At 70.8% G+C, this 111,963-nt stretch carries 114 protein-coding genes, 1 tRNA gene and 2 pseudogenes (1 of these 117 only partly in view); 63 read left to right on the top strand and 54 right to left on the bottom strand.

Going from position 1 to position 111,963, the window contains the following annotated elements; all coding sequences use genetic code 11:
- The 3 genes in view from K6U06_RS09945 to K6U06_RS09935 are tightly spaced (at most 35 nt apart) and all read left to right on the top strand, a layout consistent with a single transcriptional unit that may run on beyond the window.
- On the top strand, positions 1 to 3,418 hold the 3' portion of the coding sequence (locus K6U06_RS09945; RefSeq protein WP_262321777.1) for a DUF6531 domain-containing protein. Its footprint begins 1,430 nt before the window's first position; 3,418 of the gene's 4,848 nt are visible here — the last part of the coding sequence; its start codon lies off the left edge, out of view; its stop codon occupies positions 3,416 to 3,418.
- Positions 3,419 to 3,453: 35 nt separating this feature from the next.
- Positions 3,454 to 4,335 (top strand): hypothetical protein, encoded by an 882-nt coding sequence (locus tag K6U06_RS09940; RefSeq protein WP_262321776.1) that lies wholly within the window; start codon positions 3,454 to 3,456, stop codon positions 4,333 to 4,335.
- 10 nt (positions 4,336 to 4,345) lie between these two features.
- Positions 4,346 to 4,855 carry a hypothetical protein gene (locus K6U06_RS09935; RefSeq protein WP_262321775.1) on the top strand — a complete coding sequence of 170 codons (510 nt, stop codon included), beginning with the start codon at positions 4,346 to 4,348 and terminating at the stop codon, positions 4,853 to 4,855.
- Positions 4,856 to 5,392: 537 nt separating this feature from the next.
- On the opposite strand, the gene K6U06_RS09930 is transcribed toward K6U06_RS09935, so the two are convergent.
- Both K6U06_RS09930 and K6U06_RS09925 read right to left on the bottom strand, forming a co-directional pair.
- Positions 5,393 to 5,770 carry a hypothetical protein gene (locus tag K6U06_RS09930; RefSeq protein WP_262321774.1) on the bottom strand — a complete coding sequence of 126 codons (378 nt, stop codon included), beginning with the start codon at positions 5,768 to 5,770 and terminating at the stop codon, positions 5,393 to 5,395.
- Positions 5,771 to 5,817: 47 nt separating this feature from the next.
- A complete protein-coding gene (locus K6U06_RS09925) occupies positions 5,818 to 6,681 on the bottom strand; it encodes an LLM class F420-dependent oxidoreductase (protein ID WP_262321773.1) in 864 nt (287 codons plus the stop codon).
- Between the two features lie 60 nt (positions 6,682 to 6,741).
- Between K6U06_RS09925 and K6U06_RS09920 the strand changes: the two genes are divergently transcribed.
- On the top strand, positions 6,742 to 7,839 hold the full coding sequence (locus K6U06_RS09920; RefSeq protein ID WP_262321772.1) for a YihY/virulence factor BrkB family protein: 1,098 nt from the start codon (positions 6,742 to 6,744) through the stop codon (positions 7,837 to 7,839).
- On the opposite strand, the gene K6U06_RS09915 is transcribed toward K6U06_RS09920, so the two are convergent.
- The gene (locus K6U06_RS09915; RefSeq protein WP_262321771.1) at positions 7,833 to 8,315 is read right to left on the bottom strand and encodes a DUF6941 family protein; all 483 of its coding nucleotides are present in this window, start codon (positions 8,313 to 8,315) and stop codon (positions 7,833 to 7,835) included. The genes K6U06_RS09920 and K6U06_RS09915 overlap by 7 nt on opposite strands.
- Positions 8,316 to 8,696: 381 nt before the next feature.
- Positions 8,697 to 9,392 (bottom strand): alpha/beta fold hydrolase, encoded by a 696-nt coding sequence (locus K6U06_RS09910; RefSeq protein ID WP_262321770.1) that lies wholly within the window; start codon positions 9,390 to 9,392, stop codon positions 8,697 to 8,699.
- A 65-nt stretch (positions 9,393 to 9,457) separates the two neighbouring features.
- Here K6U06_RS09910 and K6U06_RS09905 point away from each other — a divergent pair, with 65 nt between their 5' ends.
- Complete coding sequence (locus K6U06_RS09905; protein WP_262321769.1) at positions 9,458 to 11,425, top strand: hypothetical protein; 1,968 nt, start codon at positions 9,458 to 9,460, stop codon at positions 11,423 to 11,425.
- Between the two features lie 133 nt (positions 11,426 to 11,558).
- Here the strand turns inward: K6U06_RS09905 and K6U06_RS09900 are convergent, their stop codons facing one another.
- The 10 genes from K6U06_RS09900 to K6U06_RS09855 form a co-directional block, all read right to left on the bottom strand.
- On the bottom strand, positions 11,559 to 12,026 hold the full coding sequence (locus K6U06_RS09900) for an NUDIX hydrolase (protein ID WP_316044706.1): 468 nt from the start codon (positions 12,024 to 12,026) through the stop codon (positions 11,559 to 11,561).
- 46 nt (positions 12,027 to 12,072) lie between these two features.
- Positions 12,073 to 12,564: a GNAT family N-acetyltransferase gene (locus K6U06_RS09895; protein ID WP_262321768.1), complete on the bottom strand. Its 492-nt coding sequence runs from the start codon at positions 12,562 to 12,564 to the stop codon at positions 12,073 to 12,075.
- A gap of 10 nt (positions 12,565 to 12,574) precedes the next feature.
- Positions 12,575 to 13,291 (bottom strand): hypothetical protein, encoded by a 717-nt coding sequence (locus K6U06_RS09890; protein WP_262321767.1) that lies wholly within the window; start codon positions 13,289 to 13,291, stop codon positions 12,575 to 12,577.
- Between the two features lie 61 nt (positions 13,292 to 13,352).
- The gene (locus tag K6U06_RS09885; protein WP_262321766.1) at positions 13,353 to 13,793 is read right to left on the bottom strand and encodes a DUF4193 family protein; all 441 of its coding nucleotides are present in this window, start codon (positions 13,791 to 13,793) and stop codon (positions 13,353 to 13,355) included.
- A gap of 492 nt (positions 13,794 to 14,285) precedes the next feature.
- Positions 14,286 to 15,092 (bottom strand): LysM peptidoglycan-binding domain-containing protein, encoded by an 807-nt coding sequence (locus K6U06_RS09880; protein ID WP_262321765.1) that lies wholly within the window; start codon positions 15,090 to 15,092, stop codon positions 14,286 to 14,288.
- Positions 15,093 to 15,542: 450 nt separating this feature from the next.
- Positions 15,543 to 17,201 (bottom strand): FAD-dependent thymidylate synthase, encoded by a 1,659-nt coding sequence (locus tag K6U06_RS09875; protein WP_262321764.1) that lies wholly within the window; start codon positions 17,199 to 17,201, stop codon positions 15,543 to 15,545.
- Positions 17,202 to 17,280: 79 nt separating this feature from the next.
- On the bottom strand, positions 17,281 to 20,040 hold the full coding sequence (locus K6U06_RS09870; protein WP_262321763.1) for a DEAD/DEAH box helicase: 2,760 nt from the start codon (positions 20,038 to 20,040) through the stop codon (positions 17,281 to 17,283).
- A gap of 49 nt (positions 20,041 to 20,089) precedes the next feature.
- Positions 20,090 to 20,872 (bottom strand): twin-arginine translocase subunit TatC, encoded by a 783-nt coding sequence (gene tatC / locus K6U06_RS09865; RefSeq protein WP_262321762.1) that lies wholly within the window; start codon positions 20,870 to 20,872, stop codon positions 20,090 to 20,092.
- A 12-nt stretch (positions 20,873 to 20,884) separates the two neighbouring features.
- On the bottom strand, positions 20,885 to 21,256 hold the full coding sequence (locus K6U06_RS09860; protein ID WP_262321761.1) for a twin-arginine translocase TatA/TatE family subunit: 372 nt from the start codon (positions 21,254 to 21,256) through the stop codon (positions 20,885 to 20,887).
- A 211-nt stretch (positions 21,257 to 21,467) separates the two neighbouring features.
- Complete coding sequence (locus K6U06_RS09855; RefSeq protein ID WP_262321760.1) at positions 21,468 to 21,800, bottom strand: hypothetical protein; 333 nt, start codon at positions 21,798 to 21,800, stop codon at positions 21,468 to 21,470.
- A 97-nt stretch (positions 21,801 to 21,897) separates the two neighbouring features.
- Between K6U06_RS09855 and K6U06_RS09850 the strand changes: the two genes are divergently transcribed.
- Positions 21,898 to 22,572 carry a glycerophosphodiester phosphodiesterase gene (locus K6U06_RS09850; RefSeq protein ID WP_262321759.1) on the top strand — a complete coding sequence of 225 codons (675 nt, stop codon included), beginning with the start codon at positions 21,898 to 21,900 and terminating at the stop codon, positions 22,570 to 22,572.
- On the opposite strand, the gene lepB is transcribed toward K6U06_RS09850, so the two are convergent.
- From lepB to pafA, 4 genes are read right to left on the bottom strand one after another with little or no spacing between them, the layout of a single operon-like run.
- A complete protein-coding gene (lepB, locus tag K6U06_RS09845) occupies positions 22,559 to 23,164 on the bottom strand; it encodes a signal peptidase I (protein WP_262321758.1) in 606 nt (201 codons plus the stop codon). The genes K6U06_RS09850 and lepB overlap by 14 nt on opposite strands.
- 11 nt (positions 23,165 to 23,175) lie before the next feature.
- On the bottom strand, positions 23,176 to 24,180 hold the full coding sequence (locus K6U06_RS09840; protein ID WP_262321757.1) for a helix-turn-helix transcriptional regulator: 1,005 nt from the start codon (positions 24,178 to 24,180) through the stop codon (positions 23,176 to 23,178).
- 13 nt (positions 24,181 to 24,193) lie between these two features.
- Complete coding sequence (locus tag K6U06_RS09835) at positions 24,194 to 25,156, bottom strand: helix-turn-helix transcriptional regulator (RefSeq protein WP_262321756.1); 963 nt, start codon at positions 25,154 to 25,156, stop codon at positions 24,194 to 24,196.
- A gap of 4 nt (positions 25,157 to 25,160) precedes the next feature.
- Positions 25,161 to 26,519 (bottom strand): Pup--protein ligase, encoded by a 1,359-nt coding sequence (gene pafA / locus K6U06_RS09830; protein WP_262321755.1) that lies wholly within the window; start codon positions 26,517 to 26,519, stop codon positions 25,161 to 25,163.
- Between the two features lie 166 nt (positions 26,520 to 26,685).
- Between pafA and K6U06_RS09825 the strand changes: the two genes are divergently transcribed.
- Positions 26,686 to 27,057 (top strand): DUF2007 domain-containing protein, encoded by a 372-nt coding sequence (locus tag K6U06_RS09825; protein WP_262321754.1) that lies wholly within the window; start codon positions 26,686 to 26,688, stop codon positions 27,055 to 27,057.
- 61 nt (positions 27,058 to 27,118) lie between these two features.
- Here K6U06_RS09825 and prcA read toward each other — a convergent pair whose 3' ends face one another.
- The 4 genes from prcA to dop all read right to left on the bottom strand — a co-directional run bounded on the left by prcA (position 27,119) and on the right by dop (position 30,542).
- Complete coding sequence (gene prcA / locus K6U06_RS09820; protein ID WP_262321753.1) at positions 27,119 to 27,907, bottom strand: proteasome subunit alpha; 789 nt, start codon at positions 27,905 to 27,907, stop codon at positions 27,119 to 27,121.
- Positions 27,904 to 28,722, bottom strand: coding sequence for a proteasome subunit beta (gene prcB, locus K6U06_RS09815; RefSeq protein WP_262321752.1), 819 nt, complete (start codon positions 28,720 to 28,722; stop codon positions 27,904 to 27,906). The genes prcA and prcB overlap by 4 nt, the downstream gene beginning before the upstream one ends.
- A 117-nt stretch (positions 28,723 to 28,839) precedes the next feature.
- Entirely contained in the window at positions 28,840 to 29,034 is a 195-nt protein-coding gene (locus K6U06_RS09810) for a ubiquitin-like protein Pup (protein WP_262321751.1), read from the bottom strand.
- Between the two features lie 8 nt (positions 29,035 to 29,042).
- Complete coding sequence (gene dop / locus K6U06_RS09805) at positions 29,043 to 30,542, bottom strand: depupylase/deamidase Dop (protein WP_262321750.1); 1,500 nt, start codon at positions 30,540 to 30,542, stop codon at positions 29,043 to 29,045.
- A 200-nt stretch (positions 30,543 to 30,742) separates the two neighbouring features.
- Here dop and K6U06_RS09800 point away from each other — a divergent pair, with 200 nt between their 5' ends.
- Positions 30,743 to 31,477 (top strand): hypothetical protein, encoded by a 735-nt coding sequence (locus K6U06_RS09800; protein WP_262321749.1) that lies wholly within the window; start codon positions 30,743 to 30,745, stop codon positions 31,475 to 31,477.
- A 92-nt stretch (positions 31,478 to 31,569) separates the two neighbouring features.
- Here K6U06_RS09800 and arc read toward each other — a convergent pair whose 3' ends face one another.
- Positions 31,570 to 33,231, bottom strand: coding sequence for a proteasome ATPase (arc, locus tag K6U06_RS09795; protein ID WP_410051022.1), 1,662 nt, complete (start codon positions 33,229 to 33,231; stop codon positions 31,570 to 31,572).
- Between the two features lie 313 nt (positions 33,232 to 33,544).
- On the opposite strand from arc, the gene K6U06_RS09790 reads away from it, so the two are divergent.
- Positions 33,545 to 33,778, top strand: coding sequence for a ferredoxin (locus K6U06_RS09790; RefSeq protein WP_262321747.1), 234 nt, complete (start codon positions 33,545 to 33,547; stop codon positions 33,776 to 33,778).
- Positions 33,779 to 33,788: 10 nt separating this feature from the next.
- On the opposite strand, the gene K6U06_RS09785 is transcribed toward K6U06_RS09790, so the two are convergent.
- From K6U06_RS09785 to K6U06_RS09745, 9 genes are all read right to left on the bottom strand, one after another.
- Positions 33,789 to 34,985, bottom strand: a complete 1,197-nt coding sequence (locus K6U06_RS09785; RefSeq protein WP_262321746.1) for a MarP family serine protease — start codon at positions 34,983 to 34,985, stop codon at positions 33,789 to 33,791.
- 49 nt (positions 34,986 to 35,034) lie between these two features.
- Positions 35,035 to 35,901 carry a tRNA (adenine-N1)-methyltransferase gene (locus K6U06_RS09780; RefSeq protein WP_262321745.1) on the bottom strand — a complete coding sequence of 289 codons (867 nt, stop codon included), beginning with the start codon at positions 35,899 to 35,901 and terminating at the stop codon, positions 35,035 to 35,037.
- Entirely contained in the window at positions 35,898 to 36,836 is a 939-nt protein-coding gene (locus tag K6U06_RS09775; RefSeq protein WP_262321744.1) for an adenine nucleotide alpha hydrolase family protein, read from the bottom strand. The genes K6U06_RS09780 and K6U06_RS09775 overlap by 4 nt, the downstream gene beginning before the upstream one ends.
- A gap of 13 nt (positions 36,837 to 36,849) precedes the next feature.
- A complete protein-coding gene (locus tag K6U06_RS09770) occupies positions 36,850 to 37,050 on the bottom strand; it encodes a MoaD/ThiS family protein (protein ID WP_262321743.1) in 201 nt (66 codons plus the stop codon).
- 69 nt (positions 37,051 to 37,119) lie between these two features.
- Positions 37,120 to 37,335, bottom strand: a complete 216-nt coding sequence (locus K6U06_RS09765; protein ID WP_262321742.1) for a hypothetical protein — start codon at positions 37,333 to 37,335, stop codon at positions 37,120 to 37,122.
- Entirely contained in the window at positions 37,332 to 37,574 is a 243-nt protein-coding gene (locus K6U06_RS09760) for a hypothetical protein (protein ID WP_262321741.1), read from the bottom strand. The genes K6U06_RS09765 and K6U06_RS09760 overlap by 4 nt, the downstream gene beginning before the upstream one ends.
- A complete protein-coding gene (locus K6U06_RS09755; protein ID WP_262321740.1) occupies positions 37,571 to 37,861 on the bottom strand; it encodes a hypothetical protein in 291 nt (96 codons plus the stop codon). The genes K6U06_RS09760 and K6U06_RS09755 overlap by 4 nt, the downstream gene beginning before the upstream one ends.
- Before the next feature lie 89 nt (positions 37,862 to 37,950).
- Positions 37,951 to 38,595, bottom strand: coding sequence for an LON peptidase substrate-binding domain-containing protein (locus K6U06_RS09750; protein WP_262321739.1), 645 nt, complete (start codon positions 38,593 to 38,595; stop codon positions 37,951 to 37,953).
- On the bottom strand, positions 38,592 to 40,016 hold the full coding sequence (locus K6U06_RS09745; RefSeq protein ID WP_262321738.1) for a D-alanyl-D-alanine carboxypeptidase/D-alanyl-D-alanine-endopeptidase: 1,425 nt from the start codon (positions 40,014 to 40,016) through the stop codon (positions 38,592 to 38,594). The genes K6U06_RS09750 and K6U06_RS09745 overlap by 4 nt, the downstream gene beginning before the upstream one ends.
- A 147-nt stretch (positions 40,017 to 40,163) precedes the next feature.
- On the opposite strand from K6U06_RS09745, the gene K6U06_RS09740 reads away from it, so the two are divergent.
- From K6U06_RS09740 to K6U06_RS09710, 7 genes are all read left to right on the top strand, one after another.
- Positions 40,164 to 40,922 (top strand): fatty acid desaturase, encoded by a 759-nt coding sequence (locus K6U06_RS09740; RefSeq protein ID WP_262321737.1) that lies wholly within the window; start codon positions 40,164 to 40,166, stop codon positions 40,920 to 40,922.
- Between the two features lie 47 nt (positions 40,923 to 40,969).
- Positions 40,970 to 41,362, top strand: a complete 393-nt coding sequence (locus K6U06_RS09735; RefSeq protein ID WP_262321736.1) for a hypothetical protein — start codon at positions 40,970 to 40,972, stop codon at positions 41,360 to 41,362.
- 58 nt (positions 41,363 to 41,420) lie between these two features.
- Complete coding sequence (locus K6U06_RS09730; protein WP_262321735.1) at positions 41,421 to 42,599, top strand: FIST N-terminal domain-containing protein; 1,179 nt, start codon at positions 41,421 to 41,423, stop codon at positions 42,597 to 42,599.
- Positions 42,600 to 42,649: 50 nt separating this feature from the next.
- Positions 42,650 to 44,677 carry a transketolase gene (gene tkt / locus K6U06_RS09725; protein ID WP_262321734.1) on the top strand — a complete coding sequence of 676 codons (2,028 nt, stop codon included), beginning with the start codon at positions 42,650 to 42,652 and terminating at the stop codon, positions 44,675 to 44,677.
- 8 nt (positions 44,678 to 44,685) lie between these two features.
- The gene (gene tal / locus K6U06_RS09720; protein ID WP_262321733.1) at positions 44,686 to 45,798 is read left to right on the top strand and encodes a transaldolase; all 1,113 of its coding nucleotides are present in this window, start codon (positions 44,686 to 44,688) and stop codon (positions 45,796 to 45,798) included.
- 70 nt (positions 45,799 to 45,868) lie between these two features.
- Positions 45,869 to 46,534: a 6-phosphogluconolactonase gene (gene pgl, locus K6U06_RS09715; RefSeq protein WP_262321732.1), complete on the top strand. Its 666-nt coding sequence runs from the start codon at positions 45,869 to 45,871 to the stop codon at positions 46,532 to 46,534.
- A 62-nt stretch (positions 46,535 to 46,596) separates the two neighbouring features.
- Positions 46,597 to 47,619, top strand: coding sequence for an LOG family protein (locus K6U06_RS09710; RefSeq protein WP_262321731.1), 1,023 nt, complete (start codon positions 46,597 to 46,599; stop codon positions 47,617 to 47,619).
- 7 nt (positions 47,620 to 47,626) lie between these two features.
- On the opposite strand, the gene K6U06_RS09705 is transcribed toward K6U06_RS09710, so the two are convergent.
- Positions 47,627 to 47,827, bottom strand: a complete 201-nt coding sequence (locus tag K6U06_RS09705; protein WP_262321730.1) for a hypothetical protein — start codon at positions 47,825 to 47,827, stop codon at positions 47,627 to 47,629.
- A gap of 45 nt (positions 47,828 to 47,872) precedes the next feature.
- Positions 47,873 to 49,366 (bottom strand): alpha/beta hydrolase, encoded by a 1,494-nt coding sequence (locus tag K6U06_RS09700; protein WP_262321729.1) that lies wholly within the window; start codon positions 49,364 to 49,366, stop codon positions 47,873 to 47,875.
- Between the two features lie 66 nt (positions 49,367 to 49,432).
- On the opposite strand from K6U06_RS09700, the gene K6U06_RS09695 reads away from it, so the two are divergent.
- Together K6U06_RS09695 and K6U06_RS09690 are read left to right on the top strand one after the other, a co-directional pair.
- Positions 49,433 to 50,845 (top strand): dipeptidase, encoded by a 1,413-nt coding sequence (locus K6U06_RS09695; RefSeq protein ID WP_262321728.1) that lies wholly within the window; start codon positions 49,433 to 49,435, stop codon positions 50,843 to 50,845.
- The gene (locus K6U06_RS09690; RefSeq protein WP_262321727.1) at positions 50,845 to 51,663 is read left to right on the top strand and encodes a hypothetical protein; all 819 of its coding nucleotides are present in this window, start codon (positions 50,845 to 50,847) and stop codon (positions 51,661 to 51,663) included. Before K6U06_RS09695 ends, K6U06_RS09690 begins: the two co-directional genes overlap by 1 nt.
- Positions 51,664 to 51,766: 103 nt before the next feature.
- Here the strand turns inward: K6U06_RS09690 and K6U06_RS09685 are convergent, their stop codons facing one another.
- Entirely contained in the window at positions 51,767 to 52,105 is a 339-nt protein-coding gene (locus K6U06_RS09685) for a hypothetical protein (RefSeq protein WP_262321726.1), read from the bottom strand.
- Here K6U06_RS09685 and K6U06_RS09680 point away from each other — a divergent pair.
- Positions 52,104 to 52,340, top strand: coding sequence for a hypothetical protein (locus K6U06_RS09680; protein ID WP_262321725.1), 237 nt, complete (start codon positions 52,104 to 52,106; stop codon positions 52,338 to 52,340). The two genes, K6U06_RS09685 and K6U06_RS09680, sit on opposite strands and share 2 nt — an antisense overlap.
- A 10-nt stretch (positions 52,341 to 52,350) precedes the next feature.
- A complete protein-coding gene (locus K6U06_RS09675) occupies positions 52,351 to 53,961 on the top strand; it encodes an alpha-amylase family glycosyl hydrolase (protein WP_262321724.1) in 1,611 nt (536 codons plus the stop codon).
- 79 nt (positions 53,962 to 54,040) lie between these two features.
- Here K6U06_RS09675 and K6U06_RS09670 read toward each other — a convergent pair whose 3' ends face one another.
- The gene (locus K6U06_RS09670) at positions 54,041 to 54,619 is read right to left on the bottom strand and encodes an adenylate kinase (protein ID WP_262321723.1); all 579 of its coding nucleotides are present in this window, start codon (positions 54,617 to 54,619) and stop codon (positions 54,041 to 54,043) included.
- A gap of 155 nt (positions 54,620 to 54,774) precedes the next feature.
- On the opposite strand from K6U06_RS09670, the gene K6U06_RS09665 reads away from it, so the two are divergent.
- From K6U06_RS09665 to K6U06_RS09655, 3 genes and pseudogenes are all read left to right on the top strand, one after another.
- Positions 54,775 to 55,311 (top strand): GNAT family N-acetyltransferase, encoded by a 537-nt coding sequence (locus K6U06_RS09665; RefSeq protein WP_262321722.1) that lies wholly within the window; start codon positions 54,775 to 54,777, stop codon positions 55,309 to 55,311.
- 5 nt (positions 55,312 to 55,316) lie between these two features.
- Positions 55,317 to 56,074 (top strand): annotated as a pseudogene (locus K6U06_RS09660) (sulfite exporter TauE/SafE family protein).
- 158 nt (positions 56,075 to 56,232) lie between these two features.
- Positions 56,233 to 56,457 carry a hypothetical protein gene (locus K6U06_RS09655; RefSeq protein WP_262321720.1) on the top strand — a complete coding sequence of 75 codons (225 nt, stop codon included), beginning with the start codon at positions 56,233 to 56,235 and terminating at the stop codon, positions 56,455 to 56,457.
- A gap of 8 nt (positions 56,458 to 56,465) precedes the next feature.
- Here K6U06_RS09655 and K6U06_RS09650 read toward each other — a convergent pair whose 3' ends face one another.
- Positions 56,466 to 57,785, bottom strand: coding sequence for an NAD(P)/FAD-dependent oxidoreductase (locus K6U06_RS09650; protein WP_262321719.1), 1,320 nt, complete (start codon positions 57,783 to 57,785; stop codon positions 56,466 to 56,468).
- A complete protein-coding gene (locus tag K6U06_RS09645) occupies positions 57,775 to 59,202 on the bottom strand; it encodes a xylulokinase (protein WP_262321718.1) in 1,428 nt (475 codons plus the stop codon). Before K6U06_RS09645 ends, K6U06_RS09650 begins: the two co-directional genes overlap by 11 nt.
- 130 nt (positions 59,203 to 59,332) lie before the next feature.
- Here K6U06_RS09645 and K6U06_RS09640 point away from each other — a divergent pair, with 130 nt between their 5' ends.
- Positions 59,333 to 60,292 (top strand): NAD(P)-dependent oxidoreductase, encoded by a 960-nt coding sequence (locus K6U06_RS09640; RefSeq protein ID WP_410051021.1) that lies wholly within the window; start codon positions 59,333 to 59,335, stop codon positions 60,290 to 60,292.
- Positions 60,289 to 60,945: an L-fuculose-phosphate aldolase gene (locus K6U06_RS09635; RefSeq protein WP_262321716.1), complete on the top strand. Its 657-nt coding sequence runs from the start codon at positions 60,289 to 60,291 to the stop codon at positions 60,943 to 60,945. The genes K6U06_RS09640 and K6U06_RS09635 overlap by 4 nt, the downstream gene beginning before the upstream one ends.
- Positions 60,946 to 60,970: 25 nt before the next feature.
- On the opposite strand, the gene K6U06_RS09630 is transcribed toward K6U06_RS09635, so the two are convergent.
- Both K6U06_RS09630 and K6U06_RS09625 read right to left on the bottom strand, forming a co-directional pair.
- Positions 60,971 to 61,243 (bottom strand): hypothetical protein, encoded by a 273-nt coding sequence (locus K6U06_RS09630; protein WP_262321715.1) that lies wholly within the window; start codon positions 61,241 to 61,243, stop codon positions 60,971 to 60,973.
- A gap of 9 nt (positions 61,244 to 61,252) precedes the next feature.
- A complete protein-coding gene (locus K6U06_RS09625) occupies positions 61,253 to 62,821 on the bottom strand; it encodes a class I adenylate-forming enzyme family protein (RefSeq protein WP_262321714.1) in 1,569 nt (522 codons plus the stop codon).
- Between the two features lie 406 nt (positions 62,822 to 63,227).
- On the opposite strand from K6U06_RS09625, the gene K6U06_RS09620 reads away from it, so the two are divergent.
- A complete protein-coding gene (locus tag K6U06_RS09620; protein WP_262321713.1) occupies positions 63,228 to 64,112 on the top strand; it encodes an NAD(P)-dependent oxidoreductase in 885 nt (294 codons plus the stop codon).
- 68 nt (positions 64,113 to 64,180) lie between these two features.
- Here the strand turns inward: K6U06_RS09620 and K6U06_RS09615 are convergent, their stop codons facing one another.
- On the bottom strand, positions 64,181 to 64,384 hold the full coding sequence (locus K6U06_RS09615) for a cold-shock protein (RefSeq protein WP_262321712.1): 204 nt from the start codon (positions 64,382 to 64,384) through the stop codon (positions 64,181 to 64,183).
- A gap of 269 nt (positions 64,385 to 64,653) precedes the next feature.
- On the opposite strand from K6U06_RS09615, the gene K6U06_RS09610 reads away from it, so the two are divergent.
- The 3 genes from K6U06_RS09610 (at position 64,654) to K6U06_RS09600 (ending at position 66,408) form a co-directional block, all read left to right on the top strand.
- Complete coding sequence (locus K6U06_RS09610) at positions 64,654 to 65,064, top strand: hypothetical protein (RefSeq protein WP_262321711.1); 411 nt, start codon at positions 64,654 to 64,656, stop codon at positions 65,062 to 65,064.
- A gap of 92 nt (positions 65,065 to 65,156) precedes the next feature.
- Positions 65,157 to 65,978, top strand: a complete 822-nt coding sequence (locus K6U06_RS09605) for a dioxygenase (protein ID WP_262321710.1) — start codon at positions 65,157 to 65,159, stop codon at positions 65,976 to 65,978.
- Between the two features lie 58 nt (positions 65,979 to 66,036).
- Positions 66,037 to 66,408: a VOC family protein gene (locus tag K6U06_RS09600; protein WP_262321709.1), complete on the top strand. Its 372-nt coding sequence runs from the start codon at positions 66,037 to 66,039 to the stop codon at positions 66,406 to 66,408.
- An 8-nt stretch (positions 66,409 to 66,416) separates the two neighbouring features.
- On the opposite strand, the gene K6U06_RS09595 is transcribed toward K6U06_RS09600, so the two are convergent.
- Positions 66,417 to 66,770 (bottom strand): DUF2786 domain-containing protein, encoded by a 354-nt coding sequence (locus K6U06_RS09595; RefSeq protein WP_262321708.1) that lies wholly within the window; start codon positions 66,768 to 66,770, stop codon positions 66,417 to 66,419.
- 224 nt (positions 66,771 to 66,994) lie between these two features.
- Between K6U06_RS09595 and K6U06_RS09590 the strand changes: the two genes are divergently transcribed.
- From K6U06_RS09590 to K6U06_RS09575, 4 genes are read left to right on the top strand one after another with little or no spacing between them, the layout of a single operon-like run.
- Positions 66,995 to 67,153 carry a hypothetical protein gene (locus K6U06_RS09590; protein WP_262321707.1) on the top strand — a complete coding sequence of 53 codons (159 nt, stop codon included), beginning with the start codon at positions 66,995 to 66,997 and terminating at the stop codon, positions 67,151 to 67,153.
- A gap of 2 nt (positions 67,154 to 67,155) precedes the next feature.
- On the top strand, positions 67,156 to 67,896 hold the full coding sequence (locus tag K6U06_RS09585) for an oxygenase MpaB family protein (RefSeq protein ID WP_262321706.1): 741 nt from the start codon (positions 67,156 to 67,158) through the stop codon (positions 67,894 to 67,896).
- Positions 67,897 to 67,938: 42 nt separating this feature from the next.
- Positions 67,939 to 69,630, top strand: coding sequence for a class I adenylate-forming enzyme family protein (locus tag K6U06_RS09580; protein WP_262321705.1), 1,692 nt, complete (start codon positions 67,939 to 67,941; stop codon positions 69,628 to 69,630).
- Positions 69,631 to 69,676: 46 nt separating this feature from the next.
- Positions 69,677 to 70,363, top strand: a complete 687-nt coding sequence (locus K6U06_RS09575) for a TetR/AcrR family transcriptional regulator (protein WP_262321704.1) — start codon at positions 69,677 to 69,679, stop codon at positions 70,361 to 70,363.
- 6 nt (positions 70,364 to 70,369) lie between these two features.
- Here K6U06_RS09575 and K6U06_RS09570 read toward each other — a convergent pair whose 3' ends face one another.
- On the bottom strand, positions 70,370 to 71,614 hold the full coding sequence (locus K6U06_RS09570) for an acyl-CoA dehydrogenase family protein (protein ID WP_262321703.1): 1,245 nt from the start codon (positions 71,612 to 71,614) through the stop codon (positions 70,370 to 70,372).
- Between the two features lie 392 nt (positions 71,615 to 72,006).
- Here K6U06_RS09570 and K6U06_RS09565 point away from each other — a divergent pair, with 392 nt between their 5' ends.
- The 9 genes from K6U06_RS09565 to K6U06_RS09525 are packed head-to-tail and all read left to right on the top strand — an operon-like array spanning position 72,007 to position 80,840.
- The gene (locus K6U06_RS09565) at positions 72,007 to 72,789 is read left to right on the top strand and encodes an MlaE family ABC transporter permease (RefSeq protein WP_410051020.1); all 783 of its coding nucleotides are present in this window, start codon (positions 72,007 to 72,009) and stop codon (positions 72,787 to 72,789) included.
- On the top strand, positions 72,789 to 73,652 hold the full coding sequence (locus K6U06_RS09560; RefSeq protein WP_262321701.1) for an ABC transporter permease: 864 nt from the start codon (positions 72,789 to 72,791) through the stop codon (positions 73,650 to 73,652). The genes K6U06_RS09565 and K6U06_RS09560 overlap by 1 nt, the downstream gene beginning before the upstream one ends.
- Entirely contained in the window at positions 73,649 to 75,121 is a 1,473-nt protein-coding gene (locus K6U06_RS09555; protein WP_262321700.1) for an MCE family protein, read from the top strand. The genes K6U06_RS09560 and K6U06_RS09555 overlap by 4 nt, the downstream gene beginning before the upstream one ends.
- Positions 75,122 to 75,171: 50 nt before the next feature.
- Entirely contained in the window at positions 75,172 to 76,212 is a 1,041-nt protein-coding gene (locus tag K6U06_RS09550; protein WP_262321699.1) for an MCE family protein, read from the top strand.
- On the top strand, positions 76,209 to 77,219 hold the full coding sequence (locus K6U06_RS09545; RefSeq protein ID WP_262321698.1) for an MCE family protein: 1,011 nt from the start codon (positions 76,209 to 76,211) through the stop codon (positions 77,217 to 77,219). Before K6U06_RS09550 ends, K6U06_RS09545 begins: the two co-directional genes overlap by 4 nt.
- A complete protein-coding gene (locus K6U06_RS09540; RefSeq protein WP_262321697.1) occupies positions 77,216 to 78,391 on the top strand; it encodes an MCE family protein in 1,176 nt (391 codons plus the stop codon). The genes K6U06_RS09545 and K6U06_RS09540 overlap by 4 nt, the downstream gene beginning before the upstream one ends.
- A complete protein-coding gene (locus K6U06_RS09535; RefSeq protein ID WP_262321696.1) occupies positions 78,388 to 79,497 on the top strand; it encodes an MCE family protein in 1,110 nt (369 codons plus the stop codon). Before K6U06_RS09540 ends, K6U06_RS09535 begins: the two co-directional genes overlap by 4 nt.
- Positions 79,494 to 80,573, top strand: coding sequence for an MCE family protein (locus K6U06_RS09530; protein WP_262321695.1), 1,080 nt, complete (start codon positions 79,494 to 79,496; stop codon positions 80,571 to 80,573). Before K6U06_RS09535 ends, K6U06_RS09530 begins: the two co-directional genes overlap by 4 nt.
- Before the next feature lie 30 nt (positions 80,574 to 80,603).
- Positions 80,604 to 80,840, top strand: coding sequence for a hypothetical protein (locus K6U06_RS09525; protein ID WP_262321694.1), 237 nt, complete (start codon positions 80,604 to 80,606; stop codon positions 80,838 to 80,840).
- Between the two features lie 10 nt (positions 80,841 to 80,850).
- On the opposite strand, the gene K6U06_RS09520 is transcribed toward K6U06_RS09525, so the two are convergent.
- Complete coding sequence (locus tag K6U06_RS09520) at positions 80,851 to 82,974, bottom strand: putative transposase (protein ID WP_262321693.1); 2,124 nt, start codon at positions 82,972 to 82,974, stop codon at positions 80,851 to 80,853.
- Positions 82,975 to 83,059: 85 nt separating this feature from the next.
- Here K6U06_RS09520 and K6U06_RS09515 point away from each other — a divergent pair, with 85 nt between their 5' ends.
- From K6U06_RS09515 to K6U06_RS09500, 4 genes are all read left to right on the top strand, one after another.
- Positions 83,060 to 83,494: a hypothetical protein gene (locus K6U06_RS09515; RefSeq protein ID WP_262321692.1), complete on the top strand. Its 435-nt coding sequence runs from the start codon at positions 83,060 to 83,062 to the stop codon at positions 83,492 to 83,494.
- Positions 83,495 to 83,576: 82 nt separating this feature from the next.
- On the top strand, positions 83,577 to 84,395 hold the full coding sequence (locus K6U06_RS09510; protein WP_262321691.1) for a hypothetical protein: 819 nt from the start codon (positions 83,577 to 83,579) through the stop codon (positions 84,393 to 84,395).
- The gene (locus K6U06_RS09505) at positions 84,392 to 85,498 is read left to right on the top strand and encodes a hypothetical protein (RefSeq protein ID WP_262321690.1); all 1,107 of its coding nucleotides are present in this window, start codon (positions 84,392 to 84,394) and stop codon (positions 85,496 to 85,498) included. The genes K6U06_RS09510 and K6U06_RS09505 overlap by 4 nt, the downstream gene beginning before the upstream one ends.
- A 56-nt stretch (positions 85,499 to 85,554) precedes the next feature.
- Positions 85,555 to 86,073: a hypothetical protein gene (locus K6U06_RS09500; protein ID WP_262321689.1), complete on the top strand. Its 519-nt coding sequence runs from the start codon at positions 85,555 to 85,557 to the stop codon at positions 86,071 to 86,073.
- 19 nt (positions 86,074 to 86,092) lie between these two features.
- Here K6U06_RS09500 and K6U06_RS09495 read toward each other — a convergent pair whose 3' ends face one another.
- A complete protein-coding gene (locus tag K6U06_RS09495; protein WP_262321688.1) occupies positions 86,093 to 86,593 on the bottom strand; it encodes a PaaI family thioesterase in 501 nt (166 codons plus the stop codon).
- A gap of 125 nt (positions 86,594 to 86,718) precedes the next feature.
- Here K6U06_RS09495 and K6U06_RS09490 point away from each other — a divergent pair, with 125 nt between their 5' ends.
- The 4 genes from K6U06_RS09490 (at position 86,719) to K6U06_RS09475 (ending at position 90,241) form a co-directional block, all read left to right on the top strand.
- Complete coding sequence (locus K6U06_RS09490; RefSeq protein WP_262321687.1) at positions 86,719 to 87,915, top strand: FAD-dependent oxidoreductase; 1,197 nt, start codon at positions 86,719 to 86,721, stop codon at positions 87,913 to 87,915.
- Positions 87,912 to 88,829, top strand: coding sequence for a sigma-70 family RNA polymerase sigma factor (locus tag K6U06_RS09485; RefSeq protein WP_262321686.1), 918 nt, complete (start codon positions 87,912 to 87,914; stop codon positions 88,827 to 88,829). The genes K6U06_RS09490 and K6U06_RS09485 overlap by 4 nt, the downstream gene beginning before the upstream one ends.
- A 123-nt stretch (positions 88,830 to 88,952) precedes the next feature.
- Positions 88,953 to 89,576: a uridine kinase gene (locus tag K6U06_RS09480; protein WP_262321685.1), complete on the top strand. Its 624-nt coding sequence runs from the start codon at positions 88,953 to 88,955 to the stop codon at positions 89,574 to 89,576.
- 98 nt (positions 89,577 to 89,674) lie between these two features.
- Positions 89,675 to 90,241, top strand: coding sequence for a nitroreductase family protein (locus K6U06_RS09475; protein WP_410051019.1), 567 nt, complete (start codon positions 89,675 to 89,677; stop codon positions 90,239 to 90,241).
- Here K6U06_RS09475 and K6U06_RS09470 read toward each other — a convergent pair.
- Positions 90,218 to 91,003 carry an SDR family NAD(P)-dependent oxidoreductase gene (locus tag K6U06_RS09470; protein WP_262321683.1) on the bottom strand — a complete coding sequence of 262 codons (786 nt, stop codon included), beginning with the start codon at positions 91,001 to 91,003 and terminating at the stop codon, positions 90,218 to 90,220. The genes K6U06_RS09475 and K6U06_RS09470 overlap by 24 nt on opposite strands.
- 172 nt (positions 91,004 to 91,175) lie before the next feature.
- Here K6U06_RS09470 and K6U06_RS09465 point away from each other — a divergent pair, with 172 nt between their 5' ends.
- From K6U06_RS09465 to K6U06_RS09455, 3 genes are all read left to right on the top strand, one after another.
- On the top strand, positions 91,176 to 91,616 hold the full coding sequence (locus K6U06_RS09465) for an antitoxin Xre/MbcA/ParS toxin-binding domain-containing protein (protein ID WP_262321682.1): 441 nt from the start codon (positions 91,176 to 91,178) through the stop codon (positions 91,614 to 91,616).
- Entirely contained in the window at positions 91,617 to 92,279 is a 663-nt protein-coding gene (locus K6U06_RS09460) for an RES family NAD+ phosphorylase (RefSeq protein ID WP_262321681.1), read from the top strand.
- A gap of 269 nt (positions 92,280 to 92,548) precedes the next feature.
- Positions 92,549 to 92,821 carry a hypothetical protein gene (locus K6U06_RS09455; protein WP_262321680.1) on the top strand — a complete coding sequence of 91 codons (273 nt, stop codon included), beginning with the start codon at positions 92,549 to 92,551 and terminating at the stop codon, positions 92,819 to 92,821.
- Positions 92,822 to 92,942: 121 nt separating this feature from the next.
- On the opposite strand, the gene K6U06_RS09450 is transcribed toward K6U06_RS09455, so the two are convergent.
- The 3 genes from K6U06_RS09450 to K6U06_RS09440 all read right to left on the bottom strand — a co-directional run bounded on the left by K6U06_RS09450 (position 92,943) and on the right by K6U06_RS09440 (position 96,322).
- Complete coding sequence (locus K6U06_RS09450; RefSeq protein WP_262321679.1) at positions 92,943 to 93,317, bottom strand: PIN domain-containing protein; 375 nt, start codon at positions 93,315 to 93,317, stop codon at positions 92,943 to 92,945.
- A 5-nt stretch (positions 93,318 to 93,322) separates the two neighbouring features.
- Positions 93,323 to 93,568, bottom strand: a complete 246-nt coding sequence (locus K6U06_RS09445) for a type II toxin-antitoxin system Phd/YefM family antitoxin (protein WP_262321678.1) — start codon at positions 93,566 to 93,568, stop codon at positions 93,323 to 93,325.
- Positions 93,569 to 93,865: 297 nt separating this feature from the next.
- Entirely contained in the window at positions 93,866 to 96,322 is a 2,457-nt protein-coding gene (locus K6U06_RS09440; protein WP_262321677.1) for a hypothetical protein, read from the bottom strand.
- Positions 96,323 to 96,440: 118 nt separating this feature from the next.
- Between K6U06_RS09440 and K6U06_RS09435 the strand changes: the two genes are divergently transcribed.
- The 6 genes and pseudogenes from K6U06_RS09435 to K6U06_RS24675 form a co-directional block, all read left to right on the top strand.
- The gene (locus tag K6U06_RS09435; RefSeq protein WP_262321676.1) at positions 96,441 to 97,181 is read left to right on the top strand and encodes an HNH endonuclease; all 741 of its coding nucleotides are present in this window, start codon (positions 96,441 to 96,443) and stop codon (positions 97,179 to 97,181) included.
- A gap of 200 nt (positions 97,182 to 97,381) precedes the next feature.
- Positions 97,382 to 97,819: a hypothetical protein gene (locus tag K6U06_RS09430; protein WP_262321675.1), complete on the top strand. Its 438-nt coding sequence runs from the start codon at positions 97,382 to 97,384 to the stop codon at positions 97,817 to 97,819.
- Between the two features lie 97 nt (positions 97,820 to 97,916).
- Positions 97,917 to 98,963 carry a hypothetical protein gene (locus tag K6U06_RS09425; protein WP_262321674.1) on the top strand — a complete coding sequence of 349 codons (1,047 nt, stop codon included), beginning with the start codon at positions 97,917 to 97,919 and terminating at the stop codon, positions 98,961 to 98,963.
- Complete coding sequence (locus K6U06_RS09420; protein ID WP_262321673.1) at positions 98,960 to 99,106, top strand: hypothetical protein; 147 nt, start codon at positions 98,960 to 98,962, stop codon at positions 99,104 to 99,106. Before K6U06_RS09425 ends, K6U06_RS09420 begins: the two co-directional genes overlap by 4 nt.
- Before the next feature lie 118 nt (positions 99,107 to 99,224).
- Positions 99,225 to 99,665: an excisionase family DNA-binding protein gene (locus tag K6U06_RS09415; protein WP_262321672.1), complete on the top strand. Its 441-nt coding sequence runs from the start codon at positions 99,225 to 99,227 to the stop codon at positions 99,663 to 99,665.
- Positions 99,665 to 100,621, top strand: a pseudogene (locus K6U06_RS24675) (tyrosine-type recombinase/integrase); the annotation flags it as partial. The gene K6U06_RS09415 and the pseudogene K6U06_RS24675, both read left to right, overlap by 1 nt.
- A 197-nt stretch (positions 100,622 to 100,818) precedes the next feature.
- On the opposite strand, the gene K6U06_RS09405 reads toward K6U06_RS24675, so the two are convergent.
- Both K6U06_RS09405 and K6U06_RS09400 read right to left on the bottom strand, forming a co-directional pair.
- Positions 100,819 to 100,892, bottom strand: a tRNA-Val gene (locus K6U06_RS09405).
- 63 nt (positions 100,893 to 100,955) lie between these two features.
- Positions 100,956 to 101,828, bottom strand: a complete 873-nt coding sequence (locus K6U06_RS09400) for an alpha/beta fold hydrolase (RefSeq protein ID WP_262321670.1) — start codon at positions 101,826 to 101,828, stop codon at positions 100,956 to 100,958.
- Positions 101,829 to 102,031: 203 nt separating this feature from the next.
- Between K6U06_RS09400 and gltB the strand changes: the two genes are divergently transcribed.
- Both gltB and K6U06_RS09390 read left to right on the top strand, forming a co-directional pair.
- Positions 102,032 to 106,609, top strand: a complete 4,578-nt coding sequence (gltB, locus tag K6U06_RS09395) for a glutamate synthase large subunit (RefSeq protein ID WP_262321669.1) — start codon at positions 102,032 to 102,034, stop codon at positions 106,607 to 106,609.
- On the top strand, positions 106,602 to 108,047 hold the full coding sequence (locus K6U06_RS09390) for a glutamate synthase subunit beta (protein ID WP_262321668.1): 1,446 nt from the start codon (positions 106,602 to 106,604) through the stop codon (positions 108,045 to 108,047). Before gltB ends, K6U06_RS09390 begins: the two co-directional genes overlap by 8 nt.
- A gap of 84 nt (positions 108,048 to 108,131) precedes the next feature.
- On the opposite strand, the gene K6U06_RS09385 is transcribed toward K6U06_RS09390, so the two are convergent.
- Positions 108,132 to 108,785, bottom strand: coding sequence for a YkgJ family cysteine cluster protein (locus K6U06_RS09385; protein ID WP_262321667.1), 654 nt, complete (start codon positions 108,783 to 108,785; stop codon positions 108,132 to 108,134).
- Positions 108,786 to 108,866: 81 nt separating this feature from the next.
- Here K6U06_RS09385 and K6U06_RS09380 point away from each other — a divergent pair, with 81 nt between their 5' ends.
- Both K6U06_RS09380 and K6U06_RS09375 read left to right on the top strand, forming a co-directional pair.
- On the top strand, positions 108,867 to 109,298 hold the full coding sequence (locus K6U06_RS09380; RefSeq protein ID WP_262321666.1) for a hypothetical protein: 432 nt from the start codon (positions 108,867 to 108,869) through the stop codon (positions 109,296 to 109,298).
- The gene (locus tag K6U06_RS09375) at positions 109,295 to 110,002 is read left to right on the top strand and encodes a hypothetical protein (RefSeq protein ID WP_262321665.1); all 708 of its coding nucleotides are present in this window, start codon (positions 109,295 to 109,297) and stop codon (positions 110,000 to 110,002) included. Before K6U06_RS09380 ends, K6U06_RS09375 begins: the two co-directional genes overlap by 4 nt.
- Positions 110,003 to 110,041: 39 nt before the next feature.
- Here the strand turns inward: K6U06_RS09375 and pip are convergent, their stop codons facing one another.
- Positions 110,042 to 110,998: a prolyl aminopeptidase gene (gene pip / locus K6U06_RS09370; RefSeq protein WP_262321664.1), complete on the bottom strand. Its 957-nt coding sequence runs from the start codon at positions 110,996 to 110,998 to the stop codon at positions 110,042 to 110,044.
- Positions 110,999 to 111,021: 23 nt separating this feature from the next.
- Entirely contained in the window at positions 111,022 to 111,864 is an 843-nt protein-coding gene (locus K6U06_RS09365; RefSeq protein WP_262321663.1) for an AAA family ATPase, read from the bottom strand.
- Positions 111,865 to 111,963: the final 99 nt, after the last annotated feature.

Here is a 111,963-nt window from a genome sequence, read left to right as displayed (position 1 = left end):
GGTGCCCTCCCGGGTGACCGGCCCGGCCGGGTATTGGCGCGAGCACACCCTCGCCGGCGGGCGAATCACCGGTGTCAAAGACATCGACGGGGTCGAGGAGCGCTACCAGCTCGACGCTGACGGCCAGGTCGTGGCCGTCACCGACGGCGAGGGCGTCGTGCGCAGCTACACCTACGGGCCCGACGGCACGTGCACCTCGGTGACCGCGCCCCACGGCGAGGAGTGGGCCACGCAGACCGACGGCGCCGGGCGGGTGCTCGCGGCGCGGGTGGCGGGGGGGCGCCCTGGGGAGGTGACCAGGACCCCGGCGGGTCGGGTCCTGACCTCCACCGATTTCACCGGGGCGGTCACGACCAGGCGGTACGGCCCCGACGGGCTGCTCGAGGCGGTCACCGACCCTTCCGGCGCCGAGCTCGGGATCGAGTGGGACTCCGCCGGCCGACCCGTCGGCCTGGTGCTGGGCGCCGGCGGGCGCTTCTCGTACGGCCGCGACAGCCTGGGTAGGGTCACCGACGTCACCGACGCCACCGGCGCGTTGTGGCGCCAGGCGTGGGACGGCGAGCTGCCCACGGCCGTCACCGACCCCACCGGGCAGGGGCCCGCCGTCGACCTGGACCATCTCGGCCGGCCTCGCTCCGCCACCACCGCGGCGGGGATCACAGTCGAGCTGGAATGGGATCCGGCCGGGCGGTTCCTCGCAGGCCGCGACCCGCGGTCCGGGTCGTCGTGCACGATGATCCACGACGAGGCGGGCCGGCCCGTCGAGTGGCGCATCGACGGCGAGGTCCTGTCCAGGGCCACCTACACCCCAGGCGGTCGGCTCCAAAGCGTCGCGACCCCCGACGGGCGCCTGTGGCAGTGGAGCTACGACCGGGCCGGCCGGGTCGTCGAGGAGCGTCTCGGCGACGCCGTCCGGCGCACGACCTACGACCCGTCCGGCCGGGTCGAGAGGGTGGTCAATCCTGACGGCACCCGTTTCACGCAGCGTTGGGGAGAAGACGGCTACCCCGCGGCGGTCGAGTCCGACGGTCGGGCAGCGGAGGAAGAGCGCTGGGATCCCCTCGGGCGGCTCGTCGAGTGGGGGAGCGAGGGTGCCAGCCACCATCTGCGCTACGACCATCGGGGACTGGTCGTCGAAGCGACCGACCCCAACGGCGGCCGCACCCAGCTCGAGTACGACGCCAACGGCTACGTGTCGGCGGTGGAGGGCGAGGGCAGCCGCTGGGGACTGGAGCGCGACCCCAACGGGCGGACCATCGGGGTCACCGACCCGCTCGGCCGGCGGACCAGTTGGAGCCTGGACGGCGCCGGCCGGCGCGTCGAGTACCGCCTCCCCGACCAAACCACGCTCGCCTACCGGTGGGACGGGGAGGGGCACCTGCTTGGAGTCGCCGCCGGCGGCGACCCGCTCATCGAAGTCCGGCCCGGGGATGGCGCAGAGCCCACGCTCGTGCGGGACGCCGCCGGCCAGCTGCTAGAGCTGCACCTCGACGGGCAGGGCCGGACCGTGGCGTTCGTGCGCGACGGCCGGGCGATGCAGATCCACCGCGACGACCTCGAGCGGACCATCGAGACCCGCAGCCCCGACGGGAACGCGGTCACGGTGCACCTGGACGAGGCCAGGCAGGCCGACCGGATCGACTACAGCGGGCTGCCGTCCGTCGAGCTGCGCCGGGACGGCGAAGGGCGGATCCTCGAGGTGCGCGCCGAAGGGCTGCAGCGGGAATGGGAGCGTCGCCCCGGCGGCGCGGTCAGCGCGTACCGCGAGACCATCGGCGAGCGGACCACCACCGTCGAGCTCGACTACGACCGCGACGGCAGGGTCGTCGCGGTGAGCGGCCCCGACGGGACGGTCCGCTACGCCTACGACCCGGCCGGGCAGCTGGTGTCGGAGTCCGGGCCGGAGGGGGAGTGGCGCTGGGACTACGACCTCAGAGGGCGGGTCGTCGCCGAGGCCGCCCCGGGCGGCACCCGCCGCTTCGAGTACGACAGCGCGGACCAGCTGACCGCGGTCACCGGCCCAGACGGGACCACCGCCGTGACCTACGACGCCTGCGGTCGACGGGTCAAGGAGGCCGGCGCCGCCGGCACCGTCGAGTACCGGTGGGACGCGCTCGGCCGTCTGATCCGCGTCGACGGTCCGGAGGGCGGCTTCAGCATCGACTACGACCCGTTGGGTCTGCCGGTGCGCGTCAGCGGCCAGGACGTCGAGTGGATCGAGGGGCCGTTCGGTCCGATCGTCACCCGGGTCGGCGAGCGGCGCCTGGCCGGCCTGCCCGGACTCCCCCTAGCGGAAGGGGACAGCACGGGCATGCGGTGGGTCAGCTCGGACTGGCGGGGCGACGTCGCGGGGACCTCCACGTGGGGGGAGCGGGCCGGGACCGGCCCGGCGCTCGGCTTCCTCGGTGAGCTTCACCTCGGCCGGTACGTGTGGCTGCGCAACCGGGTGTACGACCCACAGACCCACACCTTCCTCACCCCCGACCCCGAGGTGTCGCCGCTCGGGTGGCCGGGCAGCCCGGCCAACACCTACCTCTACGCCCGCAACGACCCGTTGCAGTGGCTCGACCCGACCGGGCGCAAGCCGGTCACCGCCGCCGAGGCAATGTCCCAGATGCACGGCTGGACCGCGGGTCACGCTTCGGAGGCGCTGACCGTCCTGGCCGCGGCCGGCGCCATCGTCCTCGTCGCCACGAACCCGGAGCTGATCCCGCTGGTGCTGCTCGGGGCGGCCGCCGGTGGCGGGTCCAGCATCGTGGGGCAGCTGATCGGCACCGGCAAGATCGACTGGCAGGAGGTCGCGCTTAATACCGCGGTGGGCGGCTTCCTCGGCGCGTTCGTCCCCGGCCTGCCGATGCCGGCCGCGATGAGCGCACGGGTAGCCGCCGGCGCCGGCTACGGCGCCGGGTCGGGGGTGTTCGCACAGACCTTGGACGACGTCGGCACCCACGGCACGCTCGACTGGAAAAACGACCTGATCGCCGGCACCGTCGGCGCGGTCACCGGCGGGATATTCCACGGAGGCGCCCGCTGGACCGACAGCCTCAAACCCAACCAGGTGGCGCGCCTCAACCGGTTCCTGGCTGATCATCCCAGCGCCGACGTCAGCGACCCCAAGACGCTCAGCCGCCAGTGGAGCAACCGGATGCGGCGCTTCCAGCCGATCGCCGACGCCGCTAACCGACACGACGCGATTCTCAGCAACCTTATCGCTCCGCCCACGACGGCAGCGGCCACCGGCGGTCTCAGCCGCCTGGCTGGCGCCGGCGACCCGACCGGTGCGAACGCAGGAGTGGCGACCATCGACGGCCCGTCGCCGGCGACGTTGGCCCTGCCAGGCGGGGCACCCCCTCCGGGTCACCCGACCGTGTGCACAGCGCGCCCGCCGGGCTTCATCGGACCGGTCGCCGCGCCGTGACCGCGGCGGCCGCGACCCGTACCGGTCCCGCACCGTTGAGCGAGCTGCTCGGTGGCCTGCTCCCGCCAGGCGTCGAGCCTCCCGACCGCCACGCCAGCGCCCTGACCGGCAGCCTCACTCCCGTCGAGCTCACTGCGGCGTGCCGGGCAGGGGGCGCCGCGGAGGGGCCGCTCCGGGCCACCCTCGACTACGGCGACGCGGCTCGCAGCGAGCACACCGCCCTACGGGTCGCCGCTCGCGTCGGTGCCGGTGCGCCCGCCAGGCTACGCCAGCTCCTCGACGCGCTGCCGGCCACCGCGGCGGGCACCTGGCTGGGCATCGAGGGCAGCGCCGAGGGGCCGACCGCGGTCAAGCTGTACGTCCCCGCCGGCAGCGGCGTGGCCCGCGTGACCGACACCCTCCCGGAGCTGGCGGGGCCGCTGGCCGTGATCGACGCCGGCGGCTGCTGGCCGGCGTTCTCGGCGGCGCGGGCCGCAGCGGACGGCACCGCGGCGGTCCGCCTTTACGGGAGGCCCGGCCCCGGCGGGGCCCACCGCGCGGTCAGCGCAGCGGCGGGGATGGCGGCCGTCGCACCTGGAGCCTTGTTGGGCGTGCTGCAGCATCGGCTACTACGCCGGGCGGCGTGGGCCGGCGACGTCGTTCTCGCCGCGGAGCAGCCGGTCGACAGCCAGCAACCGGCAGCCCGGTGCCGTCTGGCGCTACACGTCTCCCTGCGTGGCACCGAGGCGTCCACGGATGCGGCGACCGTCGAGGCCCTGGTCGACGAGCTCGGCGCCGACCCGGCACCGTTGCGCGGCCTGCTCGCACGCCTCGACCCGGCCGGGCGCGGCGGGTCGTGGCGAGCCTCGGGGGTAGCCGTCTCCGCTGCGGGCGACAGCATCGATCGGGTCAACGTCTACGTCGTTCCGGGCACCTAGCGTGACCGGGATGGATCCCGAGGCGTATGTGAAGGCGGTGGGCCGCCGGGCGCGGGCCGAACGCTGGCATGTGACGGTGGAGACCGTCGACGGCCGCGACAGCATCATGGCCTTCCCGCTCGGCAGCACCGCCCTCGAGCAAGTCGATCCGCGGCCGATGGTCGTCTCGGCCCGCGACCCCGGGACTTTGACCCGCGCCGCTCTTGACCAGTTCGCGGCAGCGGCCCGGACCGCGGCCAAGTCGGTGCAAGGCCGGTGGGGGGTCACCAAGACCCTGTCGGTGACCGGCGGGTGGATGACCTTCATGCCCGTCGTCGTGACCAGCGGCGCGCCCGAGGAGGCGCTGGAGTGGGCGTCGAAGCGGCACGGCTTGGCGTTCCCGGTGCTCGTCGACGTCGGCGCCGGCACGCTTACCCGGTGGAAACACGCGGTCATCGGCGCCGTCGACGCGGCCCGCTTCGTCGCGATGGTCGAGGACCTGCTGAGGCCGGTGCTCGTCGGAGAAGGCCCCGGGGGCTGAGCGCCGGGTACCCGGGGACCATGAGCTACGGACGATGGGTACAACCACTGAGTTACGGATAATCACAGTTATCCGTAACTCAGTGGCGGGTGTTCCGGCGGTCGGGGTGGGTTTCGGCGGGAGGCCGTTGTGCGGCGGTGGGCTCTCCTCGGCTCCGCTCGGATCGCGCATGGCATGACCGCCGACCGGGTACGCGCGCGGCGATGACTCCAGTCCCGCCGAACCCACGTCCCGGCGATCCGGTTCCCAGCCCGTTTCCTGACGAGCCGATGCCGAGCCCGCCGATCGACCCACCGACGCCCGAGCCGGTGCCTTCACCAATGCCTGAGCCGGCTCCGGCCTAGCCGGCTCAGCCGGCTCAGCCGGCTCGGGACTGGCCGGACCGGGCGCCCGGGTTCCCAGCCGCATCCACCGGGCTTCAGCCCACGGGTCTCCTGGCCCCCGTAACGTCACTGTGACGTAACCACTTCGGGGGGGTTGGGTGCTCCCGGGTGGTCCAGCCGCGGTCGGCTGCGAGCCTTGGCGCCGACCGGCCGGTCATCTCGGCAGGACGGTCCCGGCCCGGGAACGCTCCGCCAACGGCCGGGCCGCCTCGAGCAGCCACTCCAGGCTCCGGCGGACATCGTCGGCGTCGTGCTCGCCAGCAAGGTCGCGCTCCACGTCTTCGACCGCGCAAGCCAGGACATAGGTGAGGTCGTCCAGCTCGTCGAGGGCCCGGCGGGTCACCACCAGCTCGCCGTCGGACAGGCCTTCGGCCCGGACCCTCTGACGGGCCTCGAAATCGCGCTGGCGGCACGACCGCTTGCAGTACAGGCGCGGGCGGCCGGGGCCGGCGGGAGGGACGAACGGCCGACCGCACCACCCGCAGCGTCGAGTCCTCCCCTCCTTGCCCCGCCCTTCATCAGGTTCTGTCACAGTGACAAAATAGGTGTCCCGGTCGTGGGCGGCGCGGATGCCTGGCGTCAGCCGAGGTCCAGCGCCTCCGCGGCCTGGCGCAGGGCCTCGAGGTGGCCCTCGACGCCGTCCAGCCCGGCGCCCATGGTGTTGACCGCCAAGTGGCTGGCTCCCGCGGACCGCCACTCCTCGCCCCGCCGAGCGATGTCTTCCGCGTCCCCGCGCCAGCTGACCCGGCCTTCCATGCCGATCGACGCCGGGTCCCGGCCTGCCTCCGCGGCGCCGGCGGCGACCTCCTGCAAGGCGGCGGCCAGCTTGTCGCCCGGCTGGACCTGCGGGAACCAGCCGTCGGCCAGCCGGCCCATCCGGCGGTACGCCCGCTCGGACTGGCCGCCGATCCAAACCGGGATGGGGCGCTGCAGCGGCAGCGGCGCCAACCCGGCCCCGGTGACGGTCTCCCCGCCGGTGCGGAAGGTGACGCTGCGCTCGGTCCACAGCCGACGCAGCAGCTCGACTTGGGATTCCAAGCGGCGGCCCCGGTCGGAGAAATCCTTGCCGAGCGCCTCGTACTCGACGGCGTTCCAGCCGAGCCCGACCCCGAGACGGAACCGCCCTCCGGTGAGGAGATCGACCTCGGCGGCCTGCTTGGCGACCAAGGCGGTCTGGCGTTGCGGGAGGATGATGATCCCGGTGACGAGCTCGAGGTCACTGAAGGCCGCTACGTACCCGAAGAGCACGAACGGCTCGTGGAAGGTCGTGTCGATGTCATAGGGCCCTGACCACCCCTTGTGGACCGACGTGTCGGCTCCGAGCACGTGGTCATAGGCCAGGAGGTGAGCGAAGCCGAGGTCGGCGAGCCCCTCCACATAGGCCCGCACCGCCCCGCGGTCGGCACCCAACTCGGTCTGGGGGAACACCGCACCGATCTGCATCTCCCGGTTCTACCCCGGCGGGCGCCGGGACAGGCGCCCGCGCTTGGGTAGGTAGCGGGAATGGACCGCCTGAAGGCACTCATCGCCGACCTCGACCGGTGGCAGCAGCACAACCGGGTAGCCGGGCCAGCGTGGGCGGTTATCAAGAAGTTCAGCGACGACAAGGCCAACCTTTACGTGGTGGCCCTCGGCTGGTACGGGTTTACTGCCATCTACCCGCTGCTGCTGGTCGTGGTCACCGTGCTCGGGTTCGTGGGGCAGGCGTCGCTCGGGACCGGCACCCTGCACACCTTGCAGAAATTCCCGGTCATCGGCCCCCAGTTCGCCCCCGGCAGCGGCAGCAAGCAGCTGCACGGAAGCGTCCTCGGCTTGATTATCGGCATCGTCGGGCTGGTTTACGGTGCGCAGGGGGTAACCCAGACCGCCGAGCAGGCGTTCAGCCGGACGTGGAACATCCCCGAGGTGGCGCGGCCCGGCTTCGTGCCCCGACTGGGCCGGAGCATGGCCGGTCTGGTGCTCATCGGACTGGCATTCCTGCTCACCGCGGCGTTCGGTTCCTACGCCACCGCCCACGGCGAGGCCCTGTGGCTTCGGATCCTCGTGATCCTCGCACTGGCCGCCGTCAACGTCGGGTTCTACCTGGCCACCTTCCGGGTGCTGACGCCCGCCCAGGCGGAGTCGCGAGCCTTCGTCCCAGGTGCGGTGTTCGGCGGCGTGTGCTTCACCGCCCTGACAACCGTCGGGACCGGCCTGACCAACCACCTCCTCGCCGGCAAGTCAGCCACCTACGGCGCGTTCGCGGCGGTGCTCGGGGTCGTCACCTTTCTGCTGTTGCTGGCCAAGCTCAGCGTCTACGGAGCCGAACTCAACCCGGTCCTCCACCGCCATCTGTGGCCGCGGGCGCTGCCCACGTGCGAGCCGACCGAAGCCGACCAGCAGGTACTCCACGACCGCACCCACGAACAGCGCCAGCGCCCCGAACAGCGAATCGGGGTGGGTTTCGACGAGCACGCCCCCGAGGAGGCGCGCCTCGACGCCGAGCGCGACGACGACCTCGCCAAGCAGCCCGACTTGGACCGGCCGCCAGCGGAGCGGACCGAGGCCTCGAAGGGCCCCGGCCCGGAAGGATCAGCGCCCCGCAGGACGCCCGGTCATTGACCCTGCGCGGCTTGAGCGTCGGCGAGGGGGACCAGCCGGAACGAGGCCCGGTCCATCTCCCGCCCGTCGATGCGGACGCTGAAGAAGTACGGCCCGTGCTCGGGAAGCGGCAAACCGAACAGCGGGATGGACATCGGCATCGTCGACTCGTCGCCGTCGACCATGATCGGCAGGCGGGCCGCGGAGAACACCGCGACGATCATCCCCCGGTCGGCGGGATCGGAGCCTTCGGGCAGCTGGTCGCTCAGCAGAACCCGCCGTGCGCCCCCGCCGGCCTCCGACACCAGCTCGATGGTCAAGGTGTGCTCGGCGCCGGTCTCGTTCCAAGGGATCTGGACCAAGATCGCCAGGCACACGTTCACCTGGTACGGGGGTTGAGGCGAGCTGCTCGCCACCAGTGAGATGCCGGCCCCGGTGACGAAGAGCTTGCCTCCGCTCACTTCAGCGAAGTCACACAGCAGCACCTTGGCGTCCATGACGTTCCAGCCTTCCTTGCGCGTTGGACCGGCTCCTCGGTGAGCCGGGTCGTTGGGGGCTGTTACGACACTAGACAGCCGGACAGGGCGGCTAGCCAACCGAGGCGGTCGCCAGCGCCGGGATCGGCTGGGAGGCGAGCTCCGGCCGGCGCCGCGCCGAGGGTCTCAGGCGCCTTTGCGGGCTTCGGTCCGGGCCGCCTTGGCCCGGTCCTCGCGGCTCTTCTTGCGCCGGATCCGGTCGTGCTTCCAGCGGACGGTCGAACGTGAGCCTCTTCCCATCTGCCCCACGCTACTCCCCTGCCGTCTGGCGCTGCTCGGCGCCAGCCTCCCACCGGCGGTCGCTGCGAGCCCGGCGAGCCCCCGACTGCGCCGCCGGGCCGTTCAGGGCTCAGCGCCCAAAAAGCGCAGGCCGTGGTCCAAGAAGCGGAAGTCTTTCGGGGTGCCGAAGTGATCAGCGCCGTGGAGCGTGACCAAGGTGCAGTCGGCGAGGGCGTCGACGAGCGGATCGGCCGGCCCGGCGAAGTCCCGGTCGCCGAGCACCACCAGCACCGGGCAGGTCACCGCGGCCAGGTCGGAGGGCTCGAGGCGCGACACCGGCCGGCGCAGGCACGCGGCGAGCGCCTGACCGTCGTTGCCGGGGGCGGAGGCGAAGCGGGCGAAGGCCTGGGCCGCCTCGGGAGCGTCGTCGGCGGCCGCACCGGTCAGCACGGCCTGCGCCGCCGGCTCGGGATCGCCGTCCCGGAAGAGGTTGGCCCCTACCCCGCCAACCACCAGACGCCCGAAGCGTCCCGGGTCGGTGGCCGCCACCTTGAGCAGCAGGGCCGCCCCCAGGGAGAACCCGACGGCATCGACCTGGCCCTCGGCAGGTAGCGCGTCGCGGATCCCCCGCTCCAGGTCCCGGTACGCGTCCGGATCGTGCGGCTTGTCGGCGCTGCCATGGCCGAGCAGGTCGAGGGGGATCACCTCCCGTCCGGCCTCGGTGAGCAGGTCAACCCACCCCGTGTCTCGCCAGTTCCTCTCGAACGAGGACGCGAAGCCATGGACCAGGAGGACAGGGAGCTTTGCAGTCGACGCCATCGCCTGCGGAGGGTAGCCACTCCATCTCCTTCGGGCCGCGGGCATCGCTGCAGTAGGTTGGCGACGTGGCCCGCAGGATCGAGATCGAGTTGACCAGCACGCGCCCCGACGGCTCTTGGAGCTGGCGGGCCGCAGGGGCGCGCCAGCCCAAGGGGGTCCTCGACGCGGCGCTGCTCTATGAGGGGGCCAAGCCCGGGGACGTGTTACGGGCGGACGCAGAGTTCGAGATCGACGGCATCGTCATCACCCACGTGCTGCCGCCCAAAGAAAAAAAGCGCGAGGACACCCAGCGCCTGGAGATCATCGGGCCGTCTCGCTCCGATGCCCCCGGCGTCACCACGCAGCTGGTCGGGCGGGCGGGCCGAGGTGGCGACCGGCGAGACCGCTTCGATCGGGGTGACCGCCCGACCCGCGGTGACCGACCCGCCCGCCGGGACGGCCCGCCAGGCGAGCGCCGGGGCCCGCGCCCCGAGGGGCGCGAGGGTCCCGACCGCGCTCGTCAGCCAGGCGGCCCTCGTCGCGACGGCCCTGCCCGTTCCGGGGACCGCCGGGGTGGACGCCCCGAGGGCGCCCCTCGGGGCGAGGGCGGGTCGCGCCCAGACGGGGTTCGTTCCGAGGGCGCCGGCCGGTCGGACAGCGCAGGCCAGCGGCCGCCGCGCCAGCCGTCCGGCCCTCGCCGCGACGTAGCTGGCCGTGAGGGTGGCGGCCGCGGCGGTGAAGGCGGCCGGCCTCGTGCCCGCAGGCTGACCCCGGGGCACGCCCACCGCAACGCAGTGATGGCTTCCCTGGCTCCCGAGGAGCAGGCGGTCGCCGAGCAGGTCCTCCGCGGCGGCATCCCAGCGGTGCGCACCGCCATCCACCTGGAACGGGAGAAGGCCATCGCCGAAGGGCGTCCGGCTCCCGACGCCGACCAACTGGTCTCGCTGGCCGAGAGCCTGCTGCCGAGGCTCAAGGCCGCCGAGTGGCATGACCGGGCCGAAGCGGCGGTGAAGGCCGGCACCGAGATCACTCTTCGCGACCTGCGGTCGGTGGTCGCCGGCGCCGACGCGGCGAGAGACGACGAGACCCGTCAGCTGGCCACTCAGCTGCGCGCCGCCCTCGACGCCCGCGTCGAGGCCCTGCGCAGCGAGTGGGTCAACGACCTGACCAGGCATCTCGATGAGGGCCGCATCGTTCGGGCCCTGCAACTGGCCGGGCGCCCGCCCGACGCCGGCACCCGCCTGCCCGCAGAGCTGGCCGAGCGGGCCAGCCAGGCCGCCGGCGCCGCGTTGGCCCCCGACACCCCCCAGGAGCGCTGGATGGCGCTGCTGGAGGCGGCGGCCGCCTCTCCGGTGCGGCGCACCGTCGTACCTGCCGGCCTCCCCGCCGAGCCCGGACCCGACTTGTTGCGCGCCGCTCACCAGCAGTCGGGGCGGATCCCGGCGCTGGCCGGGTTGCTCGGTATCAGCATCCCCCCGCCGCCCGGTCCTAGGGCCGGGTCCGCCCCTCGCCGTCCGCCGGCGCGCCCTGCCCGCCCCGGGCGCCGGGCACCGGCCGAGGCTCCGGCCGCCGGGTCCGCGCCCGCCAGTCCTGCACCCGCGAGCACGCCGGCTCCGGCGGCTGGGTCCGTCGACCCTGCTTCGCCAGCCCAGCCCGCCGATCCTGCGCCGGAAGACGCCGCCGCTGATCCGGCGCGGGAAGTCGCCGCCCCTGATCCGGCGCCGGCCGTCGAGCCGACTGGCGTTCTGCCCGAGCCTCAGTCCGCGCCCGAGCCGGCGCGTGAGACCCCGGCGGTCGCCGGCGATGACGCAGAAGCCGCCCACGCGGCGCCTACCGGCTCCCCCACCACCCCGACCGACGAGGCTGCTGGAGCCAGTGAGGCTGCTGGAGCCAGTGAGGCTGCTGGGACTCATGAGGCGGCTGAGGCTCATGAGGTTGCGGGGGCCGGTGAGGTTCCTGAGCCCAGTGAGCCCGCCGCTGAGAGCCTCACCGCGAGCACCAACGGCGGCAGCGAAGGCAGCGCTGCGGCGCACTCGGAGCACGGTTCGCTCTGAGCCTGGAGCCTCCGGCTATTGAGCAAGCGTCGCTAACCCGGGCTGCAGCGCGGGTTGGTGCCACTTGCTCCCCCGGTCCCGGGCTGCACTTGGCTCCCAGCTTCGCCGGCGGCGTAGCCCTCCCGACCCGGCCTCAGACGATCGTGCCCAGGATGCCGTGCTCGTGGAGGAACTCGGCGAGGCCGTCGGTGAGCGCCAAGTCGGTGACGTCCTCCAACGGCACCCAGGCGGCCTCGGCCGCGTCGTCGCCGGCGACGGGGTCGTCGGGGCTCAACACGGTGACCGCGAAGTCCAGCACGACGTAGTGGTCATCACCCTCGATGATCTCGACCCAGCCGACCAGGCCGTCGCAGAGCGCCTCTAGGCCGGTCTCCTCCGCCAGCTCGCGGACCACCGCCTCGGCCAGCGTCTCGCCGTGCTCGACGCGCCCGCCGGGCACCGACCATCGGCCCTGTGCCGCCCCTCGGCCTCGCCGGACCAGCAGCAGCCGCCCGGCGTCCACCGCGACGGCGCCGACGCACACCTCGGGGCGAGGGCGTCTCTCCGAGGACCGCCCGCCGCTGCCGGTCTCCCCGGCGGCCAAGTCGTCGAAGCGTTTCACGAGCCGGTGGAGAGGCGCCGGGAGAAGCGCCCGGGTCGGGACGGTCTCACGTCCGGCCGCCGGCGGAGGGCCCGAGAGGAAGCTCCCGGTGCATCACCAGGGCTCGGGCGACCAAGCCGTGGGTTTCGAAGAACGCCTTCGCCTCCCGGCTCCCCGGCAAAGCCATCGCGTCGATGCCGCGGCAGCCGTGTCCGATCGCCCATTCGGTCATCGCGTCCATCATGCTCTCGCCCAGGCCAACGCCGCGCGCACCCGGGTCGACGAAGAGGACCTCGACGGCAGCGACGTTCCCCGCCGCGAGCGGGTCGCGGCGGATCAGGCCGACGCCGAGGAGGGCGCCGCTCAGCTCGCCGGCGATGACCTGCTCGTCGGGATCGGCCAGCGCAAGGGCCAGCCGGGCGGGTACCGAGTGGCCGGCGAGTACGGAGTAGGCGAGCTGGCGACCGCCTCGGCGCGACGACACCTCCGCTAGGGCCTCGTCGCACAGCTCGATGAGCCGGGCGGTGTCGTCGGGCCGCGCTGGCCGGGCTCGCTCCACCGCCTGACGCCTAATGGCCCTGGAGCTGACCGACCCGGGCGAGGATGGTGCGCCGGCCTCGGCTGGCGCTCTCGTACTCCTTGACCGCCTGCAGTTCTGGGCCTGACAGACCGGCGAGGCGCTGTACGACCTGCGACGCGGACAGCGAGTCGTAGCCGGGGATGGCCAGGCTGCCAACGGGCGGTACCTCTGCGGCGGGCGCGGCCGCGCCCGAGCCGCTCGCAGCGCCGTCGGGAGCCTCGACGCCGTTGGACGGCCTCCCGGCGCGAGGGGAGCTAGCCGTTCGCCGGGCTCGTCCCGACGCCGCATGCTCTTCACCGCCAGCACCGTCTGCGCCGGCAGCCGGCGCAGACGGACCTGCGTGCCTTTCGGGCGATGACGCCGGAGCAGCAGCCGAGGTGGCGGCGGGAGGCGTGGCCGATCCGGCCGCGGCAACAGCCGACCCGTCGGCCGCGGCGGCCTCAAGACGGCTCGGAGCGGCCGCCGGACGGGCCGGAGCGGCGGCCGGACGGGCCGGCTCGGTACCCAGCCTCCGGCCGACCTCTTTGCGGCCCTGGGCGACCGCGAACTGGCCGACCACCCGGGCCGTGGTGACCCTCGAGCCGAGGCCGGAGCGGCCCTTGGCGGCCAGCTTGGGCAGCTCTTCGGTCAGGGTCAAGGCCAGCCCGACCGGGGCGTAGAGCACCAGGTCGAGAGCCGCGTCGAGAGGCGAACGATGGTCGGTCACGCGACGATCCTTCCCCAACCGGCCGGTTCGCTACAACCGCACCCGCTAGCGGTGCCCCAGGTCACACACAGTCACGGCAGAGCATGCGGTCCCGGTCAGCGAGCTGACTCGGGTGCTTAACGAGGAAGCAGGACTGGCACACGAACTCCCCGGGCTGCTTCGGGAGCACCTTGGGTGTGGCCTCCCCCCGGTCTTCGGAGTCGGGGACATCCTCCTCGTCGTCGTTCTCCTCGTCGGGGACGACCAGGCGCTCCTTCAAGATGACGTCGAGGCTGGCCTCCACGTCGTCGGAGTCCTCCTCGTCGTCATCGTCGTCGTCGTCCTCGTCCTCGCGGGCCTTGACCGCCGGGACGACATCGTCCTCTTCCTTCTCGTCGTCTACGACCAGGTCCTCGTCGGCCTCGTCGTCATCTTCGGGGAGGTCTTCTAGATCCTCGTCCTCGAGGTCCTCGGGCCCCTCGGTCTCCTCGTCGATGTCTTCTTCGACTTCGTCGTCAGCCATATGCCGTCCTTCAACACTCTCTCAGTCGCGGCCGCCAGAGCATGGAGGGCCGCGTGGTGGCGCCGGATGATAGACGTCGGCGCGGGGGTAGCGGCGCAACATCTGCCTGAAGGATCGATCCGTTCCTCCCCTGCACTCCGTCGCGGGCCTGACGCCGTCCGCCGCGAGGGTGAGGCTGGGCGGCCCAGGGCGAACCGTTGGTGCCGTCCTCGTCCTCGCGCGAAGACCGCGCTCAGCCGTGGACGTTGTCTACTTGGTTCCCTGGGCCACCCTGCCTCGCACGACGCGCGCCCTGCAGGCGGCGCCGCGGTGTCCCGCCATCATGGCCGACGCGAGGGGGGGTCAGTCAAGGGCTGCACTACCCCTCTGAGCAGCGCTTTCGCGCGTCGTTGCTGGTCAGGGACCGGAGAAAAAATGTCCGTCGGGCCACCGTCGGCGTGCCGCAGGACACCAGGGCGTAAGGAAGCCGCCATCTGGCGGCCACCCGGCTACTCAGGAGAACATCGGCAGCAGGTACTCGACGTTGGCCACGTAGGGCTGGGTCTCGACGAGGACGCCGTAGGTGGTGAGGTTCTGAGTGCCCTCGTAGTAGGCGGCGATGACGTTGCAGGTCCCTCGCACCTGGGTCTGCAGGTAGGCCACGAACCGGGCCATCATCCGGATGTTGTCGTACGCCGAGTTGATGTCCAGGCGCTGCCCGATCAGGTACCGGCTGACGAAGTCGGCGGTGGCCGGCAGGAGCTGACCGACCCCGACCGCCTGGGCCGGGGAGACCACGCCCTGCTGCCAGCCCGACTCCTGCCAGGCGATCGCCTCCAGCAGCGACGGGTTGACGCCGTACGCCCCACCCCACTCGCGAAACAGCGGGCGCAGCGCCAGCCGGGACGGGTTCTGCTGCAGCACCGAAGGGAGAACCCCCCACGGTCCCGTCGTCGGGGCGAAGCTCGAGCAGAACGTGGAGCCGGTCGTCCCGCTGCTGTAGGACCGCACGGCGGCGTTGGCCACCGGGGCCGACGCCGGTTGGGAGGCGGCCTCCTTGGCCTCGAAGCCGGGGATCACCAAGTGCCGTCCGACCGACAGGACGTCGGTGAGTTGCATGGAGTTGGCGGCGGCCAACGACTGCATCGAGACACCGGCGCGCTGGGCGATGGCCCACAGCGTGTCGCCTGGCTGGACGACGTACCCGTTGCTCGACGAGGAGAACGCGGCCTGCCCGGTGATGGCCACCGTGGCCAAGACCGCGGCGGTGACCGCCATGCGCACCGAGGCGGTGCGGCGCAGAAACGTGAGTTTGGGCATGCGAGAGCGATCCGATCCCTCCGCCCGGCACCGGAAAGGTACACGATCACTTCAGCCTCTACAACCCCTCAAGTCTCGAGGGCCACTTCAGCCTCACCTCTCTCGATCACCTCGGAACGATCAGCGGCCTCAGTGCCAACAGCGGGCCTAGTGCCAACAGCAGCCTCAGTGCCAGCGACTGCGCCCAAGCAACCGGCTAGCTCTCGACAACAACAGCAACCCCAAGCTCAACATCCGGCTCATCGTCAACATCAGGCTCACCATCAACATCAGACTCACCATGAACATCAGCCTCACCATCCACGGCGGGCTGGCAGGCCTCGACCTGAACTGCGGGGTCAGCTTCAAGCGCGCAGCCGGTCCGCCAGTGCGCAACGAAAGGCGCAGAAAGCGAAGACGCCGGGGCGCGGACGCCCAACGCCGGAGACCGCCTGGCGCCGGCGAGTCCTGTCAGCCGCTGGGCGGGGGCTGGACCCGAAGCCGGCGCTGCTCGGCCCGCCGCTCCCCCGCCAGCCGCTCGAGGCCTTCGTGCTCGTAGTCGGCGTGGTCGACGAAGGTCATCAGCTCGGCCAGAGCCCGGTGCCCGGCCTTCTCGGCGATCAGCCGGTGCATCTGCTGGCCCACCTTGCGGTACTCGGGGTGCCCCTGGGCGGTGGTCCGCAGCTCCAGCATGTGCATGGCCTCGCGGGCGTTGAGCTGCATGCTGTAGCGGACCCGGTAGGCCAGGGCGACGCCGTAGCCGGCCCGCTGCGGGCCGAATCGCTCCCCGATCACGTCGTAGAGGGCGGCGGAGCGCTCCATCGCGGCGTGGTAGGCGTCCGCGGCGCCCGCCGCTATGACCGAGCCGGGCAGGGTGTAGCCGTGAGCGGGGCTCAGGCTCTGCCATTCGATGGTCAGCATCCGGTGGCGCTGCAGGTCTCGGAAAGCGCCGTAGTCGGAGACCACGTCGAAGCGGTACATCGACCGCTCGAGGGCCCGGCCGGGGCGGTGCCGCCGGTTGGAGCGGTCGCCGGCGTAGCGGCGGACCACCTCGAGGCGCTCCTCGGCGCCCATGCGGGCCACCCGCTCGGCCACCACCGCCTCGGGGAGGTGGGTGAAGGGGTACAGCATGGCGGTGAGGGTCTTGGTCTCGGCGTCAGGATCCCAGTCGACCAGCGTGACCTCCGGGTCGCCGCCCTCGGTGGCGGCGGAGGTGGTGTGATCGTCGGGGGTGGCGAAGAGAGCGTCGGCCAGGTCCTGCATGACCGCGTGGTTCTTCTCCATGTACTCGACCCAGGCGCCGCCGCGGTCGGGCACGTCGACGCGCCGGACCCAGGAGGGGATGACCTTGCGCAGCTCGACGAGCATCAACTCGGCGTACGCCCGGGCCTCGGGGAGGGGGTGGGCCCGCATGCGCAGCAGGAGCGCCTCGTAGGCCTGGCCGCTGGCGTAGATGCCCAGGTTGGAGGTGGCCGCGGCGGGGAGCATGCCCCGCAGGGCGTCGAAGGCCTTGGCCCGGATGGACTGGCGCCACACGAAGTCGGAGTCCCCCGCCTGCTTGGGGTGCTCGGCGGAGAACCACGCCCCGAGCACCGGGAGCAGCTCGGCGTAGGCGTCGAAGAGGCGGTCCATGTCACCGACGTAGCGGGCCCCGAGCGGCGAGTCGAGGATCGCCGGGTCCCGGTAGTAGCGGTAGCGGCCGTTGGGGAGCCGGGCGTCGTAGGCGACGTAACGGGTCGACTTCTCCATGTAGGCCATGAGGCGGCCCCACTCGAGGACCTTGGTCAGGAGGTTGGAGGCCTGCTCGCAGGCCAGGTGGACCCCGCCGAGCTGGGCGACGGAGTCGTCGCCGTACTCGAAGAACACCCGCTCGTAGAGCTCCTCGGCCCGGGCCAGGCCGACGGTGGCGTCGACGCTGTGGTCGCCGCTGATGTCGAGGTCCCCGACGAACTCGTCGAGGAACAGCCGCCGGAGGCTCTTGGCCGTGCGGGAGTAGCGGGCGAACAGCGCCCCTTTGACCACTTCCGGCAGGTTGACGAGAGCGAAGACCGGACCGTCGAGGTTGGTGAAGTACCTGCGGAGGATCTCCGCCTCGTCGTCGGTCCACTCCTCGGTGGCGTAGAGCTCCATCGCGTCCAAGAGCCTACGGGGAGCCCGGGTCCCGCGTGGCGGATGGGCAGGGCCGCACCGGCCGTCGCTCCGCCGGCACCTAGGCGACCGGGCTGACCACCGACGACGCCGCTACCACACCCCGGAACAGGGCATCGGAGGCGCGGCGGGCGGTCGCCGCGGTGGCGGCGTCGGGCGCGTGGTCGCCGAGCTGGCGCAGCAGGTCGATGAGCTGCTTCACGTTGCGCACGAAGTCGCCGCCGGAGAGCCCTTCGTCGCCGATCACGTGGGTCAGGTCCTCGCCGTCGGCCCAGCGGTAGGCGAACGCCGCGAAGCCCATGTCCGGCCGGCGGGTCAGCGGCAGCCCGGCGGCGTCCTCGGCCCGGTTGAGCTCGGTGGCGATGGTGTCGATCATCGGCCAGCGCTGGCGGAGCCGGGCGGTCGGCCACCACGCGGCCGGTTCGGCCTGCCCTCGCTGCTCGAACACGAACACCGATACCAGCGCCGCGAGCTCCGCGGGGCCGAGGCCGTCGAGGGCGCCGGTCTCCAGGCACTCGGCCACCAGGAGGTCAGCCTCGTGGTAGAGCCGGGCCAGGCGCTCCCCTGCCGGGGTCAGGCGCCAACCCTCCACGTAGTCCCAGTCCTCGAGGACCTGCAGCACCCGGTCGAAGAGCCGGGCCAGGGACTCGGTGCGGCCCTTCACCCGCCGCTCCAGGCGCTCCACGTCGCGCTGGAGCCGGTCGGCGCGATCCAGCGCCCGGAGGTGGGCGCGGGCGTCGGGGCAGGCGGCGACGGGATGGCTGGCCGCCGCGGTGGCCTGCGCCATGGCCAATTCGCCCCGCCAGTGGCGCCCGCCTCGAGGGTGATGGCCGTGCAGGTCGCCCCGGCTCGGCGCGGGCTGCAACGACGCCGCGGTGAGCGCCGACGCCACCTGGCGCTGGAACCCGGCGTTGGTCGGGGCGAAAGGCGTCGGCAGCGGGATCCGCCCGACCGGTGCCGGGGTGCCCGGGAAGTCGCGGGGGCCGAGGTTGACGATGCGCCGCTCGGGGGTGATCGCCCGCAACCGCACGTCGCCTCCCCGCCGGCGGCTGGTCGACAGCACCGCCACCCGGCCGCCCGACTTGCCGCCCGGCACCACCAAGACGTCACCGGGCTTGACCCGCTCCAAAGCGGCGACCACCTCCGCGGTCATCGACGGCCGCTGGCGGGAGGACTCCTCGCTGACCCGTAGCATGCGACGGTACTCGGCGGCGTCCCCCCGCGAGCAGCCGGCGGCCCGCAGGGCCTCCTCCAAGGCGTGCTGGCTGCGCTCCAGCTGCGCCTCCAGCCGCACGACGTCGCTGTCCGCGCGGTACTGCGCGAAGGACAGGTTGAGGAGGTGGTGAGCCTGGTCTGGCGGGTAGCGCCGCACCAGGTTGGCTGCCATGTTGTAGGTCGGGCGGAAGCTGCTCGTGAGCGCGTAGGTGCGGGCCCCGGCCAGCCCGGCGACCTGGTCGAAGGGCACGAACGGCGACCAGAGCACGATGGCGTAGCCGACGTCGTCGATGCCGCGCCGGCCGGCCCGGCCGGTCAGCTGGGTGTACTCCCCCGGGGTCAGGAACTCGTGGCGTTCGCCGGTGAACTTGGTGAGCTTCTCGATCACCACAGAGCGCGCCGGCATGTTGATACCGAGCGAGAGGGTCTCGGTGGCGAACACCACCTTGACCAAGCCGGCCGCGAAGCACGCCTCGACGGCCTCCTTGAACGGGGGGACCAGCCCCGCGTGGTGGGCCGCGTAGCCGGCTTCCATCCCCGCCAGCCACGAGCCGTACTCGAGGATGCCGAGGTCCTCGTCGGTCAGCCCCTCGACGTGGGCCTCGGCGATGGCCCGTATCTGGCGCCGCTCGTCGATGGTGGTGAGCCGCCGGCCTTCTCGCATGCACTGGGTCACCGCGTCGTCGCACGCGGCCCGGCTGAAGATGAAGCAGATCGCCGGGAGCATTCCCTCCTCGCGCAACATCTCGACGACTTCGGGTCTGCGGGGGGTGAAAAGGCGCCCTCGGGCGCGGCCCCTCGGTCCGGGGCGAGGGAGCCCCTTGGCGTCGAGCGACACCGCCTCGGGGTTGGGCCTGCCATCTACAAGCGTCGGCAGCATGAGCAGCCGGTCAGAGGTCTTGTCGCCGAGCAGGTACAAGTCGTGGAGGGCGACTGGACGCCGGTCCTCGATGACCGTCGCGGTCTCGCCTCGAACGGTGCGGATCCAGTCCGCCAGCTCCTCGACGTTGGACACCGTGGCCGACAGGCACACCAGGTCCACGCCGGGCGGGGCGTGGATGATGACCTCCTCCCACACCGGGCCGCGGTAGGCGTTCTGCAGGTAGTGGACCTCGTCGAGGACCACGTAGCGGAGGCCGTCGAGGGCGCCTGACGCGGCGTAGATCATGTTGCGCAGCACCTCGGTGGTCATGACGACCACCGGAGCGTCGCCGTTGATGGCGTTGTCGCCGGTGAGCAACCCTACCGACGCCGCGCCGTGGCGGCGGACCAGCTCCCCGTACTTCTGGTTGGACAGCGCCTTGAGCGGCGTCGTGTAGAACGCCTTGCGCCCCTCGGCGAGGGCCCGGGCCACCGCGTACTCGGCCACCACCGTCTTGCCCGACCCGGTCGGGGCGGCCACCACCACGCTGTGCCCGGCGTCGAGCGCGTCGAGGGCCCGGCGTTGGAACCCGTCGAGCTCGAACCCCTGCCCGGCCACGAAGGCCGTCCGGACGGCGTCGGGCTCCGCAGTCGGGACGTCGGTCAGCCTGTCGGGGCCGCTGCTCGACTGGGGATCGGGGGCCGGCCGGGGGCCCGCAGGGCCGGCGGGCGAGGCGAACGCCACGGCGCCCTTTCTACCCCACCCGCCCCGCTTGTCTGGGGACCGGCGCCGGCTACTTGTGCAGGAGGCGGCCGATCAGGATCGACGCCTCGTAGAACACCAGCAACGGCACGGCCATCGCCACGAACGAGAACGGGTCGCTGCTCGGGGTGATGACCGCGGCCACGACGACCATGATGACGATGGCGGGCCGGCGCCACGCCCGCCACTTGGCGCTAGGCACCGCGCCGCTGATCTCTAGGAACACGACGACCAGCGGGTAGAGGAACACCGCTCCGAAGATCACCGCCATCGCCGCGTACAGCGTGAAGTACCGGGTCGGCTGGAACAGCGGGACGACGCCGTGGCCGCTCACGTTGATTAGCCAGTCGATCGCCTTGGGGAACACCAGCACCGCGGTCACCACGCCGGCGCTGAACAGCCCGACCGCCCCCAAGAAGAACGGGAGGACGTAGCGCTTCTCGTTCTTGTGCAGCCCCGGGGTGATGAAGCGCCACAGCTCCCAGAGCACCACCGGTGAAGCCAGGACGATCCCGGCGTAGACGCTGACCTTGATCCGGGTGGTGAAACCGTCGAGGGGCCCGGTGATGTACAGCTGGCAGCGTCCGGTGATCCCCTTGTTGGGGTGGTGAGCGATGAAGTCGCAGTACGGGTGCTCCATGAAGCTGATCAACTGGTTGTAGAAGAAGAACATCACCGTGGTGGTGGCGATCACCGCCAGGATCGCGATGATCAGGCGGTTTCGCAGCTCTGCGAGATGCTCGTAGATCGTCATCTCGCCGGCGTTGCGTTCCGGGTCGGCTCCGCCGGCCTCGCGGCGATCGGTCACGGTCACGGCGTCGGACGGCTAGTTGAACGAGGGGTCGTCGGGGACCACCGTCGGGTCGCCACCGCCCGCTACCGGCGGGACCGGCCGGGCCGCCGGCCCGGGCGAGGAGCGCAGCCCGTCGGCCAGCGTAGAAGGCCGGAACGGGTCGCTCACCGCGGTCATCGACGAGCGGACCTCGCTGATGCCGAACTCGTCCACTGCATGCTGGAGAGCCTGCCTCGGCTCGGCCAGAGCGTCGCGCACCTCCGACTGAAGCGAGCCTGACATCCGCCGCAGCTGAGCGATGAGACGCCCGGCGCTGCGAGCCGCGTCGGGGAGACGGTTGGGTCCCAACACGACCAGCGCGAAGATCCCGATCACGAGAAGCTTCTCGGGGTCCAGGTTGAACACGCCCGCAGTCTACTTAGCGTGCTGCTCCGGGGGCTGCGGGCCGGAGCGGCCAGGGAGTCGGCGCAGGCGAGCGGAGGTGTCCGCCAGCCGGTCGGCTTCGCGCTCGAGCCGGCCCCGGAGCAACGACAAGGCGACGGCGCCGGCCGCCCCGACCCCGAGGGGGGCCAGCCACCAGGCGCTCACCGGCGCGTCCGCGGGCGGGGGGAAACGGTCAGGCGGCGGGGCCTCGCGACAGGTTCCGCTGCAGCCACGCGTCGTCGTCCAGCTGGTAGTGGAAAGCCAGGAGGTCGTCGTGGGTGATGGCCGGCCCGTCCTTTTGTTCCCACATCTCGGCGGGCAGCTCCCAGTACACCACCTCGACCCCGGCCGCGACCAGGGTCTGCACGACGTGGGCGGTGGCGGGCTTGGACACCCGCAGCCGGCACTTCGGGCACAGGAAGGAATAGGTGCTCACGTCGGTGGAGTCGCAGACCTCGACCTGCACCTGCCGGATGCTCATCTCCACGTCGCCGCACTCGGCGCAGTTGGCTCGGACGGTCGCCATGTCGTGTCACCTTCCTGGTCCTTCGTACCATTGAGGTATCGGCACCGGGCGGGGGTTCTTGAGCGTGGTCGACGGTCCGGCCGGCAAGGATGGGGCCATGGTCATCGGCTTCGCCCACCGAGGCGCCCGGGCGCAGCACCCCGACAACACGCTGCCGGCATTCGTGGCTGCGCTGGCTCTCGGAGCGACCGGGTTGGAGAGCGACGCGTGGCTGACCGCCGACGGCGTGGCGGTGTTGGACCACGACGGCGTCGCCCGCCGGGGGCTGCGGCGCCGGGCCATCCGCACCGTTCTCAGAGCCGACCTGCCCCGCCACATCCCGGAGCTGGCCGACCTGTACGCCATCCCCGGGGCGGCCGACGTCGAGGTGTCCCTCGACGTCAAGGACCCCGCGGCGGTGCCGGCCATCCTGGAGGCGGCCGGCAGCGCCCGCCGACGGTTGTGGCTCTGCGGTGGGGATCTTTCCGCCCTCGCGGCGTGGCGGGGTGCCGACGCCGATGTCCGGCTGGTTCACTCGAGCGCCCTGCGGCGCCTCGGGCCTGATCCGCTCGCCCACCCTGCCAGGCTGGGCGACGTCGGCGCGGATGCGCTCAACCTGCGTCAAGGAGAATGGACCCCGGAGCTGGTGGAGGCGTGCCACGCCGCGGGGATCCAGGCGTTCGGGTGGGACGCGCAGCAGGCCGAGACCATCGACCGGCTGGTGGCGATGGGCATCGACGCGGTCTACTCGGACCATGTCGAGATGATGGTGGCCGCGCTCAGAACAGCTTGATGCTGGTGATCGGCCACACCCGCAAGACGGCCCGGCCCACGATCAAGTTGCCCGAGATCGGCCCGATGTAACGGGAGTCCTCGGAGTCCCCGCGGTTGTCTCCCATCACGTAATACTCGTTGCGGGGAAGCGTCAGCTTCGGCACCGGCGGCCCCGGGTCGGCCTTGGCCGACGAAGTCAGCCACGGCTGGTTGATCAGCTTGCCGTCGATGAATATCTCGCCGTTGGGACCGGACTGGATGGTGTCGCCGGGCAGGCCGATCACCCGCTTGATCAGGTCCTTTATGGAGGCGTTGGTTTCTGTCGGGGGCCGGGAGAACACCACGATGTCGCCGCGGTGCACGCTGTGGAGGTCGTAGCTCAACTTGTCGACCAGCACCCGGTTGCCCGGCTTCAGCGTCGGCTCCATCGAGCCCGACGGGATGAAGTAAGCCTCGAACACGAACGCCCGCACGACCAAGGTGAGCACCACCGCGACGGCGATGATCGCACCCCACTCGATGACCACCCGCCGGCGACCCCGGTGCTCCTCGCCGTCGCCGGGAGCGGCTCCGCGACCCGCCGGAGGTTCGGTGGGCGCTGGTTCAGCCACGGCGCAGCACCCTAGTCGCGGGAGGGGGCGCTGCCCGGTCGGCCCCCCAGCCCCGCGGACCGGTCCCTTTTCCCACCTCCGTCGGCCGAGGTGTAGCGGGCCAGGACCCGACGGGCCGCGTCCCGGCCGACGGAGGTGTCGCCCTCCACGACCGACGCGTGCGGCCCGGCCCGCAAGAGCAGCCGCTCCAGCCAGGCCCGCCCGGCGCTTCGGAGGCGGACCCGCAGCACCGAGCGGTCGCGGGCCTCGACGCCCTCATTCGGGTACGCCTCGGCGATCCAGTGAACGTCGGGGTCGAGGTCGAGGACCACCACCGGGTCGTCGGGGCCGGGCTGGAACACCGCCGGCGGGCCGCTCCCAGCGGGAGGTTCGGGCGCGGGCTGGTCGAGAACGGTCGCAGCGGAGATGCGGTCGACCCGGAACAGTCGGTGGCCCTCCGCCGCCTCGCACCACCCCTCCAGGTACCACTGGCCGGCCGCGTTGAACACCCGCCACGGCTGCACGACCCGCCGGGTGTGGTCGTCGCGTCCGAAGGTGTAGTAGTCGAGCTGCAGCTTTCGGCGGCGGTGCTCGCCGTCGCGGACGGCGTCGAGGATGCTCGGCGCGACCGGGCCGAGCTGCACGTCGACCGCGTCGTCGGCGGCCACGCCGAGCACCGTCTCCAGCTTCGCCAGAGCCCGGCTCAACGCGCCGTCGGGATCAGACCCGGGGACCGCCAAGAGGGTGGCGCCGGCGCTGACCAAGGCCAGGCCCTCCGGCGGGGTCAGGCGCAGCGGGCGGCGGAACCAGTCGGCGAAGCGGATCCACACCCGCCCGTCGGCGATGTCGACGTCGATGAGGGTGTCGGGGGTGAAGGGGTGGACCCCGCAGAGGAACAGCAGCTCCAAGTCGGCGACCAGCTCGCGCTCGGTCAGGTTGAAGCGGCGGCACACGTCGGCGACGCGGGGGCCGTCGTTGGCCGCGATCCACGGGACGATGGCCAGCATCCGCCCGAGCCGCTCCTGGGCCGGGGTCATCTCCGCGACTGCTTCACGACGCCCCGATCGCTTGCAGCCAGGCCACCATCTCGGCGCGCACGTCCGGCGGGCCGAGGATCTCGGCGTGCTCGAGCATCCCGAGGACGAACGAGCGCAACGCAGCCCGGTTGGTAACGGACACCTCGAAACGGACAGACCCGTCGGCGTTTACCTCCCGTACGGCGTCCTCCCCTAGCGACGAGCGGGCCCACGCCGCTTGAGGGGCGTCGACGAGCAGCTCCACGGTGCGTGCCTCGTCGTCGCCGATCTGCCACGCCGCGGCGGGACCGGTCGCGCCGTCGGCGGGCCGGTCGAACGCGCCGGGCTCCCCCACCGCGTCAACGGTGCCCTCGATGCGGTCCAGGCGGAACAGGCGGGCGTCGTGGCGCCCATGGTCGTAGCCGGAGAGGTACCACTGCCCGTTGCGGTACGACAGCCGCCACGGGTCCACGGTGCGGCGCTGCCCCCGGTAGGTGAACTCGATGCGCCGGCGGGCGGCGACCGCCCCGAAGACCGTCGCGGCGTGCGGGCCGCCGGGCAAGGAGGCGGTCTCCACCCGCGCCACGCCGGCCGCGGGCGGCGCGGCGGTGCCCGTCGCCGGGGTGCCGGGCGCGCCGGCCAGCTTGCGCAGAGCCGTCGTGGTGGCCTCGTCGGCACCGTCGACTTGGACCGCGGAGGTCGCGAGGCGCAGCGCGGCGAGCTCGTCGTCGTCCAGCCCCGGGTCGGGTAGCTCGTAGTCGTCGCGCCGGATCCGGTAGCCGAGCGCGCTCTCCGGGCGGTCCTGGTCGATGACCTCGGTGGTGACCGGCATCCCCACCTGCCGGAGGAGGTCCTTGTCCCGCTCGAAGTTGCGCCGGAACGCGACCGGGTCGTCGGAGTATCCACCGACCCGCTCCCGCAGCTCCTCCCTGGTGAGGGGCCGTTCGGCGTCGATGAGGGCGGCGGTCAAATTGACCAGCCGCTCGATGCGCGACACCGTCTCAGAGCGACGCGATGAGCCGCTCGACCCGCTCGTCGTGGGACTTGAACGGGTCCTTGCACAACACGGTGCGCTGCGCCTGATCGTTGAGCTTCAGGTGCACCCAGTCGACGGTGAAGTCCCGGCGGCGCTCCTTGGCCCGGCGGATGAACTCGCCTCGCAGCCGGGCCCGGGTGGTCTGGGGTGGCTCGTCGACGGCGGTCTCGATGGCCTCGTCGTCGCACATCCGCTCCACCATGCCCCGGGCCTGCATCTTGTAGAACAGGCCCCGGTCGCGGCTGACGTCGTGGTACTGCAGGTCCATCAAGGCCACCTTGGGGTGGGTCAGCGCGACCCCTTCCCGCTCCCGGTAGCGGTCGATCAGGCGGTGCTTGATGACCCAGTCGCACTCCCGGTCGAGGGACCACGGGTCCTTCTCCAGCCCCTCCAGGCAGTGCTCCCACATGTCCAGGGCCTGGTCCTCGAGGGCGGAGAGGCCCCGGGTCTCCTGGTAGCGGCGGGCCCGGTGGAGGTACTCGCCCTGGATCTCGAGCGCGGAAGCCTCCCGGCCGTTGGCCAGGCGGACCCGGCGCTTGCAGGTGGTGTCGTGGCTGATCTCGCGGATCGCCCGGATCGGGTTCTCGAGGGTCATGTCCCGCAGCACCACCGCCGGGTCCTCGAGCATCCGCAAAAGGATGCTGGTGGCGCCGACCTTCAAGAAGGTGGCGTACTCGCTCATGTTGGAGTCGCCCACGATGACGTGGAGGCGCCGGAAGCGCTCCGCGTCGGCGTGAGGCTCGTCGCGGGTGTTGATGATCGGCCGGCTGCGGGTCGTCGCCGAGGAGACGCCCTCCCAGATGTGCTCGGCCCGCTGGCTGATGCAATACATCGCGCCGCGGGCGGTCTGGAGGACCTTGCCGGCACCGGCGTAGATCTGGCGGGACACGAGGAACGGGATGAGGACCTCGGCGTAGTGGCTGAAGTCGTCGCGCCGGCTGGTCAGGTAGTTCTCGTGGCAGCCGTAGGAGTTGCCGGCCGAGTCGGTGTTGTTCTTGAACAAGAAGATGACGCCACGGATGCCTTCCTCCCGCAGCCTGCTCTCCGCGGAGATCACCAGGTTCTCGAGGATCCGCTCCCCGGCCTTGTCGTGGACGACCAGGTCGAGGATCGAGTCGCATTCGGGCGTGGCGTACTCCGGGTGGCTGCCGACGTCTAGGTAGAGGCGGGCGCCGTTCTCCAGGAACACGTTGGAGGACCGGCCCCAGCTCACGACCCGACGGAACAGGTAGCGGGCCACCTCGTCTGGGCTCAAGCGGCGCTGGCCGCGGAGCGTGCAGGTCACCCCGTATTCGTTCTCCAACCCGAATATGCGACGGTCCACGCTGTCCTTCCACACTGCTTCGCAGGGGCGACCGGGGCCTCCGGCACCACCTCTCGTGCGCCGTTGCGGCAGCGCACTTGGGCACGCTAGCGACCCGAACGCCCCTTCGGGCGCACCTGGGGGCTGCTTCCATGCGCGGCTGGCGGCGGGTCGCTACCGTTGGCCCATGCCCGGGGCCCAGACGTCACCCAGGAAGATGGTGCACGTGCGGACGGTGCCGACCGCCTTTCACGCCAGGGTGATCGCCGCCCGGCTGGGGGCGGAGGGCATCGTGACCGACCTGCGGGGCAACGTCGGCGGCCCGTACCCCTTCGGCGACGTGTCGGTGTGGGTTCCCGAGGATGACGTCGACGAGGCCAGCGAGCTGCTGCTGGCCGATGAGGTCGAGGCCGCCTTCTGCCCGCACCCCGACGACGAGGAGCCGAGCCCCTCGACCCGGGCGGTGGTGTTCGGTCTCAGCCGGCGGCGGCTCCTCGCCGCCGTCGGGCTGGTGTTCATCGTCTGCGCGACCCTCGCCGCGCACGTGGCGATCGTCTGAGCGCCGCCAGCCCCCCGGCTGTCAGGGCAGGCGGTGAACCCCGGCTGTCACTCCTCGGCTGTCACTCCCCGGCTTCGGGGGTGCCCGCCGCTTCGTTGCCTGGCTCGGCGCCTGTGACCCCGTCACCCGCGTCGCCGGGCGAGTCCTGGTCGCTGCTGGGCTGGCCGGCCGGCTCGGCCAGCAGCGCCTCGATCTCGGCGGTCTCCACCCGCCGGAACGCCCGACGGCCGTTGCTGCGGGCCAAGACCGCTACCTCCAGCTCACCGGCGCCGAGCGCCCTGTCGTCGCCGCTCAACGCCTTGGACGCGGCCCGCAGGGCGGCGCCGAGGTCCCAGCCCGGATCGAAGGTCGCTTCCAGGCGGCGGGCGATGGACTCGGCTTCACCGCCGAGGACCGTCATCCGGTCCTCGTCGACCACCGACCCGTCGTAGAGGATGTGGAACAGCTGGTCCTGGCCGGGGGCGGCGCCGACCTCAGCGACGAGGATCTCCACCTCTAGCGGCTTCATCTCGTGGGTGAAGACGTTCCCCATGTACTGGGCGTAGAGGTTGGCCAGCGACCGGGCGTCGACGTCCTCCCGGCTGTACTGGTAGCCCTTGATGTCGGCGTACTGGACGCCGGAGCGGCGCAGCTGGTCGAACTCGTTGTAGCGACCGACGCCGGCGAACGCGATCTGGTCGTAGATCTCGCTGACCTTGTGCAGTGACCGGGAGGTGTTCTCGGCGCAGATCACGATCCCCTCGGCGTATACCGTGGCGACCAGCGGCCGGCCCCGCGCGATGTTCTTGCGCGCGAAGTCAGCCTTGTCCTTCATGAACTGCTCGGGCGCTACATAAAACGGCATGCTCATCGGTCCGGCACCTCTGACTGGATCTCGGCCTCGCTGAGCGTGGCCACGACGGTGCCGAAGGCCTCGGCCACCTCAGACTCTGCGACCCGCTCGAAACCAGCCGCGGTGATGGTGGCCACCGTCGGATAGATCTTGCGGATGGCGTCAGGGCCACCGGTCGCCGAGTCCTCGTCCGCGGCCTGCCACAGGGCCCGCACCGCGAGCTCGATGGCCGCGGAGCGGTCCATGTTGGCCTTCCACCCCAGCTTCACCGTCGTGCGGGCGTCGCGCCCCCCGGAGCCGTCGGCGTGGAAGTCGGTCTCCTCGTAGCGGCCGCCGGTCGGGTCGTAGGTGTAGATCCTCCCCACCCCCCGGCGCAGGTCGTAGCCGGCGAAGAGTGGGACCACGACGAAGCCTTGCATGGCCATGCCCAGGTTGGCCCGAACCATCCCCGACAGCTGGTTGGCCTTGCCCTCCAGGCTGAGCGCCGAGCCCTCGACCTTCTCATAGTGCTCCAGCTGGAGCTGGAACAGCTTGACCATCTCCATCGCCGGGCCGGCGGCGCCGGCGATGGCCACGCCGCTGTGGCGGTCCGCGGGATGGACCTTGTCCATGGTGCGGTGGGCGATGGACGACCCGGCCGTCGCCCGACGGTCGCCGGCCATCAGCACGCCATCGGCGTAGCGGATGGCGACGATCGTGGTGCCGTGGCGGATCTCGAAGGGGGCTGGACCGCTCGGCTGCGACACCGCGAACGGCTCGTGGCCGACCTTGCGCAGGACGTCGGTGAAGCTCGGCCCCGGGTCCTCCTGCGGGCTGAACATCGGAAGGCTCATAGGGACCCGCACCCTACCGGTCCGCCACCGGTTGCTGAAGTTGGGTCACCCGCCGGTGGCCGGCCAGACCCTATGCCGCCGCCGATCCCCCAACGGCGGACCCAACCGGTCCGGCGGTCATTCACCACCCTTTTGGACATACGCCCGCACGAAGTCCTCCGCGTTCTCTTCGAGCACCTCGTCGATCTCGTCGAGGAGGTCATCGAGCTCGGCCTTGAGCTCCTCACCCTTCTTGGAGGTGGTGGGGATGTCCTCGACGGTCTCCTCTTCCGTCTTGGATGGGGTCTTCTTTATTTGCTCTCGTTCAGCCATGTGTCCTCCTAGGAACCGAGACGGTCCAGCAGCTCAGCGGGGCTCGAGACGCTACTGAGCAATTCTTCGACGTGTGCGCGGGTTCCTCTGAGGGGTTCCATCATGGGAACCCGGCGAAGCGGGTCCTTCCCGAGGTCGAACACCACCGAGTCCCAGTTGGCGGCGGCGATCGCCGAGGCCCAGCGCTGCAGGCACTTGCCCCGGAAGTAGGCCCGGGTGGTCTCCGGCGGTTCGGTGACCGCCCGGGCGATCGCGTCCGGGTCGAGCAGACGCTCCATCCCGGCGCGAGCGTAGAGCGACCTCTCCGGTCGCACGTCGTGGTACTGCAAATCCATGGCGGCCAGCTTCGGGCTGTGCCAGTCCAGTCCGTGGCGCTCCCGATAGCCCTCGATCATCCGGTACTTCGCCACCCAGTCCAATTGCCTGGCGAGCGACATCGGGTCGGACTCGAGGCCGGTGAGCACCTCCTCCCAGCGCCGGAGGATCTCGTTGCCGGTCTGGCTGCCGCCTACGCTGTCGAGGCCCCGATCCTCGGCGTACTTGCGGGCCAGGTCCAGGTGCTCCCACTGCATCTCCAGAGCGGTCATCGACCGGCCGTCGGCGAGGGGGATGGGCCGGGTCAACTCCCGGTCGTAGGACACCCGCCGCATCGACGCCACCGGCGACTGCAGCGTGAAGTCGCGCCCGGCGCGCGAGAACCAGTCGTCCTCGATCATCGACAGCACCAATGCGGTGGTGCCGACCTTCAAGAATGTGGCGACCTCCGACATGTTGGCGTCGCCCACGATCACGTGCAGGCGTCGGTACTTGCCGGCGTCGCAGTGCGGCTCGTCGCGGGTGTTGACGATCGGGCGCTTCAAGGTGGTCTCGAGGCCGACCTCTTCCTCGAAGAAATCGGCTCGCTGGGTCAGCTGGAAGTCGACGTCGATCCCGCCGGTCGACGCCGCCTCGGTGCCCACCTTGCCGGCCCCGGTGAAGACCTGGCGGGACACGAAGTGGGGCATGACGTGCTGCACGATGCGGGCGAAGGGCAGCGCCCGGTCCATCAGGTAGTTCTCGTGGGTGCCGTAACTGTTGCCCTTGCCGTCAGAGTTGTTCTTCAGGACCATCAGGCTCTGGCCCGGTGGCAGCAGCCGGCCGGCCGCCTCCACGGAGCGGGCCAGGATCAGCTCGCCGGCCTTGTCATACAGCAAAGCGTCCCAAACGTCCGCGCACTCCGGAGTGGAAAATTCCGGGTGGGCGTGGTCGACGTAGTAGCGGGCGCCGTTGGTCAGCACCGCGTTGACCAGGTGGGTCTCGACCTCCGGGGGCATGGCACCTTCGCGCGCGAAACCCCTGGCGTCTCGGCCGGGGGTCTCGTCCTCGAAATCCCAGCTGACCTTGCGCGACAGCTCGGCGACGTACGCGTTGATGAGCGTCGACGACGCCGCGATCGGGTTGGGCTCGGTGGCACCCCTGATGATGATCCCGTACTCGGTCTCGAGGCCGAGAACCTTGACGATGGCCACGAGTCGACGTTATCCCGAACCCCACCGCTCTCGGGGTGAGCCCCGCGTGAACTTCCTGCGACGGCCAGCGCTGCAGTGCCCGGCACAAACCGCCCAAGTATGTACGGAAGATGAAGGAGATCGGTTGCCGCGGGGCGAATCGATGGGCGCGTCGCTGTGTCGATCGCACGTTGTACGTACCCATCACCAGGAGGACTCGCGTGACTGTTCTGACCACCACCCTCGTCCATCGGGCGGCCGTCGTCGGCGTCGCGGCCGTGACGCTGACGGGTATCGGAGCGGCCGCCGCGCATGCGGCGTCCACCCCGTCGGGAAGCTTCCACGCCGCGTTCCACGCCGGCACTTCGGGCGGTGGCGGCTCCGCTGCAGGGAGCATCAAGACGCCGGCCGGCACGTTCGGCGGTGGGGGCAGCCTGGCCGCGTCCACCAAGGGCGTGAGCTACTCGCTCACCACGACCAACCCGTTCACCGGCACCTCCACCTACAGCGGGACGATCCCGCCCTCCGGTCTGCCCAAGCCGCCCACGTCGTTGCCGAGCCTTCCGGGCGCCCCCAGCCTGCCCGGTGCTCCGAGCCTGCCCGGTGCTCCGAGCCTGCCCGGCCTGCCGACGTCGCTCCCCACCAGCCTGCCGACCCTGCCCGGCGCCCCCAGCTTGCCCGGTGCTCCGAGCCTGCCCGGCGCTCCGAGCCTGCCCAGTTTGCCCGGTGCTGGCAGCCTGCCCAGCTTGCCCGGTGCTGGGAGCCTGCCCAGCCTGCCGACGTCGCTCCCCACCAGCCTGCCGACGTCGCTGCCAACCAGCCTCCCCGGCCTCGGCAGCCTCGGGTCGGCCCCGTCGGCGTCGGGCAGCACGTCGAGCACCTTCTCCTCGAGCGGCGCCAGCACGGACAGCGCCCTGCATCTCGGGCCGCTGTCGATCTCCCTGGCCGGCAGCTGACAGCCGAGGGTCCAGTTGGCCACCGGCATGGGTGGCCAACTGGACCCCGAAGCTCCTCGCCGGCGCCCGGCGTGGGATCGCCCTAGCGGTGGCTACAGGTACTGGCCGGTGGCCACCCGCTCGATCGAGCGGCCCCCGGTGGTCTCCTCGCCCTGGGACATGATCGTGCGGATGTAGACGATCCGCTCGCCCTTCTTCCCCGAGATCTTGGCCCAGTCGTCGGGGTTGGTGGTGTTGGGCAGGTCCTCGTGCTCCTTGTACTCCTGCTTGATGGAGTCGAGCATGTCCTGGGTGGTGATCCCCCGCCCAGTGCCGGCGATGGCCCGCTTGATCGCCAGCTTCTTGGCCCGGCGGACGATGTTCTCGATCATGGCCCCGGACGCGAAGTCCTTGAAGTACATGATCTCCTTGTCGCCGTTTTGGTACGTCACCTCGAGGAACTGGTTCTCCTCGTCGGCCCGGTACATCTCGGCGACGGTCTTCTCGATCATGGCCATCGTGGCCTTCGCCGGGTCGCCCCCGCCGAGGGACGCCACCTCGCCGGCGTCGAGGGGCAGGTCGGGGGTGAGGTAGCGAGCGAAGATCTGGGAGGCGGCGTCCTCGTTGGGCCGCTCGATCTTGATCTTCACGTCTAGGCGGCCGGGACGGAGGATGGCCGGGTCGATCAGGTCCTCCCGGTTGGAGGCCCCGATGACGATGACGTTCTTCAGGGTCTCGACCCCGTCGATCTCGGCCAGCAGCTGGGGCACGATGGTCGACTCCATGTCGGAGGAGATCCCGGTGCCGCGGGTGCGGAAGAGGGAGTCCATCTCGTCGAAGAAGACGATGACCGGCATGCCCTCCTCGCTCTTCTCCCGGGCCCGCTGGAACACCAGCCGGATCTGCCGCTCGGTCTCGCCGACGTACTTGTTGAGCAGCTCAGGGCCCTTGATGTTCAAGAAGTACGAGGTGGCGGCCTTGTTGCCGGATACCTCGGCGACCTTCTTGGCCAGGGAGTTGGCGACGGCCTTGGCGATCAGGGTCTTCCCGCAGCCCGGGGGGCCGTAGAGGAGGATGCCCTTGGGGGCGGGCAGCTTGTGCTCGATGAACAGCTCGCGGTGCAAGAACGGCAACTCGACGGCGTCGGTGATCGCCTCGATCTGGCCGTCGAGGCCGCCGACGTCCTCGTAGGAGATGTCGGGCACCTCCTCGAGCACCAGGTCCTCCACCTCCGGGCGGGGCAGCTTCTCGAGCAGAAGCCCGGTGCGGCTGTCCATCAGCAGCGAGTCTCCCGACCGGAGCCGGACGCCCTTCAGGCCGTCGGCCAGCTCCACCACCCGCTCCTCGTCGGCCCGCCCGACGATCATCGCCCGGGTGCCGTCGTCGAGAACCTCTTTCAGCGTCACGACCTCACCGGACACTTCGGGGTTGCGGGCGAGCACCACGTTGAGGGACTCGTTCAGGACCACCTCCTGGCCCCGCACCAGCCGCTCCTGGTCCTCCGCGGTCAGCTCCGGGTGGAGAGCGACTCGCATCTTGCGGCCACCGGAAAACACGTCCACGGTGCCGTCGTCGTTGTGCCCGAGGAACGTCCCGTACGCCGAAGGCGGCTGGGTGAGCTTGTCCACCTCCTCGCGAAGCGCGGCGATGTGCTCGCGCGCCTCTCGAAGGGTGAAGGTCAGCCGCTCGTTTTGCGAGATGGCCTGCTGCAACTGGCCCTTGGTCTCGAGGAGCTTCTCCTCGAGGGTACGGACCCGGCGCGGGGCCTCCTGCATCCGGCGGCGAAGCGTCGCCACCTCGTCCTCGAGGGCCCTGGACTGCTCGGTCAGCTCGGCGACCTCGCGTTCGTAGCCGGCGATTCGGGCGTCATCAGCATCAGACACACCGACCACCTCCTCTCTGGTCGAGCTTGAAGGTGGAATGTACCCCCTGGCCCGGCGGAAGAAGTGGGCATTCCGCCGGTGTCACCGGGACAAACGGGGCGTCCGCTACTGTAGGACGAGCACTTGCCGCGGCGCGCCTACCAAAGGACCGCTGTGGTTCCCATCCGCAGGCTTTGTCCCCCTGGAAGAGCGAAGGCAATCCCCGATGAAGGTCTGGATCGATCAGGATCTCTGCACTGGTGACGGTCTCTGTGAGGAGATCGCCCCCGCCGTGTTCACGCTGCTGGACGACGGACTCTCGTACGTGAAGGAAGGCGACAAGGTCTTCGACAACCCGGGAGGGCACGAAGGCTTGGCCGTGGTCCCCGACGGGATGGAGGACGCCACCAAGGAGGCCGCGGAAGAGTGCCCCGGGGAGTGCATCTTCATCGAGGAGTGAGCGCCGGGCGTCAGCCCGCCAGGCAGCTCTGAGTGCTCACCGCGCCCGTCGTCGGGCTGGCCAGGACAGCCTGCAGTTCGCTGCTGGCCAGCGCGTAGGACGTTCCCGGCCGGTCGGGGGCGATGGCGAAAGCCACGCCGATGACCTTGCCGGCGGTTGACACCAGCGCGCCGCCGGAGTCACCCGGCATCAGGTAGGCGGCCAGGATGAACACGTCCCGACGGGTGGAGTGGGTGTTGTAGAGATCCTCCCCCACCGCGGTGACCTCCTGGCTGATCGCCGCGGGGATCACCTGCAGGGCGGTTTGGCCGCCGGGGTGGCCGAACACCGCCCCCTGCTCCCCCACCGTGCCAGTCGCGATGCTGAGCGGCGCCTCGGCCAGTCCTGGCACCGACAGCAGGGCCAGGTCCCGGTTCGGATCGAAGCGCACGACCGTCGCCGGCAGGGTCGACCCCGACGGGGTGATCACCGAAGTCTCGCCGGCCGGCTCCCCGGCCACGACGTGGGCGTTGGTCACCACCAGGTGCGGGGCGACGGTGAAGCCGCTGCCGTCCTGGATCCGGTTGCAGGCCTGCCCCTCGACTTTCACCGTGCTGGCCGTGACCGCGCTCACCGTGGCCGGGCTGAGGGGGACCGCCGCCGGCGGCGGCCCGGTGTTCTCGGCTTGGTGAAGCCCGTTGAACACCGTGGGGCCGGTGAGGTTGCCGACGAGCTGTCGAAGCCGTTCGACGGTGTTGGGAGCAGCCGGGAACGAGCCGTCGACCCACCGGGAGATCGCCGACTGCCGGCTGGCCCGCGCCGGCAGGCCCTGGACCGACCCGAGGGCCGGGAGGAGAAGCCAGAGGACGACCAAGACGCCGAGGATCCCGACCAGGGCGCCGATCCCGCGATCGACGAGGCGCAGCGGGCCGAGCGGCAGCGCCCTCGACAGGCTGGCCCCGAGGCTGGCCCCTACCGCCAGGCCGATCAAGGCCGGGCCGATCAGGACCGCCATCGCCACGAGCAACCGTGACGTCGACGAAGCCAGGGACATGTGGGCGGCGACGGTGGGGACCAGGCGGGCGCCGACGTACAAGCCGGCGGCCAGGCCGGCCCACGAAAGGGCCCGGGCCAGGAATCCCATGCGGAACCCGCCGACCGCGGCGGCCGCCGCGATGACGATGATGAGGACGTCGAGGCCGTTCATGGGCGCCGGCCCGGCGGGCACCGCGACGCCTCAGGCCGGCGGTCGCCGGCCACCGGGATGTCCCAGCAGTTCATGAAAGGGCGGGGTCCGGGACGATGTCGGCGCCGACCGGTTCGGGCTCCTCGACCTCGCCGGCGGGCGCTGGCGGCTGGGGAGGCGCATCGCCGAGATCGAGGAGGCGGGCGGAGGTCAAAAAGCCGGTGTGGGCCACCATCCGGTGATCGGGGCGCACCGACTGCCCGTCGATGTGCCAGCTCCGCTGCAGGATCTCGACTGTCTCGGCCATGCCGAAGCCGGCCCGGTCGAGCTCGGCGCGAAGCGTTGCCACCTGCAGGATCGTCGGCAGGTAGGCGACGAAGATCCCGCCGGGGCGCAGCGACGTCCGGGCGTGGCTCACCAGCTGCCACGGCTCTGGAAGGTCGAGCACGAAGCGGTCAATGTCCCGGGCGTCGACGCCGGCGTAGGAATCCCGGACCTCCACGTGGTACCGGTCCAGGGCGGAGGCGCCGAGGAAGCCGGCGACGTTGGCCTGGGCCCTCGCCGCGAAGTCCTCGCGGACCTCGTAGCCGGTGATGTCAGCCCCGGCCCGCAGCAACGCCATCGACAGCGCCCCCGAACCGAGGCCGGACTCGAAGATCCGGGCGCCGGGAAACACGTCGGCCATGATCAGCAGGGGGCCCAGGTCCTTCGGGTAGATGACCTGTGCGCCGCGGGGCATCTTCAACACCACCTCTGCCAGAGTGGGGCGAACCGCGATGTAGCGGGCGCCGCGCCGGGAGCGGACGGTGATGCCCTCGTCCTTGCCGATCAGCTGGTCGTGCTCGATGGGCCCGGCATGGGTGTGGAACTCGCCTCCCTCCGCCAGCGCGACCAGGTACCGGCGGCCTTTGCTGTCGAAGAGCAGCGCCCGCTCACCGACGGTGAAGGGGCGGCTCACCCTGAGGTCCTGTCGGCGGCGCCGCTGAGCTTTCCACGGGTCGCCTTGGCGACCAGGGCGCAGAAGGCGCAGAGGTCCGCCACGGTCGGCGAGCCGCACTCGGGGCAGGGGTGCAGGTCCCGGCGCTCTTCTTCGGCGACACCCGCGACGAGCGGCGCGATCCGTTCGAGGAACCCGAAGTAAAACGCCGCCTTGCTCCCCGGCGAGCGGACCTCGATGTCGTTGAGCGCGGCCTTGTAGCCGAGGTGGCGGTTACCGGCCGACTGGGGGCACTCCTCGACCTGGTAGTCGATGCCCTTGATCACGCAGTACGCGGCGGTCTCGCGCTCGCTCAGGCGGACCAGCGGCTTGACTTTGCGGGCGAAGCCGTCGGTGCCGGGCAGTACCGGCAGCTGGCGGCCCAGGTAGGCGGTGTCCCAACGCAAGACGTTGCCGAACAGCACCGCGGCTTCGTCGTCGAGGTTGTGCCCGGTCGCCACGGCGTCGTAGCCGCCGTCGCGTGCCGCCTTGTTGAACAGGTGCCGCTTGGACAGCCCGCACGCCGAGCACGGCGCCCGGCGAGCGGCCGCCGCGCCGGTCGGGATGTCGAAGCCGAACTCGGCGGGGATGTCGACCTCGACGAGTGTCGCTCCCCGATCGGCCGCGAACGACCGGACGTAGCCGATCGACGAGCCGCTGTAGTCCCCGATGCCGAGACCCAGGTACAAGCCGTCGGCCTGGTATCCGAGGTCCATCAGCATGTCCCACAACGCGAGGGAGTCCTTCCCGCCGGACACCGCGACGAGGACCCGGTCGCTGCGACTCATCATGTCGAACGCGGCGATGGAACGAACCACCTGCTCTTGGCAGTGGCGCACGAAGCAGTCGGCGCAGAACGCCGCGTTGTGACGCGGGATGTCGATGACCGCCGGCTGGCGGCAGGCCTTGCACTTCACTCGCTCACCCCTCTCATCGGGCCCCCCCGGAGATCACCGGGCGGACCTCGACGGTGGCGTCGGCGGGCAGGGTGGCGTCGCCGGTCACGAGGGTGCCGTCAACTATGACCAGCACCGCCTCGCGGTTGAGGTCCAACTCGGCGAGCAGCGCATTGACGCGACGAGGTCCGGACATGTCCAGCTCGCGACGCGGGTTTCTGAGGACGACCTTCACTGCTCCCAATTCCTGTCGTGTCGGGTCCCCGATTCTGATCGCTCGGGGCCGGGCGGTGCGGTCGGGCCGTCAGCTGCGAGGCAGGTGGGTGATGCGGAACGACTCGCCTGGAGCGAGCTTCTCGGAGAACACCACGTCCGGCTCCGCTCCGCTGACCCGGCCGAGCAGGTGGCCGAGCACCGCGACACCGCCGACCGCGATCCACGCCCGGTTGCCGTCGAGCACGCCACGCGACCACCCGGCTCGCAGCCCGTAGCGGATCGCGGCGCGAAACAGGCGTCTCACAGGCGGCGCACCTCGACCCACGTGGAGCTGCGGCGGCCCTTGCGCCGCCCGAGAGCGAACGCCAAGACCACGAGGGCCACTGCTCCCCCGACGGCCACATAGGTCATGATCGGCTTGGCCTTGGCCGTCGTGTCGTCCACCTCGCCGGCCAGCTCGCCGAGCTTGGCCCGGATGTCTCCGATCTCGACTCGACCGCCGGGCCCGCTGCCCTTGGGGGCTCCGTGCTGCGGGGGGGTCAAGGCTGGGCCTTCCCGATGCGGCTGACGGCCCCGCCGGCGACGACCAGCGCGAAGAGGACCCCGCCGGTGTAGGGCACCCAGGAGAGGTTGCCGGTCAGGTGCGGCGAGGTCTCCGTCTGGATGGCCCGCACCACCGCGAGCGCGCCGAGGATCGTGCCGAGGGAGAGCAGGATCGCTCCCGCGATCCCGAAGGCCACGAAGCGACCTAGAGCCTTGAGCGGGTCGAGGGTCTCCTGCTTGGCGTAGGCCAGCACGAGGTCCTTCAGCTCGAACGCCGTGTCCTTCATCGACGGGGTGTCCCGCTTAGAGGCGGTGGTTTGAGTCGTCGGCTCGGTGGCTGCCACGCTGCTCCCAGGGGTCGGCGGACCAGTGATCTTTATCCCCCACGAAGGCGGAGTGCAAGCACCGCGACGATGTCGGCGGTCATGTCGGTGAGCGCGTCGAGTCGGCTGGCTACGTCGGGGGCCTCCAGCAGCCGGTAGCGGTCCAGCGGTCCGACCGGGGCGAGGGCGCACAGCTGCCAGGCGGCCACCGCCGGATCGTCGGCCAGATCGAACGTCGCCGGTGTCACGTCCTCCTCCAGCTCAGCGGCCAACCCGAGAAGCCGGCGCAGTGCCGTTGCGGCGGCGGCCAGCCGCCCGTCGTCGCCGTCGTCCCAGGGTGGTTCGTCGATGTCCTCGACCACCGCCATCGGATATGGGTCGTCGGGGAGCCACTCGCGGACCACGAACCGGTTGGTGCCGACCGCGGCGGTCAACCAGCGGCCGTCGGGCAGGCGCTCCGCGTCGATCAGCCGGGCGGTGGTGCCGCGAGCGGCGCGGACGTCGCCGCCGCCCACCTCGTGGCCGCGCTCGATCATCACCACCCCGAACTCCGGTTCGATCAGCGGGGTCCCGAGCTCGGCGCCGGTCAGGTCGTCCATCAATGCCCGGTACCGGGGCTCGAACACGTGGAGCGGGAGGACGGCGCCTGGGACCAGCACGGTGCCGAGGGGGAACATCGGCAGCCGGCGCTCGGTCACGTTTGCGGATCCAGCGTGGACACCGCGGGGACCACCGGGTAGCCGGCGAGCGCGACGCCCACCCGGTTTCCGAGGTCGATACCGGTGCTCACCGGAACTCCGTTCATGATCAATGAGAACACAACCGGCGCCCGTAGCTGCAGTGTCGGCGCCGGGGCGGTGGTCGACGCCAGCACGAACCCGCTGAGGGCCGACACGTCGTCGAGGGTGCCGGTCTTGGCCAGGACCCGCCCGACAGCGGGGGTGCCACGCATGCGGTAGCTGAGCGTGCCGGTCTTGCCCGCCACCGGCAGCTCGGAGATCAGCGCGCTCCCCGTCCCGGCCCGGTCCAGAGCCGCGACCACCAACGCGCACGTAGCCCGGTCCCCCCGGTCCAGCCCCGAGCCGTCCACCGCCACCAGCCCCGCGACCGGCAGCCCGTCCGCGGTCAGGTCAGCCTTGATGACCGCGGTCCCCGCGGCGGTCGTGCCGCCGCCGCCGGCCACCTTGCCGAGCTCCTTGGTGACCAGCTCTGCCGCGGTGTCGTCGCTCGGCGTCAGGATCGCGTCGAGGATCTGCGACAGCGGCGCCGACTGGATGGAGGTCACCGGGACGGCCGCGGCCGGCGCGCTGCCCTGCCCGGCGGCGGGACCGTCGACCTTGACGCCGGCGGCGGCGAGCAGCGCGGTGAAGGTCTGGGCGGCCGCCTGGGCGGGCTGCGTCGCCCCGACGAAACCGGTCGGCGTCGACGCGAACCCGTCGTCGACGTTGAGGGCCGACAGCGGCCCGGCGTCGCCCTCCTCGGTGTACACCGGCTTCCACGTCGGGATCCGCCGCTGGGTGTCGTAGCGGCTCTCGTCGCCGATCACCGCGCCGGTGACCTCGGTGACGCCGGCGGCTCTGACCTGGGCGGCCAGAGCCGCCAGGGAGGTGTAGGGCGGCACCGTGTCGCGCAGAGTCGCTTCGTATTGAGGGGTGCGCAGCACCGGGTCTCCGCTGCCGATCAAGTAGAGGTTCCCGGTGACCACCCCGCCCGCCGGCGCCCGGTCCGCTTTCACCGCCGTGGTGTAGCGATAGCCGGGACCCAGCTTGTCCAAAGCCGCGGTGGCGGTGAGGATCTTCATGTTGGAGGCCGGGATGACCGGCGTCGTGGCGTTGCGGGCGGTCAGCACCCGTCCGCCCTGTTCCACCAGCAGGCATGCGGTGGCCGGCCCGAGCGCCGCTGGCGTGACGATCCCGGCGAGGGTCGCCGCGACCCGCTGACCGGCCAGGGTGGACTCGATCCAGCCCGGCACCCGACGGACCGAGAGGAGCGGGGTTGGCATGCTGGCCCCTGCCGCCGGGGTGGTCGGTGCCGCGGCCGTCGCGCCCGGCACCGCGGCGGCGCCCGCCATCACCGCGAGCCCCGCGGCGACCTGGAGCAGGCGCCCTCTACGACTCACCGCACCCGCCCGTCCGTGGCCCGCACCCGTGGGAGGCTAGGGCAGCGTCTCATGCCGCGGGGACACCGCCCCCGGCGGGGGCGCTGCCGGAGTGGACCGGTGCGGATACCGGGCGGGTAGCAGCGGCACGTCCGCTAGGTTGAACCGGTGCCCGGGATACTCCTTGCTGTGATCGTCGGCTTGGCCGTTTGCCAGGTCGCCATCTTCCTGACGACCATCTACTTGCACCGGACGGTGTCCCACAAGGCGATCACCATGCGGCCCGGTTTGCAGTTCGCGTGCCGGCTGGTGTTGTGGCTGACCACCGGCATCAAGCCCCGCCAGTGGGCGGCGGTGCACCGGCGTCACCACGCGTTCGTGGACGTGGAGGGCGATCCCCACTCCCCGATCATCGAGGGTTTCTGGCAGGTGCAGCTGGGCAACGTGCTGCTGTACCGCAAGGCGGCCGCCGACCGGGCCGCGGTCGACCGTTACGCCAAGGACCTGGTCCCCGACCGTTGGGACAAGGTGTTCGATCACGGGCTGATCGGTCTGGCCGTGGGAATCGGCATCCTCTTCCTTCCGTTGTGGGGCAACTGGAAGTTGGTGGCGCTCGCCGCCGGTGTCCACGTGGTCAGCTACCTGCTGCTCAACTCCGCCGTCAACGCGGTGGGCCACACGTTCGGCCGCCGGCCCTTCAACGGAAACGCCGCGAACAGCCAGTGGCTGGCGTGGCTGACCGCCGGCGAGGGCCTGCACTCCAACCATCACGCGGCGCCTACATCGGCGCGGCTGTCGTTCCATCGCCGGGAGCTGGACCCGGGGTGGTGGTTTATCGCCGCCGCCAAGAAGCTGCGGTGGCTGACCGTTCGTCACACCGAACCTCGGGTCTCGTCCCGGGCCCGGCGCACCCCCGAACTGGTCTGATCAGGAGAGGGCGAAGGCCCGAGCGGCGCCGGTAGCCTGACCGCCTCATGGACATCGTCTCCGCCCTCTTCGCCGAGAACATCGAGCTGCGCCCGGTCCCCGGTCCCTCCACCAGGATCGACTTGAGCGGGATCATGTTCTCCATGCCGGCGCCGGCGCCGCCCCCGGTGACAGTCGCCCCCCACCTGATCGTGCTGGTGCGCTGCCGGCCCGACGAGGACGGCCAGGGCATCCTGGAGGTGGTGTTCACAGACGAGGCAGGCGAGCAGGTCGCCCGCAACGTCTCTCCCTTCACTGTGGAGCCCGGCAAGTTCACCTACCGACTGGTTCGGGGGGAGCTGGAGTTCCCCTCGCTCGGGACCATCGAGGCCAACTGCCGGTTGCTCCCCGACGGCGCCGTCACCGTCGTGCCCCTCACCCTTCTCCCGCCGGTGTCGTGAGGCTGCCGTGAGCCGCACGCCCAGCGGATGACGATCATCGTATGACGGCCGCCGGCGCATGACCTTCGCCGCGCCCGGCGGGGCCGGGTTCGCGTCGGCCGTGTCCGCTCATCCCGTGACCGCCCACGCCACCGGCGAGGTGGTCGGCGAGATCCTGGAGCGGCTCGGGACCCACCCCGACCTGGCGGTGGTGTTCGTGACCGGCGGCCACGCCGGCGCCTTGGAGGACGTTGGGCGCACGGTCCGGACCCTCCTGTCGCCGTCGGTCCTGTTGGGGGTGGCGTCGAGCGGGGTGATCGGCCCGGAAGGCGACGTCGGCACCGGCCCGGGGATATCGCTGTGGTGCGGTCTGGTCGGACCGGTCGTCCCGGTGCTCCTCGACGGCCGGACGGTGCTGAACCGACCTCCGTTCGCCGCCACCGCCGCAGTGGTGCTCGCCGACGCGACCAGCCCGCCGCCCGCGGCGTGGGGTCGGGCGCTTGGACCGGTGGCGGCGGCCGCGCCGCTCGGCGCCCCCCTGGCCCTGGCCGGCGGCACGGCCACCCGACGGGGGCTGCTAGTGCAAGACCGGGTGGTCTCGGGGTCCGCTGTCGGCGCCGTGATCGGCCCGGCGGTACGGGTCCGGGTCATCGCCTCGGAGGGCGCCCGACCCTTCGGCGAGCCGCTGGTCGTCACCCGCGCCGAACGCGACATCGTCTATGAGCTCGACGGGCGCCCGGCCCTGGAGCGGCTCATGGACCTCGTCGTAGACCGGATGCCCGCCGACGACGTCAGGCTGGTCAACGGAGGGCTGCGGCTGGCCACCGTCGCCACCGGTGCTGCCGACCCCCTCACCGATGGCCCGGACGGCGCCGGCGGCCTGCCGGCGCTGGTGGTGCGGGGCGCGGACCGTACCAACGGCGCCATCGCGCTCGACGGTGCCGTCCCCGCCGACACGCTGGTCCGCTTCCAGGTGCGCGACCCGCGCACCGCGTCGGAGGCCTTCGAGCGGGCCCTGGCCGCGGCGGACCCCGACGGCCCGGAAGGGGCGCTGCTGTTCAGGTCCGAGCGGAGGGACCCGGCCTGGTTCGGCCCGCTCCCCGCCGACGCGGCGACCGCCGCGGACGTCCTGCCTGGCGCAGCACTGGCCGGCTGCTCGACCGATGTGCAGGTCGGCCCGGAGCTCCCGGGTGATCGTCAGGCCCGGGACCGGGCCACGCTGATGGTGTTCGAGCCGGGCGGACCCCCCGGGCTGTGACCGCTCAGGGGCGTGCGAGAGTGACGCAGGCCCACGGGTAGGGTTGGCCCATGGCCTCAACGACGACAGGGCAGAGCCCCGAGCTCGAGCAGCTAGGGATCAACGTCATCCGGGGGTTGGCGATGGACGCCCCCCAGAAGGCCAACTCCGGGCATCCAGGCACCGCAATGGCTCTGGCTCCCCTGGCCCACGTCCTGTTCACCAGGATCATGGACTACGACCCCACGGACCCGGACTGGCCCGACCGGGACCGGTTCATCCTCTCCCCCGGCCACGCGTGCATCCTCTTGTACTCGATGCTGTACCTGACCGGCTACGGCATGGAGCTGGAGGACCTGAAGGAGTTCCGGCAGTGGGGCAGCCGAACCCCCGGCCATCCCGAGGTCCATCACTTCCCGGGCATCGAGGTCACGACCGGCCCCCTCGGCCAGGGCTTCGGCCAAGGCGTCGGGATGGGCATCGCGGAGCGGATCTTGCGCTCCGAGTTCGGGCCCGACCTGGTCGACCACCACACGTTCGTCGTCTGCGGCGACGGCGACCTCATGGAGGGCGTAAGCCACGAGGCGGCGTCGCTGGCCGGGCACCTCGGGCTCGGCCGGCTCATCTACATCTACGACGACAACCACATCACCATCGACGGGCCGACGGAGATCACCCTCGACGACGACCCGGCGAAGCGCTTCGAGGCCTACGGCTGGCACGTCGAGGACCTCGGCGAGGTCGCCAACGACCTCGACGCGCTCGAGTCCGGGATCCGTCGGGCGATGGCCGTCGAGGACAAGCCGTCGTTTTTGATTCTGCGCAGCCACATCGGGTACCCGTCGCCGAAGATGACCGACAGCCCCAAGGCCCACGGCGACCCCTTCGGTGACGAGGAGGTCGCCGCCACCAAGGCGGTGATGGGCCTGCCGACCGACGAGACGTTCTGGGTCCCCGAGGACGTGCTGCAGATGTACCGCCAGGCCGGTGCCCGCGGCAAGGCCGCCCGCGACGAGTGGCAGAAGCGGACCGACAGCCGGTCGGGCGACAAGCAACGCTGGGACGCCCTCTGGGGCAACCGCGGCGTCGAGGGCTGGCAGGCCAAGCTGCCCACCTGGAAGGCCGGCGACGACGCCATCGCCACCCGCAAGTCGATCAACGTCGCCCTCAACGCGATCGCAGCCGACGTGCCCGGGCTGAGCTCGGGCGGAGCGGACCTGACCGGCAACACCGGCACCAAGCTCGACGGCGTGGCCCAGCAGAGCAAGGAGCACCCGGAGGGCCGCCAGATCGCCTACGGCGTCAGGGAGCACGGGATGGGGGCGGTCATGAACGGGCTCAGCCTCCACGGCGGGGTGATCCCGATCGGCGGCACGTTCTTCACCTTCAGCGACTACATGCGCGGCGCGGTGCGCATCGCCGCGCTGTCCGAGGCCAAGGTCATCTACTTCTGGACTCACGACTCGGTCGGTCTCGGACAGGACGGCCCGACCCACCAGCCGGTGGAGCAGCTGGCGTCGTTCCGGGCGATGCCCGGCCTGCGTCTCATCCGCCCCGCCGACGCCAACGAGTCGGCCCACGCGCTGCGCATCGCCATCGAGCGCAACGGTCCGACGGCCCTCATCTTGAGCCGCCAGAACCTCCCGGTTCTCGAAGGCACCGCCGATCTGGCCGCCGAAGGCGTGGAGCGCGGCGCCTACGTGCTGGTGGAGGGCCGCGAGGACCCCGACGTGGTGCTGATCGGGACTGGCAGCGAGGTATCAGTGTGCGTGGAGGCGGCGTCGATCCTCGCCGAGGAGGGCGTCACCGCACGGGTCGTGTCGATGCCGAGCTGGGACCTCTTCGACGAGCAGGACGAGGACTATCAGGACCTGGTGCTCGGCCCCGGCGCCCCGGTCCTGTCGGTCGAGGCCGCGTCCTCCTTCGGCTGGGCCCGGTGGGCGGACGACTCGGTGGCGATCGACCACTTCGGTGCGTCCGCGCCCGGCGCGACGGTGTTGCGAGAGTTCGGCTTCACCGGCGAGCACGTGGCGGAGCGGGCCCAGGCCCTCCTCGACGACCTCGACAGCGATGTCTACGACGATTCCGACGATTCCTAGGAGAAGGCATGAGTGAGACGAACCTGCAGCGGCTCTACAACGAGCAGGGCCAGAGCGCCTGGATCGACAACCTCAACCGCCCGAGCGTCCTCGGTGGGGGCCTGGCCGAGTTGGTCGCGTCGGGGATCCGGGGGGTGACGTCCAACCCGACCATCTTCGAGAAGGCGATGACCGGCTCGGACGCCTACGACGACCAGTTCAAGGACCTGGTCGGCAAGGGCCCGGTCGACGACGCCTTTTGGACCATGGCCGTCGATGACGTCACCGGCGCCTGCGGAGTGCTGCGCCCGGTCTATGACGACAGCGACGGCGCCGACGGCTTCGTCAGCTTGGAGGTGGCGCCGGCTCTGGCGACCAACACCGAGGGGACGATCAGCGCGGCGCGCGACCTGCACCAGCGGATCGACCTGCCGAACCTGATGGTCAAGATCCCTGCCACCGCCGAAGGCGTGCCGGCGATCAAAGCGATGATCGCCGAGGGACGCAACATCAACGTGACCCTCATCTTCAGCTTGCCCCGCTACGGCGACGTCATGGAGGCCTACATCGCCGGTCTCGAGGAGTTCGACGCGGCGGGCGGCGACCTGTCGAAGGTGCACAGCGTGGCTTCGTTCTTCGTCAGCCGGGTGGACACCGAAGTCGACCGTCGGCTGGAGGCGATCGGCACCGACGAGGCCGTGGCCTTGCGGGGCAAGGCCGCGGTGGCGCAGGCCCGCAGGGCGTACGCGCTGTTCAAGGAGCACTTCAGCGGCCCTCGCTGGGAGGCGCTGGCCGCCAAGGGCGCCAACCCGCAGCGCCCGCTGTGGGCTTCGACGTCCACGAAGAACAAGGCCTACCCGGACCTGCTGTACGTCGACAGCCTCATCGGCCCCCACACCGTCAACACCATGCCCGACGCCACCGTCGAGGCTTTCCTCGACCACGGCACCGTCGCTCGCACGGTGGACTCCGACCCCGACGGCGCTCAGGCCCACCTCGACGCGCTGGCGTCGGCGGGTGTCGACCTCGCCGACGTGGCCAAGACGCTCGAGGACGAGGGCGTCGCTTCGTTCTCCAAGAGCTTCGACGAGCTGATCCAGTCCCTGACCGACAAGGCCACCGCGTTGGCCTCCGGCAAGTAGCCGTCGTCGTCGCCGGGCCACAGGTCTCCATGGTCGACGGGCCCTCCGGAGCCCCCGTAAGGTGCGTGCGGTGAACGGAGAACTCATCGTCGTGGACGACCTGCCCGGGGCGTTCGCCGACCGGGTCATCGGAGCGTTCCAGCAGCGCCCCGAAGAATTGTTCTGCCTGGCGCTGTCGGGTGGGAGCACGGCGCGCCCTTGCTACGAGCGTCTCGCCGCCGACAGCGAGGGCAGGGTGGACTGGCTGTCGGTCAACGTCTACTGGGGCGACGAGCGCTGCGTGCCGCCCGACAGCGAAGAGTCCAATCAACTGCTCGGGCGCCAGGCGCTGCTCGAACGCGTCGGTGCCGCCAACGCGGTGTACCCGATGAGCTGCGAGGAAGGCCCCGACTCGTACGCGCTGCGCCTCGGCGAGGTCGGCAAGCTCGACTTCATCCATCTCGGCATGGGCCCCGACGGGCACACCGCATCGCTGTTCCCCAACTCGCCGGCGCTCGACGCCGATCCCGGGCAGCTAGTCGCCCGCAACGAGGACCCCTCCGGGCGCAACAAGCATCCCCGCATGACGCTCACCTACGCCGGCCTGGCCCGGGCTCGGCTGGTCGTGTTCACCGTCGCCGGCGAGTCCAAGCGGGAAGCCCTCCAGGCGGTGATCGACGGAGCCGACCTGCCCGCGGCTCGAGTCCAAGCAGACCAGATCGTGTGGCTGGTCGACCGGGACGCGGCACCCCGTTGAGCGGCTCGGGGCCCGCCAGCGGCGTCGGTGCAGGCCGCGGCGACCCCCGGACCAGAGAGCTGATGACCGAGCTGCTCGACTCCGTGGGGGTCACCGCCAACCGCGACCAGCTCCTCGAGCTGCTCTCGACGGTGGTCCGCCTGGCCACCGACAGCTCCGACCGCTTGGACCTGAAGATCGCCGCGGCCGCGCTGCGGGAGATGGCCGACGGCTTCGAGGTCTTCGCCCCGTACCGCCACATTCGTAAGGTGACCATGTTCGGCTCGGCGAGGACCCTGCCGACCGACCCGCTCTACGCCCAGGCCCGGGACCTCGCTGCGCTGCTCGCGGCCCACGGCTGGTCGACGGTGACCGGCGCCGGTCCCGGGATCATGGCCGCCGGCCTGGAGGGTGCCGGTCCGGAGCACTCCTTCGGCATCAACATCCGCTTGCCTTTCGAGCAGACCGCCAACCAGTTCATCGCCTCCGACCCGAAGTTGGTGTCGATGAAGTACTTCTTCACCCGCAAGCTGCTGCTGATCAAAGAGTCGTGGGGTTACGCGGTACTGCCGGGAGGTTTCGGCACCCTCGACGAGGCGTTCGAGCTATTGACCTTGCTGCAAACCGGCAAGGCTGAGCCGGCGCCGGTGGTCCTGCTCGAGTTGCCCGGCGGGAGCTACTGGAAGGGCTGGAACCGCTTCGTGGACGACGAGGTGGCTGCCCGCCGCCTGATCAACCCCGTCGACCACAGCCTGTATTGCATCGCCGACAGCGTCGAGGAGGCGGCCGGGGAGATACTCGGGTTCTACCGCAACTATCACTCGCTGCGCTGGGTCGGCGACACGCTCGTGGTCCGCCTCCAGTCCCGGCCCACTGCGGAGGAGGCCCAGGCGCTGTCTGCGGAGTTCGCCGGCATGGTCGCCGGCGACATCCGGGTCCTCGACGGTCCGCTCAACGCCGAGAAGCGCGGCGAGGAGTTCCCCGACCTTCCCCGCCTGGCGATGCGCTTCGACCGGATGTCCTACGGCCGGTTGCGCCAGCTGATCGACGCCATCAACCGGCTGCCGTCGGCGCCGCCGGCGCCGGTCATCACCCCGCTCGGGTAGCCCGGCGCTACTGGGCGTCGTCGGGCTCGGCCAGGATCCCGGCCGCTTTGACCACGGCCCGCCGGGCCCGGGCCAGGCGTCGCTCGTCGACTGGCAGCTCGGTCCCGCCGGCGTCTATCGACTCCCGGAGGCGGACGATGCCGAGGTCGGCGAGCTCCTCGGCGATGGCCTCCAGTCGCTGTCGGATGTCCTCGAACTCACCGGCCACGACCCCAGTATGCCCACCCGCCGGCGCTGGCCCGGAGGCGGGGGTTCACGGCGACGGGCAGCGGGTACCGGGTGCAGGCAGGCGGAGACCGACCAGGTAGGACTGGACCGCGGCGCGCACGCAGGCGCTGGCGCCGTACGCGGTGTGCCCGTCCCCCACCCGGGTCAGCAACCGGGCGTTTCCGAGCTGGGCCGCCAAACGGACCGCCCACTCGTAAGGGGTGATCGGGTCTCCGGTCGACCCGACCACCACTATCGGCGCCGATCCGGGCGCGGCCAGGGGGTGGGGGCCGGTGGTGCCAGGATCGGGCCACAGCGCGCAGACCACCTCGCCGTCGACGTTGGTGGGCCCGAAGATCGGCGCTCGTGACTGGATCGCATCCGCGTTGGTCTGTATGGCCCCCAGCGCCGGCGGGGCCCGGTCGGCGCAGTTGACCGCGGTCTCGGCTTCGGTCACCGTCGAGTAGGCACCCGTAGACGACCGCTCCATGTACGAGTCGAACAAAGCGACGATGTCGTTGCCCCGCCCGGCGGCGAGCTGCGCCAGGGCCTGCTCCAAGTCAGGCCACAGCTGCGTGCTGTAGAGCGCCTGTGCGGCTCCGTAGATGAGCTCGGCGGGGCCGGCGACCCGGCCGTTCCCGGCCGGCGCCGGGTTGGTCCTGGCTCTGGCCAGGAGGGCGAGGAACGCGGCGGTCGGGTCGGCACCGGGATGCCAGGGGCACGACGAGTCGGCGCGGCACGCGGCTGCGAACACCTTGAACTGGTCGTCGACGGCTGCCGCTTGCACGTCCAGCTCGGAGAGGGTGGGTTGGGTGGGGTCCAGCGCGCCGTCGAGGACCATCGCCCGGACCCGGGTCGGGTACAAGCTGGCGTAGGTCGCCCCCAGGAGCGTGCCGTAGGAGAAACCGAGGTAGTTGAGCGTCGGGTCCCCGACCGCGGCCCGGACCCGGTCCAGGTCTCGGGCGGCGTCGAGAGTCGAGACGTGGGCCAGCAGAGGCCCGACCGCGGCCTGGCACGCAGCCGCGAAAGACCGGGCGGAGGTGACCACCTGGGCGAAGCCGGCCGCTCCAGGGGGCGCCGGGTCCTGGTGGAGGTAGGCGGCCAGCGCGACGGGCCCCAGGCAGTCGACGGCGGTTGAGTGCCCGACGCCGGGCGGGTCGTAGCCGATGACATCGAAGTGCTGGCGGACACCGGCGCTCAGCTCGCTAACCACGCCCGGCAGCGCGTCCACCGCCGACACCCCAGGGCCGCCGGGGTTGAAGATGAGCGATCCGATCCGGGCGCCGGTAGCGGGGACCCGGTCGAGGGCCAAGGTGACCGTCGGCCCGGGAGCGCCGGAGGGAGCGGTGGTGTCCATCGGCACCGTCAGCGTCCCGCACTGCACCCCGCTCGGCCCCTCCCCGCTTCGGCAAGGCGCCCACTTCACCTGGCCGGGTGCTCCGGCGGACGGTGCCGGCGGCGGGGACCCCGACGACCCGCAGGCGCCGAGACCCACCGTCGCCACCGCTGCGGCGAGGACCGCCGCCACCTGCCGTCGCACCGGCGAGACCCTACCGGGTGGCCCATGCGAGCCGGCGACGGCCCCGCGACTCGCTACGGTGCACCAATGGCTGACCTCACCCTCGCCGCCTACGTCGACGAGCATCGCGACCGCATCGTCGAGACCCTCTTCGACTGGCTGCGCATACCGTCGATCTCCGCTGACCCCGAGCGCAAGGACGACGTCAGAGCGTCGGCGGCGTTCGCCGTCGAGCAGATGCGCGCCGCGGGCCTCGAGCACGTCCAGCTCCTCGAGACCGGCACCGCGGACGCGCCGGGCCACCCGTCGGTGTACGCCGACTGGCTCCGCGCCGGGCCGGGCGCGCCGACCGTCCTCGTCTACGGCCACCACGACGTCCAGCCGGTGGATCCCCTCGAGGACTGGGTGTCGCCCCCCTTCACGCCGGTGATCGTCGACGGGGAGTGCAAGGCGCGAGGAGCCATCGATGACAAAGGCCAGACGCTCTACCAGATCGAGGCCGCCCGGGGTCTCCTGGCCGCCGGCGGAGCCCTCCCCGTCAACCTCAAGTTTCTCGTCGAGGGCGAGGAGGAGGTCGGCAGCCCCAACTTCGAGACGCTCCTGCACACCAAGGCGGATCTGCTCGGCTGCGACGTCATCGTGGTGTCCGACACCGGGATGATCGCCCCGGACGTCCCGTCGGCCACCGTGAGCATGCGCGGGTTGGTCGCCTTCGACGTCGCCTTGCGCACCGCGGAGCGCGACCTGCACTCGGGCATGTGGGGTGGCACCGTGCCCAACGCGGCGCGTGCGGCGGCGGAGCTGGTGGCCGCGCTCCATGACGGCGCGGGGCGAGTGACCATCCCGGGCTTCTACGACAAGGTCCGGCCCCTGTCTCCCGTCGAGCAGGCATCGATGGACGCGCAGCCCTTCGACGAGGCAGAGTTCAAGGCGGCGGCCGCCGGGGTCAGCGCCCTACCCGGCGAAGACGGTTACAGCCCCCTCGAGCGCGTCGGGGTTCGCCCGACCGCGGAGGTGGTCGGCATCCACAGCGGGTACGGCGGTCCTGGGATAAAGACCATCGTCCCGGCCCTCGCCGGCTTCAAGGTGGCGCTTCGCCTGGTCCCGGACCAGGATCCCGAGTCGGTGACCGCGGCGTTCGGCGATTGGCTGCGCGGCCACCTGCCTCCCGGGGTCACCGCCACCGTCACTCCCGAGGGTGGCGTCGCCCCCGCCCTGACGCCGGTGGACCACCCGGCGATGGGCGCGTTGGCCCGGGCCATCGAGAAGGTGTGGGGCGCGCCGCCGCTCTACACCAGGGAAGGCGGCAGCGGTCCGGAAGAGGCCCTGGGCCGGGTCCTCGGGGCGCCGGTGCTGTTCCTCGGGGTCGGGCTGCCCGACGACCGGATCCACGCGCCCAACGAGCGGATGGTGATGGACCAGTTCTGGAAGGGACTGCTCGCGGCCGGGGAGCTGCTCCTCGAGCTCGGGGGCACCGGCGCCGGTGGGACGGGCCGCTGATGGCGCCGCGCCGCCCGGCCGCCGCCGGCAGGACCCCTTCGGCGCCCGGCGCGCCCGCCGCCGCGGTGACAGCTCCTGACGCTCCGTCCGACGCTCACGAGTGGGTCAGCTTCGAGGACCCCGACGAGGACCGGACCTGGGTGTTCGACGTCACCTTCTTGCTGTCGTCGTGGACCTGCATCTTCGGCGCCGGCTGCCAGGGCGTGCTCACCGGGCCGGCACCGGAGCTGGTGCAGGGCTGCTGCTCCTACGGCGCTCACTTCACCGGGGACGGCGACGTCCGGCGGGTCCGAGCCGCGGCGAGGACCCTCACCGCGGCACAGTGGCAGTTCAAGGCCAACGGCCGCCAGGGCATCATCCACACCGAGACCGACGGGACCCGGGTCACCAGGCTGGTCGACGACGCGTGCATCTTCCTCAACCGCCCGGGGTTCGAGGGGGGTCCCGGGTGCGCGCTGCACCGGGCCGCGGTGGAAACCGGCCGCCTCCCGCTCGAGCTCAAACCAGACGTGTGCTGGCAGCTGCCGCTGCGGCGGGAGGACAGCGTCGGCGCCAACGGGCACGTGACCACCACCGTCACCCAATGGGACCGCACCCACTGGGGCGACGGCGGCCAAGAGTTCCACTGGTGGTGCACCGAGGCCCCCGAGGCGTTCGTCGGCCGCCGGCCGGTGTACCTCGAGATGGGCGGCGAGCTGGTGGCCCTCGTCGGGCCCGGCGTCTACGAGATGCTCGCCGGCTACCTCCGCGGGCGGGCGTCGGGGTCTACCCCGCTGCCGCACCCCGCGCTGAAAGCCCGCCCGACGCCACCGGGATGACCCGCCGCGGTCCCCTCACGGTACCGGCCCTGCGGGCTGCTAGCTCCGAGGGTTCCTAGCTGCGAAGCGGGCGCTAGACGGGGGGGCTGCTGGGCCTTCCGGGCTACTGGGCCCGGAAGGACTCGCTCTCGCTCAGCTCCTCGTCGAGCTCCTCGGTGGCGAGGCACCAGGAGGCATGGTCCGCACCGGGCACCGCGCCGCACTCGGCGCAGGGCTCCACGAACTCTTCTGTTGAGCGCTTCAGGGCCCGTGCCTCTTCGAAACGCCGATGCCGTCCCTTTTTCACGCGGTGCTCCAAGTCCTCGAGACGTGCGGTGGACAGTGCAGTGTATCGCTGCCCGCCGTTGTGCAGGTGGCTGGCAGCACCGGGCGGAGCGGCCCACCGCACGGTCCTCCGCGCCCGCTGGGCGGCGGGGTCCCGCTGCCCTAAGGTGACCGTCATGTCTGGCGAGCTCGATGTCGACGCCATGCTCAAACGGTTCCAGGCCCGGGCCAAGGCGGTGCGCCAACGGGGCATCCCGCCCGTCGAGGGCCCGGAGCGCAAACGGTTCGTGGATCAGGCCCGGGTGGACTTCATGGACTACGCCATGATTGGCGACGCCACCGCCTCGCTCGAGGACGGGATCCTCACCCTTCGGGTCGACCTGCGACCCCGGGAGGGGTCCGAGGGCGAGTGACCCTGTCGCTGTGACCGGCGCCCAGTGGTGGCGTGACGTCGTCGCCTACCAGATCTACCCCAGGTCGTTCTGCGACACCGACGGCGACGGCGTGGGCGACTTGGAGGGGATCCGCCGGCACCTCGACCACGTGGCATGGTTGGGAGCGGGAGCGATCTGGCTGTCGCCGTTCTACCGCTCACCGATGGCCGATTTCGGCTACGACGTGGCCGACTACTGCGACGTCGACCCCCTCTTCGGGACCATCGAAGACTTCGACCGTGTGGTCCAAGAGGCCCACGCCCGGGACCTGAAGGTCCTCGTCGACTGGGTGCCCAACCACAGCAGCGACCGCCACCGGTGGTTCGTGAGCAGCCGCTCCTCGCGTCAAGACCCAAAGCGCGACTGGTATTGGTGGCGCGACGACCGTCCCGACTCCGCCGGCGGGCACGGACCTCCCGGCAGCCCCGGGCGCCTCCCCAACAACTGGCAGCAGGCGTTCACCGGGGTCGGCCAGTCCGAGCGGCCGCCGGCGTGGACGTGGGACCCCGATAGCGGACAGTGGTACCTGCACATGTTCCTGCCCGAGCAGCCCGACCTCAACTGGGCCAACCCGGAGGTGCGCGCCGCGATGGCCGACACCCTCAGGTTCTGGATGGCGCGGGGCGTGGACGGGTTTCGCGTCGACGTGGTCCAAGGGATCGGCAAGGACCCCGACCTGGCCGACATCCCAGACGCCGACCAGCCTCCGTCGGGCACCAACGACCGGCCTGAGACCCACGAGGTGATCCGCGAGCTGCGCAAGGTCGTCGACGGGTGGCCCGACCCGCCGGCGAGGATGATGGTCGGCGAGGTGTACCTGCCGACCACCGCGCAGGTCGCGACCTACTACGGCACCGACGCCAACCCCGAACTGCACCTGTCGTTCAACTTCCCGCCCCTGTTCGCGCCCTGGGACGCCGGCGCCTGGCGGGCCTGCATCGACGCGGTGGTCGCCAACCTCGACCCCATCGGCGCGTGGCCCACATGGGTGCTGTCCAACCACGACAACCGCCGCCACCGGACCCGCTATGGCAGCGAGTCCCGGGCCCGGGCGGCGGCGGTGGTGCTGCTCACCCTTCGAGGCACGCCGTTCGTCTACGCCGGCGAGGAGCTGGGCCTCGAGGACGCGGTGGTTCCCCTGGAGCGCCAGGTCGATCCTGGCGGCCGGGACGGGTGCCGTGCGCCTCTGCCATGGGACGCCACCGCCGCCCACGGTTGGTCGCCCGGACCCGAACCGTGGCTGCCCTGGCCGCCCGATGCCGGCGGGGCCCGCAACGTGGCCGCGCAGCGCGACGACCCGGCGTCGATCCTCCACCTCTACCGCCGGCTTTTGGCGGTCCGGCGGGCGTCTCCGGCGTTGACCGGAGGCGACTTCGAGTGGCTGGAGACGCCGGAAGGGGTGCTCGGATGGGTCCGCTCCGCCCGGCCCGACGACCGGCGAGTCGTGCTGGTCGACTTCTCCGGCGCCGGCGGGCCGGTCCCCCTGCCCCCCGGGCGCTGGGACGTCGAGGTCGAGACCTCCGGTGCTGGCGAGGGCCACACCGCGGAGGGCGTCATCGAGCTGGAGCCCGACGGGGCCGTGGTGCTCAGACCCAAGTAGGCGCCCTAGGCAGGGCTGACCGCCCCCGGGTCTGGCCCAGCCAAGCCCGCCGCCAAGCCCCGGCGCGGCGCCTCGCCGGTCAGCCGAGCCCGAGACCCAGCCCGAGGGAGTCGAGCAGCGCCACGATCTCGGCGGTGACCTCGTCGGGCTGGCGCTCCCCGTCGATGGTGTGGAGGATCTCGCGGCTGCGGTAGTACTCGAGCAACGGCTCGGTCTGGCTGGCGAAGACCTCCAGGCGGTGCTCGATGGTCGCCTCGGTGTCGTCGGGGCGGCCTTCTCTCGACGCCCGGGCCCGCAGGCGGCTACGCAGCTCGTCGGCGCCGACCTCCAAGTGGAGGACCGCCTGCAGGGTGACGCCGTCGAGCTCCACGGCCAACCGGTGCGCGGCTTCGGCCTGGGCCAGCGTGCGGGGGAACCCGTCGAGGACGTAGCCGCCAGCGAGCGCAGCGGTCAGCACCCGGCCGGCGATGATGTCGAGCAGCAGGTCGTCGGGCACCAAGTCGCCCCGGTCGAGGTAGTCCTTGGCCTTCTCGCCCACCGCGGTGGCGGCGGCCACCTCGGCGCGGAGGATCTCGCCGCTCGCGATGTGCTCGATGCCGTATCTGGCGGCCAGGCGGTCGGCCTGGGTGCCCTTGCCGGCGCCGGGCGCGGCCAACATCAAGAGCCGCAAAGGTCGGCCCCCCGGACGGGTCGAGCAAGGCGGCGCGAGATGGCGGGCGGCATGGCTGCGCAAGCTACCCGGCGCGGCCCTGCTCGGACGAGCCCTGCGGGAATGGCCGCCGCAACCGGGCGCGAAGCGGGGACAATCGGCGGGTGCCCGATGCCCCTCCGCCGACCAGCACCGTGATCCGCCCCGCGGTCAGCAGCGACCTCGACGCGCTCGTCGACGTGCTGTGGGCCGTCGCCGCTGAGGGCCGCTGGCTGGGTGCCGAGGTGCCCTTCGACCGAGAGGAGCGCCGCCGGCGTTTCGCTGACATGCTGTCGTCGGCGGCCGCCGAGCTGCTCGTCGCCGACGCCCAGTCGGCGGATACCGCGGACATCGTCGGGTTCATCTCCGTACAGGTGGCCGGCTACGGGGTCGCCGACATCGGCATGGCGATCTTGGAGTCGTGGCGGGGTCGGGGGACCGGCCGGGCCCTGCTCGCGTCGGCCATCGAGTGGGCGGCCCGGGCTGGCGCCCACAAGGTGGCTCTCGAAGTCTGGCCGGACAACGGGCCGGCCATCGGGCTGTACAGGAGCGCCGGGTTCGTCGAGGAGGGCCGCAAGGTGGCCCACTACCGCCGGCGCGACGGCCAGCTGTGGGACTCTTTGCTGATGGGACGGCCGCTTCGCCCTGACGGACGTCGGTAGCCCGCTTGTCGAGCCTGCATCTAGTGCTCCTCGCCGTGGCCGGCGTCGGCGGCGGCCTGTCGGGCAGCATCGCCGGACTGTCATCTCTGGTCACCTACCCGGCGCTGCTCGGCGTCGGGTTGACGCCGGTCGCGGCCAATGTCACCAACACCGTGGCGCTGGTGGCACAAAGCTCGGGGTCGGTCCTCGGCTCGCGCCCGGAGCTTGCCGGCCAGCGGCTACGGATCCGCCGGCTGGCGGCGGTGTCCATCGCCGGCGGCGCGACCGGCGGGCTGCTGCTGCTCCTCGCCCCGGCCGGGTCATTCGCTTTGGTGGTGCCGTGGCTGATCGGGGCCGCGTCGCTCGGGGTTTTGATACGACCCCGGGCGCTGGCGGAGGACCTGCCCCTCCCCCACCCCTCGACCGACAGCCGGCTCCTCGACGCCGCGACTTTCGTGGTCGCCACCTACGGCGGCTACTTCGGCGCCGCCGCGGGCGTGATGATGCTGGCCCTGCTGATGGCCGGGACCGGAGAACCGCTGCCGCGCAGCAACGCCGCCAAGAACGTCCTCCTCGGGGGGCCAACGCGGTGGCCGCGGTGGCGTTCGTGGCGTTCGGCCCGGTCCATTGGGAAGCCGTGGTGCCCTTGGCGGCCGGCCTGTTCGCCGGCGGCTGGATGGGGCCTCGGGTGGTCCGCCGAGTGTCCCCCGGCCCGCTCCGGCTGCTGATCGCCCTGGCCGGGATCGGGCTGGCGGTGCACCTCGGGCTCGACGCCTACACCTGAGCGACCGGAACACCGACATCCCCCGCCGTCAGGGCGGCAGCCACCGACGTCACGCCGTCAGGGTCGCGGCCGCCCACGTCCCCGCACCCTGACCGCGGCCGCGGCCGCGGCCACGGCCGGGACGTTGCGGGCGACGCGGCAGCGGGTACATGCACATCATGACGACATCGCGAGAGGCCGATCACGCACTTGGGCTGGAGCTGCAGCTCGAGGAGCTGGTGGAGCAGCGGGAGCGGGCCCGCGTGCAGGGAAGAGACGACGACCTCCCCCCGATCGACGCCGAGATCGCCAGCCTGCAACAGGAGCTGGCCGACACCGCCGAGGCCGCTACTACCAGTGGGCGCGACGCCGGGTCGATCATCGACGCCGATCAGGTCGGCTGAGCGCAGGCTCAGGCGACGGTGTCGGCCAGCACCGCCTCCGCGGCCCGCCGGCCCGACAGCAGCGCCCCCTGTATCGACGCGTTGTCGCGGTGGTCGCCGCACACGTAGACACCAACTCGGGTGCGCACCGGCCGGCGGGGCTCGGTGCTGAACGTGCCCGGCGGCTGCGCCGGCTGGGCGTGGGCGATCCGGTCCACCCGCAGCACCCTCCATCCTTCCAGGCCGCCCCGCCACCACGACGCCATCTGGGCCCGGGCGGCCCGGTCGATCTCCTCGTCGCTGCGGTTGCGAATCACGTCCGGGTCGACGATCGAGGCGGCCACGAGGCCTTGGCCTGGCGGCGCGCTGCTCGGGTTCACCGTGCTCATCACCGCCAGGTTGTTCACCGGCCCCGGTCCCCCATCGAGGGCGATGGCGGTCGTCGCCGGCGCGCCGCTGCCGGCCGGCATCGGCGGAGTCGGGGTGGCGTACCACACGCATCCCACCGGCCGGCCGCCGGGATCGTCGACCACGCCGGGCAGCAGGGCGGCCGCCGCGGGGCCTTCTGTGGCCACCACGACCGCTGCCGCCGGCACGACGGTGCCAGCGGCGAGGGTCACGCTGTCGCCGGTCACCGACCGCACCGGGCTCGAGTAGCGCAATGACCCTCCGGGCAGGCCCGCCGCGATCTGGGCCGGAACGGCGCCCATCCCCGCGGCCGGGACCGCGCTGCCAGCCGAGGCTCCTCCAGCAACCAGGCTGCGCCAGACGAAGCGGGCCTGGCTCGAGGACGTCGAGAGGGCCGGGTCGAGCAGGACGCCGGCGAGGAGCGGCCCGAGCATGGTGGCGATGATCTGCTCGCTCAACCCTTCGGATCTCAGCCACTGGCGGGTCGAGGTGTCGGCGCCGCCGGCGGGGCCGTCGGCGGGCCAGCGGGCCGCCGCGAGAGCGAGCCTCGCCACCCGCAGCTTGTCGGGGAGCGACCCGACCGGCGCTGTCAGCGCGGCCAGGGCGGAGCGGGGCCGGCGGCGGGGATCGGCGAGGGTGTGCCAAGCGCCGGCGGCGCGCACCGTGGCCCCGGGGAGGAAGGGCCGCAGGTCGAGGGAGCCGAGGTCCAGAACGGCGCGGACCTCGGGGTAGGCGCAAGGCAGCACCTGAAAGCCGCGGTCGCACACGAACCCGTCGATCACGTCGGTGCGGACCCGGCCGCCCGGCCCGTCGGAGCCCTCGAGGACCAAGAACGAGCGGCCCGCGGCGTGCAGGCGCCGGGCGCAGGCCAGGCCGGCCAGGCCAGCGCCCACGACGATGACCGGCGGTCCGCCCGGTGCCTCCGCCGGGCTAACGGACACGCAGCTCTCCAGGCTCGACGATGGCGTTGCGGTACCGCTGGTAACGGTCGGAGGTGGGCCCGATCCACCGTCGGTCCGGCTGGTGGGCGACACCGCGGGAGGCCCAGCGGGCGGCGTCGTCGATCGAGGACTCGAGGCCGGCGGCCATGCGGGCCAGCCACGCGGCGCCGAGCGCCGCGCCTTCGGGAACCCCGACCGGCTCGACCGGAAGCGCCAGGCCGTCGGCTAGGGCCTGCATCCACGCCCCGTCCCTGACGCCGCCACCGGTGACCACCACCCGCCTGGGTGCCATCCCCGCCACATCGAGGATGTGGCGCGCCGCGAACGCCGTCGCCTCCCGCGCCGCGCGGCGCACCTCGGCGGGGCCGGCCGCGATGTCGAGGCCGCCCAGCGCGCCCCGGCGGTGCGCGTCGTGGAGCGGGACCCGCTCGCCGCGCACGTAGGGCCACCACACCGGCACCGCGTCGGGACGGGCCTCGCCGGTGGAGGGCGCGACCAGGCGGTCCACCCAGTCGAGGAAAAGCCCGCCGGCGTTGCTGGCACCGCCGACCATTGCCATTCCGCTCTTCAGGTGGGGCATCGTCCACAGCCCGGGCGGCTGGGGCCATCCTTCGACGACCGCCCAGACCACCAGCGTCGAACCGCACACGATCAGCACGTCGCCGGCGGCGTCGGCGCCGGCCACCAGCTGCTCGCAGAAGGCGTCCACGCCTCCCGCCCCGAGCACCGGTGGGGCCACCGAGGCGGCGGTTGCCGGCGCCGGCCACAGCGCCGGGTCGACGGTGCCGATCGGGGTCCCGAACACGGCCACCGACGGCAACACGTCGGTGCCGACCCCCGACGCCGCGCACACCTCCGCGTCCCACCGTGACCCGTCGAAGAGGCTGCCGGTGCTGCAAGCGCTGGCGTAGTCGAGCGTGGCGGGACCGCCCAACGCCCGGTTGGCGACCGCTTGCGCCGGCCAGTAGGCCGCAGCGTCGGGTGTCTCCTTGGCGCACCACGCCAGGAGCGCGGCCGCCTCGCCCGACGCCATCGGGTCCGACCCGCCGGCGGTCGCGCTGCGGCCCCGCCCGTCGTCGTAGAGGACGCCGGGCCCGACGGGGACCCCGGACCTGTCGACCGCGGCCATCGAGGGGGTCATGGCCGACACCGCCACCGCCAGGCACGACTCAGGGCCTTCGGGGGTCACCGCGGCCAGCGCCGAGCGGGGGCCGTCGACCCAAGCCGCTCGAGGATCGTGCTCCAGGCAGTCCGCGCTCGGGGTCAGCAGCCGATGGGGGATCCGGGCCCGGCGCAGGACCCGGCCGGTGTGGTCGACGGCCACGGCCTTCACCGAGGTGGTGCCGATGTCGATGCCCACCGCCGCCGGGGCGGGCGCGCGCCGGTCCTCGACCGGGACGCTGGACGGATGTGACATGCGGGCCACGCAGGGCCAGTATGGCGTGGTGCCCGCAGTACACAACAGCGCCGGCGACACCAACGTCGGCGGCACCAACGCCAGCGGCAGCGACAACAACGCCGGCACCGGCTCGGACCGGCCCCGGGCGCTGGTGACCGCCCCGCTTCGCGGTCCGGGCCTCGAGCGGCTCATGCAACTGGCCGACGTCGTCTACGAGCCGTGGATCGAGCAGTCACCGCTGCGCATGTACGACGACACCGGCCTGGCGACCCGGGTGGCGGCGGAAGGCGCCCGGGTGCTCGTGGTCGAGAGCGACCTGGTCGGCCCGGCCACCCTGGCCCTGCCGCTCATCGCGGTGGCCGCCACCCGGGGCGACCCGAACAACGTGGACCTCGAGGCGGCGACCGCCGCCGGGATCCCGGTGCTGCACACCCCCGGGCGTAACGCCGACGCGGTGGCCGAGCACGCGCTGGCCCTGCTGCTGGCGGTGACCCGGCGGATCACCGACGCCGACGGGGAGGTGCGAGCCGGTGAGGTCTGGAAGGACGGCACCATCCCCTACCAGCGCTACCGCGCCGGCGAGCTGGCCGGCCGGCGCGTCGCCCTCCTTGGGCTGGGCGCGGTCGGCCGGGCGCTGCGCTGGAGGCTCGAGGCGCTCGGCATGCAGGTCCGGGCTTACGACCCGTACCAGCCCGACGCCGACCACGACCTCGACGCGGTCGTCGACGGGGCCGACGTTCTCAGCATCCACGCACCGAAAGGAGCCGGCGGAGCTGCCCTCGTCGACCGGAGGGTGATCGAGCGGCTGGCCCCGGGCGCGGTGATCATCAACACCGCGAGAGGCAGCCTCCTCGACACCGGCGCGTTGATCGACGCGCTGCGCGACGGGCGCCTGGGCGGCGCCGGGATCGACCACGTCGAGGGCGAGGCGCCGGGCCTCGGCGACCCGCTGCTCGACGCCCCCAACGTCGTGGTGACGCCGCACATTGCCGGCGCTACCTGGGACACCGAGAGCAGAGGAGCAGAGATGATCGCAGCGGACCTGGCGCTGATCTTGGACGGCCGGCGCCCGACCCACCTGGCCAACCCGGAGGTGCTGGGCCGATGACCGCCTGGGTCCCCGACGCCCACCAGGCGGTGCTGGCAGCAGCGAAGGACATGGCCCGCAAGGGGCTGGTCGAGGGCACCGCCGGCAACATCTCCGCCCGTCGCGAGGACGGCACGGTCGTGGCCACCCCCTCCGCGGTGGACTACGAGGCCATGGTCCTCGGGGATCTGGTGGTCGTCGACGCCGACGGAACGGTGCTCGACGCGGCCGACGGGCGCTCCCCCACCTCTGAGCTGCACCTGCACCTGGCCTGCTACCGGGCCTTCGAAGACATCGGATCGGTGATCCACTCCCACCCCGTGTGGGCAACCATGTTCGCGGTCAGCCATCAGCCGGTGCCGGCGTGCATCGACGAGTTCACCATGTACGTCGGCGGTGACGTTCGCTGCAGCCAGTACGCGCCGTCGGGCAGCGAAGCGATGGGCGACGCGGCGGTCACCGCGTTGAAGGACCGGGGCGCGGCGCTGCTCGCCAACCACGGGATCGTGACGGTCGGGCCGTCCCCGGCGAAGGCGCTGCACATAGTGGCGCTAGTCGAGCGAAGCGCCCAGATCGCGTGGGGGGCCAGGGCCCTCGGCGGCCCGGTGCCGATCCCCGACGAGGTCAACGCCAACTTCGCCGGCGTCTACCAGATCATGCGCACGCTGCCCTGACGCCGCCCACCACCGGGCGCCTAAGTCAGTGCCGCCAGGGCTCCTTGTGCTCCTCGGGTTCGGGGACCTCTGGCAGGTCGGCGGGCTGGCGGGACCACCAGTCGGCGTCGCGGTGGGCCCGACCGACGTGCATCCGCCCCATCAACCCGGGGACACTCGCCGTCGCCCGTCGTAGCGCACCCCGGTTGGCCTTCCAGCGCTCCTCGATGGCCCGCTGGCCCGGCGTGGCCGTCTTGCCCAGCCACCAGTAGCCGGCCAGGCACGCCGCCGCCACCGCCAGCAGGACCAGGAACACCACGGGTAGAGGTTACGCCCGCTCCGGGCGGTCCGACAGGCGCGGCAACGGTTCCGCGGCGGGAGGCAGTTGGGTCCGCACCACCTTCCCGGTCGCGTTGCGCGGCAGCGACGCGACCACGGTGATGTGGCGTGGAACCTTGTGGGGGGCCAGGCGCTCGGCGCTCCAGTCCCGCAGCCCCACCGGGTCGATGATGGCGTCGGGGGCGGCGACCACCCACGCCGCGACGTCCTCTCCGAGCACCGGGTGGGGCACCCCGGCGACGGTGGCCTCCGCCACCGCAGGATGCTCGTAGAGGACCGCTTCGACGTCGCCGGCGTACACGTTGTTGCCGCCCCGGATGATGACTTCCTTGGTCCTCCCCACGATGTAGACGTAGCCGTCGTCGTCGAGGCGGGCCAGGTCACCGGTGTGGAGCCCGTCCTCGTGCCACACCGCGGCGGTGGCTTCCGGGTCCCGGTAGTACTCGCGGGGTCGCCCGGGCAGCCGGATGACCAGCTCCCCCACCTCGCCTGCAGCCAGCCGCTCGCCCCCTTTCCCCACCACGAAGAACTCCGCGGGCGGAAGCGGGCGTCCGACCGATCCCACGCGGCGCTCGGCCTCCTCCTTCGGCAGCACCGTGAACGCCGGCCCGGCCTCGGTCATCCCGTACGCGTTGGAGACCGCCGCGGCCGGCATGCGGGCCTGCAGGCGCCGCCAGGTGTCGGGGGCCAACGGCGCGGAGCCGACCGCGGCCAGCCCGATGCTGGAGAGGTCGGCCGTCGCGAACCCCGGATCCGCGAGCAGCAGCTCGGCCATGGCCGGGACCAGGAACACCATCGACGGCCGTTCCCGTTCTACCGCCTCGATCCACGCCTTGGCGTCGAAGCGGGGCAGGTAGAGGGCCACCATCCCGAGCTTCATCGGGTTGTACACCGCGGTGATACCGGCGAAGGTGAACAGCGGCGACGACGTCAGCCACCCGCTGCCGTTCCACGCCGGCAGCCCGTTGGGGATGAGCGACGAGTTGGCGTGACGGACGACGACACCCTTGGGCCGGCCGGTCGTGCCCGACGTGTAGACGATGTCGGCGATGTCGTCCTCGTCGGCAGGGACGGAGGTGGGGAAAGGGGCGCCGGGCGCGACCGCTTCCTCCCACCGCAGCACCGTCGCGGCCCCGGCCCGGGCCGCGACGGGCTCCCCTCCGACAATCACGTGCCGCAGGGTGGGCAGCGAAGGGGCGACGCCCAGCAGCACGGAGGCTCCGGGGCCGCCGGTCAGCGCCACCGACACCTCGGCGTGGCCCAGCAGCGCGGTCAGCTCCGGGCCTACCAGGCGAGGGTTGAGGGGCACCGCGACCGCCCCTGCCATGTGGATGCCGGCGTAGGCCACGACCCAGCGAATCGGGTCCTCGAGAGGCAGGTGCAGCGCCACCCGCTCGCCGGGGACCACCCCGAGGCGCGCCAACCCGGCCGCCACGTCGGCGCCCCCTTGCGCCCACCGCTCGAAGGTGAGCCGCCCGCCAGACCCGAGGTCGACAAAGCCGGTCTGGTCGCCGAGGTGCTCGGCCATGAGCAGGAGCTGGTCGGTCAGGCGGGGCACAGCAGCGAAAGTCTACGACGGCCCCATCCGTCACAGGGCCGCCCCCGGGCTTCTAACCTATGCGGCCATGGCTGGAGCTATGAGTGCTGGTGTCTCGGGCCCGGGAACGTGCCCGGGCTGCGGTCTTTCCTACCCCGCGCCGGCGGTCGGAGCCACCGGTGAGGCCGTCTGCCCAGCGTGCGGGGCGCCGCTCGGGGCGGGACCGCGCCCCGACGACACCGCGGCGTTCCAGCGCTTCTACACCGCCCCGCCCGCGCCACCGGCCCGGGGTCTGAGGGCGTGGCTCAGCCGGCTGTTCGCCCGGCGCTGAGCCGGCACTCGAGGCAGCCCGCAGCCCGCTCGTGTCGCGCCCGAAGCGGCGGGCGGTAGCGGCGGGCCGCCCGCCTGCGGTGGGTAGGACCAACCCATGCGAGTCACGGTCATCGGATTGGGCAACATGGGACGGGCGTGCGCGGCGCGGGCGCTTCAGTCAGGCCACGAGGTGACGGTGTGGAACCGCTCCCCCGGCAAGGCCGGCGAACTGGTCGGCGCCGGCGCCAAAGAAGCGCCTAGCCCCGCCGACGCGGTCGCCGCCGCCGAAGCGGTCCTCGTCGTGCTGACCGACGACGCCGCCGTCGAGTCGGTCTGCGGCGGCGACCAGGGGATCCTCGCCGCTCTGCCGTCCGGGGCGGTACTGGCCGACGTCAGCACCGTCTCCCCCGGTCTGGCCCGGAGCCTGGCCGCGTCGGGCCCCGACGGGCAGGTCCTCGACACGCCGGTGCTCGGCGCGCCGGGGGCCCTCGAGAAGGGCCAGGGTCGCTTCCTCGTGGGAGGCCCGGAAGCTGCGCTCGAGGCGATCCGGCCGCTTCTCGATGATCTCGGCACCTCGACGATCCACTGCGGGCCGGCCGGTACCGGCGCGGCGATGAAGCTGGTCTGTAACCTGCTGCTCGTCACCGGGGTGGCCGCGATGGCGGAAGGGATCGCCGTGGCCCGGGGCCAGGGACTCGACGACGACTTGCTGCGGGCGGTGTTCGCCGACACGCCGGTCCTCAGCCCGTCGGCCAAGATGCGCCTGGAGCCGACCCTGGACCCGGCCCACCCTGGGTGGTTCGGTCCGGCGCTGGCCCGAAAGGACGTGCGCCTGGCGCTCGAGTTGGCGCGCGGCAGCGGGTCGGCGCTGCGGATCGCCCCGGCAGCCGAGGAGCTGCTCACCACCGTCATCGAGTCGGGGCGCGACTGGCCGGACTTCGCTGCGGTAATCGAGGCGCTCGGTGGTCCCGGGCCCGGGCAGAGCCGGGGGACCACCTGAATCCGAGCGCGCCTGTGGACGGGTTCACTTCGAGCGAACCCGTCGACAGGACCTAGTTGACCGACGGGTCAGGCCAGGCGGACGTTGGCCGCCTGCAGGCCCTTCGGGCCCTGGTTGGTCTCGAACTCGACCTTCTGACCTTCCTCCAGGTTGCGGTACCCGGTGCCAGAGATCGCACTGAAATGTACGAAGACATCAGGGCCGCCGGCGTCTTGGGTGATGAAGCCGAAACCCTTGTCGCCGTTGAACCATTTTACGGTGCCAGTTGCCATGACAATCACTCCTTTCCCGGCCGAATTGACTCGTGGATCAGACGGGTCACGGCCTGGCTCTTTGTGAGCCGGAGGGATGCCATCCACTGCTGGTGTCCTTGCCCTCGAGTGAAACGCTAACACGCGCACCAGGCCCGTGGAGGCAAAGATGGCTCCATGCGAACCGGATCACTTGCTGAGCGCTCGACGTCCGGGGGGTGCAGGCCGATACGAGGCCGCACGCCCCCTTCCGTGACTCCCGCCAGCCGCGCCACCCGCCGGGGCGAGCGGTGATAGCGCAGCTGGCCCCGGCGGTCGACACCGTCCGCCTGTCACTGCACGTCCTGGCTGCCACCGTGTGGGTCGGCGGCCAGATCACGCTGGCCGGGTTGGTGCCCACCGCCCGCCGGGCCGGACCCGACGTGCCCCGGCAAGTCGCCGCCGCGTTCGCCCGCCTCAGCTGGCCGGCCTACGCAGTGCTGATCGCGACCGGGGTGTGGAACGTGGCCGCCGTCCATGCCGGCCAGCCCAACGCCTGGCAGGCGGTCCTCGGCGTCAAGATCGCAGTGGTGGTCGTCGCCGGCCTGGCCGCGTGGCTGCACGCCCGGTCACGCAGCCGGGCCGGCCTGGCCGCGTGGGGCGCCGCCACCAGCCTCTCCTCGCTGACCGCGGTGGTGCTCGGCGTGCTCCTCGCCGGCTGAGCGCGACCCGCACGGCGCTGGCATACTCGCCGGAAGCGTCGTGCGGCGAAGCAGTGACGGGCGAGCCGCCGCCCCGGGGGATAGGAGAACAGATGGCCGACACCAACCCGGCTGCAGACGACCACCTGGCCCAGGTCGTCTCGTCATTCGCCTCGGCCCCCGACCAGCGCGCCCGCGAGGTGATGCAGGCCGCGGTCTGCCACCTCCATGAGTTCGCCCGCGAGGTCGGCCTGACCAGAGAGGAGTGGGCCAGCGGAATCGCGTTCCTCACCGCGGTGGGTCAGCGATGCGACGAGGTACGCCAGGAGTTCGTGCTTCTCTCCGACACCCTCGGCCTGTCCATGCTGCTCGAGATCCTCGCCGATCAGCCGGCGCCCGGTGCGACCGAGGCGACGGTGCTCGGGCCGTTCTACGTGGACGGAGCGCCAGAGCGGTCCTTCGGCGAGTCGATCGTCGACGACCCGGCGACGGGCGGCGACCCCCTGGTGCTTTGCGGAGCGGTCCGCGACCTCGACGGCGCGCCGGTGGCCGGAGCCACCATCGACGTCTGGCAGGTGCAGCCCAACGGGCTCTACGACATCGAGGAGGACCCGGCCCGCCGGAACCTCCGCGGCAGGTTCCGCACCGGCCGCGACGGCGGGTACGAGCTGCGGACCGTACGGCCGGTGGACTACACGGTGCCCCACGACGGGCCGGTCGGGGCCATGCTTCGGGCGGCCGGGCGGGCCGTGTGGCGCCCGGCTCACATCCACCTGAAGGTCAGCGCGGCCGGCTTCGCGCCCCTGGTCACGCACGTGTTCGACGAGGAGTCACCCCGGCTGCGGGAGGACGTGGTGTTCGGCGTTCGCCACTCGATCGTCGCTCGTCTCGGCGGTCCCGAGTGTCGCTTCGACATAGCGCTGGCACCGGCGTGACGGCGGTCAAGGCCGTTCGGCCCTACTCGCCGGAGGCGGAGTCGGTCAGGGTAGGCGTGTGCTCGATCACCTCTCCATCCAATGCGCCGACCCAGAGGCCAGCGCCGCCTTCTACGACGCCGTGCTCACCCCCCTCGGAGGCCAGAAGCTCATCGAGCGCGGAACGGTAGCGGGCTTCGGGATCCCTCCCCAGCCGACGTTTTGGATCGGTCCCCGCAACACCGGGGACGGCTTCCGGGAGTGTCACATCGCGTTCCAAGCCCCCGACCGCGAGTCGGTCGACGCGTTCCTCGGCGCCGCCCTCGGTTACGGCACGGAGATGCTGCACCCGGCGCGGCTGTGGCCGGAGTACCACGCCAACTACTACGCGGCGTTCGTGCGCGACCCGGACGGCAACAACGTCGAAGCGGTCTGCCACCTGCCCGAGTAGGCGCTCGGTCAGGCCCGCAGGTCGATGACCCTTCTGCTGGCGCCGTCGTCGGCTAGATGCTGGATGCGACGTAGAGCCGAGTAGGCGTCGGCGGGAGGCGGACCGTTGCCGTCGGGCGGGTGGAGGCGGCTCGCTCGGCGGTCCACCAGGTGCCGACGCTCCCGGCGGCGTCCCGGCAGCCCGGCGACGTCAGTGGCGATGTCGTATTCGGTAATGACCCGGGCCAGCAGCCGGTAGCAGCGCTCCGCCAGCGCGACCGCTTCCGCGTCGTTGGTGGTGCTCTCGGCCTTGGCCAACAATAGGCCGGCGGTGGCCAGGTGGCTCCGATCCAGCCGCCCCGTCTCAACCTGTCCTGTGGTCATGGCCGACATCCCTTTGAACTTGTCCGCGGGCCTTCGCCCGCCCGCTGCAACCGCAGCCACTGGCATTGTCCGGCGTCTGGTCGCCCCCCGTCAACGGTCCTCCCCAGTCGGGCGACGAGTGCGAACCCGGAGACCTCCTCCCCTCCCAAGGAGACACCGCGACCACCTACCGCGGTCAACCCGTCTGTTGACAGAGTGCTAACAAGCCGAGGTAGGATTCACCCATGACGGACGTGGAAGCACGTACCCCACCACCCGCGCTTGCCCCGAGCGCCGCTGCCGGTCCCGGCGGAAACCGGGCAGCCACCACCAGCACCACCACCATCGACTTCGTCGACGTGGTGGACGGCGTCGGGGTTTCCTCGCCGGGCCGGCCAACGTGATCATGCAGCTGAGTTGGGCTCCGGTCGGCTACGGCGTTGTGGAGAGCAAGGTCGACAGCGGGAAGGTCACCCTCCACCCCCTCAAGCGGTTCCGCACCACCTTCACCTACTTGGCGGTGGCGCTGATGGGCTCGGAGGACGAGCGGCGGACCTACCGCAAGGCGGTCAACCGGTCCCACGCCCAGGTGCACTCCGGGCCCGTCAGCCCCGTCGAGTACAACGCCTTCGACCCGGAGCTGCAGCTGTGGGTGGCGGCCTGCTTGTACTACGGGTCGCTCGACGTCGCCGTCCGCTTCGGTGGCCCGCTCGACGACGCCACCGCCGACGCCCTCTACGAGGCCGCCAGGCCGTTGGGCACGACGCTGCAGGTCAAGCCGGAGATGTGGCCCGCTTCCCGCGCCGAGTTTGAGGAGTACTGGGAGCGCGCCCTCGAGCGGGTGTCGATCGATCCACCCGTGCGGGAATACCTATACGACCTGGCGACCTTGCGGTTCCTGCCTGCCCCGCTGCGGTGGCCCCAGTCCCGCTTCAACCTGTTCGTGACCACCGGCTTCCTGCCTCCGCGCTTTCGCGAGGCGATGCAGCTGGAGTGGACCGACGCGGACGAACGCCGCTTCAACCGGCTGATCGGCGTCATCGCCGCGGTGAGCCGGCGGCTGCCCTCCCCGCTCAGGCACTTCCCGTTCAACTACTTCCTGTGGGACTTTCGGACGCGGGTCCGTCTCGGGCGCAGGCTGGTCTGAGCAGACTCGCGCCTTCGCCCCGACCAGCGACAAAGGAGCACCGTGAGCACCAGCCAGACCCAGACCGCGGCGAGCGGTGCGGGTGACGTGTTCGAGATCGTCGAGGTGGGGATCGGCGGCGCCCGGATGCCGGTGTTCAAGCACACCCCCGCCTCCCTGCGCGACCTGTGGGAGCTGAGCGCCGGGCACGGGGACGCCGCCTACCTCGTCTACGACGACGAGCGCCTCAGCTACAAGGAGGCCCACGCGCAGGTGGCCTCCCTGGCGTCGTGGCTGCGCGACGAGTGCCGGGTCCGAAAGGGCGACCGGGTGGCGATCGGGATGCGCAACTTCCCCGAGTGGGCCATCTCTTTCTGGGCGACCGCCGCCCTCGGCGCGGTGGCGGTACCGCTCAACGCGTGGTGGTCAGGTCCCGAGCTGGACTACGCGTTGCGTGACTCCGCCTCGGTGGTGCTCATCGCCGACGGCGAGCGACTCGAGCGTCTCGGGCCGTACCAGCGCGACCTGGACCTCAGATCCGTGGTGGCAGTCCGCTCCACCGCCCCACCGGGAGGTGCCGTTCCCTTCGACGAGCTGGTGGCCGCGGATGTCGGCGGCCTGCCGGCGGCCGACATCCAACCCGACGACACCGCGTTGATCATGTACACCTCGGGCACGACGGGACGGCCCAAAGGAGCCGTCGCCACCCATCGAAACATCTGCGCCCAAGTGATGAACATCATGTGGATGGCCGCGGCTGCCGCCGACCCGACGGCCGCCCCCGCCACGTCTGCGCCGTGCACCCTGCTGACCTTTCCCCTCTTCCACGTAGGGGGGCTGCACTCGTTCCTGATCCCATACACGGCCATCGGAGGCAAGGTGGTCCTCCTCTACAAGTGGGACGCCCCGAGCGCACTGCGTCTGGTCGCAGCGGAGGGCGTAACCGCGATCGCCGGCGTGCCGACCACCATGTTCCAGCTCCTCGACGAGGCCAAGCGACAGGGAGTCACCCTGGACTCGCTAGCCGGCGTGGCGTCGGGCGCGACCCTCGTGCCCGCCCAGCTGGTCCGGCGGATCGACGCCGAGCTGGGGTCCAAGGCCGCACCGTCGAACGCCTACGGGCTGACCGAAACCGCGGGGGCCGCGGTCATCAACGTCGGCGCCAGCTGCGTCTCCCATCCCGACAGCGTCGGCCGGCCGATCTCCCCGGTGATGGCGGTGAGCATCCGCGACCCAGGAGGCGCCGAGGTGACGACGGGCGAGGTAGGCGAGATCTGGTTGCGGGGACCCACGGTGTTCTCCGGCTACTGGCGCAACCCGGAGGCGACGTCGGAGGCGTTGGTCGAAGGCTGGTTCCGCACCGGGGACCTCGGCCGCGTGGATCCCGACGGGTTCCTCTACGTCGTGGACCGAATCAAAGACGTGGTGATCCGCGGCGGCGAGAACGTCTACGCCGCCGAGGTGGAGGCTGCGCTCTACGAGCATCCCGCCGTGGCCGAGGTCGCGGTGGTGGGGGTTCCCGACGACGTCCTCGGAGAGGTGGTGGCGGCGGTCGTCCGCCTCCGCGACGGCGCCGCGGCCAGCGACGCCGAGCTCAGGGACCACGTCCGTGCCAGGCTGGCGGCGTTCAAGGTTCCCGCCATCGTCGAGCTGAGCGACGGCGAGCTGCCCCGCAACGCGGCAGGGAAGGTGCTTAAGGGACAGCTTCGCCGTGGGTTGGCAGACCGCCATGGCGGGCACCCGGGCGACGCGTAGCGCCGCAGTAAGGTGCGCTGATGAGGCGTCGAGGAGGCCAGGGCGGGTGAAGGCGAAGACTGAACCCAAGCGCTTCAGCCGCCTCGATTCCGACCAGCGGCGAGGTCAAATCCTCGCCGCCGCCCAGGGTTTGTTCTCCGGGCGGCCCTACGGGGCCGTATCGACGACTGAGATAGCCGAGGCCGCGGGGGTCACCAGAGGGCTGCTCCATCACTATTTCGGGACGAAGCGGGCCCTGTACCTGGAGGTCGTCCAGGAACTGGTGGGGGTTCCCGTCGTTCCCCTGCTCGACGCGATCACCGCGCAGCGTTCGGGGTCCTCCGCAGCGCTGGGCTGGGAAGCCAGCGTCGACGGGTGGATGGAGCTCATCGAGGCCAACCGCGAGGCGTGGCTCCTGGCGATCAGCGCCGGCGAGACCGGCCAGGACCGGGCCATGCACGAGATCCTCGACAACGCCCGCGAGAAGACCGCGTCGCAGGTGCTGCAGGTGCTCGCGCTCGACGACACCGACATGCCAGAGGTCCGTTCCCTGGTGCGGGCTTTCGGAGGCTTCGCAGAGGAGATCACCCGGGAGTGGCTGGAGCGCAAGCGCATCAGCCGCGCCCAGGCCCGGGTGCTTCTGGTCGGGGCCCTCCCGTTGATGGTCGAGGAGTTGCTGCCCGGGGTGGCGGCCGCCCGCGACGAGAACGCGAAGGACCGCCGGCCCCGCCGCCGGGCCCGCCGCGTCGGCTGACCTCGCCTACCTCGCCATGTCGCGAAAGGGCGTGCGGGCGTCGATCCCCGGATCCTTCGCCAACCCGAGGACCCGCTCCCCGATGACGTTGCGCAGCACCTCGTCGGTGCCGCCCCCGAGCCGTCCTCCCGGGACGCCGCAGACGAACTTCGACCACGCGAAGGTCCCCCACTCGCCCGTGTCGGCGACGAGGCGCGGACCCAGCACCCGGCTCACGAACGCCGACATGGCCTGCAGGTTCTGGGTTCCCGCCAGCTTGAGGATCGACAGCTCCGGTCCCGGAGGGGCCCCGGTCGCCGCGCTGGCCGCGCCTCGCCGCAAGGTCCAGCCGGCGATGCGCTCTGCGCCGTAGAGCCGGGCCAGCTCATCTCGAAGGCCGGGATCCCCGTCGGCGTCGAACTGGCGCAGGAGGGCGATCAACCGTTCGAAGGGGCCGGGACCGCGCCCGAGCCCCATCCCGCTGCCGATGGCGGCGCGCTCGTTGGACAAGGTGGTCAACGCCACGCCCCACCCGGCGTTGACGTCCCCCAAGCGGTGGTCGTCAGCGACGCGGACCTCGTCCAGGTAGACCTCGTTGAACCCGGCACCGCCGGTCATTTGCCGCAGAGGTCGGACCTCCACGCCGGGTGCGTGCATGTCCACCAGGAAGCCGGTCAGCCCCTTGTGCTTGGGAAGGTCGGGGTCGGTGCGGCAGATGATCTCGCCGAGGTCGGCGAGGTGGGCATTTGAGGTCCACACCTTCTGGCCGGTGATCACCCACTCGGCGCCGTCGCGAACCGCCTTGGTGCTCACCGACGCCAAGTCGGAGCCGGCGCCCGGTTCGCTGAAGAGTTGGCAGGCGATGAGGTCCCCGCGGTGCAACGGCCCGAGGTATGCCCGCTGGATCTCCGGTACGCCGTGGGCGGCGATGGTGGGGGCGACCATGCCGAGGCCGATCGTGAAGTACGACTGGTCGGGAAGCTCGTAGCCGCTCTCGAGGGTCCGGTACGCCTGCCGGTGGGCCGCGGTCAGGCCCCGGCCGCCCAGCTCTCTCGGCCCGTCGATCCAACCGAAGCCGGCGTCGAACCGCAACGCCGCCCACGCCTTCGCCCGGGCCAGCTCCGCCGCATCCTGGGCCGGGTCTCGCTCTTCGATGATGGAGACGTTGTCGTCCCCCTCGCCCCAGGCGAAACCGGCGCTGCGGCGTCGACGGGCATTGGCGGCCAGGAACGTGGCGGCTTCTTCGCAGAGCTGTTGCACAGTGGTCGTCACCTTCCAATCCAACCACACGTAGTTGACACAATGCCAACAGGCAGGATGTCCCCCGGTGGTCGCGCCGGTGGCGTGCTTGACGGGCCTCAACACAGTTGGCACAATGTCAACGAAAGGATTTGGCCGGTGGGGACGGTCTGGCGGGAAGAGGCACTGGGGCCTCCATCTGCCGGCGCCTTGATTGTGCCGACAGCCGCCACCTGCCCCTCCGGGGGAGGCGACGGCCGCAACTCGTTGCTCGGCTTCTCGCTGGGCCTTAGCCGAATGGGCGATGTTTGATGATGCCGGGGGGAGTGATCCAAGAGCCGGTTGCCGGGGCGAAGCGCCGGGATGGCCCGACATCTTGGTGGCGCGGCTTCCAGCAGCGGATCGGCTCGGGTGACGCCAGCGACTTGCCGTGGCTGTTGTCGTCGGCTCGCTCGGGCGGTGCCCTAGTCGCGCTCACCCTCGACGCGTTCGTCGCGGCCGGAGAAGCGATCGTCAAGAGACGGTTCTCCTACCGGGAGTTCCTGGCTCAGGCCTGGTTCCTCGTGTCGGTGTCGCTGCTGCCGACGCTTCTCATCGCGTTGCCCTTCGGTCTGGTCCTCGTGCTCGAGGTCGGGAGCCTCGCGAACCAGATCGGCGCCCCGTCATTCGTCGGTGCGGTCGACGCGGTGGGCACCGTCCGCGAGGCCGCGCCGATCATCACCGCCATCGTCCTGGCCGGGGCGGGCGGATCAGCGATCTGCGCCGACCTCGGGGCCCGCACCGTCCGCGATGAGGTCGCGGCCCTCCAAGTCATGGGCATCGACGAGGTCGAACGGCTGGTCGCCCCCCGCCTGCTGGCCCTTCTCGTCGTGTCGGTCCTGCTGAACGGCATCGTCGCCATGGCCGGGATCGTCTCGGGCTATCTGGCCGACGTGACCGTCCTGCACGGCACCGCCGGCGGCTTCTTGAACTCGTTCACCACCTTCGCTCAGGCACCCGACATCGTCGAGTCGGAGCTCAAGGCGGCGGTGTTCGGGGTCCTGGCTTCGGTGGTCTCCTCGTTCAAGGGGCTGAACGTCAAGCGGGGCGCCTCCGGGGTCGGAGAGGCGGTCAACCAGTCGGTGGTCGTCACCGGCGTTGCGTTGTTCGTGGTCAACCTGATCCTGACCGAGATCTTCTTGGTCCTCGTCCCCCCTCCGTTCGTCTGATGGCCGCGATCACCACACAGGCCGCAGGGGTGCTGCGCGACCAGCTCCGGCGGGTGACCGACAAGGCGCTGGCCCGTTTCGGGCTGCTCGGCAGCATGCTTTTGTTCTTGCTGCGAGCCGTGACCGCGTTGCCGGTCGTGGTGGTCCGCTACCGAAGCGAGTTGGTGCGGGTCATCGCCGAGGTGACCTTCGGGGGGCGCATCCTGGCGATGCTGGCCAGCACCGTCATGGTCTCAGCGGTGCTGTCGGCGGTGGTAGGCGTGCAGCTGGCGCTCGAGGGGTACCAGGGCCTGGCGATCATCGGGCTCGGGCCGCTCGCCGGCTACCTGTCCGCGTTCGCCAACACCCGGGAGCTGACGCCGCTGCTCACCGGTTTCGGGCTGGCCGCGCAGATGGGCTGCCGGTTCACGTCGGAGCTGGGCACGATGCGCGTCACCGACGAGATCGACGCCCTCGAGGTGATGAGCGTCCCCCCGCTCGCCTACCTGGTGACGACCCGGATCGTGGCGGCGCTGGTCGTCGCGGTTCCCCTCTTCCTGCTCTCCCTCGCCGGGTCCTACGCAACGACACAACTGACCGTGGTCGCCGTCGCCCATCAAGGAAGCGGTACCTACCAGCACTACTTCCACGAGTTCCTCACATTCCACGACATATTCCTGGCCGGGGTCAAGGTCGTGGTCTTCGCGGTGCTCATCACCGTCATGCACTGCTACTACGGGTTCAACGCGAGCGGCGGGCCCGAGGGGGTAGGCACCGCGGCGGGTCGTGCCATCCGCGCCAGCGTGGTCACGCTGGCGGTGTCGGACATGCTCATGACCGTGCTGTTCTGGGGCTCCTCGAGCGGCATCAGGATCTCGGGATGAGCGCCTCGGTCCCGGCGCCACGCCGGCTCAGCCTGGAGTTGCTCCAAGACTCGCCGCGCTGGTGCGCCGCGGTAGGGGTGGTGGTGGCGGTGGGGATCATCGCCGCGGTCTTGGCGATCGTTGCCGCCTTCACCGGCCGGCTGACCAACGAAACGACGATCGACGCCCGGCTGCCGTCGTCGGGTTCGGCGCTTCCGGGCGGCACGGTCGTCGAGTACCGCGGGGTGACCGTCGGCAAGGTGCTGAGCGAGCGCATGGGCGCGGACGGGGTCGTATCAGCGCGCCTGGCGTTCTACCCGGCCAAGCTTCGCGAGGTACCGAGGGGGGTGCGGGCGCTGGTCGCTCCGCTGTCCATCTTCGGTAACCAGTACGTCCAGCTGGTGCCACCCGCCTCGGGGGCCACAGAACAGCTGTCGGCCGGGGACCTCATCGAGGCGGACAACTCGACGCCGTCCAGCTCCCTGCAGGGAACCGTCGCGCAGCTCTCAGGTCTGCTCGACGCCATCCGGCCGGCCGACCTCGACACCGCCTTGAGCGCCGCCGCCCAAGCGCTACGGGGGCAGGGCGACGCCCTCGGGCGGACCTTGCGGGCCACGTCGCAGTACCTGGCCGCGATCAACCCGTCTCTGGCCACCCTCCCCCACGACCTCCAGCTGATCGCGCCGGTCCTGGCCCAGGCCGACGCCTCCGCCCCGTCGCTGCTCGACTTGGTGGCCAACGCCTCCCACACCGCCACCACCGTCACCGCAGAGGCCGCTCCGCTCCACCGGCTGCTGGGCCAAGCCACCACCGTGAGCGCCCAGACCGAGGCGCTGCTGGCCGCGGTCACCTCGAGCCTGCCCACCCTGCTGAACGACGCCGGACCGCTCCTCGGCGACGTGTCCGCCAACCCGCAGGAGCTGTCGCAGACCCTGGACGGTCTCGGACGGTGGGCCGGGGCCTGGGCCGCAGCGGAGAGCCACGGGCCGTTCCTGACCCTAAGCGCTGACCTCCCGATCGCCGATGTCAACGCCGCGGTCCAAGCGGCCGTCGGCTACGACGCGGCCGCCAACGTAGCCGCCGGCCTGGGCGCGGCCGTCAACCCGCCGACCTACACGCCCGCCGACTGCCCGGTGTTCCCGGGGCAACCCAACCCCTACTGCGGGCACGGGGGAAGCCCGGCTGCCGCGGCGATCCCCGCCTCACCGGGCCCCGCCCAACCTGGCGCCGGACCGACCGCCGCAGCTGTCCCGGCCACCGCCGGGGGCCCCGCCACCGTCGGCGCCGGCACCGCCCAGGCCCGCCAGCCTGACGCCGCGGTGATGGCCGCAGCCCAAAAGGTGGCACGAACCGACGACACCACCACCGCCCAGCAAGACGCGGTGATCATGGTCGCTCGAGCACTCGGCCACGGCCGGGTGCCCAACCAGGCCCTCGCCGCAGTGCTACTCACCCCGCTGTTCGCCTCGATGTCGGCCGGGTCGCGGTGACCGCCCGCCGGTCCCTTGGCGATCTTAGAGGGCCGCTGATCAAACTCACCGTGTTCGCGATCGTCTCGGTCACCATCACCATCAGCGTCGTCGCGTCGCTCCTCGACTTGAAGATCGGCCAACCATCCACCTCGTATCACGCGGACTTCACCAACGCCAGCGGCCTGGAGGCCGGGGACATCGTGCGGATCGCCGGGGTGGAGGTCGGCAAGGTCACCGGGGTGGCGGCGAGGCGCACACCCGGCGGATACCAGGCCCGAGCGGACTTTACGGTCCTCGCATCGCAGCACCTGACGACCACCACCCGGGCCTCGATCCGGTTCGAGAACCTTCTCGGCCAGCGCTACTTGGGCCTGGCGCCGGGTGCACCGGGCGGCGCAGCGCTGCGGTCCGGCGCGACGATCCCCGCGTCCCGGACGTCACCGGGACTGGACCTCACGTCGGTCTTCAACGGATTCCAGCCGCTGCTCGCCGCGCTGGATCCAGCCCAGGTCAACCAGCTCACCGGATCGATCATCGCCGTCCTGCAGGGACAGGCCGGCTCGGTGTCCAACCTGGTGTCCGAGACCGCGTCTGTCACCTCCAACCTGGTCCAGCACCAGGCGGTCATCGACCAGGTCCTCGCCAACCTGACCCCGCTTTTGACCTCGGTCAACACCCACGACACCCAGCTCGGTCAGCTCATCGACGGGTTCGACGCGCTGGCTCAAGGCCTCGCCGGCCAGCGCGACCAGCTCGGCACGGCCATCACCAGCGTCGGGCAGCTGACCTCGAACGTCTCGGGCCTGCTCACCCAGTCCCAGCCCTCCCTCGACCAGGACCTGCAGGGCCTAGTCGGCGCCACCTCCACGCTGAAGGCCAACCAAGACGCCATCCAGTCGGTGATCGCGGACCTCCCGCCGCTGCTCAACACGTTGGACAAGGTCGCGGACTCCGGCAGCTACCTGGCGGTCTACGTGTGCGATCTGACCGTCCAAGCCAGCGGACCGATCAGCGTCAAGCTGTCGCCGACGGTGCCCCAATCGCCGGCGCTGAGCGTCCCGACCGGTCCCGTGGGCGGCCCGGCGCGGCACACCGGAGTGTGCCGGTGAAGAAGTTCCGGGAACGCAACCTGCTCGCCATCGCGGCCGTCTCCGCAGCCGCCGCCGTGCTCGGCACCTTCGTCTCGATCGACTTCGCCAGCTTGCCGCTGGTCAGCAACAACGCCACCTACCACGCCGACATGGCCACCGCTGTCGGCCTGGAGACCGGCGACGTGGTCACGATCGCCGGCGTCCGGGCCGGCAAGGTGACCGGCCTGTCGCTGCGCGGCGGGTTCGTGGACGTCACGTTCCGCATCGGCGGCGACTATCACGTCGGGCGCGACTCCCGCCTGGACGCCAAGGTCACCAACCCCGTCGGGGTCGAGTACCTCGAACTCACCCCCGCCGGACCGGGCCGACTCCGAGGAGCCATCCCCCTCGCCCGAACCTCCTCGCCCGACACGTTGATCGGCGACCTCGGGCAGTTCTCCAAGGAGACCGAGCAGACCAACATCCCTCAACTGGTCAAGTCCCTCGACGTCCTCAGCCAGGCTATGAGCGCCACGTCGCCGGACCAGGCCAAGGCGGCACTGCAGGGGATCGCCCAGCTATCCCAGGTCCTCGCCAGCCACCAGAGCCAGGTGTCCAGCCTGATCACCCAAGGCAACGACCTCGCCGCCGAGCTGCACGACCACAGCACCCAGCTGGTCAACCTGATCAGCCAAGCCGACCTGGTCCTGCAGGTCCTCGACGACCGAAAGCAGGCCATCACCAACCTTTTGGCCACCACCGCCCAGCTCAGCGCCCAGGTGTCACACATCGTGGGCGGGGACGAGGCGAGCCTCCAACCGATGCTGGCGAACCTCAACGCGGTCTCCGGGTTCCTGGCCGCCGACGGCAAGCACATCGACCAGGCCCTCCCCCTCCTCGCCGCGTTTGACCGCTACACCGCCAACGCCACCGGATCGGGACCCTTCGCCGACTTCGTCGCCCCGGCCCTCACCCTCCCCGACAACCTCCTGGCCGAGTGCGCCCACCTGACGACCACCAACCAGCTCCTGGGCTGCCGGCCGTGACCAGAACCCACAGGCAGCTGACCATCGCCGCGGTCTGCGTCGTCCTCGTCGGGCTGGTGGCTCTGGGCGCAGGGCTCGTGACCACCTACGGCGGCACCCGGACCATCAAGGCAGAGTTCCCCGAGGTACCGGGCCTGTACCCGGGCAACCACGTCGACGTCTTGGGCATCCCCGTCGGGACCGTCACGTCCATCCACCCAGCGGGCAGGGCGGTCGAGGTGACGATGCGGGTCAAGTCGAGCGTCAGCATCCCCGCCGACGCCAGAGCGGCGCTCATGGCACCCGAAGTGGTGACCGACCGCTTCGTGCAACTCACCCCCGCCTACACCGGCGGACCGAAGATGACCGACCGCCACACCATCCCGCTCGATCACACCGTCGTCCCCGAATCCGTCGACGCCCAGATCGCCGCCCTCGACAACCTCGCCCGCCAGCTCGGTCCGAGCGGCGCCAACAAGAACGGCGCACTGGCGCAGCTGCTCGCCACGGCCGCCCACCAGATCCGCGGCAACGGCGGGGACTTCAACGCGGCGGTAGTCGACTTCTCCCGGGCTCTCCACGGCATCGCCGCGCACTCCCCGCAGCTGGCCTCCCTGCTCGACAAGCTGGGGCCGCTCACCCAGGCGCTGGCCGACGACTCCGGGAGCTACCGGTCCTTCTCCAGCGACCTGACCGCCGCCAGCAGCCTCCTCGCGCAGGACCGCTCCGACATCGGAGCCGTCGTGTCCAACCTGCAAGACGCTCTCGGCGCGCTCAGGAACTTCATCACCGCCAACAGCACCAACCTCCAGGGAAGCCTCACCAACCTCGACCGGTTGGCGGCTGCGCTCACCCAGCAGCAAAAGGCCCTGACCGCAGCGTTCGACCTCACCCCCGTGACGCTTCAGAACCTGAACAACGCCATCGACACCACCGCCCCCGGCGGCCCGGCGCTGCGGGCCCGCTATGACCCGGTGGCCACCACCAACGGCCTGTTCACCACGGTGTGCGGCAACGCCGACCTCCGGTTCCTGGTGGTCCTAGCCGCCGGAACCGAGACCAACCCGCTGACGACGGCCACTCCGGTCGACACGATCTGCGCGGTCGGCAACGCCCTCACCGCCCTGACCCCGCCGCCCAACGCCAGCCCCGGTCCGGACCTGACGCTCTCGGCACTCGTGGGCCAGCCGTGATCGGTGACCTCCGGCGCCGCCCGCCGAGACTGTTGTTCGCCGGGGCGGTCGCCGCCCTGGCAGTCGCGGCCGGCGGCTGCGGCATCAGCCTCCAGAGCCTCCCGAAGATCGGAGGCGTGACCGGACCGACCTATACCGTCACGGCCCGCTTCGCCGACGTCGTCAACCTGCCCGCCAACGCCGAAGTAAGAGTCGGCCCCTTCGCTGCTGGCTACGTGTCGAGCATCACGGCCAAAGACTTCTCGGCGATCGTCGCGATGAAAATCAAGCGGTCCCAGCGGCTCCCGGTAGGCACGACCGCTCAGGTCCGCTTCGACACCCCGCTCGGCGAGGACTTCATCCAGCTCACCCCGCCCACAGAGACGCCGCCGCCCCCCTCGACGGAGCACCCGGCCTACCTCGGCCCCGGTTCCCGTCTGTCCGAAAACGAGACGACGACCGCGCCGAGCATCGAGGACCTGCTGGCAGCGACCGGCGCATTGTTGAACGGCGGAGGCATCAGCCAGCTGCGGACCATCATCACCCAGGTCAACGATGCCCTGCGCGGCAACCAGCCGCAGGTCAAGTCGCTGATCGGATCCTTGAACGCCACCCTCGCCACGTTCGCCGGCAGCGAAGGTGCGTTCGACCGGGCGCTCGGGGCCATCGGATCCCTCGCGCAGACCCTCAACGACAACAGGTCCGTGATCGCCACCGGCATCGGCGCCCTCCAGCCCGCGGTCGCGGTGCTCGACAGCCAGAACACCACCTTCCGCACCCTCGTGGCGCAGGTCGACCAGCTCGCAGCGGTGGCCGGCACGGTAGTGACGCGAGGCGGGACCGGGTTCGTCTCGACGGTACGGCAACTGGCGCCGGTCGTCCACCAGCTCAACGAGGTGCAACAGCAGCTGGGGCCCGACCTGCGCGCCCTCGACGCGCTGGAGAAAGGCACGCCGGGCATCGCTCCGGGCGACTACCTACAAGTCGCGCTAACCGCGACCGCCGATGTCCCGGCCGTCCCCGCCGGCGCCCTGCCCCTGAAGAAGGTCACCGTCGACCCGCCCCAGCAGGACGAGTCAAACCGCAAACCGGCGATCGTCACCATCATGGAGGGGGCACTGCCATGAACCGCCAGACGCTCACCCGGCTCCTGGGGCTGGCCGTCATCACCGTCGTCGGCGGGTCCTACATAGCGTTCGAAGCGGTCGGAGTCCACGTCCTGTCGCCTCCCTACCGGGTGACCGTCCACCTCCAGGCCGCCGGTGGCATCTATCCCGAAGCCGCGGTCACCTACCGGGGCGCCGACGTCGGCCGGGTCCGCGCCCTGCACCTCCACCCCGACGGGGTGTCGGTCGTGGTGGCCATCAACCACGGCGTGCGGATCCCCGCCACCGCCACCGCGAGCGTCAAGGAGATGACCGCAGCGGCCGAGCAGTACCTGGACCTGGTGCCACCCGATGACAAACCCCCATACCTGCGGAACGGATCGGTCATCGGCGTCGAGCGCACCACCGTCCCCGTCAGCGTCGGGCAGCTCCTCAACACCGTCAACACCCTGGTAGACGGACTCAACGCCGGCGACTTGAACACGGTCAGCACAGCACTGGCGCAGGGCCTGCGCGGCGCCGGCCCGGACCTGCGCACGATCATCAGTGACAGCCACGCTTTGGTGCAGGCCCTGCAAGACGCCGCTCCCGCAACCGCTCAGACGATCACCGCGGGAGCCACGGTACTGCAGACCGCACAGGCGACCAGCCAGGACTTCGCAGCGTTCACCACCGACCTGGACGCGATAAGCCGGCAGCTGGTGCGCTCCAACGGCGACCTGGTCAAGCTCATGACGAACGGCGACGCGGCCACCGCCGAGCTGAGCCCGCTGATCAGCGCCACCGCGGCGCCAACCGACGATCTCGTCGCCAACGCCGCGACGGTCACCCAGATCGCCTTCGCGGACAACCCCGCGGTCAGGGCCATGTTCCAGGTGCTCCCCGTCCTGGCCCAGAACATCGCCGCCACCTCCGCCAACGGCCAGATCCGATTCCAGCTGCTGTTCAACGACCGCAACACCGTTTGCCCCTACACCAACCAGATGGCGGAGCCGACGGCGCTGGTCGCAACCGCGGACCTCACTCGCAACTGCGCGACGAGCGCCCCCGACCTGCTCCAGCGCGGGGCGGCCACCGCCCCATCACCCCAAGGCTGAACGATCGCCTTCAAGCCCCAGGAGGAACCCATGGCCCAGACCACAACCTACGACGACCCGGTCCTCGACCACGACGACCAAGTGCTGGAACTGCACGAGGCCCCAGCGAGGCCGTCCCCCAGGATGACCAGCTGGGCGGGGCGTCGCCTGAAAGGGGTGCTCCACGCCGCGGTGATCGCCATCCTCCTGGCCGCGGTGGCCTTCCTCGGCCTGCGAGTCCAGGACTCCCGACATGTCGGGATGATCGTTGCGGGTCAACGGCGGTAGGAGTGTCGGGTCAGAAGCCCTTCACGGCGAAGACGAGACGTAGCTTCGTGCCGGGATAGAGCGTCTCGGTCGCGTTCAGCTCTGCGCAGAGCCCGGCGATTGCCCGGCTGCGCCGTGGTGCAGACAGCGCGTTGATGCGCACGTGGAGCTCGTCGTTGATGACCGCGAGGTCAGCGGGTGAGCGCAGCGCTTCGAGCAGCAGCGTCCTGCCTTCGTCTTCGGCTCGGCGGTAGTGGGGAGCGAGCAGGCGGCAGAGGGCGGTCGTCGCGTTGTAGGTGGCCATGCGGATCGCGTCGTGCAGGCGCTTGCGCTCGGGCGAGAGGCGCATCGCGTCGGGATAGAGCTCGCCGAGAGCGACGCGGGCGGGGACGGCGCGCTGGGCGGCCTTCGCGTCAGCGAGCGCTTCGTGTGCCTGCTCGATCCCTTCGATGCTGGCGCTTCCCTGTTCGAGGGTCTCCCGGGTGACCTCTGCTTGTGCTGTGAGCAGTGCCGCTTTCGCAGCGCGGACGTTCTTCGCGGCGTCTTTCTTCTTCGGGTTGGGGACGCTGCGGGCGAGGTCGTCTTGGTCCTTCGCGTAGCTGTCGAGGGCATCGAGGCCGAGGTTGTGACGCAGATAGCGGAAGAAGTTCTCCTGGCGCCAGCGGGAGAACATCGCGTAGGCGACCTCTGGCGCCGACAGATCGGTCCTCGTCGTGAGGATGTGGGTCTGGTGCCCGGTCCTCTCGTCGAGGCGGGTGACCTGGCGACAGGAGAAGACCTTCGTCTTCTTCGCGTGCTTGTAGGAGAGCTGCACGCGACGATCGGCGAGCAGGTAGGTCTGGCGGCGGCCGAGGTCGTCGGTGAGCTCGTGGGCGGCGAAGGCGCTCGGGGGCTCGTCGGTGAGGGGCGCCTTGGCATAGGTGAGGAGATGGAAGCCCGCCTGCACGAGGTCAGCGAAGAGCCTCGGGCTGTAGCCGCCGCGGTCGAAGCAGATCGTCGGACGTGCCTCGTCACCCACGAGGCGGCGGATCTCTCCTGCAGCGATCTCGAGTTCGCCGGTCAGGCTGGCTCCGGGCTCGCTGTTCCAGCAGAGCACGCCCTCGCCGTTGTGGTCACAGATCCAGGTGTCGACCTCTGCGGGCGCGGCGAGCCGGGCCCGGGCGAGATGGGCTTTGGGGAGCCGTGCGGTGCCGTGATAGGCACGGACGTGGCCGTCGACGTAGAACAGCCCGCATGCGTCCCTCGCGGCCTCGAGGTGGGTGGCGCCAAGGCGACCAAGCAGCTCGTCGCTCCTTCCGAGCGCGGCGAGCTCCTCGAGGCGACGGCGCATCGTCTTCACCTCCGGCGCCCGGTCGAGGCCGAGCAGGCGACCGAGGTCTGTCGGGTCGAGCCTCGTCAGGCCCTCGGCCCGTGCCTCGCCGAGGAGGAGACAGAACACGACGCCGAGCACGAGGGAGCGGATCGAGTAGAACGCCGCACGCCCGGTCGAGAAGACCGCCTCGAAAGCCTCGAGCAAGCCCGTCGCCGACAAGGCCGGAAGCACGAGCAACGCGCCGGCAGAGGGAAGCGACGCCCCCGGACAGATCACCGGCTCGGCGCCCGACAGCAGCCCGCCACGAGCGAGCGCCCGATCGGCGTCTCGGGGCGCTGGCCGCGCGAGCGGCTCGAGGGCCTCGCCGAAGGCCGTGCCCTGCGATGCCCCCGGCGAGACAACAGGAAGTCCCCGGCGCACCGTCCCCGGATCGAGGCCGACCGCACGGGCGATCGCCCGCAGCCCGAGACCCTCGCCCTGTAGCCGGGCGATCTCCGCCCGCTTCTCCCCGGTCAGCTTGTGCGCGCGCCGGGGCCCAAGCTTCTGCGGCACGAGGCCCTCGGCCCCCTTGTCAGAGAAAGCCTTGCGCCAGCGGCGCACCGTCTCGAAGTCGACACCGAAGCAAGCGGCGACCTGGCTCGGCGTCGCCGCTCCCGTCTCGACGAGCTGGACCGCCGCCAGTCGCCGACCGACAATGTCATCAGGCCCGAAACACCACGTCGCCATGCCAAAAAGGAAGACCGCGCCACCCTCCTCGGACTCGAGCAGCGACGCGGCGTGGTTGATCTCCACCGAACCGGCCGGAGTGAGCGGGAGCGGGCGTCCGTGCAGCACGGGACCCATCCCAGCATCCCGGAGCAGCGCCGCAACTGACACGCAGCCATGGTTCCACGATCGGCGAAGGATCGCGAATCGTTCCCCTTACCCCTTGGGCAACACGCCGCTCCGTGTCAGGAGCCCTGGAGTCAGGAGCCTGCAGGCCAACGACGCAGGACGGGCAGGCGCCCTCAAAGCGGCCACCACCTTCGGTGGCATCGTCTCCAGCTACAACTACAAGCAGCCGTCCTCGTTCACCAGAGCCGAGCAGATGGAGACCCCGCAGTACGCGAAGACCTCGGCGTCTCAGGCCGCCGATCTCACGAAGCTGTTGATCCAGTACAAGGGCATATCCGAAGGCCGGGTGCTGGCGGCCGGTCTCAGCTCGTACTCGAGCACCCACGCCGGCGTGCTCCTGTTCGTCGACCAGAACGTCTCCAACTCCGTCGAGAAGACCGGCACCGCCAACCAGCCGCTTCGGGTCGAGGTCAGCCTGGTGCGCGGCCACGGCCGGTGGCTGGTCGACAACCTGTCGGTCCCGAGCTAGCGGTCCGATGCCCTCACCCAACCGTCCGCCGAAGCACCCGAGGACCCGTTGGCGCTCGGCCGCGGGCGCGGCGGCTGCCATCATGGTCGCCCTCGTCGCGACCCTGGCAGCCACGCCCATCCCCGCGTCGGCGGACGCCACCGCCCCGCCGTCGCTGCCCGACCGCGGGGCGGGCTGCCCGGGTCCGCAGTACCCGCCGGCGGGCTACCCGCCCGGCGCCCCGCCGATCCCCTACGAGGTGCCCTTCGTCGGGACCATCGACGGCGGAAACCTCCAGCTGCGCTCCACCGGCCCGACGGTGCCCGCGGTCGAGGTCCCCCACATCTACGGAAGCGTGTGCGGCCTCGTCAACCTTCCCGGCCTCGTCGCCAGCATCAACCCGTCCAACATCTACCTGAGTGCGACCAACGCCTACATCGCCGGCATAGAGGCCCTGCCGATCGACGTGGGCTTCGGCCAGGGCCTCACCGGCACCCTTTCCCCGCAGTCGGCCCCCAACGGCGGCCTCAACGTCTCGGTCAGCGGCGCCGCCAGCCAGAGCATCCAGACGTTGGGGATGCGCTGCACGTTGACGTTGCCGAACCTCACCCTCACCACGCAGACCAGCGGGGGGCTGACCGGGCAGCCGGTGACCGGGCCGACCGGCGCCCACGGCGTCCCCGACGGCGACTTCACCAAGGTGCAAAAGCCCGGGGGCGTGGCTGAAGTCGTCAGCAACGACTTCCCGGTCCCCGCGGTGCCGGTCTCGTCGACGTGTCCCGCGTCGATGGCCGAGACCTTCAACACGCTCCTCGGGTTGCCGGCACCCCCCGGTCGGGCCAGCTTCGTAGCCCCCTTCACGTTCTATTTCGAACTGACCTGCACCGACAAGTCCCTGCCCTGCACCGAGCAGCGACTATGAGACTCCTTCGTGGATTCCTCCGCCGTCACCACCGCCAGGCGCTGGCGGTCCTCGGCGCGGCCTGCCTGCTGGGCGCGGCCGTCCCCGCGGTCGACGCGCCGCGAGCGGCCGCGGCGGCGCCTGCCCTCAACTGCCCCGCCGAGCAGTACCCGGCCGCGAACGCGCCGCGGTCGGCGCCGGCGAGGCCCTACGAGATCCCGTTCAAAGCACAGTTCAACGGCGGGTACCTGGCCCTCGACTCGGGTGTCGCCACCGTCGTCCTGGGCCCGCCGAGCGTCCAGTACCCGACCGGTCAGATCTTCGGGCCGGGCTGCGGGCTGCTGTCGCTGCCCGGTCTGAGCGGCGCCGTCGACCCCAACCCGCCCGGCTACCAAGGCGACCCCAACTACAACAACAACATCCAGTTCCAAGGCCCGAACGGCTCGCCCACCATCCCTGTGTCCATCGGGATCGTAGGGCTTCCCGGCGTCGACCTGGCCGCCGGGTACGGAGCCGCCGAAGGGTCGCTGACCGCCACCATGTCCCGGACCCCGGCGCCCAACGGAGGGCTGATGGTGGACATGTACGGCAACGCCAAGGCCACCGACGTCATCGACGTGACGCAGCTGCTGGCCCTGCTCCCGAGCGGCGGGCAACTGGACCAGCTGCTCGGGCAGGTCCCGGGGCTGCAGTCGCTCCTCGGCGCAGTGGAAGGTCTCGGTGGCGTTGTCGGCAGCGACTGCACGATCGCCCTCGGCGACCTGGTCACCGACGGGCTGCCCCCAGGCGAGGTCCAGGCGTTGGAGGACCGCTACCACACCTCGTTTCGGGCGCCGGCCCACCTCACCAGCGGAAGCAGCGGCGACCAGACCGGCGTGGCCGCCACCGGTCCCGCGACCGACGCGCAGCTGACCCTGGTCGGCAACGACTTCGCGGTGCCGCCCGTCGACCCCGACCTTCCGCCCGTGCCGGGGCTGCCCGGAGTCGCTCCGGGGGCGGCGCCAAGCAGCGTGTGCGCGCCGCCGATCGCCGACCTGCTCAACGCTCTTTTGGGTCTGCCCAGCGCGCCGGGCAAGGCCACCTTCGTCGCGCCGGCGAAGCTCGCGATCGAGGTGCCGTACTGAACCCGACGGCGGCCGGACGCACGCCACGGCGACGCGCCCGGCGGCGAGCGGGCCGCGTGGCGCCGCTGCTCGTGGGGGCCACCGCGGCCATCGTCGCGCTGTCGGCTGGAGGGTGCGGGACGCCCCGGGCTGCGCCCGCTCACGCCGCTCCCGTCCCGGCCCCGAACCCCGGGGGACCAGCAAGTTGGGTGCCGCCTCCCGCGGCGGCGGCTCCGTCCACGGCCGCGTTCTGCGCTCTGCTGGTCGCTGATTACAAGCATCTGGCCACGAACGTCGACACGACGAGCCTCCCGGCCCGCGAGCGGATACTCGAGGATTATGTGGCGTTCACGCCGACGGTGGTCGCGGCCGCCCCGCCAGCCATCAGCGCGGCGGCCTCCACTTATCTGGGGGGTATGGCCCGGGCCGTCGGCGCCCTCGCTGCGGCTGGCCTCGATGTCCGCAAGGCCCCGAAGTCCGACATCGGCGCGGTGCTGTTCGACCCGTCGATGCAGGCCGCCGGCAGGGACGTCGCCGCCTTCTCAGACCGGTACTGCCGCTACGACCTGGCCGCTGGGGGAGCTCCCTCGCCGTAGCACCAGCGACCCCGGCCGGCTATGTGGCGGGGAGCGGCCCTGGCAGCGCGCCGTCCGGCGCGGGCTTGGGGGGCATGATCGCCACGGTGCCCTGCGCTGCGCAGACGAGGCGCCCGCTGTTGCTCACGTCGACGCGCACGATGGCTGTGCGCTTGGACATCGACAGGATCGAGGCCTCGGCGATCATCGGGCCGGGCCGGGCAGGGGCGAGGAAGTTCAGCTTGAACTCCTGCGTGGCTGGCCAAGAGCCCCGCGGCACCACGGGGAAGCAGACCGCTCCCAAGACGTGGTCGATGAGCGCCGAGACCACCCCGCCGTGCGCCGCCCCGAAAGGGTTCAACAGTTCCTCGGTCACCGCCAGCTCGCAGGTCAAGCGGCCCGCTTCCACGGCGCGGGTGCGGATTCCGAGGTAGCCGGGCAGCCCCTCGCCGTCGGCGCCCTCCGCGAAGCGGTTGCTGCCCACCATGGCGTCGGCGACAGCCTGGTCGAAGTGTTCGAACGTCAATGTGATGGCGGCCACGATATCGCCTCCGCTGGCGGTCGCCCCGCTTACACCTGGCGTACACGCCGCGTACGGCCATGTCACAACGGCGCGTGGGGCGGCGTCATGTACGTATGCGAGAACGTGACCATGAAGATGTGGTGGTGATCGGTGCAGGCCTGGCCGGGTTGACGGCCGCGGCAACCGCCTCCCGTTCGGGGAAGCGGGTGACGGTGGTGGAGGCGCACGCCGGCGGAGGCCGGGCCCGGACCGACGAGCGCAACGGCTACCGGTTCAACCAGGGGCCGCACGCCCTCTACCGGGGCGGGGAGGGTTGGAGGATCCTCCGCCGGCTGGGCGTGGCCCATCGGGGCCATCTGCCGTCGCTGCGGGGCGCCCGCGGCAGCCGGGACGATGCGCTGGTGCGCCTGACGGGCGCCTCGATGACCAAGCTGATCGCCGGGCTGGCGCGCTCATCACCGGCGAGCTGGGCGGGACGTAACGCCCAAGAATGGGTGGAGTCGCTGGGGGGAGGCACCGACGTGGCGGACCTGGCTCGGATGGTCATCCGGGTTTCGACCTACGTCGCCGACCTCGAGGTCATGCCCGCGGACCTGGCCCTCTCCCAAGCGAGGACGGCGTTTCGGGGCGTGTCCTACCTCGACGGGGGGTGGTCCACCCTGGCGGAGGGTCTGCGCTCGGCGGCCTGCACCGCCGGCGCCACGCTACGAACGCACCAGGCGGCCGCCGGTGTCAGCCAGGCACCGGGTGGCTGGGAGGTCGCGCTGGCAGGCGGCGAGGTGCTGCAAGCCCCTGCTGTCGTGATCGCGCCCGGCAGCCCGGCCGCCGCGCTCCGGCTGCTTCCGGTCGATCCGGGATGGCGCGACCCTGGCCGTCCGGTGACCGCCGCGTGCCTGGATCTGGGGTTGCGGGACTACCAGCCGCGACCCGTCTTCGGCCTCGACCAGCCTCTCTACCTGTCGCGGCACTGCCCGCCAGGCGACCTCGCGCCCGCCGGCGGCAGCGTGGTGCACGTCATGCGCTACGGGGCCCGCGGCGCCGTAGCGGATCGCGCCGACCTGCTCCGCCACGCCAGGCTGGCCGGGATCCTCGACGACAACATCGTCGAGGAGCGCTTCTTGGCGTGCATGGTCGTAACGCACTTGTTGCCCACGCCCGACGAGGGTCTCGCCGGTCGACCCCCCGTCGCGGTTCGGGAGGCCGAGGGGATCTTCGTGGCCGGCGACTGGGTGGGGCCGACGGGATGGTTGGCTGACGCGGCGATGGCCAGCGGAGAGTGCGCCGGGCGCCTCGCCACCCGCTCGCCGGCGCCGGCGCGCACGTACCCTCGGGTGGCGTGACCCCGACGTCGACGCCCGGCCACCTGGACCTCTTCCAGGCTGAACGAGCCCGCCTCACCGGCCTGGCGTACCGGATCACAGGCTCGCTGGTCGACGCGGAGGACACGGTTCAAGAGGCTTGGATGCGCTGGGCTGCCCAAGACGTCGCGACCTTCGACAACCCCGCCGGTTGGCTGACGACTGTCACCACCCGGCTCGCGCTCGACCGCCTGCGGGCCCAGCGCCGACGCCGCGAGGTCTACGTCGGACCGTGGCTCCCCGACCCGGCTGCCACCGTCCCCAGCGCGGAGGACGCCGTCCAGCTCGGCGCGTCGCTGACCCTGGGGTTCTTGGTTCTCCTCGACGCTCTCGGACCGTCAGAGCGAGCGGCGTTCCTCCTCGCCGACGTGTTCGGCGAGCCCTACCCGGTCGTCGCCGAGATCCTCGACAAGACCGTGCCGGCCTGCCGTCAGCTGGTGGCGCGCGCCAGACGAAAGGTCCGCTCCGCTCGCCCCGACGGGGCTGACCCTCGCCCCGCCCCGGCCCCCGCCGAGTTACTCACGCAGCTCATCACCTCGGTGCTCTCCGATGACGAGGACGCCGCGATGAGGCTCCTCCACCCCGACGTAGTGCTTGTCTCCGACGCCGGGGCCGCCCGTCGCGCCGCCAGGCACCCCGTCGTCGGCGCCGAACGAGTCCGCCGGCTCCTGAAAGGCGGCTGGAGACTGTTCGGTTTCACGGCCCGACCGACCCCAGACAACTTGCCACCGGCGCGCTTGGTGGAGATCAACGCGAGCCCGTCGCTGGTCATGGACACGGCAGGCGGTCCCATCGTGATCACCGCCGACGCCATCGACGGTCGCATCAGCTCTATCTGGGTCCGCCTGAACCCGGCAAAAACCGCGGTCCTGCACGACCCGCCGACCATCATCTGAAGGCCGGGGCAGCTCGCCTGCTTTTGATCCCGGGAGTGGCGCCACCGTCGCCCCGCCTTTGAGCCCACCGCCTGAGGCGGCGGGGACAGCGGACAGCAGGGTCCTGAGCTACCTTCTGCGCTGATGGGGGTCATCACCTACGCCGTCGCGGCCGACTGGATCCGGGGCCGGACGGCACCGGTACTGCCTCGGCTGGTCGCGGTCGACGGTCCTTCCGGGTCGGGCAAGAGCACCTTCGCCGCGCATCTGGCGGCTGCCCTCGGGGATGCTGAGGTGGTCGAGATCGACGACTTCGTCTCCTGGGACAATCTCGCCGGCTGGTGGCCCCGTCTGGAAACTGAAGTGCTCGGCCCGCTCCTCGCCGGCGATGACGCCGTCTACCAGCAGCGCGACTGGGCGGGCGATCCGCTCGGGGACCGCCTCGGCGGGTGGCGGCCCGTGGCCGGGGCGCCGGTCGTCATCCTCGAAGGGGTCACCGCGTCGCGCCAGGCGATCGCCGACCGGCTGACCCTGGCCGTGTGGGTAGAAGCCCCCGCCGAGGTCCGTCTCGAGCGGGGGGTGCGCCGGGACGGCGAGGCCATGAGGTCCCGTTGGGTCGAGTGGATGCGCCGAGAAGACGCCTTCTTCGCGACGGACCGCACCCGGGACCGAGCCCACCTTCACGTAGACGGTGCCCCCGCCATCTCGCCCGGTGCCACCCGGTGGTTCGCGGGCCAGTTCAGTGCAGCTCGAGGAGCTCGGCGTTAGCTCCAGCCTGACGGGCTTCAGCAGGCGGTTGGCTGCCCAGTTGTCGGGCGTGGGCTAGAAATGGCGCGGTGGACGGCGGTGACGCGTTCGGTTCGGTGATGCTGCATCCGCTGTTGAGCGCTCGGCGCAGCCCCGCCCGTTTCGATTCGAGCGACGAGGTGTCCGACGAGGCCCTGGATGCGCTGTTGGAGGCCGCCCGGTGGGCTCCTTCGGCTGGCAACTCGCAGCCGTGGTCGTTCATTTTCGCTCGCCGCGGGGCCGACACCCGCCGCCGCGTGGAACACCACCTGGCCAACAGCTCCCGGGCCTGGGCGCCCGCCGCCGCCCTGCTGGTGGTGAACCTGGCGCACCGTTGGGTGGAGGACACCGACTGGGAGCTTTCCGAGTTCGCCTTGTACGACCTCGGTCAGGCCGTCGCCCATATGACCATCCAAGCGCAAGCGCTGGGTATGGCCTGCCGGCAATTCCGGGCTTTCGATCGGGAGGGTCTCACCGCCGAGTTCGAGGTTCCCCAGCACTGGCAGGTCGTGTCGATGACCGCGGTCGGGCGTCCCCAGGCGGATCCTGACGCAGCCGTGGCGACGCCCGCCGGGCCAGAACCGCGCAGCCGCCGTCCGGCGCGCGATCTGATGTGGGGTGCCTCAACCACCCAGCGGCCGCGTTGAGCGGAAGCGGTCGAGGAACGATTCGAAGTCCTTCGCCACGATCCGTTCTCCGCTGAGGCCCTCGGCTTCGGCCGAGGCGAGGAACACTATTGGAGGGCCCATGACCTGCGCGCCAAGCAGGGACCGGCGGGCCTCGTCGGGAAGCTCGTCGGGGATCATCCCGGTGGTCGTGGCCCCGCCCGGAAGAAGCAGGTTGACGGTGATACCAAAAGGGCGAAGATCGTCGGTCATGATCAGGCTGAGGGCCTCAGCTCCAGCCCGCGACGGACCGTAGGGCACGAAGCCGCGGCGGCGCATCGTCTCATGATTCATCGACACGTTGACGAAGCGCCCACGTCCCTGGGCGACAAACACTGGAGCGAAAGCTCGGGCGACGAGAAAGTATCCGGTCAGGTTGGTAGCCACGACGTCCGCGAAAGCCTCAGGGGACACCTCGAAGAACGGCCTCGGGTCGGAGAAGAACCGTGGGTTGACAGTACGCATGCCGATACCGGCGTTGTTCACCACCAGATCGACACCCCCCCAGCGGCTCTTCAACACTGCGACGGCCGCCTCCACCGAGTCTGGGTGGCGAACATCCATCGGCAACGCCACCGCGGCCAGGCCTTCAGCCGTCCAGCGATCCGCAGCTGCCTCCAACCTCGGCCCGGGGCGGGCCGATACCGCCACGGTCGCCCCAGCTCGCAGCAGCGCGTCTGCCATCGCCGCGCCGAGGCCGCTGGTCGCGCCGGTAACCACCGCCCGCACACCGCTCAACTGCATCGGACATAGCCTACGGCTTCGCTGCTCCAGGAGCGGCCGGATGGCGAAGGTCGAACTGGTGTTGGTGGCCCGCCGAGCAGCGTCGGCCCGTCGTCACGAAGCAAAGGATCCGCGGACGGCAGTCTCAACTGTCTCAACTAGGATAGGGTCTATGCTGGTAGAGGAGGTTTAGATGAGCCGGACGTTGGCTGAGCTGGAGAAGCGGGCTTCAGCAGGGGCGGTCGGTTTGGCGCGCAGTGTGCTCGAGGCCGACATCGCGAACCGGGCGTTCTCAGACCAGGTGGGTCCGGCGCTGACCCAGGCGGACGCGGCCAGGCTGCTGGGGCGAAGCGAGCAGGCGGTGTCCAAGGACGGGAGGCTGTTGCGGGTCCACCGTTTCGACGGGCGGCCCGTGTACCCGGTCTTCCAGTTCGACGGTCGACGCCAGCGGCCCGGACTGGCCGCGGTCGTGCGAGCGCTGGCCCGGTCGGTTCAGCCGACAACGGCCGCGTCGTGGCTCACCGCACCCAACCCCCAGTTGGCGGACCGTCGGCCGGTCGACGCTCTCGATGATGGTGACCTCGATGACGTGGTGGCGGTGGCGGTTCGTTTCGCTGACCGCATGGCTGTCTGAGTGCCTCTGGGCTCTCCGCCGCCGGCGAGCAGGTTGCGGCAGCTGTCCGGCCGACGTCTCGCCGGGAAGCTGCTGTACCGAGTCTTCCGGGCCGGGCGGGCGAGTCCCTGGTGGTTCGCCAGCCGCCCGACGGCCGCCCCCGATCAAGCCGGACGCTTTGACCTGGTCTCGCCCGAAGGCACCTGTTACCTGGCCACACTCCCCGAAGGGGCAGCGCTCGAAGCGTTCCAGGATTTTGGTCGCGGAGTACTGCCTGAGTCGGAGCTGCGCACCCGACGTCTGGCGCGCGTAGCCGTTCCTGGCGGCGCGCCCGACGCGGCCGATCTGGTCGCACCCAAGGCCAGAGGAGTGGGTGTGACTGCGGCGCTCTGGGCGGGCCAGGATCGGGCGCTCACCCAGTCCTGGGCGGATGCCTTGCGCCGGGCCGGCTGGCAGGCGCTTTGGTGCGGGCTGCAGCACGACCCGGCTGGGCAGCTGCGCGGCGTAGCCCTCTTCGACTTGGAGGGTGAGCACGCCCCGTACGGCGACGTATCGTGGACGCACACGATTCTGCGCCTCGACGACGATCCGGCGGTCCTGAGTGCGCTGGAGGAGTACGGCATAGAGGTGATCGCCGACCCCGAGCCCGAGGTCGTCGCGCTCGACGACTCCGGGCTTCTGTAACTCCGATCTCGACTGAGCCACGGGACCTCGAGCCGGGTTCTAACTGGGGATGGCCAACCCTTGCCATCCGCAAGGATGGCGGACACCGACCGGCGCCTGTGTGTCTGTCAAGGGCTCAAATCAACGGAGGCCCTTCGGGTCCCGAAAACCCTGGTCGCGGGGTGCCGTCCGATCCCGGCCAGGGACCCTGCCGGCACCGCCGCGGCCGAAGGTGTCGAGTTCATCATCCACGCCATGCCAGCCCGCCAGAAGTTTTTGAGGTGACAGCCATGCCCCGATCCATACAAGACATCCTCGACCACGCCGACGACCTCGCCAAGCGCTTCGAGGACTACGAACCGTCCCCGGATGACGAGGTAGCCGTGGCCGAACACCTCCTGGGTCGAGCAGCCCTGGCCCGGGCTCCCAGCGAGCGCCAGGTCGGCGAGGCGGTCGACGCGGCTCGCCGAGCCGGCATCTCATGGAAGCGGATCGGGGTAGAACTGGGGATGACTGCCCAGGCAGCCCAGCAGCGGTTTGGCCCGGAAGCGAGACCCGCATAGCGCATTCTTCGTCGTGTCGCTGGGTGTCCGGCCCCGCTCGCAGCGCCGCCGTATAAGTTCAAACTTCCCCAAGCTGCGAGAACGGATCAGTGCGCTTGGTCCATGCTGGCACGGGCGGTGATCAGACCCGGATCACCTCGACGCCGGGGATGGCCTCATAGTCATTGTCCTGGGTGACGACCGGGATTTGCTCGACAATCGCGGTGGCAGCCACAAGCGCGTCGAGGATAGGGACCCTGCGGCCACCGGCACGCAGGGTGGCGACGACCCGGGCAAACTGGCGCGCCACCTCGGCGTCTATCGGCAACGGATCCCACGTCGACTCCACGGCCGAAAGCGTTGCCACTCGCGCCGGCCGATCATCGTCGTCGGCCATGAGGACGCCGACGGTCAGTTCGGCCAGCGTCACCACCGACACCTCGGTCTCGGTAACCCCCTCCATCTCGCCGAGGGGTCGCCCTGACTCCGTGGCGACGAAGAACGAGGTGTCGAGCAAGGCCCTCATAGGTCGTCGGTCGTGTCAGCCAGCAGACCCCGCACGTCCTTGAGGAGGTCACGGTCAGCAGCGTGGCGTGAAGCTATGGACACCGCGTCGGCCGCGGACACGGTCCGGCGGCGGCGGAGTGGCACGATTTCGGCTACGGGGCGCCGGTCGACCGTAACGGTCAACCGTTCGCCGCCTTCGACCCGACGAAGCACTTCGCTGACTGTGTTTCGCAGGTCGCGGACGGATATCGAGCTACCCATTTGACTACTGTAGCACATATGGCTACATGTGGCCAAGTGGGCGCTACGGGACTCGAACCCATGACCTCAGCCGTGTGAACTCGGCGGACCGAACGACGACGAACGCCGACGGTGAGGAATAGCTGTTCGGTGAGGGTCCCCGACTTGCACGGACAGTGCCGAACGACGGCGGCCCACAGCAGCCGCGCGATCCTCGCGCGATCGAGACAGGTCGGCTTCTCGTCTGCGGGGGGACTTCACCGGTCCACACCGCAGCCGGACGCCTGCGACGCTGGATGACTGAGCATCCTATGTAAATCAATCGGACCGGGTACGAGCCACTCCCTGGCGTACGGCCTTCATTTTTTGGGCTGCAGTGGCACTCAGCACCGACCAGTCGAACTGCAGACCCCTCTCTGAGAAGGTCGCCCACTGCGAATCCAGATACTGTCTGAAATTATCCGCCCGCTCAAGCCGAGATTCGATCGACTGCCCAGAGTGGATGAGCGGACGCCACTTCGGATCGACAATCGGCGTATCAACACTCATTGCATCAAGATACTGAAACTCTGTTGACAGCACTTTCACGGTATACGCTCCCACCGATGTGATTCTGCATCGCTCTGAGTCTGCGCCAGGAACCCCCTCTCCGACATAGCGAGGCGAGGTTTCCAACAGATCCGCAGCGGCACACCGGTTAAGAGCGGCAGCAGTCTGTCGTTCGTTGAACCCAAGCGACTGACAATGAGAATAGACCTGGCTCGTTGCAACGAAACCTTGGTCGACCCCACTCCGAGCCCCTCGCTCCACGAAAGAAATTACTGTGGGCTGAAGAAAATGCTCCCTACCGTCTGATTGACTTATGTCCCATATATTAGCGATTGGACTATCCGCCGGATAATACCACTCATGCTCGCCATAAATCATCGCTCGGAGAAATTCGTGCAGCGGCAGCGTATACCCGTAGCGGTCCAGAGCCTTAAAAATTTTCTCGCTATCTACATGACCGCTGCCGACAAACGCATTCACAAACTCAAGGGCTCGTCTGACGTTGCCCCCACTCAAGTTATCGACGAGCTCAATTAGTGGCTCGTTGGCCTCAAACGCATTCAGAAGCATACCTAGATACTGGTTTAGGCGTTCCGAATTCACTGTCACGTTTGAGGGGAAGGTGGGCAAGCGTCCAGTTGCATTAAGCTCCTTTCTCGCGAATGTCAGGCGACGAGTGATCACTCGGTCAACTCGCGGCGGCTCAATCGTGAATACTCTAGTTTGGTATCCGGTTAGGGAACCTTGGCGCTTCGACCGGTAGAATGTCTCGGGGCGGAGTGAGATGAAGCAAGCCACCGGCCAACTTCCCGCCAACGCTTGCGAGATCAGAAAGACTTCCTCTTGGAAGGCGAATGGTCGCTGATCGACATTATCAAGGAAGACAACGGTTTCTCTTCGCTGCGCTCTGAGCAGGTGCTCTAGGCAACGTCTGAGGTGCGAGTCTAAATCTGCGATACACCGTTCTAGGAGTTCCAGTTCTTTTAGTGCGTACGCTTCGGGGTTTGCTTCCCGAAGGCTCTTATAAATGCCGCTGGCGAATCGTTGCAGCTCAGAGCGGTATACACTGCGAACGAATCCATTATCCTCGATGTCGATTCCGTAGCGGATCAAGAGCTGTGTCTGGAATTGTCGCAAGACATACGGGTTGAGGTCAGCCAGCGCCGGCTCATTCCCAAAATCGAGATAGAGGACAATACTCTTCTTCAGAACTTCCCTTGCTTCAACCAGAATGAATCGGCGGGTGAACATTGTCTTGCCGACGCCAACATCACCCAGGAGGATCACCGGTCGCTGGCCAACGCTAGCAGCGAAGACGTCAGACAGTAGGTGGCCCGATACCCCCGATTTGTGCTGGACGGGCTCCAGCGATGCCCCAGTTTCGGACTCAAGGAAATGTGAGTACCTCGCCGCAAGTACATCCCTGCTGACCTGTGCATATTGCGAGAGGGTTCCGCTAGTTACGTAGCACTCCTCGAGAAAACTCTGCTCGACCTCCGGTTGCCGAAGGATGTCCTCCAAGAAGACTCCACCCAGAATCTGCAGCTCAGCTGCCAGAGAGTTCCTATTCTTGTACGACGGATACCCAGGAATTGACGCCGACACTTTTTCCGGGGGAGGCCGGTCGGCGTCGGCATCGAGCATGCGGCCCAAGCGGCGAGCTTGAAGCCCTGGTTTCGAAAGGGCATTCCAAAGCTCCTCAAACCGGCTCAACATTGCCTCTAGTGAGTCGAACACGAGAGCTCGCCCCTGATCAGGAGGCACGCCGTCAGTTCTTGTCGCAACAAAGGCAATCAACTGTAAACCGTTGGCAACAACGGCAACCGGGATAGCCCGTTGCTGACCGTAGGACATGGCCTGCTTGATCGCTGCACCGATGGCCTGATCCCGCCTTAGTTGACTGAGTGGAGTAGTGGGCCGAGCAAAGCCGGCCGGCAGATTAAAAGAGATGCCCTCCCGTTTGGCTTCAACCACGAGCTGACGAACTGGGGTTCCGAACTCGTAGTCGGTGAAGCTGCCAGCGTGACTGTTTTCAACGTGGCACTCTTCGCTGTTCCATCCCAGGCACTCAAAGAAAAGACGATCAATGAGGTCGAGGCGGGTTTGGGCTTCGTTCCTCGGAGTGGTCTCTTCTCGCTTGCTCTCCGAATCGATGATCCGGCGAAGCGCAGCCTCACTGCTCTCGTAGTCCACTACAACCTCACCCGGCCGTTCGAGTCGCTTCACAACAGGTGTGCATCCTGTTGGAGTGCGCTTGCTGTAACACAGCACCCTCAAACTGCGTCTGTCCCATGCGCGAGGGTAGCTTCACCGCCCTAGCCCTGCAGAGGACTCCGGAGGCGCCATGGCTGACAGCAAACCGGGCAGGAACCCAACGTGGGCGGTTGACGAGCTCGTCCCGGCTCTCGACCTCTACCTCCGGTCTGGCCTTCTTGACGACTCGAGCGCCGAGGTGCAGGAGTTGAGCAACGTCCTCAACGCCCTGCCGATTCATACGGTCCATCCCGATGTCGAGCGCTTCCGTAATCCCAATGGCGTTGCGTTGAAGCTCGCAAATTTCGCGGCGCTCGACCCGAACTACCCGGGCGTCGGGATGAGCCGGGGCAGTCGGGCGGACGGACAGGTGTGGGACCGGTACCACACTGATCGGGACGAGCTGCGCCGGGTCGCTGCTGGTCTGCGGGCCGGGGCGTCAGGTGAGGAGCCGTTCCCGGTTCTCCCGGAGGAGGGAGAGGACGAGATCAGCGAGGGCCGCCTGCTGTACCGCCGACACCGGACCCGGGAGCGCAGCCGGGCGCTCTCCAACCGGAAAAAGGCCGAGGCTCGGTCAAGAGGGCAACTCGCAGGCGAGGTTTGCGGCTTCGACTTCCAGGTGACCTACGGCGAGCTTGGCAGGGACTTCATCGAGTGCCACCACGTTCGGCCACTGTCGGCCTCCGGGCCCACGACCACACGGCTCAAAGACCTCGCACTCCTCTGCTCCAACTGTCATCGCATGGCCCACCGAGGCGACCCATGGCCCGACGTCGAGCAGCTGCAGTCGCTCATCGACGCCGCCGGGAAGCACACTTCAGTGCCTCTGTAGCTCCACCACGCCGAGCAGCAAGCTCATAGCGGAGCGGCGAGGGCGGTCAAGGCCGGCCGCAGGCCGCCCGTAGGGGCAGCCTTGAGGGCCCGGGCAGTTGTCGAGCACATCATGGATCAGGCCGGCCCTGGCCGGCCTAGTTGACGCTTGTGCCTCTCCTTGTCGTTGACATGCGACTTGCAAAGAGCGATACTGCGACTATGACCCCTGAGCGCGACTACCGGTCCGAGAAAATGGACAGCCTGGAAGGGCGCGGCCTCGCACGAAGCCGTTGGGACGCGTTCATGGACAACGAGCTCGAGGACGTCGTCACGTCCCTCGACCTCACCGACCTCCGCAAAGCCGACACCCCACTCGACGAACTGGACACCGACGTCCGAGACGAGATCGCCGGCTGGGCGAAGGAACGCTCCGAGCTGATCGGGTTCTGGGTGGCGTGGCACCTGGCCGGCGGGTTCCGCCAACTCGAGCAGGGAGGCTGGCACCGAGCGACCATCTTCCGGAAGGTCGCCCGGTTCCGCACCGTGTTCGGCGAGCACCCCGACGAAGCCACGTTCCCTTGGCTGCGCCTCGACTACCGCAAAGCCTGGGTCGCCGAAGTCAGCCGCCACCTCACCCAGCCCCGCTACACCGACTGAGCCAGGCCCACGACCCGTGATCGCCTCCCCCGCACCGGACCCCTACGACCACCAAGTCGCAAAATCACTAGTTGATGACCGATCAGCTGCTGCTGAGATGCACGAACTCGCATCCGGTGTCGACGCCCTTTACCTGTCCGGCCGGGGGCGTCTCCTTGCTCCCGCCATCGCCGAAATCGACATCATCCGCCAACTGGCAGGTGACTCCAACATGCCACTCCCGTACGTCCTCGACGACGGGCCGGTCCTGATGGTCGCCCCGCACGGCTGGGGCAAATACCGCTACTGCCTTGACCACCCCACCGCCAGGATCGGGCTCACCACCAGCCGCCACCTCCCAGCGGCGCGGGTGCAGTTCCGCTCAGAGCACCTCCACGCTGTCGGCCCCCACCGGGCCCTCACCGACCTGCCGGCACTCGTCGACCGATTGGCCGCCGACGTCACCTACAGCGTCGCCCGCCTCGACCTCTACGCCGACTGGCAAGGCTGGGACCTCACCGCCGGCGACCGGGACCGGTTCGTCACCAGGGCCGACACCTCCCGCAGCTACCAGCACAAGGGCGGGCTCAGCGGCTTCGACTTCGGGACCCGCAAAAGCCACACCCTCACCGCCCGCATCTACGACAAAACCCTTCAAGTCGACCAAGGTGGCCACGACTGGTGGCCGACCATCTGGGGTCACCACTACCAGCCCGGCCGGCCCGTGTGGCGGGTCGAGTTCGAATACGCCCGTCAGCTCCTCGACGAGTTCACCCTCACCCAGCCCGCCGCCGCCCTGGCCGCCAGCGGCGACCTGTGGGCCTACGCCACCGAACAGTGGCTCACACACCGCACCCCGACCGGTGACACCACCCGATCCCGGTGGCCCACCAGCCCACAATGGCAGCGGATCGAGCAGTCATCACTGCGCCACAGGCCGGTCGGTGCCACCCGCATCCGACACGCCCGCACCGCCGGGTCCATCCGTCGACTCTTGCCCGCCATCACCGGCTACCTCGCCGCCTTCGCCGCCCTCGCCGGCACCAGCGACATCGCCGACACCCTCGACGCCATCGCGGAACCCCTCCACGACTACGAAACCATCAGCCACACCACCTTCGCCGAACGCATCCAACGCCGAACCGCCCACCAGGCAGGGCGATGATCATTCCCGACTCCCGGCCGCTGGTGACCCCGAGGTGCTCGAACGGCACCGCCGAACAAGGCCTGGATGCCGGGCGGATCACGAGCACGGTCAGCGCACCCGTCGTTCCCGCTGGCGTCGACGTGAGCACCAAGACCCTTTAGAGGCGGATGGCCGGCGCAGCCGGCCGGCCGCCCATCGATTAGCGAACAACGACGGACTACTCATCGACACGGGCCACCGCCCGACCCGCACCGACAACCCAACCGAGAGGAAGGACCCGTGAGATCACACCCCGCCGACAAGCAGCCGGAGATCGACCAGAGCACAGCTGGGCATCTGCTCCTGACCCCGCTTCAGGCGGCCAGAGTCCTCTCGATCGGGCGGACCACCCTCTACGGGCTGCTGGCCAGCGGCGCCCTGGCCAGCGTCCAGATCGGCACCAGCCGGCGCATCACCTACCTCGCCCTCCAGGACTACGTCGGCGGCCTGCGCACCGACCCACCTCGCCCGGCGACGAGGTCGCGAGGCGGCCACCATCAGGTAGCGGGAGCACTGGACCGCCCGTCCCCCATCCAGGACAACACCCGAGCGTCAGCGGGGCCGAGCAAGATGGGAGGCACTCGCAGCCAGCCCCGCCCAACCAGGGTCGAGGCACCCAGCTTGCCGTTCACAGAACCGCTGACCGGCCCGCCCGGTCCCGAGCACTGCGAGGACTCCTGATGGCACACATCCGACGACGTAGCACCGGCGACGGCGTCCGGTACGACGTCCGATGGCGCCTCCCCACCGGACGGGTGGCCAACAAGGCCTTCCGCCGCCGGGCCGATGCCGACGCCTTTCGTCGCAGCGTCGAAGCCGACGAGCTGGCTGGACTGGTCACCGCCCGCCGAGGCAGCAACAAGACCGTCGCCGAGGTGGCAGAGGCCTGGATGGCATCGGATGCGACCAAGCGGGCCAGCTCCCTCGCCCGGGACCGCAGCAACCTGCGCACCTGGGTCCTGCCCGCCATCGGGGACCGCCCTGTGCGATCCATCACCCGGGCAGACGTCCAGGGCCTGGTCAACCGCTGGACCGGCGTCCGCTCCGCTTCCACCGTCGGGCGAATCTACGGCACCCTCCGAGCCCTCCTCGCCTACGCCGAGGACGACGAACTCATCGCACGCAACCCGTGCCGGCGCATCCGCCTCCCCAAAGCCCAGCTCGTCGACCGGCCCCAGCTCGGGCCAGACCGACTCTCCGATCTCGCAGAGCAACTCGACGCCAGCCAGGCGCTCATGATGTGGACTGCGGCCACCCTCGGCCTGCGCTGGGCGGAGTGCGCCGGACTCACCGTCGCCAACATCGACCCGAAGCGAGCGACCATCTCGGTCCGCCAGCAGCTCAACCGGGACGGCAAGCTGACACCGCCCAAATCAGCCGCCGGCCGGCGCACCATGACCGTGCCCAACTGGCTGATGGCGGAACTGCTCGACCTCGCCGAGAGCCGTCGTCCCCACGGTGGCGATGCGCTGGTCTTCGTCACCGAGGAAGGCCACCCCCACCACTACTCCAACTGGCGGAAACGTGTCTGGCTGCCAGCCACCACCCGAGCGGGCCTCGGCGGCCTGCGCTTCCACGACCTGCGATCGATCGCTGCCACCAACCTCATCGTCGCCGGTGTCGACGTGAAGACCGCCCAGACCCGACTCGGCCACGCCAGCCCCCAGATGACCCTTGGCCTCTACGCCCGAGCCACACGTGACGCCGACCAGGCGGCGGCAGCAGCCCTGGGAGAACGCATGCGTCCGCGCGATCCTCGCGCCATAGGTCGCACCACTGCGACCTCGGGTGACGTCCCTGTGCACAGAAGACTCTCTGACCAGGGAGAACGTCGTGGGCGCTACGGGACTCGAACCCATGACCTCAGCCGTGTGAAGGCTGCGCTCTAACCAACTGAGCTAAGCGCCCGAGCGCAGGTTGTACCGGCGCGGGACGACCAAAGATAGCCGCCGGCGCCGACCCTGTGCATGCTCAGGCGCGGGGCGTCCCGGCGAGAGCGGCGATGGCGTCGGCGACCGGGACGTGCAGCGCCGGCGGGAGGTCGTGGCCCATCCCGGGGAAGATCGTGAGCTCGGCGCCGGGGATGGCCGCCGCGGTGGCCCGGCCGCCGCTCACGTCGACTAGGGGGTCGGCGTCGCCGTGGACGACCAGGGTGGGGACCTGCACCTGGCCGAGGGCCTCGGTCCGGTCCCCCGAGGCCAGGATGGCGAACGCTTGACGGGCGGTGCCCTCCGGGTGGTAGGCCCGGTCGTAGTCAGCCTCAGCCCGGGCGCGGGCCCTGGCCTCGTCGAAGGGGTATCCGGGAGAGCTTATGGCCCGCGCCCCTCTGACGGACTGGTCGATGCGCGCCGCTCGCTCCCCCGGTGGCGGCGTGAGCAGCACTTCGATCACTCCGGGATGGGGTTGGCCGACCGCCGGGGCGCCGGTCGTCGACATGATCGAGGTCAGCGAACGCAGCCTCCCAGGGTGTTCGATCGCCAGTGTCTGGGCGATCATGCCCCCCATCGAGGCCCCCACCACGTGGGCCGAGTCGATGCCTTCGGCGTCGAGGACCGCGGTGGCGTCGGCGGCCATGTCCGAGAGGAGGTATGGAGCGGTCGCGGTTCCCGACAGCCCGGCGATCAGGTCGGCGGCGCCCGCCTCGTCGAGCCACGTGGAGAGCCCGACGTCGCGGTTGTCGAAGCTCACGACGAAGAAGCCGCGTGCCACCAGGGCGGCCTTGAAGTCAGGGTGCCAGGCGGTCAGTTGTGCACCCAGGCCCATCACGAGCAGCAGCGGTTCCGCAGCGGGGTCGCCCTCGGTCACGTAGTGGATGTTCACGCCGGCGTTGGTCGCTGCTGGCAAGGCGCACGCTCCTGGGGCCTGTCGTCGCGGCCCTCGCGGCAGCGCGCCGACAGAGCTTCGCGCCGCTGGAGCCGGCGCAGCGGCGGGCTCCACCACGCCCCAGCTTCAGGTCGACGTCCGACATCACCTAAACTGTCGTTTCCCGAGGCCAGGGCCAACGTCGTCCCTGCCGAAGTCCCCCGAGACCGTCCCGGAGTGACGACATGGCTGACCTCCCCCGCCCGACTGGGCTCTATCGACCTGACTTCGAACACGACGCTTGCGGCGTGGCGTTCGTCGTGGACATGCACGGGCGCCGTAGCCACCGCATGGTCCGCATGGGTATCGACAGCCTCTGCCACATGGAGCACCGCGGTGCCTCCGGGGCAGAGGTCAACACCGGTGATGGCGCCGGGATCCTGATCCAGGTCCCCGACGCCTTCTACCGGGCGGTGCTCCCCTTCGAGCTGCCGCCCGCCGGCGACTACGCGACCGGTATCGCCTTCTTGCCTTCCGACCCTTCCGACGCCCGCGCCGCTCGCGACGCCATCGACAAGGTCGTGCTCGCAGAGGGCCTCGACGTCCTCGGCTGGCGGGAAGTGCCGACCGACGACTCGACTATCGGGTCGATCGCCCGCTCGAGCATGCCGAGCTTCCACCAGGTCTTCGTCGGGCCCGGGGCCGGCCCTGACGGGTCGCCGGGCGCCGGGGGCATGGACCTCGAGCGGCGCGCCTTCATGCTCCGCAAGCGGGCTCGCCGCGAGGTGGAAGGCATCTACTTCGCTTCTCTGTCGACCCGCACCATCGTGTACAAGGGGATGCTGACCGCTCCCCAGATGGGCGAGTTCTGGCCCGACCTGGACGACGAGCGCCTGGAGTCGGCGCTGGCGCTGGTCCACTCCCGTTTCTCCACCAACACCTTCCCCAGCTGGCCTCTGGCCCACCCGTACCGCCTGGTCGCCCACAACGGCGAGATCAACACCTTGAAGGGCAACCGCAACTGGATGCGCGCCCGCGAGACGCTGCTGCGAAGCGATGTGCTGCCCGGCGACTTGGAGCGGATCTTCCCCATCGTCAGCCCCGACGCCAGCGACTCGGCCACCTTCGACGAGGTGCTCGAGCTGCTCCACATGGGTGGGCGCTCGCTTCCCCACGCGGTGCTGATGATGATCCCCGAGGCGTGGGAAAACCACAAGCAGATGGACCCGGCACGGCGGGCCTTCTACCAGTACCACGCCGCGCTGATGGAGCCGTGGGACGGCCCCGCTTCGATCGCGTTCACCGACGGGACGGTCATCGGCGCGGTGCTCGACCGCAACGGCCTGCGCCCGTCGCGCTACTGGGTGACCGACGACGGGCTGGTGGTGATGGCCTCCGAGGTCGGCGTGCTCGAGGTCGACCCGGCGCGGGTGGTGCAGCGGGGTCGCCTGCAACCGGGGCGGATGTTCCTCGTGGACACCGCGCAGGGCCGGATAGTGAGCGACGACGAGATCAAGTCCCAGCTGGCGGCCGAGCACCCTTACGCGGAGTGGGTCGCGTCCCAACAGGTCCGTTTCGACGACCTGCCCCCCCGCTTCACGCTGACCCCCCAGCACGCGTCGGTGGTCACCCACCAGCGCCTGTTCGGCTGGACCGTCGAGGATCTAAAGGTGCTGCTGGCGCCGATGGCCCGCTTCGGCGCGGAGCCGATCGGCTCGATGGGCACCGACACCCCGCTGGCGGTCCTCTCGGACCGCTCCCGGCTGCTCTACGACTACTTCCAGCAGCTGTTCGCGCAGGTCACCAACCCGCCCCTCGACGCCATCCGCGAGGAGCTGGTCACCTCGCTGTCGGGCACGATCGGCCCGGAAGGCAACCTGCTCGACCCCCGCCCCGAGAGCGCCAACCAGATCGTCCTCGACCAGCCCCTCCTGACCAACGAGGAGCTGGCCAAGCTCCTCTACATCAACGAGGACGGGGACCAGCCGGGCTGGTCGGCGTTCGCCATCGACGGCCTCTTCCCCGTGCGCGGCACGCGCCCGCCTGGCGAGGAGCTGGCCGCGGCCCTCGACGAGATCTGCGCCCGGATCAGCCGGGCGGTGGCCGACGGAGCCAAGCTGATCGTGCTCTCCGACCGCCACACCTCCAAGGACCTGGCGCCGATCCCGGCGCTGCTGCTGACCGCGGCGGTCCATCACCACCTGATCAAGGAGAAGACCCGCACCAAGGTCGGTTTGGTGCTGGAAACCGGCGAGGCCCGAGAGGTGCACCACATGGCGCTCCTCCTCGGTTTCGGGGCCGCGGCGATCAACCCCTACCTGGCGCTCGAGAGCATCCAGGACCTGATCAACGACCGGGTCATCACCGGGCTCACCCTCCGCCAGGCCAGCCGCAACTACTTGAAAGCCTGCGCCAAGGGCGTCCTCAAGATCATGTCCAAGATGGGCATCTCGACGGTCGCCTCCTACACCGGCGCGCAGGTCTTCGAGGCCATCGGCCTGGCCCCCGATGTCGTGGACCGCTACTTCACCGGGACGGTCAGCCGGATCGGCGGCGTCGGGCTCGAGGGCATCGCCGAGGAGGTCCTGATGCGCCACCGGGTGGCGTGGCCGGACCGGCCGAGCGAGCTGGCGCATCGCGAGCTGCCCGTCGGCGGCGAGTACCAGTGGCGCCGCGAGGGCGAGTACCACCTCTTCAACCCGTCGACCGTGCACAAGCTGCAACACTCGACGCGCACCAAGCGCTTCGAGATCTTCAAGGAGTACACCTCCGAGGTCGACAGCCAGGCCGCCCACCTGGCCACCCTGCGAGGTTTGCTGCGGGTGCGCAGCGCGCACGAGCTGGGCCGCCAGCCCATCCCGGTGGAGGAAGTGGAGCCGGCGTCGGCGATCATGGCCCGTTTCAACACTGGTGCCATGTCCTACGGCTCGATCTCAGCAGAGGCCCACGAGACGCTGGCCATAGCCATGAACCGCATCGGCGGGCGGTCCAACACCGGCGAGGGCGGCGAGGACCCCGACCGCTTCACGCCCGATCCCAACGGCGATCTGCGCCGCAGCGCCGTGAAGCAGGTGGCGTCGGGCCGCTTCGGGGTCACCAGCGAGTACCTGGTCAACGCCGACGACATCCAGATCAAGATGGCGCAGGGCGCCAAGCCCGGCGAGGGCGGCCAGCTGCCCGGTCACAAGGTGTACCCGTGGATCGCCAAGACCCGCTACTCCACGCCCGGCGTCGGCCTGATCTCCCCTCCCCCGCACCACGACATCTACTCCATCGAGGACCTCGCGCAGCTCATCTACGACCTGAAGAACGCCAACGACCGGGCCCGGGTCCACGTGAAGCTGGTCGCCCAGGTCGGCGTCGGCACCGTCGCCGCCGGCGTCTCCAAGGCCCACGCCGACGTGGTGCTCATCTCCGGCCACGACGGCGGGACCGGCGCCTCGCCGCTCAACTCCCTCAAGCACGCCGGCGCCCCGTGGGAGCTGGGCCTGGCCGAGACCCAGCAGACGCTCATGCTCAACAAGCTGCGCGACCGCATCGTCGTGCAGGTCGACGGCCAGCTGAAGACCGGCCGCGACGTCCTCATCGCGGCGCTCCTCGGCGCCGAGGAGTACGGCTTCGCCACCGCCCCGCTGGTGGTCAGCGGGTGCATCATGATGCGGGTCTGCCACCTCGACACCTGCCCGGTCGGTATCGCCACCCAGAACCCCGAGCTGCGCAAGCGGTTCAGCGGCACCCCGGAGTTCGTCGTGACGTTCTTCGAGTACATCGCCGAGGAGGTCCGCGAGCTGATGGCCTCTCTAGGTTTCCGGAGCCTCGACGAGATCATCGGCCATCCCGAGCTGCTCGACACCGAGGCCGCGGTCGACCACTGGAAGGCCGCCGGACTCGACTTGGCGCCGATCCTGGAGCCCGCCGACGCCGCGCCCGACGCCCCCCGTCGCTGCGTCCGCCCCCAGGACCACGGCCTGGAGAAAGCCTTGGACCGCACCCTCATCGCCGCGTCACGCGACGCCCTGGAGGACGGTCGAAAGGTCCATATCGACACGCCGGTGCGCAACGTCAACCGCAGCATCGGCACCCTGCTCGGCGCCGAGGTCAGCCGGCGCTTCGGCGGCGCCGGGCTGCCCGACGACACCATCACCATCGACATGGTCGGCTCCGCCGGCCAGAGCCTCGGAGCGTTCCTCCCGAAGGGTGTCACCCTTCGCCTGCACGGCGACGCCAACGACTATGTCGGCAAGGGCCTCTCCGGGGGCCGGATCATCGTCCGGCCGTCCCTCGATGCGCCCGACGGCTTCATCGCCGAAGACAACATCATTGCCGGCAACGTCATCCTCTACGGCGCCACCGCCGGCGAGGTATTTCTTCGCGGGGTGGTCGGCGAGCGGTTCTGCGTCCGCAACTCCGGGGCGCTGGCCGTGGTGGAAGGGGTGGGTGACCACGCCTGCGAGTACATGACCGGCGGGCGGGTCGTGGTGCTCGGCCCGACCGGGCGGAACTTCGGTGCCGGCATGTCGGGCGGCATCGCCTACGTCTACGACCCCGAGGCGGGCTTCGCCCCGATGGTCAACACCGAGATGGTCGACTTGGTGGCCCCCGGCAGCGAGGACCTGGAGTTCCTGCTCGATGCCGTCGAGCGCCACCACACCGAGACGGGCTCGGCGGTGGCCGAGCATCTGCTCGGGACATGGGCGAGAGCAAAGGAGAGCTTCGTGAAGGTCATGCCGAGGGACTACCAGCGGGTCCTCGACGCGGCCGCCAAGGCCGAGGCCGAGGGCAGGGACGTCGACGCGGCGATCATGGCGGCGGCTCATGGGTGATCCGAGCGGGTTCCTCAAGCACGGCCGGGAACTCCCCCAGCGCCGGCCGGTCCCGGTCCGCCTCCGGGACTGGAAGGAGGTCTACGAACCCTTCGCCGCCGAGGATCTTCGGACCCAGGCGTCGCGCTGCATGGACTGCGGCATCCCGTTCTGCAACGACGGATGCCCGCTCGGCAACCTGATCCCGGACTGGAACGACCTCATCTACCGCGACCAGTGGCATGCGGCGATCGAGCGGTTGCACGCCACCAACAACTTCCCGGAGTTCACCGGCCGCCTGTGCCCGGCGCCTTGCGAGGCGGCGTGCGTGCTCGGCATCAACTCCGACGCCGTGACCATCAAGCAGGTCGAGGTGTCGATCATCGACCGGGCGTGGGAGGAGGACTGGGTCCAGCCCGTCCTGGCCGATCGCAGCAGCGGCAAGTCGGTGGCCGTGGTCGGCTCCGGCCCCGCCGGCCTGGCCGCCGCGCAGCAGCTGACCCGCGCCGGGCACAGCGTCACGGTGTTCGAGCGCGACGACCGTCCCGGCGGTCTGCTCCGCTACGGCATCCCAGAGTTCAAGATGGAGAAAAGGGTCCTGGACCGCCGACTTGCCCAGATGCGGGCCGAAGGCACCCAGTTCGCTTGCAACGTGGACGTCGGTGCCGGGCTGAGCGTCGAAGAGCTGCGTGCCCGTTTCGACGCGGTCGTCTTGGCGACCGGCGCGACCGTCCCCCGCGACCTAGACGTCCCCGGGCGCGCCCTGCAGGGCATCCACCAGGCCATGGAGTACCTGCCGCCCGCCAACCGGGTGGCCGCCGGCGAGCTGGCCGAGTCGCCCATCAGCGCCCACGGCAAGCGGGTGGTGATCATCGGCGGCGGTGACACCGGCGCCGACTGCCTGGGCACCGCCCACCGGCAGGGCGCCGCGTCGGTCCACCAGTTCGAGATCATGCCCCGCCCCCCCGACTCCCGGGCCGAGACGACGCCGTGGCCGACCTGGCCGCTGATGTTCCGGACCTCCTCGGCCCACGAGGAGGGCGGAGAACGCGTCTTCGCGGTCAACACCGCCTCTTTCCTCGACGACGGCCACGGCGCGGTCCGGGCCCTGTCAGCCCACCAGGTCGAGGTCACCACCGTCGACGGGCGTCCCCGCTTCGAACGCGTCGAGGGGACCGACTTCGAGCTGCCCTGCGAGCTGGTCTTGTTGGCTCTCGGCTTCTCGGGACCCGAGCGGTCGCTGCCCTCCGCGCTGGGCGTCACCCTGACCGCCCGGGGCACCGTCGCCAGGGACAAGGACGGAGCGACCGACGTCGACGGGGTGTTCGTCTGCGGGGACGCCGGCCGAGGTCAGAGCCTCATCGTGTGGGCCATCGCCGAGGGCCGCAGCTGCGCGGCGGCGGTCGACCGGTGGCTTAGTGGAAGCACGCTCCTGCCCCGGCCGCTGGCGCTGTCGTAACCCTTCCCCAGACGGTCCGTGCCGGCCGCGCCGCTGATCGACCTCCACTTGTCCACGCACGTCGGTGGGCAAGTGGACGTCGACTCACCGCCGGCGTCTGGACAGCTCCGCCCGTACCTCCTGAACATCCGGACCGGTGACGCCGCCGGCGGGTCTGCGCTTCGCCCGCCACAGGTCGCTCAGCTCCACCGCCATCACCGACCGCTGCGTGGCGGAGCGGGGACCGAGCGCTCCGAGCTGCGCGCCGTTGACCTCCAACCAGCGCGCCGCGGCCTGCACAGCCCGATGGTCCTCCTGGTCTCCGGGGCTCGGATACCGCCATTGCCAGCCTTTCACCCGCACCGCGATGGCAGCCTTGTCCGGATCCTCCGGCTCTACGTCGGCGGCGGAGAAAACCCGGCAGTCGTAGGTCCGGCACGTCCGGGGACGGTGAGCGTAGATCCCGCACCCCTGGTCGGTGAGCATCGGGCAGCGCCCCTGCTCGTCGTAGCCGAGCACGACGTGCCCCGGCGGAAGCCCGGGGGCCGGGAACCTCAGCGCCGGAGGGATATGGGCCAGGGTGTCGGACTCGTCGGGGCCGACGTGGACGAACTGGCTGGAGCTGCAACAGGCGCGACATCCCTGGCAGGCGACGTCGGATTCGGCAGCGCCGGTGAGGGCGGCGCGCATGCCGGCCAGCCAGTCACTGAACGCGCCGGCATCCGACGGGGCGACGTCGTTGGACTCGGAACCGGTCATACCGACCCAGGTTCCTCCTTGAAGCGGGATGAGGCAAGGCGGCGAGGGACCGATCTCGATGGCCGGCGGTAGCGTGGAGGTGTGGCCGAGGACCGACCGAACGACGAACGACCCGACGAGGGCGCCCGAAGCGCCCCCGAACCGGACGCTCCCGGCGCCGCGGCCGACGACGACCTCTCCACCGCGCTGCCTCCCAAGATCGAGCGGTGGCGCAAGCGCAGCGCAGCCGGCGCCATAATGACCGGCTTCGCGCTGGGCCTGCAGCAGGTGTTCGAGCCGGAGAAGAAAGAACCGTCGATCATGCTGGAGACCTCCGGCGACCCGCCCGGCGACCTGCCCGTAGACGCCGAGCTGGACGGCCTTGGCGCCCGCCACAGCGTCGTCAGGATCCGCCCGTGGCTGCTCGAAGGCAACCGGTCGGCCGCCGCGGCGGCAACCGACGACCCGGACGGGCCAGCGTCGGGCAGCAGCGAGGCGACCGACGCCGATCCCGACCGAGGCCGACAGTCATGATGGCCCGGTTCGGGCGTCGCAAGGCCGCCGGCGGCGACGCCGGAGCTCTCGACACTGACGCCGAGGAGCTCGAAGGCGAGGAGTGGCCAGGCGAGGAGACCGACCAGCCGACGGGCACCCCCCTCCGCCGACGGATGTTCGCCTCCTCTAGCGGCGGGTCTTCCCAGGACGAGGAGGATCTGCCCTCCAGCCGTCTGAGAGGCAACGAGCGCACCTACGGCTACGCGGTCGGGGCGGTCATCGCCGTCGCCAGCATCATCATGCTGGTGGTCACGGGCGGGGCTGGCGCACCCAAGCATCCCCAGCCCATCTGGCCGGTGCTAGGCCTAGTGTTCGGCGTGGCCACCATTGCCACCATCCGATTCCGCAACCGGATGCTCACCTCGCTGGTAGCCATCGCCGGCGGCTTCGTCAGCGGCCAGGCCCGAACCCCCAACTCCCTATCCGGGGTCAAGATCGTCGCTCTGCTGGCGCCGGTCGTGTACGGCATCATGATCTTCCGCCGTCAAAGCAAGGCCGACCGGGCTTTGCGGGCCAGCCAGCCGCGGATGACCGCCGCCGAGCGCAAGGCGGCTCGGGGGCGGGGCCGAGGCGGCGCGGCGGCCAAAGACGAGCCGGCTCCGGGCCGGCCGAAGCCCAGCGGGCGCTACACACCCCCCAAGTCCAAGACGCCGCCACCGAAAGGCTCGCGCTCCAAGCGCTAGCCCCTGCGTTTCCGGCCGGCCGGCTCGGAACTCCCTCGACTAGGGCCGGCCGGCGATCTCAGCCATGGCGTCGATGGCGGCGGCGAACTCTTCGCCCATGCTCCCACCGAAGTGACCAGCGTCGTCTACGACCACCAGTCGGCTCGCGGGCCACGCCTTGTGCAGTTCCCAGGCTGTGACCAGCGGCCCCGACACGTCGTGCGCGCCGTGGATCAGCACCGCCGGCACGTGCCCGATGCGCGCCACGTTGGCCACCACCTCGTTGTCTGCGAGGAAGCATCCGTGCCCCCAGTAGTGGGTCACCAGACGGGCGAACACCAGCTGCCAGGGCAACTCCTGGGTGCTCAGATGCGGCGCGTAGCCGGGTGCCAGGGACATGTGGGTGTCCTCCCAAGTGCACCAGCGGCGGGCCGCTTCTTCCCGCAGACCCCGGTCGGGGCTCGCCAGAAGCCGGGCGTAGGCCGCGGCCAGATCACCGCCGCGCTCCTCATCTGGCACCAGTTCGACGAATCGTTCCCACTCCCGGGGAAAGACCCGGCCCATGTCGCGGGTGATCCACCGCGTCTCCTGCAGCCGGCCGGTGGTGACCGCCCCGAGGACCATGCCGAGGACCCGTTGGGGATGGCGCTCGGCGTACACCAGGGCCAGGGTCACCCCCCAGGAGCCCCCTATGACCACCCACCGGTCGATCCCGAGATGGGCGCGAAGCCGTTCGATGTCGGCCACCAGGTGGTCGGTGGTGTTGGTCGACAGGTCAGCGTCGTCGTCGCTCGCCAGCGGCCGTGACCGCCCGCAACCGCGCTGGTCGAAGATCACGGCCCAGTAGCGGGCCGGATCGAAGTTACGCCGACTGTTGGGAGTCGCCGGCGCGCCGGGGCCGCCGTGCAGCCACAGCGCCGGCGTGCCGCCGGGCGACCCGACCGTCTCCCAATACAGGGAATGGCCGTCGCCGACCTCGAGGTAGCCGCTGTCGTAGGGCTCTATGGGTGGTCGCATCCCCCAATTGTGGACGGGCTGCCTCAGAAGTCGGGCCCGAAAGGCGGCGGCTCGCCCGGCGGCGCTGAAACTGGGTAGTTCAGGCCTCGGCGGGCCTGCGTCAACCTGGCTGGCGCCATCGAAGTGCCCTGCATCGTCTGGTAGCCGAGGCGTTGCGGCTCGTCAGCAGGTATAGCGCCGCCCGCGGTGGTGTCTCCAGAGCCGGTCAGCGAAGGATCGATCCCGCCGCCGAGCAGCGCTCTGGTCAAGGCGGAGGCGTCGCCGAGGAGGCTCCTCGCGGCGGCCGCGAGCGCCGGTCCGTCCACCCGGAGGGGACCGGAGTGGCGGGCCGCGTCCGCCAGCGCAGCGCGCCTCACCACCTCCCTCAGGTAGCTGGCCGTACGGCCCTCGGTCGCGTCGAGCGCGTCGGCGAGGTCCTCGTCGGTGAGGTCGCTCACGCCGAGAGCTTTCCCGTAGAGCCGCAACAGTTGCGCGCGGCCGGCGGCGTCGGGCATCCCGATTTCGACCGCGGCGTCGACCCGGCCGGGGCGCTCGGCGAGCGCCCGCTCGAGGATGTCCACCCGGTTCGTCGTCAGCAAGAAGGTGACATTGACGTCGTCGCCCAGCCCGTCGATCTGGTTGAGGACCTCAAAGAGGAGCGGGTTACCGCCGACCGGCCCGAAGGACCGGTCGCCCGCTACCAAATCGACGTCCTCCAGGATCACCAGCGATGGCTGCAGGAGGCGGGCCAGTCCGCACGCCTGACCGATGAGACCGAGCGCCTGACCCGACATCACGAACGCGGTCAGCTCGCGCATCTGCGACAACAGGTAACGGATGGTGTGGGTCTTGCCGGTTCCCGGCGGGATGGCGACAGACTGCAACATCTTCGACGGTTGTTGCCGTGCGAGGTGCGGGTGACGTCGTCGGTGCATCCGTTGTTCGGCCGGCTGCTGGCGGCGTCTGGGTTCAAGCGGCGTGACGGA

This window comes from Acidiferrimicrobium sp. IK (assembly GCF_025499425.1).
Classification (GTDB): domain Bacteria; phylum Actinomycetota; class Acidimicrobiia; order Acidimicrobiales; family Palsa-688; genus Acidiferrimicrobium.
The sequence above is the reverse complement of the archived record's forward strand: the minus strand, read 5'-3'. Positions and strand labels throughout refer to the sequence as shown.

Excerpts from the sequence above, each read along its gene's own strand:
- K6U06_RS09685 (WP_262321726.1), bottom strand. The coding sequence starts at position 52,105 with ATGACGGTCACCTTAGGGCAGCGGGACCCCGCCGCCCAGCGGGCGCGG.
- K6U06_RS09560 (WP_262321701.1), top strand. The coding sequence starts at position 72,789 with ATGGCCGCGATCACCACACAGGCCGCAGGGGTGCTGCGCGACCAGCTC.
- prcB (WP_262321752.1), bottom strand. The coding sequence starts at position 28,722 with ATGAGCCTTCCGATGTTCAGCCCGCAGGAGGACCCGGGGCCGAGCTTC.
- K6U06_RS09810 (WP_262321751.1), bottom strand. The coding sequence starts at position 29,034 with ATGGCTGAACGAGAGCAAATAAAGAAGACCCCATCCAAGACGGAAGAG.
- K6U06_RS09475 (WP_410051019.1), top strand. The coding sequence starts at position 89,675 with ATGCTGCATCCGCTGTTGAGCGCTCGGCGCAGCCCCGCCCGTTTCGAT.
- K6U06_RS09915 (WP_262321771.1), bottom strand. The coding sequence starts at position 8,315 with ATGGACGCCAAGGTGCTGCTGTGTGACTTCGCTGAAGTGAGCGGAGGC.
- K6U06_RS09615 (WP_262321712.1), bottom strand. The coding sequence starts at position 64,384 with ATGGCAACTGGCACCGTAAAATGGTTCAACGGCGACAAGGGTTTCGGC.
- K6U06_RS09850 (WP_262321759.1), top strand. The coding sequence starts at position 21,898 with ATGGTCATCGGCTTCGCCCACCGAGGCGCCCGGGCGCAGCACCCCGAC.
- K6U06_RS09425 (WP_262321674.1), top strand. The coding sequence starts at position 97,917 with ATGCACGAACTCGCATCCGGTGTCGACGCCCTTTACCTGTCCGGCCGG.
- K6U06_RS09430 (WP_262321675.1), top strand. The coding sequence starts at position 97,382 with ATGACCCCTGAGCGCGACTACCGGTCCGAGAAAATGGACAGCCTGGAA.
- K6U06_RS09755 (WP_262321740.1), bottom strand. The coding sequence starts at position 37,861 with ATGAAGGACACGGCGTTCGAGCTGAAGGACCTCGTGCTGGCCTACGCC.
- K6U06_RS09925 (WP_262321773.1), bottom strand. The coding sequence starts at position 6,681 with ATGCAGATCGGTGCGGTGTTCCCCCAGACCGAGTTGGGTGCCGACCGC.
- K6U06_RS09680 (WP_262321725.1), top strand. The coding sequence starts at position 52,104 with ATGTCTGGCGAGCTCGATGTCGACGCCATGCTCAAACGGTTCCAGGCC.
- tal (WP_262321733.1), top strand. The coding sequence starts at position 44,686 with ATGAGTGAGACGAACCTGCAGCGGCTCTACAACGAGCAGGGCCAGAGC.
- K6U06_RS09670 (WP_262321723.1), bottom strand. The coding sequence starts at position 54,619 with ATGTTGGCCGCGCCCGGCGCCGGCAAGGGCACCCAGGCCGACCGCCTG.
- K6U06_RS09480 (WP_262321685.1), top strand. The coding sequence starts at position 88,953 with ATGGGGGTCATCACCTACGCCGTCGCGGCCGACTGGATCCGGGGCCGG.
- K6U06_RS09470 (WP_262321683.1), bottom strand. The coding sequence starts at position 91,003 with ATGCAGTTGAGCGGTGTGCGGGCGGTGGTTACCGGCGCGACCAGCGGC.
- K6U06_RS09710 (WP_262321731.1), top strand. The coding sequence starts at position 46,597 with ATGACCGAGCTGCTCGACTCCGTGGGGGTCACCGCCAACCGCGACCAG.
- K6U06_RS09385 (WP_262321667.1), bottom strand. The coding sequence starts at position 108,785 with ATGACCGGTTCCGAGTCCAACGACGTCGCCCCGTCGGATGCCGGCGCG.
- K6U06_RS09910 (WP_262321770.1), bottom strand. The coding sequence starts at position 9,392 with ATGGCGTCGACTGCAAAGCTCCCTGTCCTCCTGGTCCATGGCTTCGCG.
- prcA (WP_262321753.1), bottom strand. The coding sequence starts at position 27,907 with ATGAGCATGCCGTTTTATGTAGCGCCCGAGCAGTTCATGAAGGACAAG.
- K6U06_RS09525 (WP_262321694.1), top strand. The coding sequence starts at position 80,604 with ATGGCCCAGACCACAACCTACGACGACCCGGTCCTCGACCACGACGAC.
- K6U06_RS09735 (WP_262321736.1), top strand. The coding sequence starts at position 40,970 with ATGGACATCGTCTCCGCCCTCTTCGCCGAGAACATCGAGCTGCGCCCG.
- K6U06_RS09885 (WP_262321766.1), bottom strand. The coding sequence starts at position 13,793 with ATGGCTGACGACGAAGTCGAAGAAGACATCGACGAGGAGACCGAGGGG.
- K6U06_RS09690 (WP_262321727.1), top strand. The coding sequence starts at position 50,845 with ATGGCGCCGCGCCGCCCGGCCGCCGCCGGCAGGACCCCTTCGGCGCCC.
- K6U06_RS09435 (WP_262321676.1), top strand. The coding sequence starts at position 96,441 with ATGGCTGACAGCAAACCGGGCAGGAACCCAACGTGGGCGGTTGACGAG.
- K6U06_RS09510 (WP_262321691.1), top strand. The coding sequence starts at position 83,577 with ATGGTCGCCCTCGTCGCGACCCTGGCAGCCACGCCCATCCCCGCGTCG.
- K6U06_RS09555 (WP_262321700.1), top strand. The coding sequence starts at position 73,649 with ATGAGCGCCTCGGTCCCGGCGCCACGCCGGCTCAGCCTGGAGTTGCTC.
- K6U06_RS09825 (WP_262321754.1), top strand. The coding sequence starts at position 26,686 with ATGCCCGGGGCCCAGACGTCACCCAGGAAGATGGTGCACGTGCGGACG.
- K6U06_RS09695 (WP_262321728.1), top strand. The coding sequence starts at position 49,433 with ATGGCTGACCTCACCCTCGCCGCCTACGTCGACGAGCATCGCGACCGC.
- K6U06_RS09390 (WP_262321668.1), top strand. The coding sequence starts at position 106,602 with ATGGGTGATCCGAGCGGGTTCCTCAAGCACGGCCGGGAACTCCCCCAG.
- K6U06_RS09375 (WP_262321665.1), top strand. The coding sequence starts at position 109,295 with ATGATGGCCCGGTTCGGGCGTCGCAAGGCCGCCGGCGGCGACGCCGGA.
- K6U06_RS09790 (WP_262321747.1), top strand. The coding sequence starts at position 33,545 with ATGAAGGTCTGGATCGATCAGGATCTCTGCACTGGTGACGGTCTCTGT.
- K6U06_RS09465 (WP_262321682.1), top strand. The coding sequence starts at position 91,176 with ATGAGCCGGACGTTGGCTGAGCTGGAGAAGCGGGCTTCAGCAGGGGCG.
- pip (WP_262321664.1), bottom strand. The coding sequence starts at position 110,998 with ATGCGACCACCCATAGAGCCCTACGACAGCGGCTACCTCGAGGTCGGC.
- K6U06_RS09875 (WP_262321764.1), bottom strand. The coding sequence starts at position 17,201 with ATGGAGCTCTACGCCACCGAGGAGTGGACCGACGACGAGGCGGAGATC.
- K6U06_RS09585 (WP_262321706.1), top strand. The coding sequence starts at position 67,156 with ATGCAGCTGAGTTGGGCTCCGGTCGGCTACGGCGTTGTGGAGAGCAAG.
- K6U06_RS09445 (WP_262321678.1), bottom strand. The coding sequence starts at position 93,568 with ATGGGTAGCTCGATATCCGTCCGCGACCTGCGAAACACAGTCAGCGAA.
- K6U06_RS09880 (WP_262321765.1), bottom strand. The coding sequence starts at position 15,092 with ATGCCCAAACTCACGTTTCTGCGCCGCACCGCCTCGGTGCGCATGGCG.
- K6U06_RS09590 (WP_262321707.1), top strand. The coding sequence starts at position 66,995 with ATGACGGACGTGGAAGCACGTACCCCACCACCCGCGCTTGCCCCGAGC.
- K6U06_RS09620 (WP_262321713.1), top strand. The coding sequence starts at position 63,228 with ATGCGAGTCACGGTCATCGGATTGGGCAACATGGGACGGGCGTGCGCG.
- K6U06_RS09855 (WP_262321760.1), bottom strand. The coding sequence starts at position 21,800 with ATGGCGACCGTCCGAGCCAACTGCGCCGAGTGCGGCGACGTGGAGATG.
- K6U06_RS09505 (WP_262321690.1), top strand. The coding sequence starts at position 84,392 with ATGAGACTCCTTCGTGGATTCCTCCGCCGTCACCACCGCCAGGCGCTG.
- gltB (WP_262321669.1), top strand. The coding sequence starts at position 102,032 with ATGGCTGACCTCCCCCGCCCGACTGGGCTCTATCGACCTGACTTCGAA.
- K6U06_RS09645 (WP_262321718.1), bottom strand. The coding sequence starts at position 59,202 with ATGTCACATCCGTCCAGCGTCCCGGTCGAGGACCGGCGCGCGCCCGCC.
- K6U06_RS09520 (WP_262321693.1), bottom strand. The coding sequence starts at position 82,974 with ATGGGTCCCGTGCTGCACGGACGCCCGCTCCCGCTCACTCCGGCCGGT.
- K6U06_RS09530 (WP_262321695.1), top strand. The coding sequence starts at position 79,494 with ATGAACCGCCAGACGCTCACCCGGCTCCTGGGGCTGGCCGTCATCACC.
- K6U06_RS09935 (WP_262321775.1), top strand. The coding sequence starts at position 4,346 with ATGGATCCCGAGGCGTATGTGAAGGCGGTGGGCCGCCGGGCGCGGGCC.
- K6U06_RS09920 (WP_262321772.1), top strand. The coding sequence starts at position 6,742 with ATGGACCGCCTGAAGGCACTCATCGCCGACCTCGACCGGTGGCAGCAG.
- K6U06_RS09595 (WP_262321708.1), bottom strand. The coding sequence starts at position 66,770 with ATGACCACAGGACAGGTTGAGACGGGGCGGCTGGATCGGAGCCACCTG.
- K6U06_RS09635 (WP_262321716.1), top strand. The coding sequence starts at position 60,289 with ATGACCGCCTGGGTCCCCGACGCCCACCAGGCGGTGCTGGCAGCAGCG.
- K6U06_RS09840 (WP_262321757.1), bottom strand. The coding sequence starts at position 24,180 with ATGACCCCGGCCCAGGAGCGGCTCGGGCGGATGCTGGCCATCGTCCCG.
- K6U06_RS09455 (WP_262321680.1), top strand. The coding sequence starts at position 92,549 with ATGCCCCGATCCATACAAGACATCCTCGACCACGCCGACGACCTCGCC.
- K6U06_RS09655 (WP_262321720.1), top strand. The coding sequence starts at position 56,233 with ATGACGACATCGCGAGAGGCCGATCACGCACTTGGGCTGGAGCTGCAG.
- K6U06_RS09730 (WP_262321735.1), top strand. The coding sequence starts at position 41,421 with ATGACCTTCGCCGCGCCCGGCGGGGCCGGGTTCGCGTCGGCCGTGTCC.
- tkt (WP_262321734.1), top strand. The coding sequence starts at position 42,650 with ATGGCCTCAACGACGACAGGGCAGAGCCCCGAGCTCGAGCAGCTAGGG.
- K6U06_RS09365 (WP_262321663.1), bottom strand. The coding sequence starts at position 111,864 with ATGTTGCAGTCTGTCGCCATCCCGCCGGGAACCGGCAAGACCCACACC.
- K6U06_RS09605 (WP_262321710.1), top strand. The coding sequence starts at position 65,157 with ATGGCCGACACCAACCCGGCTGCAGACGACCACCTGGCCCAGGTCGTC.
- arc (WP_410051022.1), bottom strand. The coding sequence starts at position 33,231 with ATGCAGGAGGCCCCGCGCCGGGTCCGTACCCTCGAGGAGAAGCTCCTC.
- K6U06_RS09420 (WP_262321673.1), top strand. The coding sequence starts at position 98,960 with ATGATCATTCCCGACTCCCGGCCGCTGGTGACCCCGAGGTGCTCGAAC.